Below are 113,134 nucleotides of genomic sequence, written 5' to 3' on the forward strand. Positions count from 1 at the left end.
CGCCAACTCGGAGACGTCACCACCCTCACCGACTCCAGCGTCATGGACCTCATCCAGTCCAAACTCCCCACCACCCCCACCGAGGACTGACCCCGTACGACGGCAGCCGCGTACCCCCTAGGGTTCTGGTGTGCCGACGTACAGCATTGGGCAGGCCGCGCGCCTGCTGGGGGTGAGTCCGGAGACCGTGCGCCGATGGGCGGACGGCGGGCGGCTGCCGATGGACCGGGACAGCTCGGGGAACCGGGCTGTCGACGGGGCCGGGCTGGCCCGGTTCGCGGCGGAGCGCGCGGCGGGTGATCTGCGCGGTGTCCCCGAGGACGCACCGCCCACCTCCGTGCGCAACGCGTTCACCGGCATCGTCACCGCCCTGGCCGTGGACGACGTGGCGGCCCGGGTGGAGGTCCAGTCCGGGCCGCACACGCTGGTCTCGCTCGTGACCCGCGAGGCCGTCGAGGAGTTGGGCCTCGCGGTCGGCGTCACGGTCACCGCGCGCGTGAAGTCGACGAACGTGCACGTCGATCGCCGCTGACGCCCGCGTCGGCGCGGCACAGCAGGGCGGCCCACAGGTCGAGACGGTCGGTGAGACGGGACAGATCGCGGCCGGTGAGGCGCTCGATCCGTCCGATGCGGTAATGCACGGTGTTGACGTGCAGATGCAGGGCCTCGGCGGTGCGGGCCCAGGAGCCGTCGCAGGCGAGGAAGGTCGTCAAGGTCTCCAGCAGCGGCGTGGCGGAGGTGCTGCGGATGTCGAGCAGTGGTCCGAGGACGGAGCGGGTGTACGCGGCGCGGACCTGTGCCGGAACGCCGGTCAGCAGGGCTTCGAGGCTGGTGAGCGTCGTGGCGTCGGTGAGCAGTGACGCCTCCGGCGCGGTGCTGCGCGCGGAGGCCAGGGCATAGCGGGCCTCGGCCAGCGCCCTGGGCAGATCCTGGAGGTCCGTCGCCGGGGAGCCGGTGCCGCCGTGCAGTGGCAGGGTCCGCTCGCACGCGGCGACCCGCGACCACACCTCGCCGAGGCCGGTGGTCGCGGCGGTCCCCGGCGTCGCTTCGGGCAGCACGGCGAAGGCGGTGCCGTCCGGCAGGCGCCCGACCGCCGCGCTCTCGGCCCCCACCCCGGCGAGCACCTCCGCGAGCGCGCTCTCCGCCAGGCCCTCCCCCCGCGCGCCGGTGGCGGCCGCCAGGACACGGTACGGCCCCCCGGCGGACAGCCCGCACGCCCGCAGCGCGCCCTCGGCACCGACCGCGTCGGCCCCGTCCGCGGCGAGCAGCGCCCCGAGTTCACCGGCCGCCCGACGCGCGGTGGTCCGGAGCTGGGCCTGTGACGCCTGGCTGCGGCCGAGGAGCGCGGCGACCTCGTGCAGCAGACGGGGTGGCGCCGCGGCGGGGTCGGGCAGGTGGAGGTACCAGCGCTCGTACGGGGAAGCGATGTCCGAGTCGACGGGAACGGTGACGCCGCCACCGCCCGTGAGCACCCCGACGGCCTCGGACGCGGGCAGGACGTCCGCGCCCGCGGTCACCGCGACGGTACGGCCGGCGGCGGTGAGGACGTGTGCGACGGCCCCGTCCGCGAGGTGGGCGAAGGCGGTCGCGACGATCTCCCGCGGACCGGCGTCGCGGGCCGCGAGACGGCTGAGGCGCCCCCGCAGGTACTCCGGCAGCGCATGGTGCCGGCTCAGTTCGCCCCACTGCTGGAGGTAGACCGTCTCGGTGACGGACCGGAACATCACATGGGCCGGGACGCCGGCCACCGGGATGCCGTGCCGTGAGCATGCCTCGATCAGCTCGTCGGGGACCGAGCCGTGGGTCTCCTCCCCCGCCAGCAGCACGGCGGCGTCGGCGTCCCGCAGCGCGGAGACGAAACGCTCGGCCTTGTCCCGGCCGGCCTCCGGCGTCCACCACACCAGTCCGCTGAGCACGGCCTCGCCCGGCCGGACGAAGCGGGCGGGGTCCTCCAGATCGGTGACGGTCACCCCGTTGATCTCCCGCCGCAGCAGCGCACCCTCGGCCCACAGCAGACGCAGGCCGAGGGACTCGTCCCCGAGGAGGTGTTCGACGTGCATGTGCGCTCTGGCTCCCTGTGCGGCAGCCGAGCACGGGGCGCGTGCCCGGCATCTCACATTCACCAGGTGAGTGCGAGTCATCGCATCGTAAATGCAAGATCAGACGGGCGGAATGCCTCTTGGTTGATCCTCCATGGATCGGCCCGGAAAAGTCCGCGTTTCCGTGTGGTGAACCAGTCGTCCGGGCCCTGGTCGGATTGCTTCACTGACGGCCATGGACCTGAACACGGTGGTCGAGGTGCAAGACGCCCGCGATCGCGCGCCCTGGCAGCCGGGCGACGCCTGGCTGGGTGGCGGCACCTATCTCTTCTCCGAGCCCCAGCCCCGGCTGCGGCGCCTGGTGGACCTGAGCCGGACCGGCTGGACACCGCTGGAACTCCACCCGGACGGCTCGCTGGAGATCGCCGCCACCTGCACCATCGCCCAGCTGTCCCGCTTCGCCAAGCGGCTCACGGTCCGGGCGGCACCGCTGTTCGAGCAGTGCTGCCGGGCCTTCCTGGCATCCTTCAAGATCTGGAACATGGCCACCGTCGGCGGCAACCTCTGCAACGCCCTCCCGGCCGGGCCGATGATCTCCCTCACCGCCGCGCTCGACGGCCGGTGCCTGCTGCTGGCCCAGGACGGCGCCCGCCGCCGGGTGCGCGTCGCCGACTTCGTCACCGGCGCGGGCCGCAAGGACCTCGCCGAGGGCGAGCTGCTGCGGTCCGTCACGCTGCCGGCCCGCGCCCTGTCCTGCCGTACGGCGTTCCGGCAGGCGTCGCTGTACGGGCTGGGCCGCTCCGGGGTGCTGGTCATCGGCGGGCTGGACCCGGTCGACGGCTCCTTCGCGATCACGGTCACCGCGTCGACCGTCCGGCCGGTGCGGCTCTGGTTCCCGCTGCCGCCGGCCGCCGGGGCGCTGCGGGCGGCCATCGGCTCGGCCGTCGCGGACGGCGAGTGGTTCGACGACATCCACGGGCTGCCCGAGTGGCGGCGCCATATGACCTTGCGGTTCGCGGAGCAGATCCGCGAGGAGGTGACCGGATGAACATCGAGGTCAACGGCCGTTTTCACGAGGAGGAGCCGCGCCCCGGCCAGTGTCTGCGCACCTATCTGCGCGAACGCGGCTGGTTCGGCGTGAAGAAGGGCTGCGACGCCGGGGACTGCGGTGCCTGCACGGTCCACGTCGACGGGGAGCCCGTCCACAGCTGTCTCTACCCGGCCTTCCGCGCCGACGGCCGGGCGGTCACCACCGTGGAGGGCCTGGCCTCGCCGGACGGTGAACTCCACCCCGTGCAGCGGAAGTTCCTCGACGCCCAGGGCTTCCAGTGCGGTTTCTGCACCGCCGGATACCTGATGACCACGGCCGCTCTGGACGAGGACCAACTCGCCGACCTGCCCAGGGCGTTCAAGGGCAATCTGTGCCGCTGCACCGGCTACCGGGCCATCGAGGACGCCGTACGCGGGATCAAGCACGTGGAGGCTCCCGGCGCGGGCGAGTCCGTGGGCCGCAGCCTGCCCGCCCCGGCCGGCCCCCAGGTCGTCACCGGCACCGCGCGCTACACCTTCGACATCGACGTCCCCGGCCTGCTGCACATGAAGCTGCTGCGTTCCCCGCACGCCCATGCCCGCATCACCGCGATCGACACGACCGCCGCACTGCGCGTCCCCGGCGTGCACGCCGTGCTCACCCACGAGGACGCCCCTGAACGGCACTTCTCCACCGCTCGCCACGAACATCCCGAGGAGGACCCGGACGACACCCGCGTCCTCGACGACACCGTCCGGTACATCGGCCAGCGGGTCGCCGCCGTGGTGGCGGACAGCGAGGCCGCCGCCGAGGAGGGCTGCCGCCGGATCGAGGTCGCGTACGAGGTGCTGCCCGCCGTCCTCGATCCGGAGGAGGCGATGCGTCCGGGCGCCCCGGTCGTCCACGACAAGGACGCGGCGACGGCCCGCATCGCCCGCCCCCACGACAATGTGGTCGGCGAGGCGCACGGCGAGATCGGCGACATCGAGGCGGGCTTCGCCGCGGCCGACACCGTGTACGAGCGGACCTTCCGCACCCAGCGGGTGCAGCACGCCAGTCTGGAGACGCACGGCGCGGTGGCCTGGCTCGACGAGGACGACCGGCTGAACGTCCGGTCCAGCACCCAGACCCCGTTCCTCACCCGCCGCGCCCTGTGCGCCCTCTACGATCTCCCGCACGACAGGGTCCGGGTCGTCGCGGGCCGGGTCGGCGGCGGGTTCGGCGGCAAGCAGGAGATGCTCGTCGAGGACATCGTCGCGCTGGCGGTGCTGCGGCTGCGGCGTCCGGTGAAGCTGGAGTACACCCGCGCCGAGCAGTTCTACGGCGCCACCACCCGGCACCCCTTCACCATCGGGGTGAAGGCCGGTGCCCGGAGCGACGGCACCCTCACCGCGCTCCAGTTGCGGGTGGTCTCCGACACGGGCGCGTACGGCAACCACGGCCCGGCGGTGATGTTCCACGGCATCGGCGAGTCCACGGCCGTCTACCGCGCCCCGCACAAGAAGGTCGACGCCTACGCCGTCTACACGCACACCGTCCCGGCCGGCGCCTTCCGCGGCTACGGCCTCGGCCAGGTCATGTTCGCCGTCGAGTCCGCGCTGGACGAACTCGCCCGCCGACTCGGCCTGGATCCCCTGGAGTTCAAGGCACGCAACATCATCGGCCCCGGCGAGCCGATGCTCACCCCGGGCGGTCACGAGGAGGACCTGCACATCGCCAGCTACGGCCTCGACCAGTGTCTGGGCATCGTCCGCCGGGCCCGGACGGAATCCCGGGGCGATCCCGCGCCCGAGGGCTGGCTGGTCGGCGAGGGCGCGGCCCTGGCGATGATCGCCACGGGCCCGCCGGGCGGCCATATCGCCGACGCCCGCGCCACCCTGCTGCCGGACGGGGGCTTCGATCTCGCCGTCGGCACCGCGGAGTTCGGCAACGGCACCACCACCGTGCACCGGCAGATCGCGGCCGGGGAGCTGGCCACCACCGTCGAGCGGATCACCGTCCGGCAGTCCGACACGGACGTCGTACGCCATGACACCGGCGCCTTCGCCTCGACCGGTGTGGTGGTCGCGGGCAAGGCCACGCTGCGGGCCTGCCGCGCCCTCGCCGACCTGCTCCTCGATTTCGCCGCCGCCCACCTGCGCGTGCCGCGTGCCGGCTGCCGCCTGGCGGAGGAGGCCGTCCTGCACCCGGGCGGGCGGCTGCCGCTCAAGGAGCTGTACGCGGCCGCCCGCGCGGTCGGCGTCGAGTTCGCCGCGGACGGCCACTTCGGCGGCACCCCGCGCTCGGTCGCCTTCAACGCCCAGTGGTTCCGGCTGGCCGTGGACCCCGGCACGGGTGAGATCCGGATCCTGCGCAGTGTGCACGCGGCCGACGCGGGCAAGGTCATGAACCCGATGCAGTGCCGGGGTCAGGTGGAGGGCGGGGTCGCGCAGGCGCTCGGGGCCACGCTCTTCGAGCACGTCCGCATCGACGCGCGCGGCGAGGTCGAGACGGCCGCGTTCCGCCGGTACCGGCTCCCCCAGTACGCCGATGTGCCGCGCACCGAGGTCCACTTCATGGAGACCGCGGACGCCATCGGCCCCCTCGGCGCCAAGTCCATGAGCGAGAGCCCCTTCAACCCGGTCGCCCCCGCCTTCGCCAACGCGCTGCGCGACGCGACCGGCGTCCGCTTCACCGAACTCCCGCTGACCCGCGACCGGGTGTGGCTCGCCCTGCACCGGGCCGGGGTGACGGGTCAGCCGAGGGTGAGCAGTTCCTCGTAGAAGCCGCCGAACTCCCGCTCCCGGTCGATGAGATGGATCTCCAGGATCCAGTGGCAGCGGCGTCCGGCTCTGTCCGTGCGCCGCAGCGGGGTCTCGTTCGCGGGGGTGATGTACGACTCCACGTCCGCGCCGTCGATCCATTCGTGCGGGAACTCGCCCACGAGATGCCCAGCGTGCCAGCCGCCCAGCTCCCACCCCGCCTCGGCGGCCAGCCGCCGCACCTCGGTGTACAGCCGCTCGCCTGTGATGTCCGGGTCCGCCTCGAAGCAGCGGCGGCCCGCGGCGAAGACCCTCGGCAGATCGTCCCGCAGCCGGTGCTTGACCGGGTCGTCGCCGAGGACGAAGGTCCGGCCGAAGTCGGCCTCGTACACCTCGAAGATCGGCCCGAAGTCGGCGAACACGATGTCGTCCGCGCCGATCACCCGGTCCGGTGGGTTCTCCCGGTACGGCTTGAGCGTGTTCGGCCCGGAGCGGATGATCCGCTTGTGCCAGTGCCGGGTCGTGCCGAACAACTCGTTGGCCAGGTCCCGGACGCGGTCGCTGACGGCCCGCTCCCCCTGCCCCGGCGCGACCAGACCGCGCTCCTCGATCTCCGCGAAGAGCCGCTCGGCCTTCGCCTGGGCGTCCAGCAGTCGTGCCGAGCGCGTGGGTTCGTCATCCGTCATGGCGCCGAAGGTAACAGCCGGAGCGTTCCCGGCCGCGACGGCCGGCTCGGGTCTCCCGCAGGTCACCGGCGATGCGCCCGCCGTCCCCCGCGCGCTGGCGGGCATCGAGAACGGCGAACGCCTACGCTGCAAGGGACGTAGAACATCAGGACGAGATGACGAGATGACGAGAAAGGGCGCGGTCCGTGGCCGAATCGCCTTCCTCCGCGGCCGGAGTCTCCGGTCGCATTCCCCCCGGGCAACGGCAGGTGCACGGCTGGCCGGTCTCGCACTACGGCCCCGTCCCCCGCTTCCGCCCCGAACGCTGGAACCTGCGCGTCTTCGGCGCCACCGCCTCCGGCGAGACGCGTGAGTGGACCTTCGACGGCCTCGCCGACCTCCCCCGCGTCACCGTCGTCGCCGACCTGCACTGCGCGAGCGGCCCCACCTCCACCGACCACGAGTGGTACGGCATCCCCGCGGCAGCCGTCCTGGACCTGGTCCCGCCGGCGCCCGGAGTCAGGCACATCATGGCCTGGGCGGAGTACGGCTACTCCGCCAATATGCGCCTGAGCGACTTCACCTCGCCCGAGACCCTCCTGGCCACCCACCACAACGGCGAGCCGCTCACCGCCGAACACGGCTTCCCCCTGCGTCTGGTCGTCCCCCATCTCTACGGCTACAAGAGCCCCAAGTGGCTGCGCGGCATCGAGTACATGACCGCCGACCGGCGCGGTTTCTGGGAGGAACGCGGCTACCACAACATCGCCGATCCCTGGAAGCAGCAGCGCTACTCCTATCTGGAGGAGGCCACCGACGGACCGCACGGACCGGCCTCCTAGGGCCGTGTCCGGCAGGCGGGAGCGCGGTCAGGCGCCGTCGGGACCGCCCGCCCACACGGCAGGGATCCGCCGTGCCCAGGGAGCGGCCTCCTCCAATTGTCCGGCGAGGCGGAAGAGGACGTCCTCGCGGCCGTGACCGGCGGCGAACTGGACGCCGATGGGCAGTCCGGTGGCCGGGTCCGTCTCCAGGGGGACGGACATGGCCGGGGTGCCCGCGATGTTGAACGCGGCGGTGAACGGCGAGCGGTGGAAGACCCGTTCGAGCCAGCCGAGCCCGTCGATGCCGTCGGCGTCCTCGGCGTATGTGCCCAAGGGGACCGGCAGTTCGGGCAGGGTCGGGGTGAGCAGCAGGTCGTACTCCGTGAAGTAGCGGCCGATCGCGCGCGCGACGCTGTTGCGCATCGCGAGCGCGTGGACGAACTCGGCGCCGCTGACCCGCCGTCCGAAGACATAACTGGCGAGCGTCTCGGGTTCGAGGGTGCTGAGGTCGACGGGCCGCTCGAAGGCGGTGGCGAAGCCGTCGATCCAGGTCACCAGATTGGTGCTCCACAGGCGGGCGTTGGCCAGGACGAACTCCTCCCAGCCGATGCCCAGTTCGACCTGGACCTCCGCCACCCGGTGCCCCAGGGACTCGGCGAGTCGCGCGGAGCGGTGTACGGCGTCGAGGACCGTCCCGTCGACGGCCCGGCCGCCCCAGGGCCGGGTGAGGAGACCGATCCGCAGACTGCCCGGGGAACGGGTGATCTCCCGCGTGTACGGCCGCTCGGGCCGCGGGGCGGCGTAGGGGTCGCCGGCCTCGGGGCCATGGACGAGGTCCAGCAGCGCGGCGCTGTCGCGCACCGAGCGGCTGAGGAAGCCATGGACGGCGAGCCCGTTGAAGACCTCGTCGGTGTCCGGCCCCATGGAGATCCGGCCGCGGGTCGGCTTCAGCCCGAACAGACCGTTGGCGGCGGCGGGGACCCGGACGGAGCCCGCCGCGTCGGTGGCATGCGCGATCGGGACGATGCCCGCGGCGACCGCTGCTCCCGAGCCGCCGCTGGAGCCGCCGGGGCTGCGGGTGGGGTCCCAGGGGTTACGGGTGGCGCCGTACAGGACGCCTTCCGTGGTGGTGCTGTACGCGAACTCCGGGGTCGCCGTGCGTCCGAGCGTCACCAGCCCGGCGCGGCGCAGGCGCGCCATGAGCGAGGAGTCGGCCACGGCGACGTTCCCGGCGGCGATACGGCTGCCCAGCTCCACCCGCTTGCCGGCCATCGCGACGGCGAGGTCCTTGATCAGGAACGGCACCCCGGCCAGCGGAGTACTGCCCGCAGCCGGTATGTCCTGCGCGGGCCAGGTCTCGACCACCGCGTTGAGCTGCGGATTCACCGCGTCGGACGCCGCCTGGGCGGTCGCGGCGAGTTCCGCGGCGGTCACCTGGCCGCGAGCCACCAGGTCGGCCAGGCCGACGCCGTCGTAGCGCACGTACTCGGAAAGCTTCATGTTCGTCCCTTCAGGGGAAACGGAGGATCGGAGAACCGGAGAACCGGTACCGATCAGTCCCGCACGATACCGAGCGGTATCGTGCGGGACTGATCGGTACCGTAGCATTGGGTCGGGGCGGCGCAACGCTCCACCGGAACCGACGAGGGGCCGTACGGCGGACATGGACAGAGCCAGCAGACAGAGCAGGGTGGCCAAGCTGCCCCCGCGGGAGCGGATCCTCGACGCGGCGGAGGAGCTCTTCTCCCGCGAGGGGATCAAGGCGGTGGGCGTCCAGGCGATCGCCGACCGCGCCGAGACCACCAAGATGGCGCTGTACCGGCATTTCGCGACCAAGGACGCGCTGGTCGAGGAGTGGCTGCGGATCGTCGCGGCCGACTACACCGCGGTGTTCGACCGGCTGGCGGACGCGCACCCCGACGAGCCCCGGGAGCAGATCCTGGGGATGGCCCGGTTCATCGCCGACGGACTTCCCGAGATCTCCCACCGGGGTTGTCCGTTCATCAACTCCATCGCGGAACTGCCGGACCGCGCCCACCCGGCCCGTCGGCTGATCGAGACCCACAAGGCCGGCCAGCTGCACCGGCTCACCGACCTGTGCGCGCGGGCCGGACTGCCCGATCCGGACATGGCGGCGGCGGAGATCACCTTCCTCCTCGAAGGGGCCCAGGTGAGCGCCCAGAACGGCAGCGTCGGGCAGGCGGGCGAACGGCTCATGAGGATCATCGAGGCGGTACTGGACCGGCACGCGACGCCTGCCGTCACCGGCGTTGCCGATGTTGCCGGTGTTGCCGGTCGCTGAAGAGCGTTGCGGAGCAACACTCCGACAACGGCCGACACTCCAATGCCCCTGACCTGCCAGGGACTTCACAGCCAACGGCGACAACACCCGCGCAACAGGCCCCTGTTGGAGCCAGCCGACCAATCGCGGGCCGCAACGCCTCCGGCTTCCTCCATCCTGGTTCGGACGAATGGAGGACTTGATGGATCCGGACCCCCTGCTACCGCCGAGACCGACCGCGACACTTCCGCCCGCCGGTGCGGCGAGAAGCGGGACGACGGCCACGGGGGCGCACCATGGGTGAATTACGGCCTCTGGGAGACGATCTCAACGCGGCTTCCCGGGCGCTGGCCGAGGCGCTTCGCGAGCTGTTCGAGAGCCTTCAGGTGTCCGTCCGCCGGTACGCGGCCCGCCGCGGGCTCGACCCCGGCACGGTCTCCCGCTACCTGAACGGCACCCGGCTGCCCCCATGGGGAGTGATCAACGACCTCTTCACCGACGTCGCCGAGCATCGCGGCACCGCCGTCACCACCGAGGCCATCGAGCTGGTACGGGGCCTGTACGGATCCGCCGTGGACGCCGCCTCCTCGCCCAAGCACGCCGTGGAGATCCTGGAGCAGCAACTGGCCGACGCCGACCATGTCTCCCGGCGGTCCAGCGTCCGCGGCGACGTCCTCGGCGACGCGCTGCTGGACCGGACCCAGCGCATCGCCGACCTGGAGACGCGGCTCAACCAGCTGGAGGCCGACCGCATCGCGGAGCGGAAACGGGCGGACGAGCTCGCGGAGGCGCATCCGGATGTGTACGGCCTCATCCAGGAGCGTGACGAGCTCCAACTGGAGGTCGAACGGCTCGGGGCGGCCCTTGAGGAGGCACAGGCCCAGCGTGCCGCGGCGGAAGGACGCTGCGAGTTGCTCGAACGCCAGCTGGAGGCGGTCGAACAGTCCGCCCCGGCCCCGCTGCCGCCAGGGCGTCAGCGCATGCCCAAGATCCTCATCGTCGACGACCAGCCGGACAACCTGCTGGCGATGACCGCGGTACTGGCGACGCTCGAACAGGAACTCGTCACCGTCTCCTCCGGCCGGGAAGCCCTCAAGGCCCTCCTCGACCACGACGACTTCGCCGTCATCATCATGGACGTGCAGATGCCGGAGATGGACGGCTACGAGACCTGCGCCCACATCAAGCGCCGCTCAAGAACCCGGGACATCCCCATCATCTTCCTGACCGCGATGGGCCTCGGCTCCGAACACTCCGCACGCGGCTACGCGGCCGGCGCCGTCGACTACATCAGCAAGCCCTTCGACCCCTGGGCCCTGCGCGCCAAGGTCGCCGTGTTCACGTCCATCCACCTGGAGCGACACGGCCGGTAGACGCGGCGTGGGCGCAGCCCCGCGCACATCCTCAGGGCCGGTCCCGGACCTCCCCGAAACCGGCCCTGAGCCCCGACTCTCCCGACTGCGAAGCCTCGTCATGCCCCAACGCCGCTCACCCTTGCCCCCAGCCGGCAGCCGGGCGGTGGCTGCGCTGGGTGTAGCCCTGGCGCCGAGGAGTACCCCTGAGAGATCCCGACTTCGAGCTGTACGACACCGTCGGCCGCGACGCCGACCAGATCGCCGCCGCGCGCCACGGCATCGCCACCCGCAGCGACCTGCTGCGGTGGGCGGCGCGGGATGCGAAATCCTTCCTTGCCGACCGCCCTCTCCCCGGGCAGCCGCTGCCCGCACCGGACATCGCCCCCTACCTCGGCACCCTCGCCGCAGCCAAGACGCCCGCCGAGGTCAGCGCCGTCACCCACCGCCTCCTGGACGCCGTGCAGCCCGCCCTGACTGCGGTAGTCAAGTCCCGGGGCTGCGCGACACCGAGTTCCCCCGCAGCTTCGCCCGGCGCGCCCGATCCGATGCATGCCCGTTCTTTCATAGCCCGCCCCGCCCCCGGCGGCTACAACGGCGTCGTCGTCCACGACCTCGACCGGCCGATTCACAAGGTGCCCCTGCTCCTCGACGGTGCCCCGCCCTCGCTCGTCACCGAGCTGACCGGCGGTACGGAGTTTTCCAGCATGCCCCTCGACAACTTCCTGATCACCACGGACGGCTCCCCGCCGACCCGCGCATTCGATTCAGCGACAACCCCGCCCACTGGACCCTCGGAATGCCGCCACCGGTGATCGGGCACGCCCGGCCTGCCCGGCCCGCGAAGCCCGCGTCCGGTACAGCGCCCCGGCGCAACACCACACGCCGCTGAACCACCCCGCCCCACCCTGCTCACTGGAGACCTTGTCCTGCCCACGCCCCTGATCACGGCGGTCATCGCGTCCCGCCTGCGCGAGGACCGCCTCGGCTTCCTGGCCGCCAAGTACTGCCCACTTGGACGTACCCGTCGCAAGCGGCCTGCACGGCGACAAGCGGATGGTCGCCCTCGACCGGAGTGGGTGCGCCTCGTGGGATTGGGCGCCGCCCGCTTGGATTGTGGGCTCTGCGCCTGCTACCAGCGCGGGCTACAGAGTGGTGGCCGATCCGGAGTGAAACGGGCTCTGCTTGGACTCAGCGATGGGGAACTGCACCCTGGTGAGGTCTTCGGAGACGGCCCACAGCCGCTGCTGGACGGCTGCCTCGTACGACTCCGAGCTGGAGGTGACCAGCCGGGGGTGGCCCATGACCTCGTTGCGTCCGCCGGGACCGTAGTACTGGCCGCCGAGCGCGGCGGGGTCGGTGGCGGCGCGCAGGGTCGGCAGCGCGCCCATCGCCGGCTTCTGGGTGATCAGCGGCGTGAGCCAGGTGAGCGGAAGCCGGAGGGCCGCGGGGGTGTTGCGGGCGAGCTCGGTGCTGGACATGCCGGGGTGCGCGGCCACCGCGACGGTCGTGCCGTGCGTGGCGAGCCGGCGCTGCAGCTCGTACGTGAACATCAGGTTGGCCAGCTTGGACTGGCCATAGGCGCCGACCCGGCTGTACGACCGCTCCCACTGCAGGTCGTCGAAGTGGATCGCGGCCCGGATGCGGTGGCCGGTGCTGCTGACCGTCACCACGCGTGAGCCGGGCACCGGCAGCATCAGGTCCAGCAGCAGCCCGGTGAGCGCGAAGTGGCCGAGGTGGTTGGTGCCGAACTGCAGCTCGAAGCCGTCCCGGGTGGTCTGCTTCGGGGTGTACATCACGCCGGCGTTGTTGATCAGCAGGTCGAGCCGGTCGAGGCGGGACCGCAGCGCCGCCGCCGCGGTCCGGACGGAGTCGAGCGAGGTCAGGTCCAGCGCCTGCACGGTCACGTCGCCGGTCATGCGGGCCGCAGCTTGCTCGCCCTTCTTGACGTCGCGCACGGCGAGCACCACGGAAGCCCCGCGCTCGGCGAGCGCCTTGGCGGTCTCGTACCCCAGTCCGGTGTTGGCCCCGGTCACCACGGCCACTCGCCCGCGCTGGTCTGGAATATTCGCCGTCGTCCACTTTTCACTCATGTCGGACTCCCGTCCAATTAAGTACCGAAGGTATCTTGCATCAGTGACGTTAAAGTACTCCCGGTACATTGTCAACGTACCAGGGGTACTTAAGCTAGGCTGGTGATCGTGACTTTCCAGCGGGCGCGAACCGAAGAGCAGCGGGAGATGCGCCGACGGGCGATCCTCGACACGGCGTCGGCCATGCTCGACGAGATGCCTGTGGCCGCGGTCACCCTGAACGAGCTCAGCCGCCGGGTTGGGCTGGCGAAGCCGAACGTGCTGCGCTACTTCGAGTCTCGCGAGGCGGTGCTGCTAGAACTGCTGGACCACTTCCTGCAGGAGTGGCTGAAGGAACTGGCAGGCGAGTTGGCGGCCGGCGTCGACGAGAATCTGCCCATGGCCGAGCGAGCGGCAGCGGTGGCCGAGATCCTTAGCCGCTCGCTCTCCGGCCGAGCGGTGCTGTGCGACCTCTTCGGCGCACAGGGCAGCGTCCTGGAACACAACGTCTCCGTCGAGGTCGTAGCACGCTACAAGCGCGCCTCCCTGGACCGCCTGACAACCATGACCGCCCTGATCCAGAAGTACCTGCCGGAGCTGGGCGAGAACGCAACACAGTTCAGCCTGCAAACCATGGTCATGGCCGGCGCGCTGTCGGCGTACAGCACGCCCCCGCCCAGCCTGCAGGCGGCCTACCAGGCCGAGCCCGACCTGGCCCGCTTCCACTTGGAGTTGAAGGACTCCTTGAAGCTGGCCCTGACAGCAACCCTCCTGGGCGCGCTACCCCGCAGCTGACGCGCGTCGCACGGAACGGGCACAAATCCTCTGCCTTCTCCCGCTTCGAACAGTGGAGGCCGGCGCGCCATGGACTGCAAGACCAGCAGGAGCCGCCCCAGTCCGCGGTGAGCGCGGCACGGCAACATAGCCGACGATCCCCGGTTTGGGCAGCCGGCGATTCTGGCGACTATCGAAGCTCCCCCGCCAGTCCTTGTCCCATCCCGTCAGCCGCTCGTGGTCGGGAGGGTGGTGCGGTGAGCTGTTCGGTGATCTGCGCTTCGAGTGCGGCGATGCGTTTGCCGGCGAACCCGCGCGTTGTCCTGGGCGGCAGAGAGACGTTCGGTGAGGCGATCACGTTCGACCGTCAGAGCCCTGACTTCGCGTTGCAGGCTGACGTCGGCGGTGGTGATGCGCACGACGTCGGCGTCGGTCCACTCGCCCTGGAGTGCCGCGATCTGGCCGAGGAGTTCAGCGATGCGCTCCCGCTGGTTGACGACCTCTGCGTTGGTGTTGCTGAGGGCTTCCTCGATGTTGAGCGCGCGTTCACGCCAGGCCGCCTCCAGCGCGTCGCGCTGGTCTTGATCCGTCTGCGCTCGCAGTCCGCAGGCTCGTAGGGTGGCCTCGGTGACGATGGTGCGGGCCTCAGTGCGCTCGTAGAGGAAGGTGCGCGAGACGTCCGCCTGCCGGGCGACCGCGGCCACGGTGATCGGGCCGCCGCACGTGGCGAGCTGATCGACGACGCTCTTGATGCGGACGAGACCGGCTCGGGTCTTCTGGCTCCGCGCTCGCAGAGTTTGCGCGGTGCGTCCCACGGCAGAGCACGCCCAGGGCCGTGCCGCTGAACGAGCAGCATGCCGTGCGACGCACCGCGCGGGTACTCCAGGCTCAGACAGTCGAAATACGCGTGGACCAACGCCGGGCTGACCCGCTTGATCAGCCCGCCGCGGATCACCCCGTCCCGCAGCTCCCACTCCCACTTCGTCTTGGCCCGGGCCCCGTTGACCAGCCCGTCCCGATGGCAGACCTGAGCGTGCAGACCGCACATCTCACCCGCCTGGCCCCCCCATCGCTCAGCCACCCACCACCAGCCGATCTCGCAAGGAGTTGACCTCATCCAGTAACACCGCCCGAGCGCCGTCCGGCAGTATCTGGATAGCCGACGAGCACAGCCGCTCAACGGTCAAGAACACCATCGCCGTTCTGGTCCGCGTCATGGAGCAGGCGCTCCGCGACGGCATCATCAAAGTCAACCCCGCCCGGGTCAGCGGCCGGCAGAAGCTCTACAAGCAGGCCGAGGACGAACTCCACGACCCACGGGCCCTCGCCCTGCCCGACTGGAACTCGCTCGTACAACTGGCCGACGCACTCGTAACTGCCTCCTACGACCACTACCGAGGCTGAGGCGATGTCGTACTCTTCGCCGCGAGCACCGCCACCCGCATCGCAGAAGTCTCCGGGTGCCGCGTCGGAGACATCGACACGAACCAGTGGATCTGGACAGTACGGCGCCAGACCACACCCGCGCCCGGCGGACTGACCGACAAGGGCACCAAGGGCAAGCACGCCCGGAAGGCACCCATCATCGAAGCGATCCGACCGCTCGTGGCACAGCACATCCTCTCCGCCGACCCCGACCCCGACGCACGCATGTTCACCGGCCCGCGCGCAGGACGCATCTCCACCGCGGTCCTGCGCGACGCGACCCACTGGAACGAGGTGGTCACCCAGCTGGGCTACGAGCACCTGCGCCGCCACGACCTCCACCACACCGGACTCACCCGGCTCACCGACGCCGGAGTCCCCCTCCACGTCCTGCGCAAGATCGCCGGCCATGGTTCCCTGACAACCACTCAGCGCTACCTACACCCGGACACCCACAAGATCACGGCCGCCGGCGCGGCACTCACCGCACACCTCAGCGTGCTGCGAGCCCCCCGTTCCCTCCCGGCCCGACCGTCCTCACCCGCTGACACGGTCAAGGAACGCTGGTCCCCATCTGGTCCCCAAAAAAGATCAAGGGGCGGTTTCGGATCTCTCCGAAACCGCCCCTGATCTGCGACTCTCTCGAGTCGGGACGACAGGATTTGAACCTGCGACCCCTTGACCCCCAGTGAACGAAACACTGTCCAGGGGGTCCGTGAGATCCAGGGAGAGCGAAAACGTCCAGGTCAGCGCAACAAACTCCACGTCAGTCCGTGCAGTTCGTGAGACCTGTGTGAGACGACCGTGAGACGACGAAGCCCCGGCTCGGTGCAGTTCACCGGCCGGGGCTTCGCCGCCCCTGGGGCGGTCAGTTCTGCTCGTCGTCGTCGGACTCTCCACCAACGACGGGCGGGCAGGGTTCAGCGGGGACCGTACTGATCCGTAGGCACCCGTCCGTGCCGAACAGCTCGACCAACTACGATAGATGGGCGCGGGCCGCACTGCGGCCGGGGGCCTCTCCCGTCGTCACCCGCGCCCCTCCAGGTCCGCCCACACGATCTTGCCCCAGCGCCGCTCATCCGTGCCCCAGTCGGCGGCCAGCGCCGCCACGAGGCGCAGGCCGCGCCCGACTTCTTCACTGTCATCGGCTTCGCGCTGCACCGGCCGCGCCCGGGAGAGATCCGCGACGCCGACACGTACCCGCGCAGCGCCGGGACGGTCGATGACGACCCGGATGGACTCCCGCCGGGCGTGCTGCACGGCGTTGGCCACCAGCTCGGAGACGATCAGCGCCCCGTCCTCGGCCAATGCGTCCAGCCCCCAGACGGCACAGGCGGTACGAAGCAGGCGCCGCGCGGTGGCTGCGCTCTCGGGCTGCCTCGGCAGGATCTCGCTGTACCCGGGGTGCCCGGTCTGGCGGGCCCGGGTTGTAGGTTGCGGCATGTCGGTCTGCTTCCTTCAGATCGGCCAGCCCCGGGGCCGTTCGCGCGGTCGCCGGGGCGCTTCGCGTTCAGGTAACCGGAGTGCGTGATCATGCGGAGGAGCCAACCAGGGGGCCAGGGAGGGGCCACACTAGATACGGAAGGGGGCCACCATGAGCGACATCACCGAGCGACGCCGCGAGTTCGGCGCCTACCTCGCCGGTCTGCGGCGGCACTCCGGCCGCTCGCAGCGGCAGTTCGCCGCCGTGCTGTGCGCCTTGTCCGGCGCCCAGTCGATCACACGGAATGAGGTCTCCCGGTGGGAACGCGGGGAGCGCATCCCGGACGTGTGGCTGCCCACCTTCGCCCAGGTGCTCGGTGTGCCGCTGCGTGAGCTGGAGCAGGCAGCCGCGTACGCCCGGGGGGATGCTCAGGCCCCCTTGCCCGGGGTCGCGGCCACCCTCGCGGACCTGCTGCCCGACGGGGGCGCTCTGGAGCCCCTGGCGACCCCCCGTGGCCGTCGGATCGGCGCCACCACCGTGGACGGCCTGGCGGCTCGCGTCCACGGCCTCCGGCTCGCGGACGATGTGCTGTCCGGCGGTGACCTGATCGCCCCCGCCTTCCGGGAGCTGCGCGCCGCCGTCCGCCTGTACCGCGAGTCCGAGCACTCCGAGGAGACGGGGCGCGGCCTGCTCGTGCAGATTGGGGAGTTGGGCCAGATCGCCGGATGGATCGCCTCCGACGCCGGTCGGGGTGAGGGCGCGGAGCACGCCTACCGACTCGGTCTCTCGGCCGCCCGCCAGGCCGGGGACGCGCCGCTGGTGGCACAGCTCGCGGGCAGCCTCGCCTACCACCTGACGAACAGCGGCCGGGAACGGGAGGGCCTGGAACTGGCGAAGGCAGCGGTCTCCGAGGCCGGGCCGGACGCTCCGGCCACAACCCGCGCCCTGTTCCTGGATCGCGTGGCGTGGGCGCATACGCGTGCCGGGGAGGCTCAACCGGCCCTGCGGGCGCTCGGGGAGGCCCACGCCGCCCTAGATGCCACGGACGGCCCTTACGCGCCAACGTGGGCCTACTGGGTGAACCGCGAGGAGTTGGAGGTCATGGACGCCCGGGTGTTCACCGAGCTGCGTCGCCCGCTGCGCGCGGTGCCGCTGCTCCAGGACGTGCTGGGTCGCTACGACGCCACCCACGCCCGGGAGGTCGCGCTGTACCGCTCATGGCTGGCCGTGGCGCTGGCCGACGCCAACGAGCCCGAGCAGGCTGCCGAAGAGGCCCGCCGCGTCATCGACACGTCCGGCGATCTCTCCTCAGAGCGCACGGCGGAGCGGGCCCGGACGGTCCTGCACCGGCTGAAGGGGTACGAGAACGTGCCCGAGGCGCGCGAAGTACTGGCCGACTACGGGCACTTGTTGCTTGCTTAGGGGTACGCCACTCGTCGTTTCCGGTCGGTCAAGCTAGCAAAGTGCCTTCAGCGAAGGCGTCGAGGAAAGAGGAACTTTGTCCGATCAGCAGACTCCGCTGCGCCTGTCATACGAGCCGGACGACTATTTGTGCACATGGAATATCCCCGACGGAAAGGGTGGCAGCACTGAACTCCCAGGCCAATTGGAAGTACTGCCGAACCGTACGCCAAAGGGTTCCGTGTATGGCCGCCTTCCACTAAACCGCGACGAGCCCCAAGAAGGAGTGTTCTCCTTCTCTTTCCCGCAGGTTGTAGAAGCTCCAGTCCTGTCAGGAACCTTGGCCAATGGTGGATCAGTAATCCTTCTTGACGCCCACATTACCTACTGGACCATGAACCAAGGGCACGTAACTGGCAGCGCGGCCCTCTTGAGCAAAGGTGGGGAATTCCTTGGTCGGCGCAGTCCACAAATGACGCCCGCACACGACAATGAAATCCCCCTTGTGTCGTCAATAGAATTTCAGATAACAGCACTCGACGCACTTACTGGAACTGCCCCAATCGCGAGCGTGCAGACTCCAGTAATACATCCGGACAATCCCAAGGATTTGTGGAGTGCGAATCTCGACCTGGACGCAAGAGCCGAGTGGGCGAAGGAAGGCACGGAGCTTTCCGTTGGCTACCACGGCCGAATGCGAACCGCAGACGGATTCGAATTTCGCCTTTGTTTTAGCCCGGTGGCGACGGTCACCTTTCAGCAAGGCGTATCGCTTCGGGGTGCATTTGACGAATTCATAGAACCGCTCCGACGGATCAGCTCAATCGCAACTGGTAAGCCCCAAGATCTGACGTACGTAGCAGTCAGGCTGACTGACATTGCGGGTCAATACCAGGTGTACGGCACCGGTATCACGCAGGCTCCATTTGCTAGCTCAGAAAAAGACGTTAGGAATCACCGGAGTGCCATCAGAGCTAAGGCTGACGAACTATCCCTTTTGGATCTGGTTCTCGAATGGCGCAAATATTCAGCAGAGCACCACCCTTTGGTGGAAACATACGGCTCAATGCTGCACGCACACGACCAGCACCCACGGTCGCGCTTCTTGCTGCTAATCCAAGCATTGGAAGGTCTGCACGGATACGAAACACGCAACGATTACAGCCAGCGCAGGCTTAGCCATCTATCCAAGCGAGAGCAGGTCATTGACAGCCTGAGCAGCGTAGCTGACCGCGACGTGATGCAATTCTTGAAGAAGTTCCTTTCGAAGAACCCTCCCACGAGCCTCGATGCCGTATTGAAGTCTATGACTGGCACGCTCCCTGTTGACATCATGGACCGCATCGCGGCTACCTCACTCGTCACAGAGACCATGTCCAACCCCTCAGTAAGAACACCGGCAAATGCGCTGCGCATCGTTCGAAATAACCTTGCGCACGGCACGCGAGGCTACGATGCGTTCGAACTTGATGAAGTGGTGCGCATCCTCGAATTGGCAGTACGGGCTCATTCACTGAGAATCCTGGGGTGCCCAGATGACGTAGTGAAACGAGTCTTCGAAGAATCTGATTGATCAATCGGCTCGCCTGGTTTCTCGTTACACGCAGGAAGCCGCAGCGCTCACGGGCTACGGCTTCCTGGTGTTCAGACGGTGGGGGAGTTCCGGCCGCCCCTCGGCGGCCATGCCTCGCAGAAGACCGGCCATCACCTCTGGCACGCGGGCGCGCTGCGCGGCCGTCAGCTCCAGGGCGTCCAGCGCCCGGTTCATCGCCTCGAACATGATCTTCGCCTGGACCTCGGCCAGCGTCACCAGACGCTCTTCCACACCCATGCGGGCCGCGAGATCGCACATCTTCAGCAGCCGGTCCCGTTCTTCCCCGTACAGCCGCACCCGCCCGTTCACGGCCGCGCTGTACGTGGTGTCCACGCCGGGGAACTCCCCGCCTTGGCGCTCCACTTCGGAGGTCATGCCCCACACCAGGGCTTCGGCCTCGGTCTCCTGTACCCGCTCCAGCAGCCACGCCACGTGGCCGGACGCCTGCCGGATGAGCCGGGAGACGATGACCGCCGGGGCTTCCTGCGGGCCGTCCACGTCCCCGTAGGTGCGCAGGAATTCGGCCGTGGCCTCCCGGCGCTGCGCGGCGGCCCGCACCTCTGGTGCTGCGCCACCGTGCATCCGGCACACGGTCGCCCCGGTGACCGCCATCGCCATGCCACGGCATCGGCCGCCGGACCGCGTACGGACCGTACAGCGGCCGTCCTCGGGCGTCTCCGGGCCGTTTCCGCCGCCGGTGGCCAACTGGATGCGCGCACGGGGTCCGCGCCCTCCGGACGCGCGCATGGGGTCGTTCGCGCTCATGCTGCCTCGGCTCCCTTCCGGGCGCCCTGCACGCCCGCCTGACAGCTGTTCACGCCCTGTACCGGACGGGTGCCCGCCGGGCGCTCCAGCGGCACCACGGTGGTGTCCTGGCCGTCCTCCGGCTGCGCCTCGGGGCGCCCCGCGCGGTGGGTGCCGTGCCACCACACGCTGAACATCAGCACGCCGGTCGTGGCCGCGCTCCCGGCGCAGGCGCTCAGCATCATGGACAGGTTCATGATCTTGCTCCTCAACTGTTGTTGATCTTGTTGTGCGTTCCGCCCCCCCCTTTCAGGGGGGCGGAAACGTGCACCTCGGCCGCGTGTACCGCGTGCACCTGAGCGTGTAGCTGTGACCTGCGGCTTTGCCGGGACCGTGCACCCGGCGTGCCTTGCGTGCACCTGCACGCCGAAAACGCCGCGTGTACCTGTTCGTGCACCCCTTCACGGCCCCGTACGGACGGTCAGAACAGGGCGCCGGAGGGTGCCCGGTAGACCGTGCCCGCGCCCGCCGGTCCGGTCTTCGCCTCCAACTGCCCGGCCTCCACGAGCTTGGCCAGACGGCGCCGCGCCTTCTCCTTCTGCGCTGCGCTCGGCTTCTCCGTCTCGAAGATCGCCTTCGCCGCGTCCAGGGCGGAGATCCCGCTCCGGCTCGCACCGGCCAGCGCCACGAGGTCCGCCGTGTGGTGCACGGTCGTGGTGCCGGTGGTGTGGTTGTGGAGCAGGCGGAACGGGCCCACCTCCGCGAACGGCTGCTTTAGGTGGCGCAGGCTCACGATCGGGTCGCCCGCCTCACCCCACAGCGAGATCACTGAGCCCGCGCCCGACGTGATCCACGTAGAGCCGTAGATGTCCGCGAGGGTGTTCGGCTCGGCGCCGTTCGCGCCGCGCTTCACCGTGTGGTGCAGCTCCAGCACTTGCACGCCCTCCCGCAGCGCAAACTGCCGCGCCCGGTTCCACCCGGCCCCCACCTCGTCGTCGGACAGCCCAATGGCCGCGTCTTTCAGCGAATCCACAACCACGGTGTCCGCCCCGGCTTGCTCGCACATGCGCATCAGGGTCTCGGGGTGGCGGGCGAGGTCCGCCGGGGGCGGCCCCTCCCACACCACGAGGCGTTCGCTCAACCGGTGCGGGTCGTCCCCGGCGAAGATGCGCGCCCCTGCCCGCCGGGCCTGCGCCGGGCGGTCCATCGCGAGCAGGAGGACCCGCTTGCCGGGCGCCACCGGGAACCCGAGCACCGTCGGCTGAAGGCCGATGCGCGCCCGGCTGATCTGGTGCGCGAGCGTCGTCTTGCCCACGCCCTACGGGGCCCCGATCAGCAGTGCCTCACCTTCGGCCCACAGGATCTCTTCGCCGTGTCCCCACACTGCCGGAGGTACCTCGGGGACGTTGTGGAAGAACGCCCCGCCGGGCTGGAGCAACTGCACCACGGCAGCCACCTTGGCCTGCTTGTGCTGCCGGGTCTCGGTGTCCCAGATGGACCGCATCGTCTTCAGCAGGTCCGCTTCCCTGATCGGGTCGGCGGACGCGGCGTTCGCGGCGCGCACCATGTCCGAGTACCAGGACCACCCGCGCAGCGGGGCGAACTTCCAGGCGTCGCCCGCGTAGTGCCCGGCCACGGCGGCCAGCCAGTCGTTCCCGCGCGCCGGGTCGTCGGCCGGAAGGGACAGCAGGTCGGAGAGCTGAGACCCCGACGGCCGGCCAGCTACCACGCTGCTACCCGTACCGGGCTGCGCTGAGCGGGCCAGCTCCGCCACCCAGCCGGGCAGCGGCGCCGGTTCGGCGTCGTGGACGACCGTGTAAACGTCGTCCGTCTTGGACCCCGGCACCATCACGTAGGCACGCGGACCCGTCTTGAAGTCCACGGCCTCCCCGGGCGCGTTCGAGTAGCCGTCCGTCTTCCCGCCGGTCTCTCCCTCGGGGAGCCGGAAGACCATCTGGAGGCCCCCGCGCCCCGTCCGGTACGAGAGCGTCTTGGGCATGTCCCGGTCGGCGCTCAGGAACGAGGGCGAGGTGAAGCGGTTCCTGGAGGGCATTCAGGGACACCGGTCCTACGCCCCCATGCTGCTCGCCCTGATCGCGGAGCGTCCGGCGGAAGTGTGCGGCGCCCGCTGGAGCCCGGACGTGGACCTGACGGCCGGGACGATCGCCGTCGGCACCAACACGCGGACGATCGTCTACGACCGCACCCAGGAGAGGGGGTAGCGGAACAAGGTCGTGGAGAAGGGGGCGAAGACCGAGGCCGGGAAGCGCACGCTGCCGCTGCCGAAGCCGGTCCTGCGGGCGCTGAAGGCGTTCCGCGCCCGCAGGCAGCGAAGAAGCTGGCCGCCGGGGAGGCGTACGAGGACAGCGGGTACGTCCTCGTGGACGGCCTCGGTCGGCCGTGGAAGACGGACAAGCTCCGGCGTGAGGCGCACAAGCTGATGGCCACCACGGGTGTACGGAAGGTGCGATTGTACGACGCGCGGCACGCCTGCCTGTCGTGGATGGCGAACAACGGGGTGCCGGACACGGTGGTCTCCGCGTGGGCCGGTCACTCGGACCTCGGGTTCCTGAAGCGGACCTACGTGCACCCCGACCCGCAGTCGCTCAGGGCGGGTTCGGAGAAGCTGGCCGAACTGCTCGGCTGACCTTGATCAACAGCGTTTGTGAGAAATTGTGAGACGACGCCCCTGGAAACGATCAAGGGCCCTGTCGAAACAGGGCCCTGACCTTGTACTTCACCGTCGGGACGACAGGATTTGAACCTGCGACCCCCTTGACCCCCAGGAGTAAGGGTCAGGGGTATTTTCTGGATATTACAGACTTAATCCGGGCGTATATCGTGCACGTAACGGCCCGTCGTGCACCATCGCGCATGCCGTGTGGTCCCCAACTCACGTCCGGGCCCAGCCTCATGCCTCGCAGCGGCCGTGCGCGCTGTCCGAGTCGGTGTGTAGCAAGCGTCGAGCCCCACCCAGGAACGCCTAGCCCGGGTTCAGGCACGGTCTCCGTGGCCGTGCAGGAGGTAGTGGGAGTCGCCCGGGTGGCGCTGGACCCGGGCCTGTCGCCAGGCGGCGTCGAACGACAGCTGCTGGGGAGGCGAGGCGTGTGCGCGGGCGCGGCGCATCAGGAGCAGCGCACGCCAGCTGGTTCGCGGGGACAGAAGGAGACGCCACAACGTCGTGTGCCGGGCGCTCACGATGCGTCCGTGGCAGCGGGCCTGGTCTCACTGGTCGCCAGCGGCGGTGTCAGCAGGGCTTCGACCTGGTCGGCATGACCGGGCTTCCGGGCGGCGCGCATCCCGTTGGCCAGGAGTATCACCAGCAGTCGCTTCTGTTCCTCCTTGGGGAACTCGGCGAGGAAATCTCGCAGGATGGTCAGGAGTTGCCGCTCCATGGGTTCGTCGTGATCCTTCGGGTAGCCGCGCAGCCGTCGTGCGAGCGCTTCCAGCTCCGCGTCAGCGGGCGGCTGGGTGATCTGGGCATCGGGCTGCTGGAGCCATCGAGCCAGGAGGGCTGCCGGGTGGGCGAGTTCCTGGGCGAGGGCTTCCGCGCGCTGCCTCGTGAGGGTGTCTGTGGCCGCCTGAGCGCGTATGGCAGTGAGCAGTTCCTTCACCGCGGCACGGTCCTCGTCCGCGAGTTCGAGCTGGACCGAGGCGGTGACGGTGGCACCGTCCGGAAGACCGAGTTCCTGAGGTTGGCGCAATTGCCGTGCGCAGGCGTCCTGTGCGGCGGGGAGGTCGATCGGGTCCTGGTCGCGTACTGCAGCTGCCGCCGTGGTACGCAGGGCGGTGCGGACACGGTCGGCGATCTCGTCCGGGTCGTAGGAGCCTGAGGGCTCCGGTGCCAGGGTCCCTTGGATGGTGGCGGTGTAGTAAATGCCGGGTCGGCTGCTGCGCAACACTGCGGAGAAGGCGTCGATCTCCCGATGGAGTCGCTTACGGCGGGCCCGTTTGAAGCCGTGCCTCATGTCGCGTCCTCCGTCCCGATGCGAGGGGCGGAATCGTCTTCGGAGGCAATTGCGGGGCCCAGCGGCGTCTGGATCTGGCCGCCGGGCGGCGTCGGCCGGGGGTCGTTCCATCGCAGGATTAGGCGCTCGCGCAGGTCGACGACCGACTGTGAGGTGTATCCCGTGCCGGCCCGTCCGGCGATGAAGGTGGACAGCGGACCGGTCATCCAGTGCTCGCGGATGACGCGGTTGAGTACCTCGACCACTGCGTCAGCGTCGAGAACGCCGTCGGCCACGGCTTCGGCCCAGGCGGTGAGGACCTCCTCGCACCATGCTTCCAGCGTCGGCCCGGACAGGGCGGCGGACCATCCCTGCACCAGCTCGTCGGCTGTGTCTGAGTGCTCCAGGGCGTTGGCCAGCAGCAGGATCGCGGCAGGGTGCTCGGCGGAGGGACGGAGCAGAGACAGGACTGCGCGGCGTGCCGCAAGATGGTTGCGATCGTCCGGCTGCTTGTATTCGGTCAGCCATTTGTTGACCGTGTCCCACACGCGCGGCAGCAGCCGGAGGTCCGAGCCCATGGCGCGCAGGACCTCTTCCGCCAGGGATACGGCGCTGTCGTGTTCGCCACGGCCCAGGACCCAGCGCAGGCAGGTGAGCGCCTGGCGGGGGTATTCCTTGGAGAAGGGCCCCTGGCACACCACCGCGGCCACGGTGGCGTTGGCCCGGGATTCCTGGCCAGCCCAGGATCGCAGTTTCGTACGGGCTTCCGGCCCGAGGGCGGGGTCCCTGGCGACGCGCGCGAGCAGACGGGCGGCGCCGTCCTGCCCGGCGTCGCTCGCGGTGGCCCATGACTGGGCGACGTCCAGGGGACGCAGATCGCTTTCGTCGACGGCGAGTTGGGCGAGCAGATCTGCGATCTGCGGGATCCGTCCGGCACCGAGCCCCTTGGGGGCGGTGAGCTGCTTGACCCACTGGATCAGGCTGGGCTGGATGTCGCTGAGCTGGCGCCAGAAGTGCCGCAGTACCGCGGCCGGGTATCCGGGCAGGTGGCTGAAGGAGACGCGCTGCCCGTCACTCTTCGCCTGGACCGCCTCCAACCGGGTGACGAGGTCACGGCCCGTGAGGATGTCCCGGATGTCGCGCGTCTTCTGGTCCCTGAGCAGCAGACGCGCCCCGGCCAGCACTTCGGCGGGGCTGAGTCCTTCAAGCATGATGGCCGCCAGCAGCAACGCCCGATCATCCGCGCTGTCCTGTGTCTCGCGAAAGACGGTGCTGACTCGTTCACGCCAGCGCAGTACGAGGTCGCGGGCGTCCTTGACCGTGCCGCCCGATTCACTGATGCGGCTGAGTTCACGGGCGAGTGCCGCGGCGTCGCCCGGATGCATGTCGGCGCGAAGAAGATCATCGAGCGGGGCTCGACGGTCCTCACCGTCGCTCTCCTCGCCCCGCCTGTCGACGTCCCGGACACTTTCCTGCAACCATCCCCGGCGTGCGACCCACGGATAGATCTGCTCAATGTGGCGCCGCGCGATCCGGTCCCCCGGGGGTGCGTGGACGGCGCGAACGACGGTGCGCCCCAGGACCGGGTCGTTCTCGGGCCAGCCGCGCTCACCCGCCACCACGACAAGGTAAGAACCTCTTTTCCGCAGGATCTCGGCGTGCCCGAGGAACTTCCTGGCCGTGACGTCCGGCTTCTCCCAGCGCATGCTCTCGCCCGAAACGTCAAGCAGGTACCCCCGGCCATGCTCGGCGGGGAGCAAGAACTTGTCTTTCTCAACCGATTCCCAGTCCGGCAATACGTGCTCAAGGCGCAGCCGTAGCCTGGGCCCGCTGTTGCCGGGCAGGACGGGCCGCAGCTCAGACAAAGCGCGCAGTCCCGCTGCGGTCTTGCCCGTCCCGGGCGGGCCGGCGATCACGACTACGCGCTCGTCCAGGCCGAGCATCGCCAGCACTTCCGGGGCGGTCGCGATCTCCTTGCCCTCGCCGCTCTCGGTAACCCAGGCACGGCGGACCGCGTCGATCTCCGCCGGTGGCACGGGCTCGGTGGGCAAAGGCTCCTGCTGGTGCAGGTTGATGTCCCGCCCAGCTTGCAGCAGAGTCGAGTAGGTGTTGTTGGCGGCGTGAATCCCTCCGTGGGACACACGATTGTCGGGCGGCAGAGTGGACGAGGTCACGGCCCGTTCACGCCCTCGGATTGCGTGGCGGCACCCCGTAGTTGATGCCCCCACTGCCCGCGTCCAGGTTGCCCAACGCCTGCACGATCTGGCTGTTGGTGTTGTTCTGCGCGGTCAACATCGGGGCGCCCTCCGGCGGTACGTCGTCCTGCGGGGCGGGCAGGAGCACCGCCAGTTCCTCACCCATGTCGGGATAGCGGTCCAGATAGGCAGCGAGCTGCAGGACGAGCCGCTGCTCCAGCCGGCTGCGCAGATCGTCGCGGTTTTCCTCTGCCGCCTCGGCGAGGGTCTGCTCCGCCGCATCCAGCAGCTCCAACTGCCGCTCCACAGACGACTCCCCGTCCCGCCTGAAGAACCGCGCCAGGGCTCCGCGCAACGACAACCAGCCGCCCCTGGCCATCTCCGCCACCACGGCACTCGCCGCTGGCACAGCCACGGCCATCACGTCCAGTTCCGAAGCCACCATTCCCCCTCGTCATACGTCGTCGTTCCACAGCCAGAGGACAGTCTGCGATCACTCATGCACACAGAGCAGCGAGATGAGGAAGCATGACGGAAACGGATAGGGCCGCATGCATCGCAGCACATCGCACACATTGCCCGGAATAAGTCACTTCATTGGGCGCCAAACTGGCTGCCCTGCTTGTGAACAGTGCCGCCGGTCAGGAGTTCGACACGTATCCAGCCAGCTCGGTGTGTGCTGTGCGAAGCTGGGGTTGGTATGCGGCAATCGGCAGGATGGCCGAATTCGGGCTCTCGTTGCCCCGCGGTAGGCGATGGTCAGCGTTTTGCACTCCTGGACGAACCTCGACCAGGGCGATGCACACGGTTGGGTCCATCGATCTGCCAGCCTTCGACGCCGGCACCGGGTAGATCTTCTGGCGGCGGAGATAGAGTCGACGCTCCGGGTGACACAGATCGAGGAGCGGCCTGTGAACGAGAACTCGTCAGCGCGCTCGGACGCGGGTGGTAGCGCTGGAGCTGGCGGCTTTGACTTCCAGGACCGCGTCGCTGCATGGTTCGCCGTCGCCACCCTCGCCAGCGAGGCCGCAGCACCGGTGCAGGGCCTGTGGACTGGCGCGGTCGAGCAGGTCGCGTGCGAGACCGGCGAGCCTGTCGACGACTGCAGGGTACACACCACCGATGGCATCACCCTGGCGCTCCAAGCCAAACGATCAATCACCTTGGGCACCACGAAGACCACCGAACTAGCGAAGACCGTAAGGCAGTTCGTTGCTCAGTACCTGCTACCTGAGCACGATGATGACCGCCTTGTCCTCGTGACAACTTCAGAGGCTTCCGGGGCAGTCAGGAACGACCTTGAACAGGCTCTCCAGCGGCTGAGGGGCAGCCCGGTCGGCTCCGACATCCCCGCTCTTCGGCTCAACGCAAGACAGGTGTCCGCGTACAAGGCGTTCACTGCTCATGCGGCAAGGGAGTGGGAACAGCAGCGCGACACAGCGCCTTCTGCTTCTGAGCTGGAAGGCTTCCTGAGTGGCTGTTGTCGTTCCGATCTTGAGGGTGGCTGGTCGAACGAGAGTCTCGATCGGGTGAGTCCGGCGGCCGCCGGGCATGAAAGCAGGGCCTCTTGGTAGCTCAAAGGGTGTCTACGCCAACGAGCGACCCAGGAGGCCCTGTTGTCGCATTTCTACGGCATCGCGGGATCGGGGTCCACTTCGGCCACTCTCGCGTGTGGATGCCTGGCTCACAGGTTCGGGAACGCCGGCGACCACGGGGTGCGCGAGCGCCGCTACCCGACCGACATGTCGGACGCCGAGTGGGCCGTGGCCAGGCCGCTGCTGCCGGTGCCGGGCTGGCTACGGGGGCGGGGCGGCCAGCCGGAGGCGTATTGCCATCGCGCGATACTGGACGCGATCCGCTACCTCGTCGACAACGGAACGAAGTGGCGGGCCATCCCGGTCGACTTCCCGCCCTGGGACCGGGTTTACGCGTTCTTCCGGCGCTGGCGTGGCCACGGCCTGGTCCGCGAGTTCCACGACCGGCTCCGCCGCAAGGTCCGCGAGCAGGCCGGGCGGGATCCGGAGCCGAGCGCCGGGGTGATCGACTCCCAGTCGGTCAAGGCGGACGCGGTAGCCAGCCCCGGGCGACCAGCCGCTTCGCCTTCGAGCGCAGTGCCTCGATCTTCGCGGGCACCGGATCCAGGCCAAAGCAGGCGGCCATCTCCTGGCACGTCAAAGGTCCTTGACCGAGCCGGCTCCGGTCCGCGAGAACTTGCAGCATCCGCTGGTAGTCCACCGACAGCGCCGACCAGACCAGGCCCGGACGCCACATAGGAACCATCGATTTCGGCTTCGCCGCCCCCGAAGGCCCGGACCCTGTCGGTGACTGACTGCGATCCGCCAGGTCCTCGCGGGCATCGAGGCCGGCATCGTCGTCGCCCGGGGCCAGGACCTCGCCGACGCGCGAGCGGGCGATGACCCACTCGTTCCACTCCTGCTCAACCACGGCCATCTCGGCCTGGAGTTGGTCGGCCTCCTCCCGCAGTTCGTCCAGGCGACGGCGAGCGATTAGCTCACGCTGTTCCAGCAGCCCCACGACTGACGGCATCCCCGACCTGCACCAGAGCGACGACTCAACACATCACCACTCCCCGACACCGCCGACCCTATTCCTGACCAGCGGAAACGCATCCCTCAAGGCCGGAAAGACAACAGCCACTTAGGCAAGTTCTGGCTGCGGAGGGTGTCGGCGGACGTATCCGCTAGTGTCGAGGACAGGCAGACACTGTGATCCAGGAGGAGCGATGTACTACAGCGGGTTGGGGCTCGACCGTGTCGTTGATCGGCGGGGAGACTCGGACTGGATCGAGGCACTGCTGACCAGGGCCAGTACCCAGGTCATTCCCCTGTGGCAGGACCAGTGCCTGGTGCGAAACGAAACGCCGTTGCGGCTGCCCTTGGCCCAGGCGAGGGACATCCTCGTCGCGGCCGGCGACCGGGTGCTGCTCGGCCTCGAAGGCGAGAGGGCGGTGTTCGCGGCTGATGTGTCCGGGCTCGAACGGGAGAGCGCCGTCGAGCTGGCCGGCGCGGACAGGATGCTGGACGTGCGGGCGATGGTCCCCACCATCACGCCGGACGAAGCGGGTCTGCTGGCGTACGCGCGGGGAATTCTGCACTGGAACCGCAATCAGCGGTTTTGTGGCGCCTGCGGGGGCCCGGCCCGGTCCTGCAATGGTGGCCACCTGCGGACCTGCCAGAACTGTGGGAAGCTGCTGTTCCCGCGGATCGAACCGGCCGTGATCGTGCTAGTCGAGCTTCCGGGCACGCCCCGGCGCTGCCTGCTCGGCCGCCATGCGGCATCCGGCCCGAACCGCTTCAGCACACTGGCCGGGTTCGTCGAGATTGGCGAGAGCTTCGAGGACACGGTGCGCCGCGAGGTGCGGGAGGAAGCCGGCGTCACCGTGGGTGCGGTGACCTACCAGGGTTCCCAGGGGTGGCCGTTCCCGGCCGGGGTGATGATCGGGTTTCGCGCCGAGGCCGTTTCCGATGCGATCGATGTGGACAACGTGGAAGTGGTGGAGGCACGCTGGTTCACGGCCGCGGAACTGCGCGCGCGGCTGGCGGACGCTGCTCTCGGCGGCCCGTACCGGGTCGATTCGATTGGCAAGGCGCTCATCGACCAGTGGCTGGCCGACACAGACTGAACCGATGCGGTGCGAAGAAAAATTTTACGCTGCTTCGCTCATCTTCTGCTTCAACTCGGCCACCGCCTGCGTCCGTCGGCTGGCCGACGGCCACCCGGCCGCATACCAAGCCCAGTCGGACCAGTCGCTTCGGCTCCTTACTTCACTCGAACGGGTATCCGAGTGGTGATGAAAGGCTGGCTGGTGTGCCGCCTCGCGGGACTGGGCCGAGTATCGCGGCGTGGGACCCAGGTGACGAGCTCCCCGCACGACACGCCTGGGTCTTCCACAGCGCATCGGCTGCAAGGCGGGCGGACCGGAACCCTTGGCCCGCAACTGAACACGCCTCTGAAACACTGAGTGTTGGGTGCCCGTTCAGTTCCAGTGAGGCAGCCTCAAGCCTTGCTCCAGTTGCGCACGGGATCCCAGCCTGTGGGTTGTTCACTCTCGGGTCCACGCCAGGGGCAGCCGGCCTGGATCCAAGCCTCTCGCGCGGCGCACCACGCCTGCGTTCGTGGCGTCCTCGTAGCCGAACTCGCTGAAGCAGCAGGCGCAGATGTCGAACAAGGGCGTCAAGCCGTCGGAACCCCAAGGTTCGTAGCCCTGATCGAGCCCGCACACTGGGCAGTTGGTCCCTGGCCTCGGCGTCTTCGTCACGGGTCGATGCTACAGACGGGTCGACCTGCGGAGCGCCCCTGGACGCCTTCCCCTACCCGCAACCCTTTCGGACTTGGTGTCGGTCGCTGGTCCGCTGTCCGGTGGGATCAGTCGAGCGGTGATCCCGATCGAGTGACCCTGGCGGCCGCCGGGCATGAAAGCAGGGCCTCTTGGTAGCTCAAAGGGTGTCTACGCCAACGAGCGACCCAGGAGGCCCTGTTGTCGCATTTCTACGGCATCGCGGGATCGGGGTCCACTTCGGCCACTCTCGCGTGTGGATGCCTGGCTCACAGGTTCGGGAACGCCGGCGACCACGGGGTGCGCGAGCGCCGCTACCCGACCGACATGTCGGACGCCGAGTGGGCCGTGGCCAGGCCGCTGCTGCCGGTGCCGGGCTGGCTACGGGGGCGGGGCGGCCAGCCGGAGGCGTATTGCCATCGCGCGATACTGGACGCGATCCGCTACCTCGTCGACAACGGAACGAAGTGGCGGGCCATCCCGGTCGACTTCCCGCCCTGGGACCGGGTTTACGCGTTCTTCCGGCGCTGGCGTGGCCACGGCCTGGTCCGCGAGTTCCACGACCGGCTCCGCCGCAAGGTCCGCGAGCAGGCCGGGCGGGATCCGGAGCCGAGCGCCGGGGTGATCGACTCCCAGTCGGTCAAGGCGGACGCGGTGGTCGGATCCGACAGCCGCGGCTTCGACGGCGGCAAGCTGATCAACGGCCGCAAGCGGCACGCCGTGGTCGACACCCTCGGCCTGCTGCTCGCGGTCATGGTCACCGCCGCTGATGTCGGCGACCGCGCCGCCGCCCAGGTGCTGCTCGCTCAGGTCGCGGCCGCGCACCACCTGCTGGCCCTGGTCTGGGCCGACGGCGGCTACACCGGCAGCCTCGTCGAGTACAGCCTCGCCGTCCTCGCCGTGGTCCTGGCCATCGTCAAGCGCAGCGACGACATGCGCGGCTTCGTGGTGTTGCCGAAAAGGTGGATCGTGGAGAGGTTCTTCGCCCACCTGATGCGAAGCCGTCGTCTCGTGCGCGACTTCGAGCGCTCCACGGCCAGCGCGGAGGCGATGGTCTACTGGTCGATGACGATGCTCATGACGCGCCGCCTTGCCCGGCCACGTCCTTCGCGAGCGTGAACCGGCCCGGCGCCAACTCGACCAGCCAGCCCCGGGCCACCAGCCGCTTCGCCTTCGACCGCAGGGCCTCCACCTTCCCCGGCACGGGGTCCAGGCCGAAGCAGGCGGCCATCTCCTGGCACGTCAGCGGTCCTTGACCGAGCCGGTTTCGGTCCGCGAGAGCTTGCAGGATGCGCTGGTAGTCCACCGACAGCGCCGACCAGGCCAGTCCCGCACGCCACATCGGCACCACGGACTTCGGCTTCGCCGCGTCCGCTGGCTCGGAGCGAACCGGCTGCCCGTCCGGATGGCGCGGGTCCTCGGACGCGACGGCGTCGTCATCCGGGGCCAGCACCTCGCCGACCCGTGAGCGGGCGATGACCCACTCGTTCCACTCCCGCTCGGCCACGTCCAGCTCGGCGTGGATGCGGTCGGCCTCCTCCCGCAGTTCGTCCACACGGCGGCGAGCAGTGAGCTCACGCTGTTCCAGCAGCCCCACGACTGACGGCATCCCCGACCTCCACCCGAGCGACGACACGACACGTAACCACTGCCACGGAGCCGCCGACCCTACGCCCGACCAGCGGAAACACAGCCATCAAGCCGGAAAGACAACAACCACTGACCCAACCCTCGCCTGGGAGCTCCTAAACCGCTTGGCCGACCAGGACGACGACGAGGCCGTACTCGGCGCGACAGTCGATGCGGCTTGCCGCTCCATGGGCGACTGGGGACGCGGAATGGAGTTGCTCACCCGCGTGACGGCACGCATCGCCCCAACGGCCAACCGGAATTCTGCGGCAGCCACGTGTGCCACAACAGCCGGGCTCCTGTGGGTCCACCACGCCGTGCCCGAGGCCGGCAACGCTGCCACCCACATGACAGAACAGTGGCCAGGCGCAGAACCATGGTTGACGTGCGTCCACAACCTGCGCGGGGCGCTCATCGACAGCGATCCCGCAGTCAGGACACGGGCACTGGACCTGTACCTTCAGTTGGCGGAGCCGACCATAGCCCGGATCACATCTCTACTCGAGCGAACCCAAGCACTGACGGACGCCGAGCAGCAAGACCTGCGGGCACAACTCTTCCTGGCCGACACCATCGCCCTCCAGATCTACGCGGCCACCAAGCCAGGTGACTCCGGCGGTGGCCAGCCCACAGAGGAGCAGGTCAGGCTCGTCGACGAAGCCACGCCACTGTTGCACCTGCTCATGACGGTCCCTATTGCGAAGGTCACCCACCATCTCGTCCAGGTCTACGAGCACGTTCTGGACCAACGCCCGCAGCAGGGCCTCATCGGCGTACGGGACATCCTCACCACGACAGGAACCCAAAGCGGCTACACGGCAGACACTCTCGCCGTCAGTACCTGCGTCAAGTTCGCGGAACGCATCCTCGCCGACCACCGGGCCATTCTGAGAAACCCTGAAAACCTGACTGCCCTACGGGAAATCTGCGACATCTTCATCGAGGCCGGGTGGCCCCAAGCCCACCAACTCATCTTCGGAATCGAACAAGCATTCCGTTGATTCAATCGCCATAGCCGCAATCGCCGCAATACCGAGACAGCCTCTACTTTGGGTTTTGTTCGGTTGCACTTTGGGTCGCGTTCACCCCCGTCCGGCACGGTTCAGACCCCGGCTGGCGAGCCACTCCCCCGCAGGTCAGGGTCGGGACAGCCCCCGTTATCTTCTTCGCGGTCCTGCAAGAGGGCCGCTGGCCTCCGGGCCCGGCATGACTGTGTCCCCCTGTCGAACGGATGACCTGGGAGGTGGTGTCACCGGGCCCGGGAGGTGCCGTCGGAGACGCTGATGAGAGGTCCGGCCACCGCCCGGTCCGGCGCAACGCCGGACAGCTCGCGGGCGGCAGGTCTGCATAACGTGGATGCGCGCGTACGACACCACTGCCAAGGCCAGCACGTTCAACTCCCCCGGGAAGGGCGCGATGTTCGACACCGAAGACGTGGGCGTGTTCCTCGGCCTGGACGTCGGCAAGAGTGCCCATCACGGGCACGGACTCACCCCGGCCGGGAAGAAGGTCTTCGACAAGCAGCTGCCCAACAGCGAGCCGAAGCTGCGGGCCGTGTTCGACAAGCTGGCCGCGAAGTTCGGCACCGCGCTGGTGATCGTGGACCAGCCGGCCTCGATCAGCGCCCTGCCGCTGACCGTGGCCCGGGACGCGGGCTGCCAGGTCGCCTACCTGCCCGGACTGGCGATGCGCCGGATCGCCGATCTCTACCCGGGCGAGGCGAAGACCGATGCGAAGGACGCCGCGGTGATCGCGGACGCAGCCCGGACGATGCCGCACACGCTGCGCTCGCTGGAACTGACCGACGAGATCACCGCCGAGCTGGCCGTGCTCGTCGGCTTCGACCAGGACCTCTCGGCCGAAGCAACCCGCACCAGCAACCGGATACGCGGCCTGCTCACCCAGTTCCACCCCAGCCTGGAGCGCGTCCTGGGCCCACGCCTGGACCACCCCGCGGTGACCTGGCTGCTGGAACGCCACGGATCCCCGGCCGCGTTGCGCAAAGCCGGCCGCCGCAGACTCGTCGAAGTCATCCGACCCAGGACCCCGCGCATGGCCGCCCGGCTGATCGACGACATCTTCGACGCGCTCGACGAGCAGACCGTCGTGGTCCCGGGGACCGGCACGCTCGACGTCGTGATCCCCTCCCTGGCCCGCTCGCTCGCGGCCGTCCACGAACAGCGCCGGGCCCTGAAAGCCCAGATCAAGGCCCTGCTGGAGGACCACCCTCTTTCCAAGATCCTGACCTCGATGCCGGGGGTCGCGGTCAGGACCGCCGCCGTTTTGCTGGTCACCGTCGGCGACGGCACCAGCTTCCCCACCACCGCCCACCTCGCCTCCTACGCTGGCCTGGCCCCGGCCACCAGGTCGTCGGGGACCTCGATCCACGGCGAACACGCACCCAGAGGCGGAAACCGCCAGCTCAAACGGGCCATGTTCCTCTCCGCGTTCGCCGCCCTGCACGACCCCGCCTCCCGCACCTACTACGACAAGTGCCGGGCCCGCGGAAAGACCCACACCCAAGCCCTCCTCCGCCTCGCCCGCCACCGCATCAGCGTGCTGTTCGCGACGCTCCGCGACGGCACCTTCTACGAATCCCGCCTCCCCAAAACAGCTGCCGCATGACCAGCTCAGGCTTGACGAAGGGCATAGAGGCCCCCCCGCTCAGCGCATAGGGCAAACGTGCTCTTTGTGGCGCGTATAGGAGAAAATATTTCTGGTGTCTGGCAGCTGGCTTGACCTGCGTATATGCATCACCGACGAGTCGCTGCTGAGTCTGCGCAGACGAGGGCTGGGACCTACCTCTGAGCAGGCATTTTACGCTCGGGCCGTCATCTGCCCTGGAGGGTCCGCAACCTGACTGGTGCCTGCGTCCCGGTGTGACGTGGTGGGGCCGTCATCTGCCCTGGAGGGTTCACAACCACATGTCCGAGCCGGTGAGTCCGCCGATGCCGCCGACCGCCATCCGCCCTGGAGGGTCCGCAACACCTGTAGCGCCGACGGCTTTCCCTTCGTCGTGTCGGGCCGTCATCCGCCCTGGGGGCGCAACATGAAGCCGCTCGGAGTGTCGGCCCACAGGCCGAAGCGGCCGTCATCCGCCCTGGAGGGCTCTCAACACCGCGAGATGGCCATGGTCCGCTCACCTAGCGCCATGGCCGTCATCCGCCCTTGGAGGATTCGCAACGTCAGGCCCACGCCGGTCACGGTAAGGAAAGCGTCGCGCCGTCATCCGCCCTGGAGATTCACACCTCTCCGCGTTCAGCATGCATTCGCGGATCACGCCGGCCGTCGTCCGCCCTGGAGGGGTCGCGACGCGCTCTCCGCGAGGTCGAGGCGCTCGTCATAGGAAGGTGCTCGACACGGAGGCCGCCGAGACCATCGACTGGCACCACCCGCGGATGGCCGGGATCGCAGCCAGCTTCTCCCGCCACGACCGCGTGGCCGTGCAGCGGCTGCCCAAGCGGGTTGAGGTGGTGCGCTACCGCGTCTTCGAGGGGGACCGGCTGAGGCTGCTGCTCGTGGACTCCTCACTCGGCTCGGCGAACGCCGCTTCGTTCCGGCGGACCCAAGCGGCATAGGGCCGAAAGAGTGGCTGCGGGCCGTGGGAGCGCCTTGGGACTCCTCTGGGACTTCCGGCTGCATCAACGAGCACGTGCGGGAAACAGTGGAAAGACCATTCGTGCAGTTCAGTGGCCCGTGATCGGCCATGCCGTAGATGCCACCGCTGGCTGGTCTCCCCCGGGACATCGACCAGGGAGGACCCACTGCTCCGCGCAGAGCGTCACCCCCGTAAGCGGGCCCACTGATATACACCATCGTGAACAGGCCCTGACCCGCCGAACAGAACTCCTGACGCCCCATCAGGACGAGCGTCAAATGAGCGTCACGAGCGTCATTTCAGCGTCAAGATATCGCCCGTAACGCCCACACCGCACATAATGCGCACACGAAAAACCGCAGGTCAGGAGCCCTTCGCGACCGGTTCAAGGATGGCAACGCACTCCACATGATGCGTCATCGGAAACAGGTCGATCGAGGACCGCAGCGGCTGGCTCTCACGCCCGGTCATGCCGCATCAGCCGGGCAACATAGCCCGTGATCGCCGGTTAGGCAAACCGGCATATCCGGAGACGAATATCTGGTCAACGCCCGTTTCGGAGCCCAACCGCGAGTAATGGTGACTGGCGTCAGCGCTGCTGCCGATGAGGCACGGCACGCCTCCGTTCTCGGAACGTGTCACCCGCATCCGAAGTCTTCCACCGACCCGCCCGGTGCTCCGTACTGCCCGGAGATCGCCCGCACTTGCCTGTCCCAATAGCAACAAGCACCAACGCCGAACCCCATCGCGAGAAGAAGACCACAGCACAACCCGCATCTCCCCGCTGGCATCCCGTCCCAGCCGACGACCAGACACCCCTTCTGACCAACGCCTGGTACTCGACCAGCGACCTGGGCGCTCGTCTCCGGGTGGACGCCTCGACCCTGCGCCGATGGCGCACCGCCCGGCCTCCGCAAGGGCCGCCGTTCGTCGCTCTGTCGGAGCGTGTCGTCATGTACAGCGCCCTCGATGTCGAGGAATGGCTGCGCAGCCGTCGTACCGCCCCCGCCAAGGGGATCCATGGCCGATAGGACCAACATCGCCGTCGGCATCCGGATCTCCACCGACATCGAACACCGCCCCGCACCGTATCGGGCGCGCGTCCGATGGTGGGATCCCACCACCAAACGCCGCCAGTCACTGTCCGAGGGAAAGAACAGTGAAGAAGAAGCGCAGGAGTGGCTCCAGGCCATCGTCCAGGCCGCACAAGCCGGCCTGACCCCGTCGACCGCCACCATGACGCTGGCCGAATACGGCGAGGCGAACATGGACCTCGCGCTGCGCGGCCTGGAACTGAAGACACTCGACCCCTACCTCGCGGGATGGCGAAAGCGTGTGGTTCCCGCCCTCGGGCACCTCGCCGTACGGTTGATCACCAACGGTGTCGTCGACCGGACCGTGCAGAACTGGATCGCCGACGAGCACAGCCGCTCAACGGTCAAGAACACCATCGCCGTCCTAGTCCGCATCATGGAACAGGCCGTCCGGGACGGCATCATCACCGTCAACCCGGCCCGCGTGACCGGCTGGCAGAAGCTCTACAAGCAGGCCGAGGACGAACTTCGTAATCCGCGCGCGCTGGCCCTGCCCGACTGGGACAGCCTCGTCCAGCTGGCCGACGCGCTCGTGGCCGCGTCCCATGACCAGTACCGCGGGTGGGGAGACGTCGTCGTCTTCGCCGCGTGCACCGCCGCCCGGATCGGCGAAGTCTCAGGCTGCCGCGTCCAGGACATCGACACCGACCAGTGGATCTGGACCGTGCGGCGCCAGACCACACCCGCACCCGGCAGCCTGACCGACAAGGGCACCAAGGGCAAGCGGTCCCGCAAGGTCCCCATCATCGAGGAGATCCGTCCCCTCGTCGCCCAGCGCATCCTGTCCGCCGGCTCCGACCCCGACGCCCGCCTGTTCACCGGCCCGCGCGGCGGACGCATCTCCACCGCCGTCCTGCGCGACGCCACCCACTGGGACGACGTGATCAGCAGGCTCGGCTACGAACACCTGCGGCGCATCGCCGGGCACGGCTCCCTCATGACCACCCAGCGCTACCTCCACCCCGACGTCCCCAAGATCACGGCCGCCGGCGCCGCACTCTCCGCACACCTCAGCGCGGTCCGCGCCCCCCGCTCGCTCCCGAGCCCGATCGTCATGACCCGCTGACACCGGTCAAGAGAGCACTGGTCCCCAACTGGTCCCCAAAAACGATCGATGGCCGGTTTCGAATGTCTCCGAAACCGGCCCTGACCTGCGACTCTCACGAGTCGGGACGACAGGATTTGAACCTGCGACCCCTTGACCCCCAGTCAAGTGCGCTACCAAGCTGCGCCACGTCCCGTTGCGGCCTCACGCGGTGTTTCGCGTGATCACGCAGGTCAACACTACCGTATGCGCGCGGGTGCCCGGTGACATCGAGGGTGGGGTCACTTGATGAGGGCGTTGGCGACGACCACGATCAGGCCGAGGAGGGCGTCGCCGAGGCCCATCAGGACGGCGGCGGGCCAGGGGCGGGCGGCCTGGCGGGCGGTGGTCAGGCCGAGGGCGAAGAGGATCAGGATGTTCAGGGTGAAGGCGGGGTACTCGACGCCCTTGGCCGGCCACCACCCCCAGCCCGCGCCCGCCAGCAGGAAGACCGTCGGCACCACGGCCGCGACCAGCGGCCACTCGTTGCGCAGGGCGCGCAGGCCGTCCCAGCGGCGGTGCGGGGTGCGCTCGGCGATGTAGTGGGCGTAGCCGTGGGCCAGGGCGGAGGCGAGGGCGGTCACCAGCAGCCAAAGGGCGTCGTAGCGACGGGTCGCGGGCGTGCTGGCGCCGTAGCGGGTGAGGGCGGCGACCATCGAGCTGGCGAGGACGGAGCCGTAGACCCCGCCGAAGAGGAGCGCCTCGCGGGTGCTGTGCCCGCCGGGGCGCGGCCCGTCCTCCGTATGCCCGTGGGCGTCCGCCGCGGTCGAGTCGGCCATGTCTTCCACGATCACCCCCGGCCTGCACGCACGCCAGTCCGCCCGGCCCTCGCGCCCGCCAGTCCGACCGGCCCGCACGCCCGCCCGCCCCGCGGTCCGCGTGGCCCGACGAAGTGTCCTCCGACCAGGCCCGATGCCGCACACTCTGTCGACGGCGGCCGGGGTGCGGGCCCCGTTAGGGTCGGCCCCATGACGCACAGCTTCGCGCTCCACATCCCCGACGCCGACCTCGAACCCGACCCCCTCGACCCCGGACAGATCGTCTCCGGGAACCCCGAGGTCACCGGGAAGGTGGTCTGGGAGTCGGCGGACGGCCGGCAGATCCGCGGGATCTGGCAGATCACCCCCGGCGTGGTCACCGACACCGAGGCCGACGAGCTGTTCGTCGTGATCAGCGGCTCCGCCACGATCGACTTCGAGGACGGTCCGACGCTGCGGGTCGGACCGGGTGACATGGCGGTGCTGCGCGCGGGCGACCGTACGACATGGACCGTGCACGAGACGCTCCGCAAGGCGTACGCCATCAACCTGTAGGGGCGCCCCTGAGACCGCCGTAGGTGGCACCCCCGAGACCGGCGATTTCGACGCTCCGCCCCGTTCGGGGCGTTGACAGTGCCACCATGTCAGGACAAAGGTGGCCGGGCGGGAAGGTGGACCGGTCCCGCGGTGCTGACGCGGAGAGGCGGGCAGGGTGGAGGAGCTGGGTGTCGCCGTCGTCGGGTTCGGCTGGATGGGCCGGGTGCACACCCGGGCGTACGCCCGTCTCCCCCACCACTACCCCCGGCTCCCGCTGCGGCCACGGCTGATCGCGGTCGCCGAGGAGGTGCCGGGCCGGGCCGAGGAGGCCGCCGGGCAGTTCGGTTTCGCCACCGCGACCCGCGACTGGCGGGAGGTGGCCGCCGATCCCCGGGTGCGGGCGGTCAGTGTCACCGCGCCGAACTTCCTGCACCGCCGGATCGGGGTGGCGATGGCCGAGGCGGGCAAGCATCTGTGGATCGAGAAGCCGGTGGGCCTGTCCGCCGGGGACGCCCGCGCGGTCGCGGATGCCGTCGCGCGGGCCGGGGTGCAGGGCACGGTCGGCTTCAACTACCGCAACGCGCCCGCCGTGGAGAGGGCCCGCGAGCTGATCGCGGCGGGCGGGATCGGCACCGTCACCCATGTGCGCATCCGGCTGTTCAGCGACTACGCCGCCCACCCCGACTCCGCCCTGACCTGGCGCTACGAGCGGGAGCGCGGCGGCAGCGGGGTGCTCGGCGATCTGGCCTCGCACGGCGCCGACCTGGCCCGCTTCCTGCTCGGTGACATCACCGCGCTCACCGCCGACACCGCGGTCTTCGTCCCCGAGCGCGCCCGCCCGACCGGCGCCGCCGCCGGTCACACCCGCGCGGGCGGCGCCGAGCGCGGTCCGGTGGAGAACGAGGACTACGTCGGCTGTCTGCTGCGCTTCGCCTCCGGCGCCCGGGGCGTCCTGGAGGCCTGCCGGGTCTCGGTCGGCGAGCAGAACGCCTACGGCTTCGAGGTGCACGGCACGAGCGGCGCGGTGTTCTGGGACTTCCGGCGGATGAACGAGCTCGCGGTCGGCCGGGGCAGGTCCTTCCAGGACCAGCCGGTGAGCACCGTGTATGTCGGCCCGGACGACGGCGAGTTCGCCGCGTTCCAGCCGGGCGCGGGCAACGCGATGGGCTACGACGATCTGAAGGTGATCGAGGCCCACCGGTTCCTGCGCTCCATCGCCGAGGGCACACCGTACGGCGCGACGCTCGCGGACGCGGTGCGCGGCGCGGTCGTCCTGGACGCGATGGCCGAGTCCGCCGCCAGTGGCAACTGGGTTGTTCTGTAAGCGGGTTGATCAACACGGCAGGCTGACCGATGCCCCTGACGTCTCGTCCCTTTCGTTCGAACCCCTGAGGAGCGGCACCACCCATGCGTATCGGAATCCTCGGCCTCGGCCGCATCGGCGCCTTCCACGCCGAGACCCTCTCCGGGCTCGACGCCGTCGAATCGCTGGTGTTCGCCGATCCGTTGGCGGACGCCGCGAAGGCAGCCGCCGAGCGGTTCGGGGCACAGGTCGCGGATTCGCCGGGGGCGCTGCTGGCCGCGGGGGTGGACGCCCTGGTCGTGGCGGCGGCCACGGACGCCCATCCCGCGCTGATCCGGGCCGGGGTGGCGGCGGGTGTGCCGGTCTTCTGCGAGAAGCCGGTGGCCCGCACGATGGCGGAGGGCGTGGCGGTGCACGACAGTGTGCGCGGCAGCGGGGTGCCGATCCAGATCGGCTACAACCGCCGCTTCGACGCGGGCTTCGCCGCCGCGCGCGCCGCCGTGCGCTCGGGCGAGTTGGGGGCGCTGCACACCGTGCGCTGTACGACGCTGGATCCGGCGCCGCCGCCGGCCGCGTACATCGCCGCCTCCGGTGGCATCTTCCGGGACTGCTCGGTGCACGACTTCGACATCATCCGGTGGGTGACCGGACGCGAGGTCGCCGAGGTGTACGCGGTCGGCGGCAACCGGGGCGCCGACCACATCGCGCGGGCCGGTGACGCCGACACCACGGGCGCGGTCCTCACGCTGGACGACGGCACGATCGCGATGGTGTCCAACTCCCGTCACAACGGCCGGGGTTACGACGTGCGCATGGAGCTGCACGGCTTCGCCGACGCCATCGCCGTGGGCCTGGACGACCGGCTGCCGCTGCGCTCGGTCGAGCCCGGGGCCGGCTTCCCCTCCGGCACCCCGCACGCCTTCTTCATGGACCGGTTCGCGGCCGCCTACCGCGCCGAACTCATCGCCTTCACCGAGGTGGTGGCCGGCACCAGGCCGTCCCCGTGCACCATCGGGGACGCCCTGGAGGCGGGCTGGGTCGCGGAGGCCTGCGCGCTCTCCCGCGCCGAACACCGTCCGGTGACGATCGCGGAGGTGCGGCAGGCCTGACGGACGCGGTACCGGAGGCCTTCGTCAGCCGCAGTACCGCACCAGCCACTCGTCCGCGTGGTACCGGTCGCGGGCCGAGTCCGGCAGCGTCGCCGGGCTGGTCTCGACCGTGTCCTCGGGACGTATCCGCTCGGGCAGGGTGCCGAAGCGTTCCCGGCGCTGGGCCGCCGCCTCGGCGGTGTCCTGTGCCGTCTTCCGGGGTTCCGTACGGTGTGTCATCCTCGTCCTCCCGTCTTCGCGGGCGCCCCCGTTCATCTCAACAACGCCCACGTGCCCCCGGTTGGTTCCCGGCCGCGCCTGGCGCGAATCCGTCAGGGTTACGGAGGAACGACACCCGGCCCGGTGGCGTCACGGCCGGCGGCGCCGGACCAACTCGGCGAGGATGCGCCGCGGGTCGTACAGCGCCCGCGCGCCATCGGCGACGACACGACGGGTGCCGGGGTCCACGGGATCGGTCCGCGCCCACCGGGGGCCGCCGATGCCGAACTCGACCTCCAGGCCCGGGAGCAGGGCGTATCGCCGCTCGGTGACGGGTCCCCAGGCGCGGGTGCGGGCCGGTCGGCCCAGGCTGAGTTCACCTGCCCAGTCATCCCAAGTGCCCGCGAATTCAGGGGCGTCGGACTCAGCGCCCTCGGATTCGGCGGTGTCGGTGAGGTACCGTGCCGGATCGGCCGTCAGCAGGACGACGTCCTCGCGGGTTCCGGCCCAGCGGGTGAGGCGGTCGAGGAACTCCCGTACCTCGACGAGACGTTCGGATGGCACACCCGTCCGGTCCGGCAGGCTCTCGGCACCGCCCGCATCCCTCACCCCGCACCCCTCACGCCCCGCAGGACCGCAGAAACCTTCGTGTCCGCTCCGCGATCGGCAGCGGCTTGTCCGGCTCGCACGGGTACATGTCCTGCTCCACGATGGCGAAGAGATCCACTCCCAGTTTCTGCGCCGCCGCCAGCACGGGCCCCAACTCCGGTACTCCGTAGGGGGGTTCCTGAAAGACGCCGCGCGCCACGGCGGGCCCGAACGGCAGCCCCCGGGCGACGACCTCGGCGAGGACCGCGGGGTCGACCTGCTTGAGGTGCAGATAGCCGATGCGTTCGCCGTACGTCTCGATCAGCCTGACGCTGTCGCCGCCGCAGTAGGCGTAGTGACCGGTATCCAGGCAGAGGCGGACCGAGCCGGAGTCGGTCGCGTCCAGGAAGCGTGCGACATGGGCCTCGGTGTCGATATGGGTGTCGGCGTGCGGGTGCACGACGATGTCGAGGCCGTACGTCTCCTTCACCCGGCGGCCCAGCCGCTCCATGCCCCGGGCGAGGTGGCCCCACTGCTCGGCGGTCAGCTCGGACGGCTCCAGGATCTCGGCGGTCCTGTCGTCGCGCCAGAAGGACGGGATCACCACGAGGTGCCGGGCGCCCATGGCTTGGGTGAGCGCGGCGACCTGGGAGACATGCGCCCAGGTGTCGTCCCAGACGGCGGGGCCGCGGTGCAGGCCGGTGAAGACCGTGCCCGCGGAGACCGTGAGCCCGCGGCGGGCCACCTCCTCGGCGAGCCGCGCGGGGTCGGTGGGGAGGTAGCCGTAGGGGCCGAGTTCGATCCAGGCGTAGCCGGCTGCGGCGACCTCGTCCAGGAAGCGTTCCCAGGGCACCTGCCGAGGGTCGTCGGGGAACCAGACGCCCCAGGAGTCGGGGGCGGAGCCGACCCGGATGCGGTCGAGTTCGTGCGGCATGATCAGGTGGTCCCTTCAGGGAAGGTGTCGCCGAGGTCCTCGGGCAACGCGTCGAGGTCCACGCCGCGCACCTGGGCCAATTGGTGCTTGAGCGTGGCGAGTTCGGCACCGCCGGCCATGTGGTCGGTCAGTTGCTCCAGGGTGATGTCGCCGCGGGCGGCGGACAGCTCCAGGGTGCCGAGGCGCAGCACGCTGAAGTGGTCGCCGACCATGTAGGCGTGGTGCGGGTTGTGGGTGATGAACACGACGCCGAGGCCGCGTTCACGGGCGGCGGCTATGTACTTGAGCACCACGCCGGACTGTGTGACGCCGAGCGCGGCGGTGGGTTCGTCCAGGATGAGGACGCGGGCGCCGAAGTGGACGGCGCGGGCGATGGCCACGCACTGGCGCTGGCCGCCGGAGAGGGTGCCGACGGGCTGCTCCAGGTCGTCCAAGGCGATGCCCATGCGGCGCAGTTCCCGGTCGGCGGTCTCCTTCATCCGGGCGATGTCCAGGCGGCGCAGCGGCCAGGGACCCCGGGTCAGCTCGGAGCCGAGGAAGAAGTTGCGCCACACCGGCATCAGCGGGACGGTCGCGAGGTCCTGGTAGACGGCGGCGATGCCCTGGTCCAGGGCGTCGCGCGGGGTGCCGAAGCGCACCGGGCGGCCGTCCACCAGGAAGTCGCCCTCGGTGTGCCGGTGCAGCCCGGAGATGATTTTGATGAGGGTGGACTTGCCGGCGCCGTTGTCACCGAGCACGCAGGTCACCCGGCCGGCCCGGACCGTGAGGTCGACGCCGTGCAGGGCGCGGACATTGCCGTACGACTTGCCCGCCCGGCGCAGTTCGACCAGGGGGGTGTCCCGCGGGGCGGGGGTGTCGGGGAGGACGGCGCCGTGGGTGCCCGTTCCGTTGTCGTTCATGGGTTACCTCCGGGTCGCCGTGCGCTGTACCCACAGATTGATCAGGACGGCGCCGAGCAGCATCACGCCGAGGAACGCCTTGAACCAGTCGGGGTTCCAACCCGCGTACACGATGCCCTGGTTGACCATGCCGAACATGAAGGCGCCGAACAGGGGGCCGATCGCGCTGCCGTGGCCGCCGGTGAGCAGGCAGCCGCCGATGACGGCCGCGGCGATGTAGATCAGCTCGTTGCCGACGCCCTCGCCGGACTGCACGGTGTTGAAGGAGAACAGGTTGTGCATGCCGACGAACCAGGCGCCGAGGCCGACCAGCATGAACAGGGTGATCTTGGTGAACCGCACCGGGACGCCGACCGCGCGGGCGCTGTCCTGGTCGCCGCCGACGGCGAAGACCCAGTTGCCGTACTTGGTGCGCAGCAGCACCCAGGTGGCGAGGGCGGCGAAGACCAGCCACCACACCACGGTGATCTGCACCTGGACACCGCCGACGTCGAAGGAGGAGGCGAAGATCTTCTTCGCCTGCCCGAAGCCGTCCATGTCGCTGACGTCGTCGGTGGCGACATTGCCGGTGACCAGTTTGGTGACGGCGAGGTTGACGCCCTGGAGGATGAGAAAGGTGCCGAGGGTGACCAGGAAGCTGGGCAGTCCGGTCCGCACCACCATCCAGCCGTTGAAGGCGCCGACGGCGAGCGAGACGACCAGGGCGGCGATCACACCGGTCCATATGTTCAGGGTCAGCTGGTAGCTGAGCATGCTCGCGGTGAGGGCCGAGGTGATGACGGCGACGCCGGAGGACAGGTCGAACTCGCCGCCGATCATCAGCAGGGCCACGGGCAGCGCCATGATGCCGATGGTGGAGGACTGGTAGAGGACGGTGGCCATCGAGGCGCCCTGGCGGACCGAGGGCGCGGCGATCAGGAAGAAGACCAGGACGGCGACGGCGCCGAGGAAGACGCCCGTCTCGGGGCGGGCCAGCAGCCGCAGGACGGGCGGGCGCCGGGTCGTACGGCCGTCCCGCGCGCCGGTGCCGGGTCCGGGCGCCGGCGGGGTGCCGACGGCCTGGCCGCCGCCGCTCATCAGCGGGTCCCCTTCGCGGCGAAGCCGGCCACCTTGCCGACGTTCGACCTGTCGACGAAGGCCGGCCCGGTGAGCACCGGCGCGACCCCGCCGCCGCTGTAGTTCCCGTTGTACTTGTAGAGCCAGAGCGCGTCGACCGCCAGATAGCCCTGGAGGTAGGGCTGCTGGTCCACGGCGAACTCGATGCTGCCGTCGCGCACGGCCTTCACGAGGTCCTTGTTCAGGTCGAAGGTGGCCACCTTGGCCTTGCTACCCGCATCGCCCACCGACTGCACCGCGGTGGCGGCGAACGGAGCACCGAGGGTGACGACGGTGTCGATCGAGGTGTCCTGCTTCAGTTTGGCCGTGACGGTCGCCCGTACGGAGGGCATGTCGGTGCCGTTGACGTACAGCGTCTCGGTGGTGCCCTTGAAAGTCTTCTTCAGTCCGTCGCAGCGCTGGGTGAGGCCGATGTTTCCCTGTTCGTGGACGACACAGACGACTCTTTCGGCACCGGTCGAGTTCAGTTTGTCGCCGAACGCCTCCCCGGCCACGCTCTCGTCCTGTCCGAAGAACTCCAGCAGGCCGAGCCGCTTCCAGTCGGCCAGTCCGGAGTTCAGGCCCACCACCGGGATGTCCGCCCGCTCCGCCTTGCCGAGCACGCTCTTGAGTGCGTCCGGCTCGGCCAGGGTGACCGCGATGCCGTCGACCTTCTGGTCCACCGCGTTCTGCACCAGGTTCGCCTGGTTTCCCGCGTTCGGGTCGGCGGAGTAGACGAGTTTGATGTTGTCCTTGGCCGCGGCCGCCTCCGCGCCCTTGCGGACGGTGTCCCAGAAGGTGTCGCCGGGCGCCTGGTGCGTGACCAGGGCGACGGTCATCCGGGGGGTGTCCGCCTTGCCCGCGGCGGCGTTCGCCTCGGCCTGTTCGGCCTTCTTGCCGCCATGGCCGCTGGAGCAGCCCGTGAGAGCGAGCGCCGCGGCGGCGACCATGGCCACCAGCGGTACCGACGTGCGCGAGCCCGAGCGAGAAGAGCGATCCATCGTTCTTTGCACCTCACTGTGCGTGCGACGGGGAGGGCGCTGTTGCGTCGGGACGCGATACAAGTCCCCACCGGAGCCACTGTCAATACTTTGTCCAGACATGACCCCGCCGACAGGTCCGGGGTTCATGTGTTTCCCACCCCGGATTATCCGATCCCAAATCCCGCTTATATGACTTCTAAATTCGCCCTCTTCACCACCCGGTTGCGCCCCGGGGTGGTGAAGAGGGCGCGTATTTCGCACCCCTCATGGGATCCGGCCAGAGGTGGATCATAATTGGCCGGAGAATTCACCGGCATGGCAGTCGGACCAGCCGAGGGACATACTGGCGACGTGCCACTCCGCTCCCGGACCGGATGGCCGGAAAGGCCACAACGGTGGATTCGGAAACGCTGCTTTCGTCGATGTTCACGGCCGAGGGGAAGGAAGACCCCTATCCGGCCCTGGCCGAACTGCGCCGTATCGCCCCCGTCTATTATCACGAGAAGCTCGACACCTACTTCCTGACCCGGTTCGCCGACTGCCAGCAGGTGCTGAGCGACCCATCCTGTCTCACTCCCGATCTCACCTGGTGCGAAACGGAGTTGCCCGACTGGCGGGAGCATCCGGCCGCCGTGTTCTTCTATTCCTCGCTGCTGCGCGCCAACGGCACCGACCATGTCCGGCTGCGGCGGCTGGTGGCCGACCGGTTCAGCGCCCGCCGGGTCGCCGTCCTCACGGAACGCATCGAGACCACCACCACGGCGCTCCTCGACCGGTTCGCCGACGCCACCCGTGACGGCGGCGCGGCCGACTTCCAGGAGCTGGTCGGCTACCCGCTGCCGGTGGCCGTCGTGGGCGATCTGATCGGGGTCCCGCACGCGGACCAGGACCGCTTCCACCACTACGGTCAGGACGCCAGCCGGCTCCTTGAGCCGGTGCGCACGGACGAGGACTGGAAGCGCGCCGACGAGGCCGTGACCGCCCTGCGCGGGTACTTCGCCCAGTTGGTCGCCCTGCGCCGGCGCAGACCCGCCGACGATCTGGTCACCGCGCTGCTCGCGGTGCGCGAGGCCGACGACGGCAGGCTCGCCGAGAGCGAGCTCCTGGACATGCTGCTGCTGGTGTTCGTGGCCGGCTTCGAGACGACCACCAGCCTGCTGGGCCTGACCGTGCACGCCCTGCTCAGCCATCCCGACCAGCTGGCCCTGCTGCGCGAGGACCCCGCCCTGGTGCCCAACGGCGTGGAGGAGTCCCTGCGTTGGGACACCCCGGTGCGGATGACGGAGCGGATCGCCACCCGTCCGCTGACCGTGGGCGGCGTCGCGATCCCCCAGGGCGGCAACATCACCACCGTGCTCGCCGCCGCGGGCCGCGACCCCGCCCGGCATCCGGACCCCGACGCCTTCGATGTGCTGCGGCCCGACATCCGGGTGCTCAGCTTCAGCGCGGGCGCCCACTACTGCCTGGGCGCGGCCCTGGCCCGTCTCGAAGGCGCCGCCGTCGTCCGGCAGTTGCTGGCGCGCTTCCCTCACCTGGCCCACGCCCGGAGCCCGGTGCGCCGGGACAGCATCAGCCTGCGCGCCTTCACCCGGCTGCCCCTCGTCACCTCGGGCTGAGCGCCCCCGCTCGGGCCCCGGCCCACAGAAGGGACGTCCGTGAACTTCCTGCACACCGAACGCGCCGTGCTCGACCGGCTGCTCCCGGGCCTGGACAGCGCGCTCGCCGCACATCCGCTGGCCGTTCTGGAGCGCGCGCCGAGCCCCGCGATCGAGGCGTTCCGCGCGGCGGGCGGCCCGGGGCTGCTGGTGCCCGCCGAGCACTCCGGCGCCGGGGCGACCGTGCTCCAGGCGGTCCGGGCACAGCGGGCCGTCGGCGCCCGCTGCCCGTCCCTCGCGGTCGCCACCACCATGCACCACTTCTCGGTCGCCGGTCTGGTGGAGACCGCCAGGGGCGGCACCGGCATGGAGGGCCTGCTGCTGAGCGCGGTCGCCGGGGAACGGCTGCTGCTGGCCTCCGGGTTCGCCGAGGGCAACACCGGCCAGAACATCCTGCGCCCCGGCATCCGGGCCGAACTGCGCGACGGACGGGTGGTGTTGAACGGCAGCAAGAAGCCGTGCAGCCTGTCCCGTTCGATGGACCTGCTCACCGCCTCCGTCACGCTCACCGGCGCGGACGGGGTGGCACGCCTCGCGGTGGCGATCGTACCGGCGAAGACCCCGGGGCTCACCGTGCGGCCGTTCTGGGGCAGCCCGGTGCTGGCGGGGGCCGAGAGCGACGAGGTGGTACTCACCGAGGTGGAGCTCGATCCGCAGATGGTCGTCACCACGGAGGTCACGGCCGACGCGGTGCCCGACTCGCTCAATGTCGCGGGCTTCCTCTGGTTCGAACTCCTGCTGACCGCAGGCTACTTGGGGGTGATCAGCGGCCTGGTCGAACGGGTGCTGACCAAACCCGGGGGCTTCGGTGGCGATCCGACGCCGTTCCTGGTCGATGTCGAGGCCGCGATGCTCGCCGTGGAGGCCGTGGCGACGGCCATGGAGAGCGAGGCATGGGACGACACCCTGCTGGTACGGGCGCTGCACGCCCGGTACGCGGCGCAGGACGCCATCGCCCGCACCGCGCCCCGCTGTCTGTCCGCGCTCGGCGGGATGGCGTTCATCGGCTCGCCCGACGGCACCTATCTGGCCTCGGCCGCATCCGGGCTCGCCTTCCATCCGCCGTCGCGCACCCGCATGGCCGAGCCGCTGCGGGAGCACCTCGGCGGCGCCCGGCTGCGCATCGGCTGAGCCGCGCGGTGCGCACGGGCTCCGGCCGTCGATCCCATCCGCCGAGGAGGCACCCATGAGGCGAGAGCGCGGCGCGGCAGCGCGGCCCGGCGAACCACCGCCCGCGCGGGCGCCCTACCGGGTGGAGATCGCGGACACCGTCGACGCCGTACCGCCGGACGTCTGGCGGGAGCTGGCCCCCGCGGACGATCCGCTGTGGTCCCAGGGGGTGTTCGCGGCGATGGAACGCGGTCGTCTCGGCCCCGAGGGCTACCGCTATCTGCTGCTGCGCCGGGGGCAGGAGGTGGTGGCCGTGCTGCCGCTGTGCCTCTTTTCCCGGCTGCGCCTGGACGACGTGGTGGGTCCGCGCGAACGCCGGCTGCTGCGCCCGCTGCGCGCCGTGTGCCCCGGGCTGCTGCGCGTGCCCATGCTGCTCTGCGGCCATCTGCTGGGCCAGGGCCATATCGCGGCGGCGAGGCCGCTGCCACCGGAGGCCGTACGACTGCTCGTGTCGGCGGCCGGGGACGTGGCCGACTGGTCCGGGCTCGGGACCGTGGTGTTCAAGGACTTCGGCGACGCGGAACTCGCGTCTTTGCGACCGGAGTTGGAGCGGGCCGGATATTTCGTCACGCGCAGCATGCCGGACACCGAACTGCGGCTCGGGTACGACTCGTTCGAGGCGTACGTCCGTGCGCTGCCCGCCAAGCCGCGGCGCAACGCCCGGAGCAAGCTGCGCAAGTTCGCGGCCTGGCCGGGTGCCCGCGTCGAGATCGTCGAGGACTTCGCGCCCCTGCTGCCCGACGTACTCGCCCTGTACGAACAGGTGATGGACCGCGCGGACCAGACCCTGGACCGCCTGGACGCGTCCTTCCTCACCGCCCTGGCGGGCGCCGCCGAGCCCCGGCGGGCGCTGGTCGCCGCCTTCGAGGGCGACCGACTGGTGGCGTTCCTGCTGTGCCTGTTCCGGGGCACCGGCGCGACCGGGGCACGGATCGGCCTCGACTACCGCATCGCCCACGAGGCACGGCTCTACCACGCCGTGCACTACGCGGCGATCCGGCTGGCCATCGAGTCGGGCTGCACCCATATCCGGTTCGCGCAGACCGCGTACACACCGAAGGTGGAGCTGGGCTGCGGCCTGGTCCCGCAGTCCTACGCCCTCACCCACCGACGCCCGCTCCCCCGCGCCCTGTTGCGCGCCCTGCTGCCGCGCGCCCTGGACACCGCCCTGACCGAGGCCCTCGGCGCGCACGCCGATCTGCTTCCCGCGACCATCACCGCCCCGCCGCCCGCAGCCGCGCCCGCGCCCCCGCCCGCGCCTGAGAAGAGGACTTCGCATGCCCCGAGTTGACGTGGAACTGCGCATCGCCGCCTCGCCCGATCAGGCCTGGGCCGCCGTGGCCGACGTCGAGTCCTATCCGGGCTGCATGGACAACGTGGAATCGGTGACGGTGACCGAGCGCGGCGACGCCCGGCACCGTACGACGGCGTGGTCGGTCCGCCTCAAGGGCTCGGTGCTGCGGTGGACCGAGGCGGAGGTGCTCGATCACGGAGCGCGGCGCTTCGACTTCCGCCAGGTCACCGGTGACCTGGGGGCCTTCTCGGGCCACTGGGCCGTCACCCCGACCGGCGCGGCGCACAGCACGGTGTCCCTGCATGTCGACTTCGACATCGGCATCCCGCTGCTGGCCGAGATGCTCAACCCGGTCGCCTCGGACGCGCTGCGGGAGAACGCCGCCCAGATGCTGCGGGCACTGGAACGGCGGCTGGGGGCCGCGGACCCGGACGCGGGGGTACGGCGGTGACCGGGAGCCCGGCCGCGGGGCTCGACCAGGACCGCGAACCCCCCGACGCGCAGGACACGTTCGACCTGGTCCGCCGGCACTTCTCGCCCCGGCTCGCGCTGACCGGGAGCTTCGCGGGGCGGGGCGCCGTGGAAGTGGGCGCCGAGGGCTGCCGGGTGACCCTCTCCGACGGCCGGAGTGTGCTCGACTTCGGCTCCTACGCCGTACCGCTGCTCGGGCACCGGCATCCGGCGGTCGTGGCGGGCGTGCGGCGGGCGCTGGAGACCCTGCCCACCGCGACCCGCAGCCTCGCCAACCCGGTGACGGCGCGGGCGGCCGCCACCCTGGTGCGGTACTTCGAAGGCGCCCTGCCGAAGGTGTACTTCGGGCTGAACGGCGCCGACGCGGTGGAGGTGGCGGTCAAGCTGGCCCGGCTGGCGTCGGGGCGCGGCCGGGTCCTCGCGGTGCGCGGCGGGTTCCACGGCAAGTCCACCGGCGCGCTGGCCCTCACCCACAGCCCGCTCTTCCGCACCGGGCTGCGCGGCAGCGTGGTCGACGTGGTGCACGCGGACCCGCAGGACATCGAGGCCGTCGAAAGGGCCGCCGCCTCGGGTGAGTTGGCGGCCGTGGTCTTCGAACCGGTGCAGGGCGAGAACGGCGTCGTACCGCTGCCCCCCGCCGTACTGCGGCGCTGGTGCGCGGACGCCCGGCGGCATGGTGCGTTCGTCGTCGCCGACGAGATCCAGTGCGGGCTGCGGCGCTGCGGCGAGCGGTCCGTCGCGCTCACGGAGGGGCTGCCCGTGGACGCGGTGCTGGTGGGCAAGCCGCTGGGCGGAGGGGTCGTACCACTGTCGGCGGTGGTGTGCTCCGAGGAGTTGTACGCGCCGCTTGAGGCGGATCCGTTCCTGCACTCGGCGACCTTCGGCGGGCACCCGCTGGCGTGCGCCGCGCTGCCACCGGCCCTCGCGGCCATCGAGCAACGTACCTCGCACGGCGTCGAGTTGGCCGAGGCGATGGCCGAGGGGCTGGCCCGGCTCCGGGGCCGTCACGCCGGTGCGGTGCGCGAGGTGCGCGGCCGTGGGCTGCTGTGGGGGGTCGACTACGCCTCCCCGCATCTGGCCGGCGATGTCGTCCTCGGCCTTGCCGACGCCGGACTGCTGGTCTCCCCCTGTCTGAGCCGCCCCACCACCGTGCGCCTGCTGCCCTCGCTCGCCTGCGGCCTCCCGGAGGTGGCGGAGGCGCTGGCCGCCCTGGACCACGCCACGGCCGGGGCCGAGGCCCGGTGCGCCGAGAGATGACCCCGAGGCCCCTGCGGACCGCGCCACCGCTCAAGGAGAACGGAACCCCCATGCCCACCCGGACCCGCGAACAGCTCGACCTCCTGCTGCGTACCGTCGTCTCCGATGTGATCGGCACCGAGCCGGAGGAACTCCATGGCGGCACCAGCCTGGTGGACGATTTCGGGATCGACAGTCTCGAACTCATGGAGATCGGTTCCCGGTTGGAGTCCGCACTCGGACTACGCATCCAGGTAAGGGACTTGACGGCGGCCGAGACCCTGGGCGAGGCCGTGGACCTGCTGGAGACCCGGCTGGCGGAACCGCGGTGAACGCCCGGGACGCGCGCGGCCGGTTCCGGGTGGCCGTCACCGGTATCGGGGTGAAGTCGCCCGCGGGCAACACACCCGAGGAGGCGTTCCAGACGTTCCTCGCGGCCAAGTCCACGGCGGTGACGGTCGATCGGCTGGCGGCGGAGGCGGTGCCCGTGCGCTTCGCCTGCCCGGTGCCGCCGTTCGAGCCCGAGGCGTATCTGACCCGCCGCGAGGCCCGGCAGATCGACCGGGTCACCCTGCTGGCGCTGTGCGCGGCGGCCGACGCGGTGACCGACGCCCAGCTGCCCGGCGATCTGCCCCCGGACCGCACGGGGGTGCAGCTCGGCACCGGCATCGGCGGACTGCCCAGCATGGAGGCGACCGCGCTCGACCACGGCGGCTTCCCGATGGGCATGCCGGTGCACACCGTGCCCCGGACCATGACCAACTCCCCGGCGTGCCGGATCGCCATGCGGTTCGGGTTCCGCGGCTCGTGCACCACGTACGCCACCGCGTGCGCCAGCGGCACCACCGCGCTCGGCGAGGCGGCCCGCAAGATCCGGCACGGCGAGCTGGACGTGGCCCTCGCGGGCGGCGCGGACGCTCCGGTGACGACCGTCATCATGAGCGGCTTCGCCCGGATGCGGGCGGTCTCCCTGCGCAACGAGGAACCCTGGCTGGCCAGTCGGCCCTTCGCCGCGGACCGCGACGGATTCGTGGTCGGCGAGGGCGCGGCGCTGCTGGTGCTGGAGCGCTGGGACCTCGCGGTGGCACGCGGGGCCCGCATCCACGGGGAGATCACGGGCTACGCGGACAACTGCGACGCCTTCCACATCGTGGCCCCGCACAAGGACGGCTCCGTCGCCGCGGCCTGTATGCGCTCGGCGCTCGCCGACGCGGGGCTGGCACCTTCGGAGATCGGCCATGTCAACGCGCACGGCACCTCCACGCTGCTCAACGACCGTGCCGAGGCCGCCGCGATCGACCGCTGCTTCGCCGGGCAGTCACCGCCGGTCACCGCGCTCAAGGGCGTCACCGGCCATCTGATCGGCGGTTCCGGGGCGTTGGAGGCGGCGCTGGCGCTGCGCTGCGCCTCGGCGGGGCTGGTCCCGGCGATCGCCAACACCCGCAGCAGCCCCGAGGCCGACCTCGTGGACCTGGTCACCGGGGCGCCCCGGACGGTGCGTTCGGCTCCCGTGCTGTCCAACTCCTTCGGTTTCGGCGGCCAGAACGCCTGCCTCGTGCTCTCCCCCGCCCCCTGATCCCTCGCACCCGCTCGGAGACGACAACCATGCGCATCCTCGTCACCGGTGCCACCGGTGTGATCGGCACCGAGACCGTCGACACCCTGCGCGCGGCCGACGCGCCGCCGCACACCCTGGTGCGTACGGCGCGCCGCGCGACGGACGCGGGAATCGTGCCCTGGGCCCTCGGAGAGGGTCCGGTGCCGAGGGGGCTCGGCGGCCACTGGGACGTCATCGTGCACACCGCGGCCTCCACCCGCTGGACGATGACCCGCGCGGAGGCGCTCGCCGCCAACGTGGAACCGCTGCGCGCGGTCCTCGCCCTCGCCGGCCGCGACACCCATCTGGTGCATGTGTCCACGGCGTACGTCGCCGGGGAACGAGGCTCGGCCGCAACGGAGTTCGACGGCTACCGCAACGGCTACGAGTGGTCCAAGGCGGTGTGCGAGGAGGTGGTGCGCGAGGAGCACCCCGGCCCCTTGACGATCGTCCGCCCCCCGCTGGTGGTCGGCAGGCGCCGCGACGGCCGGATCGCCCGCTTCTCCGGCCCGTACACGCTGCTGCACGCCCTGGTGTCCGGGCTCGCCGCGGTCGTCGTCGGCGACCCGGACGGCTTCGCGGAGATCAGCCCGGTCGACGAGGTCGCCCGCGCGATCGCGGACGCGGCCCTCGGCGCTCCGCCGCGCGCTTCCCGCACCGAGATCGTGGCCGCCGGCCCCGCGAGCCTGCGCCTCGCCACGCTCATCGAGGTGACCTGTACGGCACTGAACACCTTCCGTGCCACGCACGGCGCCCCACCGGTCGCCCGCCCCCCGATCGTCCCCCCGGACACCTGGACCCGCTTCTTCCTGCCCCTCGCCGACCGCCATCTCTCCCCGTTCCAGAGCGAGGCGGTCAAGCTCTTGGCCATGTTCCAGAGCTACACCAGCATGGCCACCCCTTTCACCCCGACGTATCCCGTCCGGGACCCCGCCGACGCGATGACGACCGCGGTCCACCACTGGGCCGCGCGAAAACCCCGGTTGGCGTTGGCGGAGCCACGGCCGTGGACCTTGCTGACGAAGAACGCGTGAGCGGGTCGGCTCCGGGTCCGGCGCGTGCTCGGCACTGCCCTGCGCGAGCGGCCGTACCGTGATTTCATGCTGGGGTGGAACAACCGGCACAGCCCACGGCGGAAGCGGCTTTTGGCTGCTGGGTCCGCCGGCGCGAGGACGCTGATCTCGACGCCTGTGTGGAACTGCTGGCCGAGGTGCACGAGCGGGACGGCTACCCGGAGAACTGGCCCGAGCGTCCCGGCGACTGGCTGGCCCGGCCTTGTCTGTTCGCCGCCTGGGTGGCCGAGCTGGAGGGCCGGATCGTCGGTCATGTCGGCTTGTCCGAGGGTGGGGCGGCGGACCGGGCGCCGGGCCTGTGGAGCCACCGGGCCGGGACGCCCGTCGAGGCGACCGCCGTGATCAGCCGTCTGTTCGTGTCCCCCGCGGTGCGCGGCCAGGGGGTCGGTGCCCTGCTGATGGAGCGGGCCGCAGGCGAGGCCCGGCGGCGCCGGCGCCATCCGGTCCTGGACGTACTGACGTCCGACACCTCGGCCGTGGCCCTGTACGAACGGCTGGGGTGGACCTTGCTGGACACCGTCGACCAGCGGTGGAGCCCCACCGAGACGGTGAGGGTGCACTGCTACGCCGCGCCCGTCGTCCCCGGGCCGTGAGCCGGCCCGGCCGCGCGGGTCACTCGAAGGTGAAGGTGAAGACCGAGCGGACCTGTCCGGCGATCTCATGGAGATCGGCGACGCTGTCAGAGATGATCATGGCCTCGGCGAAGAAGTTCTCCCGCTCCATCGTCACCACCCGGAAGTTGTCGAACAGATAGCCGTCCACCACCCCGGGAATCCGCTTGAGCTCCTCGACGGAGGTGGCGCTCGCCAGGGTGCCGACACGGTCGGCCTCGAAAGGCAGCATGGCCAGCAGCTCGGTGCCACCGGGAGTCGCCCCTGCCAAGGCGTCGTCCAGTCGCTCGCCGAGTGCCATGCGTACCGACATGTCGATGGGGTCGACCCCGCAGGTCCGCTGGGTGGCCGCCCGGTACATCCGGCCACCGGGGCGCGGGTTGATCTCGACCAGCTCGCAGCTGCCGTCCGCGCGCACCCGCCCTTCGACATGGAACCAGCTGCTCTCCAGGCCGAGAGAGGCGCAGAGGATCCCGATCCGCTCCGACAGGTCACGCACGGCCTGTCGGACGTGCGCGGAGGGCGGGGGCGAGATGAGGAGTCCCGCGTCGTGGTGCCGCAGATTGTCGTGCTCCGTCTTCTCGACCTCGAAGAGCGGGTGGAACAGGCCGCCCAGCACCGGACCGTCGACCGAGAACTCGACGCCGTCGATGTACTCCTCCACGATGGCGTCCGTGTCCGGACCCATGGTGTCGGCCAAATCCTTGAGGCGGGAGCGGAGTTCCATGGCGTTCTCGGCGCGGCGGACGAGCCGTGAACCACCCGAGTCCTGGTCGGGCTTGACGATGACCGGGTACGAGGTGATCGCCTCGACGTCGAGGGCGGCGACGGTTCCCGCGGCGAACGGCAGCGAGGACAGGCCCCGGTCCGTCATGGCCGCCCGCACCCGGGCCTTGCTCAGCAGGACCTCCCGGCCGCTCTCCCCTCCCGCCAGCCCGTAGTGCCGCGCCGTGCGCACCTGCCAGGAGATCAGCGAGTCGACGAAGTTGACGACGGCGGTCGGCTCCACGCCCGCCGCGTCGACCGCCGTCACCAGCTCCTCCAGGCTCGCCCGCTCCCAGTCGACGACGATGTGGGCCGCGCAGTGGTCGCGGTTGACGTCCTCCGGCTCGTCGGAGACCAGGATCGGGCGGCGTCCCATGTCCGAGAGCATGCGCGAGACGAGGCGTACCCCGCCCTCGAAGCGCTTGGAGTAGATCAGGACATCTCGTTCAACAGCCACGTCGTTTCTCTCTGTCTGTGTCCGGGCGGAGGGGCGGGAGGTGCTGCGGGCCGGGCGTGCGGCCGGTCAGGAGGTGGAGGGCTGCTCGCCGGCGGTGTCCGCGGTCCGCGCCCCCTCGCCCAGCACACGGGCCTGTTCGAGGGTGGTGGCGGAGCGCAGCGGCGAGAACATCAACCAGAAGGAGACGCACAGGTACGAGGCCGCGACGATCCAGATGGCCCGGCCGGGCCCCACCGCGTCGGCCAGGGCTCCGCCGGCGAAGGCACCGAGCGGCAGCGTCCCGAGGGCCACCAGCCGGTAACTCGCCGTGACCGCTCCCAACTGGTCCTCCGGCGGGATGGTCTGGCGCAGGCTCACCGCGAAGACGTTGAAGAGCGCCACCCCGAAGCCGTTGACGACGAAGGCGAGGGCGAGGAGGGACACCAGTACGACGGTACCGAGGCCGAGGACGGCCACAGCGGGGACGAGGAGCAGACCCACGGCGGCCAGGACCACGCCCCAGGTCAGTGCCCTGCCCACGGTGAGCCGGGCGCCGATGCGCGCGGCCACCAGCGAGCCGACCAGCGCGCCGGCGCTGCCGATGCCGATGGCCACGCCGATGGTGGTGCCGCTGAGGCCCAGCTCGCGGACGGCGAACACCAGGAAGACGGTCAGGAAGCACTGCTCGTGCAGATTGGACAGGCCCGCCTGGGTGCAGAGGTCGCGCAGGGGCCGCAGGGACCAGGTGTACCGCAGCCCCGATCCGATCGAGCGCAGTGCCGACTGCCGCGGCACACCGGGGGCCTTGACGCCACGCAGGAGTGATCCGCTGAACGCCGCACCCGCGAAGAGCGCGGCGGTGACGGCGAAGGTGGGCGAGAGCCCCGTCCTTCCCACCAGGAAGCCCGCCGCCGAGGGGCCGGCGAGCTGGCTGATGGAGTAGGTGGCCTGGTGCAGTCCGTTGGCCGAGGAGATGGTGTCCACAGGGACGATCTTGGGAAGGGTGGACTGGTAGGCGACCTCGTAGAAGACGGTGGCCGTGCCGATGATCGCGGCGGCCGCCACGACCTGGGTGGCCGTCAGCCCTCCGGCGGCCTGTGCGAGGCCGAGGAACCCGAGCGCGGCACCCCGGACCAGGCTGGTGAGCACCAGCGTACGGCGGGGCGGGTGGCGGTCGACCAGCATCCCGGCGACCAGTGACAGCAGGACGACCGGGACGAACTGCACGGCGGAGATGAGGCCCACCTCGGTGCCGCTCGCGTGCAGGGCGGTCACCGCGACCAGCGGGAGCAGGAAGTTGGTCAGCTGGGCCCCGAAATGGGCTGCGGACTCCCCTGTCCATACGTTTCGAAAATCCTTGTTCCCCTTGAGGAGAACCCGGATTTCCTCATCTAGGATCGCCATCTCATCCTTCGATCGAACCAATTGGGAAATGAACCTAGCACACGCCTCATTCATACGCTAGAGTTCGTCGCGACCCGACGGTTCGACGGACGTCCAGAGAGACGAGGATACGGTGTCGGAATATTCGGTATTGACAGAAGAAGAATTAGGGCTGCTGCCGTCGGACGAGGACGTCCTGCGCTACGAGGAAACCGGCTGGTATCTTTCGCAGAAGCTGCTCAGCGATGCGGAGACCGACGCTCTGACCCAGGCCAGCGAGCGCTTCTACGCAGGTCACAAGGGTCGCGAGCTGCCTGCTCGACCGGATCGACTGGCCGACTGGTCACCCGCCGACGGCGAGATCCAGCGCAACAGCGACTACATTCATTACCGGGACGAGACCATCGCCGGAATTCTCCGTAAACCCATTGTCGCCGCCGTGGCGGCACGCCTGGCGAGAACACCGGAGATACGCACCTTCCAGGCGACCCTCATTTACAAGCCGGCGGCACCCGAAGAAACGTCGAACATTGTCTCCTGGCATTTCGACAAATACTTCTGGCCCACCTGTTCGTCCGACAACATGCTGACGGCTTTCATTCCTTTCCATGACTGCACGGAGGAGGCGGGCACCATCACGATGGTGCCCGGAAGCCACCGGTGGGAGCGGCGCCATGGCGCCGAGCGGCCGGTCGGTGATCCCGCCGATGTGGCCCGCGACTACCTGCTGGAGGGGGACGCGGAACGCAACGGCGCCGCCGTCGAACGGGTCCCCGTGCACATCCCGCGCGGTCATATGACCTTCCACCACTGCCTCCTGTACCACGGCAGCGGGCCCAACCGCAGTCCGCACCCCCGCCGCGCGATCTCGTTCCACCTCCAGGACGGGTCCAACACCTACCGGCACTACCAGGACTCCGACGGCCGCCAGCAGCCGTACAAGCACGACGTCCTGGTACGGCGGACCCCGGCCGGGGAGCCGGACTACACGGACCCGGAGTTCTGCCCCACCCTCTGGCCCGCCCGGAGGTGAGGGCTCCGGCCCCGGGGCTCGCACGGACCCCGGGGCGAAGGCTCGCCCGGGGTACCGTGCCGGTCGGCCGGCACCCCGGGGAGAGCGCCGTGGGGGTCACAGCGGGGTGATCCGGCTCAGCTCCCACTCCCCCTCGTCCATCCCGCCGCCCGCCTCGGCCCGCACCGAGTCGGCCAGGGCCTGGTCGGCGGCGGTGTCGCGGGTCAGTCCTGCGCCCCGGACCAGCGGCAGCGGCAGCACCGCCGCCCAGACCGGATGCAGCCGCGCCCCGCGCCTGACCTTGGCCTCCACCGCGGACAGGCCCAGGTGCAGGGTGTCGAGCCGATGCCGCTCCATGTGCCGCAGCGGGCCGTAGTACACGGCGTTGAAGTACTCGTACGCGTCCCGGGTCCTGGTGTAGTCGAATCCGGCCACCCGGGCGTAGCACATCTCCCGCCAGGCGAAGGCGACATGACCCCCGACCAGGCCGCCCTCCTCGTCGACGACACGGAAGACCGTGCTGAGGCCGTCGAGGTGCTCGGCCTGGACCTTGAGGAACGCCCGGATCTCCGCCAGGTCCAGAGAGGCGTCGTACCGGTCCATGGTCTGGCCGATCAGCGGCGCCAGTTCGTCCACGCACCGCGACAGCGGTGCCGTCTCCAGCCGCAGCCCGGCCTGTTCGAACTTGCGCACCTCGTAGTCGCGCTTGCGGACATTGCGTCCGAGCAGCCGCCGGTACGACTCGAAGGTGCCCCCCTCGTTGTGGATCACGGCCTCGGCGCTGCGCAGCTGGGCCCGGACCGGGAACAGACCGGCGAGCAGCCGCAGGCTGTCGGTGGTGAGGAAGTCGAAGAGAAGGGCGTCACGGCCGAGCCGGCGGGCGTGCTCCGCCAGGCCCGCCACCAACTCGGCCAGGGCGTCCCGCTGTTCGGCCTCCGTTCCGGCGAGCAGGAACTCGTTGTGGTATCCGGTGCGGGTGCCGACGCGCAGGACCTCCCGGCCGGCGGCGACCGGCGGCAGGGACGGGGCGTTCTCCGGGGGGAAGTCGTAGGACGGGGTGGCGGCGAGCAGCCTGCCGCCCGACGACACCACGGTGTAGGTGGCCGTGGCGAAGTCGGGGCGCTCCTGCCCGGCGAGCCAGCCATGGCTCTGGTAGAAGCAGGAGGCGGGCACCAGGGCGTCCCAGCTGCCGCGTTCGATGTCGCCGATCGACGTCAGATGCCTGGTCTCGGTCACGGCCGGGGCCTCCTTGCGCACCAGGCGGTCCCCGGGGCGGTACGCGTGTTCACAGCTGCCATTCCTTCGTGTCGAGTCCGCCGACCACGTGCCGCGCGTACGCGGCCCCGAACGCCTCGGTCTCCTTCCGGTTGCGTTCCCGCACGGCGTCGGAGTCGGCCCGAAGGGGCCGGTCCACGCCCACCAGCACCGTGTACAGGGGGACCGGCTGGGCGCCCCGGCTCAGCTTGGCCTCGAAGGTGCCGAGGCCGAGGTGGATGGCGCGGGTGGACCGCCCCGTCCCCTGCGCGACCGGGTGGTAGACGACCAGGTTGAAGTAGTCCGCCTTGTTCTCGTAGCCGTAGTCGAAGCCGGCCACGCGGGCGTACAGCATGTCCTGGTGGCGGTAGCGCAGGGCGAAGCCGACGGGGTTCTCGCCCTCCTCGGCCAGCAGCAGGGTGCTGCGCTCGCCCAGGTGCCGGCCCTGCCGGCCGTAGACCTCCGCCGCCTTGGCGACCCCGTAGTCGTGGCCGTGCTTGCGCATCAGCGCGCTGTTGAGCGGGGCGATGCGCTCCACGACCTCGGGCAGCGCCACCTCGCGCACGGTGCGCCCGCTCTCGCGGAAGGTCCGCACCTCGCGCCGGGCACGGGGGCGCCGCTTCGCGGGGAGCCAGGCGTAGTAGTCCTCCAGGTCGTCCCAGAGGCCGACCGGGAGCACCGTCTCCACGTCGTGGAAGAGGACGACGGCGTCCTCGTGGGCGCGGGCGAGGTCGAGCGCGTCCTCGCGGGGAAGGTAGTAGTAGGCGAGGACGGACGCCTCCGCCTTCTCGGCGAAGGCCAGGGCCTCGGAGGTCAGGGCCTCGACGGCCGGCGCCCGCTGCTCCGGCTCGGCGTCCGGGTGGTGGACGACCTGGCCCCGGAACTCGGACCAGCCCGCCCCGATCGCCAGCGGGCGCGAGGCGACGGCCGTGTGGCGTTCCTCCTCGACGAGTCCGGCGAGCAGATCGGCGGGCGTGTAGAGGGCGTGCGGGGGCCGGGTGAACGTGTAGGCCTCAAGGCCGGCCACCATGGCGCCCCCGGCGTCATGGGCCGTGATGCGCCGGGCCCGCGCCCCCGGCGGAAGCTCTTCCTCGCGTACGCCCTGGAAGCCCGCGGTCGAGTAGATGGTGGACCCGGACGTGAGAGAGTCCCAGTCGGCGGCGGGCAGCGCGCCGACCGTGTCGTAGGTGCGGACATCCATGGGTAACTCCCGACATTGACAAGAGGGTTGTTCCATCGGCCTGGAGAGGATCACCGGGCGATCCGGCCGACGAGGTCGCGTACGTCACCGTCGCGGAATCGGATGAGGCGCACGCCGGACTCCGACAGGCGGGCGAACAGCTCCTGGTTGGCGCGCTGTTGCTCCGCCCGCACCTTCAGGGCGTACCAGAGGATCGACCGGGGGCCGACGACGGTCCACAGGGTCTCCCGGGTGCCGCCCCAGAGCTTCTCCCGGCGTATCCAGCGGCGCAGGGTGCGGCGCAGCAGCCGGGGCCAGGCCAGGCGCAGCGGCGGGTCGACCCAGACCACGCAGTCGGCGGTGTGCGCGTAGGCCGCGACGGCGGCGGGGAACTGGCCGTCCACCACCCAGCGTTCGGCCTCCAGTGCCTTGCCGACCTCGGCGAGGAACGTGTCCTCCGGCACCGGCGTCCACTCGGGTCCCCAGAACAGGGCGTCCAGGCAGACCGGGGGCGCCTCGGACCGGGTCAGCAGTCCCGCGAGGGTCGACTTGCCGCAGCCCGGTCCGCCGACGATCCACACTTTCCCCGCCGGCGGGCCGCCGGAAGGGTTCACTTCGCTCACAGCAGGTTCCTCTCCACCCACAGGGCCACCCCGTCCTCGTCGTGGGCGGCCGTCAGTTCCGTCGCCGAAGACCGTACGTCAGAAACGGCGTTGGCCATGGCCACCCCCGTGGCGGCCGCGCGCAGGAGGCTCAGGTCATTGGGCGCGTCGCCGAAGGCGACGACGGTGTCCCAGTCGAGTCCCCGGCGGTCGAGGAGCCATGAGACGGCGGACCGTTTGTCGGCCCCGGGCGCCGAGACCTCGACCAGCCCGGCGTCCGAGGAGGTCCAGCCGAGACCGGCGGGCGCGAGGAGGGCGGGCGGGGGCGGGTCGGCGCGCAGGGCCATGAGGCAGAGGACGTCCTCGTCGTCCGGCACCTCCAGGACCCGGGGCGCGTCGGCGCCCCCGCTGCTGAGGACGTCCGGCCAGTCGGGTCCGAGCAGCCGCCCGGAGGGGCGGTCCAGAGCCCAGGGCACCGGGCCGAGGAGGGTGAGCGCCTCGCGCACCCGGGCCGGTGCCATGGCGCGGACCCGTCGCGGCCGGGGGTCGTCCAGATCGCCGGTGACGGCGCCGTTCGACGAGACGAGGGACGCGCCCAGGCCGCGCAGCGGCCGCAGCACCTGCCGGGCGGACCAGGCGGGCCGGGCGGTGGCGAGAACCAGGTGTACGCCGCCCGCCACGGCCGCGGTGAGGGCCCTGCGGGTGCGCTCGCCGACCTCGTGGTCCGCGTTCAGCAGCGTGCCGTCCAGGTCCGAGACGACGACCGCCGGGCGGGCACCCCCAAGAAGGTGGGGGCGCCCGCCGGTCCGTGCGGTGTCCGTGGAGGTCACGGGGCCGGTTCGGGGGTGGTGGGCAGCGGCATGCGGTGCACGATCGCGGCGGCGTACCGGTGGTAGTGCCATTCTTCGTAGCCGAGGTGGCTCTCGCCGCGGATGCCGAGGTCGGCGTTCTCGAAGAGCTGCCAGCCGGGGCGGTCGACGATGCGGTCCATCTCCTCGCGGGGCGGGTAGTAACCGCACTGGATTTCCTCGTCGTTGAGCCCGATCAGGTACTCGCCGAAGAAGATGCCGCGCGGGGCGACCATGTCCATCGCGTGATGGATGAGCGCTTCCAGGGTGTGGGCCCGGTTGGGTGGCATCGACCACAGGCCGCTGCCCACCACCAGCTGGAAGTCGCCGGAGGCCGGGAGGGTCATGTAGTCCTGCTCGACGATGACGCAGTCGTCGGTGAGGCCCTCGGAGGCCAGCCGCTGCCGGAGGCCGACGACCTCGTGGTGGCCGTCGACAAGGTCGAACTCGCCCCCGTTCAGGAAGAGCGCGTCGGTCTCCACACCGACGACCTCCCAGCCGGCGCGGAGCAGCGGAAGGGCGAACTTGCCGTCCGAGGCACCGAGCACACAGGCCCTCGGGCGGACCCGGCGGGCGTACTCGCCCAGCGGGATGTAGCGGGCGAGCGCGGGGAAGTACGAGTAGTACGGCCCCCAGTAGCTCTTCTCGTCGACGTCCAGCACATGCTCTCTCAAGGGAATCCTTCCGCTGGTGGGCGTCATGCGCCTATGGGGGTCGCCGACTCGGCGGCGCTGTTGCGGGTGCTGCCCCATCGCTTGGCCGAGGCCTCGTGGATGAACCAGATGTCGTCCTCGTCCAGGAGCCGGGAGACCACCTCGGGGTACGCCTCTTCGAAGTATGTGTAGGGCGGCCGGTTGTCCTTGCGCGAGTGGTAGTCGAGCCGGTCCTGCCCGTGTGCCGCGGTGATGGCGGTGCCGGGGTGGTAGGTGAGGATGTTCGGGCTGGCCATGACGAGCAGTCCGTCGTCGATGAGGCGGCCTATCTCCTCGATCGTCTCCTCGATGGTGTCCCGGTTCTCGCCGTCGAGTCCGAAGAGGACGGAGCTGCCGACGCGGATCCCGTGGTCCCTGATGGTGGTCAGGGCTTCCCGTACCTTGCTCACCCATGCCTCGGGGTTGCGGCGCAGCAGGTTCTTGCCGACGTGCCGCATGACCTGCTGGGCCATGCTCTCGATGCCGATGTAGACGTAGGTGCAGCCGTTCTCCCGCATGAGGTCGAGGGCCGCGTGGACCTCCTGCGCCTTGGCACGGTTGAGGACGACGTCCACGGTGAGCTGTGCGCCCCACTCGAACGACCGTAACTCCGGTTTGCGGGCCCGCAGTCGTGCCAGGTCGTGGCAGAAGTCGGTGATGGCCTTCCAGTTGCCGCCCCAGAAGACCGGGTCGTCGAAGAAGGCCGCTTCCGTTCCCCAGTCGACCAGTTGCTCGATGCGCCGGGCGACATGCTCGGTCTCGGACACCGCGAAGCGGGTCGGACGCTGCGACACCTGGATGCTCTCGGAGCAGAAGGTGCACTTGAAGGGGCAGGCGTCCAGCGTCATCACATGGGCGGTCCGGCTGCCCAGGGGGGAGCTGCCCGCACGGGTGAAGATCCCGAACCGGGCCCGCACGGAGAACGCTTCGTACGGAGAGGGGAGTTGCGCCGCGTCGATGCGCTCTCCCCGCACGGGGACGAGCACTGCCTCGTCCGCCGTGAGGCCGACGATGTTGCCGACGCCCCTGGTCGTCCCGTCGTGGGCGGTGACGAGCGCGAGGGCGTCGAGGATCTCCTCGACGGGGGTGGGGCCGAACCCGGGGGTCGTGACCAGTGCGACCGCGCGTAACAGCAGGTCGAGGAGGGGGGATCCGTCCCCCGCCACCACGAAGTCGACCACGGGCCGGGCGCGGCCGTCGCGGATGACTTCCACCGTGCTGCTCCAGGACAGGTCGGCCGTGCGGGTGGCGTCCCGGTAGCGGACGGTTTCGTCGGCGTGCCTGCCGCCGATGATCACCAGGCAGTCAGGGGCGTACGTCTTGGCCAGTTCGGCCATCTCCAGCGCGTAGCGGTGGCCGGCCGACACCGAGCTGAGCAGCAGCACCTTGGGGCGCAGCGCCCGGAGTTCGGTGATGAAGGCCTCGCGGGCCACGTCGTCCCAGATGCGCGGGTCGAAGACATGGCCGTCGGTGGTACGGCTGTCCGCCACGCGTACGGAGCGGGGGCCGTCCTCGGCGCGGCGGTAGGCGGCGTCCGGGTAGTGGCCCCAGTCGGGGGCGATGTCGTCCAGCGACGGCTGCGCGGGGAGCCCTCGCACCAGGCGGGCGACGGACCGTTCGACGGTGAGGGAGAGCGCCGAGTAGAGGCACATGGGGTCGCCGGGGTAGGCGACCTCGCCGCCGCGGCTGGTGGCGACGGGGACCAGGGCGGCCATGATCGGGAAGAGGTAGGGGTCCCGGACCGGATGGGGGGCGGTGTCAGCGGCCCGCTCGAAGAGTTCGCGGCGGTGGGAGAGGCGGTCGGCCAGCTCCTGCCGGGTGGCGGGGTCGGGACATCGCGGTTCCAGGGGCGGACGGATCGTCAGTATCACGTGGGGGCCTGCGATTCCGGTGGTCAGATCGAGGAGATCAGATCGGCCACGGCGGGCTCGGCCGCGCGGCTGGTCACCAGGGAGGTGGTGTCGCCGAGCTTGCGGTAGGCGTGGGTGGCCAGACAGGCGCGGGCCACGTCGGCGTAGTCCGTGACGGCCGGTGTCGCGGCTATCTCGTCGACCGCGGCGGTGTCCCGCGCCTGGGCCGCCCGACGGAGCCGGGACTCGACATCGATGAGTTCCCGCGCCGCCTCGCGGGCGCCCTCCGGGGTGGTGGGGAAGGCCGGCAGGGAGGCCGGGACCGCCGGGTCGTCCGCGATCTTCCGGGCGAGCGCGGTCTCGTTGTCGTAGAAGTGGAACGTGCCGGCCTGGTGGATGTAGCGGCCGGCGGGTACGCCGAGCAGACCGGCGGCGTACTGCTGCATGCCCATGAACAGGAAGGCGTCGTAGGGCAGGACGGTCAGCGCCTGCTGGGCGCGCATCACGGTGAGCCAGACGAGGGCACCGTCGCGCAGGAACAGGTGCACGCCCACGGCGCAGGGGTACTCCCGCGACTGCCGGAAGTTGTCCTGCGGCTCCAGGACCAGGGCGAAGGCCCGGCGGTGGGCGGGGTCGCGCTCGATGCGGCCGACGACCTCCTCCAGCTGGTTCCCGTTGGCCGTGACGAGCCGGTGGCCGAAGGCGCCGCTGAGGGTGTGCTGGTCGTCCGAGTACTCGTGGGCACCGCGACGGTAGTACGCGGGGGTCTCCACGTCGTTGCGCCCGTCGAGCGACCAGGCGAGGAGTCCGAAGCAGTACGAGAGGTTCACCGGCAGGTGCGGAGTGACCGCGAGACAGGAGGCCGGGTCCTCGATCGTGCTGCGATGGGCGATGACTTCGCGGTAGGGGCGGTCGTTGCGGCCGAAGTCGGACGCCTTGGAGAGCGGGTCGCGGACCGAGGGAATGTCGCTTCCCTCGTCGAGGACCGTCTGGAGGCCGGACGTATAGGCATCAGCAAAAGAACGGAAAACATCCATGCCGCGTTCCTTAATTCTGAGAGCTGCCCGGGACACGGCGAAGAGTTCACCTCGCGTCCACCGGGACAAACCATCGTGACCTGTTGGCCAGCTACCCGATCGATCCCACACCAGCCACCCAATCATTGTCAACCAACGCCTTGGACAGGGTAGTTACAGCCTGCACGCACCTACCCGGTTGCCCATGAATCAGTAAAGCCACGGAGCGTTGACACCCATTGGAGAGCCCCTGCTAGTGTGCGCGCTTGAATTTCCGGTAATTACTGACCGCCGGTGGAATGAGGTCAAATAATGGCTGGTTTCAATCGCTCCACCCCGCCATGGCTGAACGAGCGATGGCGCATCGGGTGGGGCACCGGCGTGGTACTCGTGACCTACGCGGGGCTCATCGCCGTCCACCCCACCTCGAAGCATGGCGTGGGTGGCCCGATCGCACTGCTGGCGCTGGTGGGTTACACGCTCGGCGCCCTGCTGATCGTCTCCGGTGCGGTGGCCCGGCTGCCCCCCACCACCGTCGCCCTGTTACCCGTGGCCATCACGGTGAACATCGTGATGGGCAAGATCGTCTATTTCAGCGGACTCCCGCTGCAGCTGGACTCCATCGGGACCGTGCTGGTGGGAGTGGTCGCGGGCCCGGCCGCCGGGGCCGCCACCGGGGCGCTCGCCAGCGTCATCGTGGGCATGACGATCACACCCGGCGCCCTGCCGTACGCCGTGACGGCGGCCATGATCGGCTTCACCGCGGGCGTACTGGCGCGTGCGGGAATGTTCCGGCGGCTCCCCACCGCAGTGCTCGCCGGTGGCTTGATCGGAGTGGTGGCGGGTGTCATCTCCGCCCCCATCACCGCCTTCGTCTTCGGCAACGCCAGCGGGTCGGTGGGGCAGTCCGCGCTCATCGCGACCTTCCAGGCATTCGGGAACGGCATGCTCAAGGCGGCCACCCTGCAGGGGCTGGTGGCCGATCCTCTCGACAAGGCACTGACGGTGGTACTCGCGATGGCCATTCTCAAGGGCCTGCCACCGGGATTCCTGCACCGCTTCCCGTTCGTCCGGGACCGGCACATCCTGGCGCCGCGGGCCGAACTGGTGAGGGCGGCGTGAACGCCGTGCGGGACACCGCCCACGCGACCGGTGCATCCGGCATTCACCGGCTCAATCCCCTGACGAAACTCACCTTCGCCGTCACCGTGACCGTCTGTGCTTTCGCCGCGGTGGATTACCGGTGGCCCCTGTTGCTCTTCGGGGTCCTCCTCCTTCCGGCCGCGATCGGCGCGGGAGTATTACGCCGATTTTTCCTCCTGATCGCCACATTCTGGGTTCCGGTGACCGTCGTCCTGTTCGTGGTCCAGGGATTCTTCCTTCCCGGTGCCCATGACGTGCTGTACCGACTCGGCCCGCTGGAACTGAAGAGCGAGGGCGTCTCGTTCGCCCTGCAGACGGCGCTGCACATCCTGGTGCTGATGAGCGGGTTCTTCCTCCTGCTCCTCACCACCCACGCCGGAGCCTTCATGAGCGCCCTGAGCGAACGCAAGGTGTCGCCGAGTCTCGTCTACATCGTGTCGGCGGCGCTGCAGATCGTGCCGGCGCTCAACCGCCGCGCCACGCGCATCCTCCATGCCCAGCAGGCACGCGGCCAGGTGATCCACGGCCTGCGCGGCCGGGCGCGGGCGCTGGTACCGCTGATGGGCCCGTTGATCCTCGGCGCCTTCACCGACGTGGGCGAACGCGCCGCCGCCATGGAGACCCGGGGCTTTGGCGCCACCCGCCGCCCCACGAGCCTCACCGAGGTCCCGGACAGCGGGGTACAGCGATGCCTCCGCGCCGCGATGCTGCTCTGCGCCGTGGCCGCGGTCACCGTGAACGTGTGGGGAGTAACGCGTTGATCGAAGTCAAGGATTTCTCCTTCACCTATCCCACCGGCTCCCGGCCGGCCCTCACCGATGTCGCCTTCGAGGTCGCTCCCCGCGAACTGTGCGCGGTGGTGGGCGGTGGCGGCGCGGGCAAGAGCACCCTGGGCGGCGTGGTGAGTGGCACCGTTCCCCATCTCACCGGCGGTACGACGCGGGGGGTGGTCCGGGTCAACGGCAGGGACCTGGCCGAAACCCCGCTGTCGGGACTGGTCGGCGAGGTCGGGCTGGTCATGCAGAATCCGTTCAACCAGATATCCGGCGCCCGCTTCTCCGTACGCGAGGAGATCGCCTTCGGCCTGGAGAATCTCGGTGTCCCGCGGGACGAGATGGCGGCCCGGATCGACCCCGTCCTGGACGATCTCGGGCTCACCGGGGTGCGCGACCGGTCGCCGTACGAACTGTCCGGCGGGCAGCAGCAGTTGCTGGCCATCGGATCGATTCTGGTCATGCGGCCCACCGTCATGGTGCTCGACGAACCGACCTCGCAGCTCGACGCGGCCGGGAACGCGCTGGTCTTCGAGGCGCTCGGCACCCTCAAGGAACTGGGGGTGACCGTCCTGCTGATCGAACACCGCATGGAACGCCTGGCCCGCGCGGCCGACCGCGTCCTCGTGCTCGACCGGGGAGCGATCGTGGCGCAGGGGACGCCCGGCGAGGTACTGGCGGACGAACGACTGGAGGAGTGGGGGGTGGCACCACTGCGCTACACGGTGGCCGCGCGCCGTGCCGCGGCCCGGGGACTCTGGCCGGACCGAAAGCCGCTGCCGGTGACGCTCGACGCCGCCGCCGCGGGGTTCGGCGAGACGATGGACCGCCTCGACCGAGGAGACCGGCGATGATCATACGGATCGATTCCCTGACGTTCCGTTACCCCAACGGCACCACGGCCCTGGACGGGGTGTCCTTGAGCGTCGGGGCCGGTGAACGGGTGGCGATCGTCGGCGCCAACGGCGCGGGCAAGAGCACCCTCGCCCGGCACCTCGTCGGCATCGAACGTCCGGCCTCCGGAACGATCGAGATCGACGGGCGGCGGACCGACGGGCTCGGCATCGCCGAACTCGCCCGCACCGTGGGATTCGTCTTCCAGAACCCGGATGATCAGCTCCACGCGGCGAGCGTCGTCAAGGAGGTGGGGTTCGGGCCGCGCAACCTGCGCTTCCCGCCCGCCCGGCGCGCGGAGCTGGTCGAGTCCGCCCTGCGGCGGACGGGCCTCACACAGGCGCGGGACACCCACCCCCACCACCTGTCGCTCGGCGAACGCAAACGGGTCGCCCTCGCCTCGGTCCTGGCCATGGACACCCCGGTCGTCGTCCTCGACGAGCCGACGACCGGTCAGGACCACGACTCGGTCGTCCTGCTGGGGAACCTGGTCGACGACCTGGCCGCCGACGGCAGGACCGTCCTCGCCATCACCCATGACATGGACTTCTGCGTGGAGCACTTCGACCGTGTGATCGTCCTGGCGAACGGCCGGATCGCCTGGGACGGCCCGGTCGCCCACTGGCCGGCGTATGTCGCCGACACGGCCGACGAGAGCCTGGAACTGCCCCAGATGACACGGCTCGGCCGCCGATTGGGCTGGGAACGTCCGGTGACGACCGTGACGGGCTTCCTGGACCAGCTGTCCACCGAGGCCGGCCCCGCGCCGCTCCCGTCCACCGCTCCCTGACCCGGCCCTGATCTTCGGGGTCGGACACGCCGTCCGCGGGTCCCGGGCCGGGCGGCGCGGGTCAGCGCAGGGCGCGGACGGTCGGGCTCGTGGCGACCAGCACGGCGCACGCCAGGACGGCGCCGCCGCAGATGAGGAACAGCGTCGTCGTGCCGTACGGGAGGAGCAGACCGGCGACGACGTAGGAGAACGGGTCCAGCGCCACCGTGGCCAGCACGACGAGGCTCAGTACGCGGCCCAACAGCCGCTCGGGCACGCGCTCCTGCAAAGTGGCCACGACCACCACGCCGAGAAACGCGGATCCGAGGCCGACGACCGAGACGACCGCCGTCGCGGCGGCGACGTGGGCGACGACACCGAGTCCGGCCACGCCCGCGCCGATCGCCGCGACCCCGCCGACCACGGTCCAGCCGCGCCGGGCGGGCGGCCGCCACCCGGCCAGGAGCGAACCGGCCAGTGAGCCGGCGCCGAAACCGGACAGCACGGCCCCCAAAGACCCCGTGCCGCCGAGGCGTTGATCGGCGAGCACCGCGCCGCCCACGAGTACGGGGCCCACGACCGCGATGTTGATGAGGGCCACGGCTGCCAGCATTCCGCGTACCAGTGGTTCGTGCCAGGCGTATCTCAGGCCCGCCGCGAGGGCACGTGTACTGCTGAGCCGTTCGGCGTGGGCGGCGTCGGGACCGGTGTCGTCCCCGGCGCGTCCGCCGCGTCGTACCACCCGGACGAGCGTGCTGAAAGCGATGGCGGAGAGCACCGCCATCGCCGAGATCCCAGCGAGTGTCGCGTCGAATCCGACTGCGGCGACGGCTGCGGCGGCCACGGCTGGGCCGACCAGGTCACCCGCCGACTCCGCGCCCTGGATCAGTGCGTTGACCCGGGCGAGCTTCCCGGTCGGCACGATGGCGGGCAGCACCGCCAGGGCCGCCGGGAAGTACGCGGCGTCGGCGGCGCCGAGCAGAGCGGCGATCAGCGCGACCGTCGTCACCGATGGTGAGGTGAGGGTGATGACGGCGCCGAGGGCGAGCAGGACGGCGACCCGGAGCCAGGCGGCGGCGACCGCGACACGCACCGGTCCGAGGCGGTCGACCACGACGCCCGCGGGAAGCAGGAGAGCCGCTCGCGGCAGCGCCACGGCCACGAGGACGAACCCGGTGACGATCCCGGGTTTCGACAGTTCGAGCACGAAAAGCGTGAGCCATACGAGGAACAGAGCGTCGGCCACGGCCGCCAACCCTTGGCCCGCGACCAGACGGCGCAGCTGCGGATCGCCCAGCGGTCCGCGCGGACGGGAAGGGGCCGTCGGCTCCGTCGTCATTGTCTGCCCCCTGGGGCGCCGAGTGGATCGGTCCTGCGCGCGACACTCGGGCGACGTGATCGCGCCCCATCACGCCGAGGCGGACATGACCGTATCGCTCATCGATCGGCATATGCGCGAAGGGATCGCGCCGGTGTCACTACGCGATGTGCGTGCCCCCGTCGACCGTCAGGGTGGTGCCGGTGATGTACGACGCCGCGTCGGAGACGAGGAAGACCAGGGCCGCGGCGAGTTCCTCGGGCTGCCCGACGCGGCCCGAGAGCACCCGCGGCATCATCGCGTCGAGGTAGCCGTCGGCGTATTCGTCGGTCATCGCGGAGTGGAAGAAGCCCGGTGCGAGGGCGTTGACGCGGATGCCCCTGCCGGGGGTCCACTGCTGGGCGAGATCGCGGGTGAGTCCGAGGAGGCCGGCCTTCGACGCCGAGTAGGCGGCCTGCGGCAGGCCGCCGGTGACCAGCGCGAGGATGCTCGACACATTGACGATGGCACCGCCGGGCGGCATCACCGCGCCCGCGGCCTGGGCCATCCAGTAGGAGCCGTTGAGATTGATGTCGATGACCTCGCGGAACTGTTCCGGCGTCTCCTCCGTCGCGGGTCTCTCGCCGCTGATCCCGGCGTTGTTGACGAGGATGTCCAGCCGCCCGAAGGCGTGCACGGCCGCGTCGACCAGGGCGCGGCAGTCCTCCGGCCTGGAAATGTCCGTACGCACCGCGAGGGCCCGGCGGCCGAGCTTCTCGACGGCCGTGCGCACGGTCTCCAGCCGCTCGGCGCGCCGTGCCCCGAGCACCACATCGGCGCCGGCCTCGGCCACCGCGGTGGCGAAGGCGATGCCCAGTCCGGAGGAGGCGCCGGTGACCACGGCCACGCGGCCGTCGAGCCGGAAGCGATCAAGGACGCTCATGGCTGTCCCGGTCATCGATGGGTGGCGATGTAGCTCACCACGTCGCCGACGGTCCTCAGTGCCCCGACCCGGTCGTCGGGGAACTTCACCTCGAACTTGTCCTCGGCCGCCACGGTGATCTCCACCATCGAGAGGGAGTCGATGTCGAGATCGTCGGTGAAGGACTTCTCGGTGGTCACTTCGGCGGGGTCGATGCCCGCGACCTCTTCGACGATCTTGGCAAGGGAGTCGAGAATGTCGGCGTCGTTCGCCATGGTTCCTCCTTCTTGGGGCGGGTTGCCGTGAGTCGGCCGTGGTGGGTACGGGGGCGTCAGAGCCCGAGGCGTCGCCGGTAGGTGAGGAGGGTGTCCAGGAAGCCCTCCATCTGTTCCTCGGTGTGGCCCGCGTGCGGGAACAGGCGCAGCAGTGCCTGGTTGCGGGCGACCGCCGGGTAGGAGAACACGGGTACGAGGTAGCCGTCCGCCACGAACCACTCCCGCATCTGCAGGGCGGCGGCATCGCTTCCGATCGGCACGGAGAGCATGTACGACTCGGTCGGTGTCGTGGGCGTGCCGGCCTCGCGCATCTGCCGGCGAAGGCGGGCGGCATGCGCCAGGTAGTCGTCGACGATGCGCGGATCGTCGGCGAGGGCGTCGATGGTGCGCTGGGCGGCATAGGCGGTGGGCGGCTGGATGGCGGCCGTGAACATCGAGGTGCCGGAGAGCAGTTCGAAGGCGTCGATGGCCGCGGCCGGCCCGGCGATCGCGCCGCCTTCCAGACCGATGGCCTTCGACAGCGACACCATGACGAAGTCGGCCCGCTCCCGGATCGCGGCCGCCTGCGCGGCGTACGGACGGTTCTCGGGCCCGTACACCATGAAGCCGTTCGCATCGTCGATCATGCTGATGGCGCCGTGGCGGTCGCACTCGTCGAGAATCTCCGCGATCGGCCCCATGGTGCCGTCGGCCGAGTAGATGCTCTCGGCGATCACCACGGTCTTGGGGGCCCGGACCCGGTCCAGGACGCGTGCCAGGTCGGCGACGTCGTTGTGCCGGAAGGCGTGCGCCTTGCGGCCGTAGCCGAGCCCTTCGAGACCTTTCCAGATGCTCCAGTGGACATCACGGTCGACGACGAAGACCGTGTCGTGGTTGCGCACTTCGATCCCGGTGTCGAAGTACGCGGAACTGCTCATGGCGTGGACGAAGCCGATGTTGGCCAGGAGTCCGGTGGCGAAGCTGATGGCTCGCTCCTTGCCGGTGTGGCGGGCGATCGTCTCCTCCAGCACCTGGTGCGGACGGCAGATCCCCTGGGTCATCCGGGATCCGCTGGTGCTCAGTCCGTGATCGAGCGCCCCCTGTGCGAAATGGCGTTGCACCGGGATGTGCCGCTCCAGGTCGAGGAAGCTGATGCTGGCGAAGTTCACCAGTTCGCGGCCGTCGCGGACGATGGTGGGTCCGACGGGGCCGTCCACCACCGGCGGCCGGTACGCGGTGTCATGGGTGTTCGCCTCGACGAAGGCGGCGAAGGCCCACGGGGCCAGGCGGTCCACGGTCGGTGCGGGGGTGTGGGACGCGGTCATGACGGGTTCTCTCCTCCACGGTGGGCGCGGGGCGGCAGGGGCTCCAGGGCCCCGGCGAGGTGGCCGAGCGAGGCGGTTCCGGCCAGTTCGTCCGACGCGATCCCGGTGAAGCCGGACCGGTGAAGCAGCGCCAGCAGACGAGGGACGGCGATCAGGGTGATCCCGTGGTCGGCGAGGCAGCGGTTCATGTCCACGGCAGCACGGCCGCCGGGGCCGGCCGGCGGATCGGCGGGTCCGACGGCGGTCACGGCGGCGGCCAGCGCCCGTTCGGCGTCCGTCGCGGGCGGGCGTGCGGGGACCCGCGGGGTTTCCGGGCCGCCGGTGGTGGCGCGGGGCGGGTCGGGGAGACGGCCGGATCCGGGGGCGGCCGGGAGCAGGACGTAGCGGCCCGGGGCCAGGAGGCCGGGTACTTCGCCGAGGTGGTCCAGGACATGGGCGTGCAGGTCGCCGGGGGTGACACCGGGGGCCGTGCGGGCGTGTACGACGAGGTGTGGTGCGCCGCCCTGCGCGGTGGCGGCGCCGCCGGGTGTCACCGTCGCGTCGAGCACTCCGGGGTGGCCGCGCACCACGTCCTCGACCCTGGGCAGGCTCACCCAGCCCTGCGGGGCGCGCCACCATCCGGGGGCGGGCGGGGTGAGCCGATGTGCCGGGAGCGTGCGTTCGCCGCCGTCGGCGAGCGCACGCAGGAAGGCGCACAGCCGGACGGGCAGCGCGGCGGCCTGCCCCGCGTCGAGCAGATGGTCCCCGACGGTGACGTCCAGGGTGACGGCCCCCGCGTCGCGGCTGAAGTCGACGTACAGCGTGTCGCAGGGCTCGTCGGGCGCGCTGCTGAGCCAGGTGGCGGGCCCGCCGGGCGGGGTGTCAGGCGTGGGGACCAGGTAGTCGCGTGGCCAGGAGTAGCAGTTGTACTCGATGGTGGGTACGGTCACGACACCGCGGCGGCGGTCCTGGCGCGCCTGGGCCGCGACCAGTTCGGCGGGGCGCCACCGGCCGTGCCGGTAGGCCGCGGCGGAGGCGGCGGCGACCGAGGCGGCCACCTCGCCGAACCCCGCGCCCGGCCGGAGGTCGATCTGTACCGGAACCGTCAGGGCCCGGACGCCGATGCTGGTGCGCAGCGCGGCGCGGGCCCGGTTGGACACCACCACCGAGGCGAGGAAGCGGTGTTCGCCGGTGCGGGCGGCGACGTCATGGGCCAGCGCGGCGAGCATGGCGATCTCCGGGCTGATGCGATGGCGCCGGGCGACGCGGTCGAGGTCGTCGTACGCCTGCACCGAGCGGTGCTGGAGGCGGTGGCGCCCCTCGCCGTCGGCCCTCCCCCCGAACGGGGCCAGCACGCAGGTCGGGTTGTCCGCGAGGCGCGTGAGCCACTCCCGCTCCGCCGCGCGGGCGCGTTCCGGGTCCTGGTCGTGGGCCGCGTCGAGCGGGTGCGCGGGCGTGTTCGCCGGTGCGCCGGTGCCGCGCAGCAGGTCGTGCAACTGGTCGAGCAGTACCGCCAGTCCCCAGCCGTCGATCACGACATGGTGGGCGGCCAGCACGACCGCGCGCGGCTCTCCCGCCTCCAGCAGCACCCGGGCGAGCCAGGGCGGATTGCGCTCGGGGTCGATCGGGCGGGCGGCCAGCGCCGCCGTGGCGGCCTCCAGGGTGTCGGCGCAGGCGACGGGGACATCGACGGTGTCGACCGGCAGCGGGGCCCAGTCCGCCCGGTGGACGTACTGCACCGGGCGGAGCGGGTCGACCGTGGTGCGCAGCGCCTCGTGGCGGGCGGTGAGGGCGGCGAGCGCCAGGTGGATGTCGGAGACCGTCGCCGGGGGCGGGACGTGGCAGTGGTCGGCGAGCGGTGTCGGGTTCACCCGCCGTGGCGCGGGAATGGTGCGTTCGTACCAGTGCCACTGCTGGACCCAGTTCAGCGGTCCGCTGCGGACGACGGTGGCGGGGCTCGGAGCCGGTCGCGGAGCGTGGTTCACGGCCGGTACCTCATACGGCCCGGACCACGAGCGCGGCGTTGTGTCCGCCGAAGCCGAACGAGTTGCTGAGCGCGATCCGCACCCGCTCGTGGTGCTGCGCCCGGTGCGGCACGAAGTTGATGTCCGGGTCGATCGGTTCGTCGCAGTTGACGGTCGGCGGGACGTCACCGGTGCGCAGGACCTGGATGCAGGCCACGAGTTCGACCGCCCCGGCGGCACCGATCATGTGTCCGGTCATCGACTTGGTGGAGCTGACCGGGATCCGGGTGACCCGGTCGCCCAGCACCTTGCGCAGGACGGTCGTCTCCATGGCGTCGTTCAGCAGGGTTCCGGTGCCGTGCGCGTTGACGTAGTCCACGTCCGCTCCCGTGATCCCCGCGTCGCGCAATGCCGCCTCGACGGCGAGGCACGCGCCGCGTCCCGCCGGGTGCGGGGCGGTCCAGTGATGAGCGTCGGAACTCGCGCCGTAGCCGGTGAGTTCGGCCAGCGCCGTCGCCCCGCGCCGGTCGGCCACCTCGGCGGCCTCCAGCACCAGCACGGCGGCTCCCTCGCTCATCACGAATCCGTCGCGGTGCGCGTCGAACGGCCGGCACGCCGCGGTCGGGTCGTCGTTGCGGGTGGACAGCGCGCGGGCGTTGCCGCTGCCCGCGAGGTCGACGGCGGTGACGCAGGCGTCGGCGCCACCGGCGATGACGATGTCGGCCTCCCCCTGGCCGATCATCCGCATCGCCGCGCCCACCGCGTCGGCGCCGCTGGCGCACGCCGTGCTCTGCGCACGGCTCGGCCCCCGGGTGCCCAGCCGCATGCTGATCTCGGCGGCGGCGCTGTCCATGGCGGTGGTGACCTGGGTGAACGGGCCGATGGCCCGCGGCCCCTTGTCGCGCAGCGTGTGCGCGGCCCGGTAGATCGACCCCACCGGGCCGTAGCCGCTGCCGATGATCACGGCCACCCGCGGCGCCAGGCCGTCGTCGATGACGAGTCCGGCGTGTTCGCAGGCCTCCAGCGCCGCGGCGAGGGCGTACTGCGCGTACGGATCGGCGCGGCGGCTGACCGTCCGGGGCATGTAGCGGCCGGGGCTGAACTCGCGGACCTGGCCGCCGATCCGGACGCCGAGTCCGGTCACGTCGATCCCGTCCACGGTGTCGATGCCGCTGCGCCCGGCCAGCAGCGCCGCCCAGGTGTCGCCGACGCTGTGGCCCAGCGGCGTCACCGCCCCGTATCCGGTGACCATCACCCGGCGCCGGGCGTCACCTCGCTGTGCCGGGCCCATCCCGCCCGTCACGTCCGTCCCGCCCGTCACTGGGGAATCACCTCGGCGTCGCGGATGGGCGGGGCGATGTCGTCGGGGGCGACCGGCACCATGAGCACGGCCGTGCCTCCCTGTGCGCACAGCCGGCGTGCGGCGCGGATCTCCTCGGTCAGCGCGGCCTTGTCCCGCAGCACCCGGCAGTGGATGTCCGGCCCGTCCACCACGGGCGGTGGCGCGCCCGGGCGGGTGAACGGATAGCGGTCGGCGTCGAGTCCGAGGCGGGCGCGCTGGGCGTCCAGCCAGCCGTAGCCGCCGTTGCACAGCACCACGTACAGCACGCCGCCGTGGGCGGGAGCGGTGACGGCGATGTCCGCGCGCGCCGCGAGGAACGCTCCGTCCCCGATGATCGCGGTGACCTCGTGGTCCGGGGCGGCCCGCTTGACCCCGATGGCCGCTGCCGCTCCGAATCCCAGAGGGGTCTGCTCCGACGGCACGATGGACCCGCCACCGGAGTGGAAGGGGAAGCAGTAGGACCACATGTCCTGGAGCCCGTTCTCCTGGACCAGTACGCGGGGCTCGCCTGCGGTGGCGTCGAGCGCCGCGAGCAGCTCGGCGATGCGGATGCCGGGCAGCTTCGCCGCGCGGGCGAGTTCCGCCGCCACGTCGAGCGACATGGCCACTCGGGCGGCGGCGATCGCGTCCGGCCACCCACCGGGCGCGTCCGCGTGCCCGCCGGTGACGCCCTGCCCGGCCCGCTCGGCCCGCTCGGCCCCAGGGTCCTCCGCCAGCGCCCGCGACCAGCCGAGCACGGCGTGCCGGGCGTCTCCGAGTACGCGCGGGCCCGCGAACTCGGCCGACAGGCCGCCGGGGTCGACATTGACCTGCACCACCGTGACCGGGGGCCACGGTGTCCCGCCCTCGACGGCGGTCTCCTCCAGTCGCCCGGCGAGCGACACCACCAGGTCGCAGGAGGACCAGAGTTCACGGGCGGGGGCGGCGGCGTACAGGCCCGCCAGTCCGCAGAACAGCGGGTGGCGCTCGTCCACGGCACCGCGGCCGGACGCGGTGGTGAAGATCGCCGCGCCGAGGCGTTCGGCGAAGCGCTCGACCACCCCGTCGTCGTTGCGGTGCCGCATCCCGCCGCCCACGAGTACCACCGGCCGTCGGCTCGCGCGGATCGCCGCCAGCGCCGGTCCCGGTGGCACGGGGACGGACTCCAGGACCAGTCGTTCGGGTGGTGTCGGCCGTGGGCCGGTGACCAGGATCTCCGCCGTACGGACGTCGTCGGGCACCTCCAGGTACACCGGGCCGGACGGCGGCCCCGCGACCCGGGTCAGCGCCGTCACCGTCGCGGGCACGACCCGGTCCGGATGCCCCACCCGGTGCGCCCACCGCACCAGGGGCGCCACCGCGGCGACCTGGTCGAGCTCCTGGAATCCACCGCTGCCCCGGCGCCGTTCGGCCACTCCGGCGGCGAGCACGAGGACCTGCGCGCCGGACTCCCGGGCCTCCAGCAGCCCGGTGGCCGCGTGGGTGACGGCCGGTCCCTTGCCCAGGGCGCACACGGCGAGCCGACCCGACTGGAGCGCGTAGCCGGTGGCCATGTACATCGCGTTGCGCTGGTCACGGCACGGTACGAGGTCCAGGCCCGCGGTATCGAGGGCGCGGAGCAACTCCAGGTCGTCGCCGGGCAGTCCGAAGCAGGTGTCCACCCCGCTCGCCACCAGCAGGTCGACGATCGCGGACCACGCGTCGGCATATCGCTTGCTCACCGCGTTCACCTTCCACTCACCGCGTCCAGGGCGGCGGTCGGGAGGTTCCGGGCCACCGCCTGTGACATGAGCAGCGGTTCGGCGTGCCGCTTCCCGCCACAGGAGATGTAGTTCGCCCTCATCCCGAATCCACCGAAGGGGCGGTTTCCGTCCTCGGCGTCGAGCAAGGTGTGGTTGACACAGGTCCGGTGACGCTCGGACAGGACTCGCACCGTGTCCGCGTCGCTTCCGTAGACCATCGCTCCCAGCGCGCGTTCGCTGAAGTAGGGGCTCGCCAGCCGTTCGCGTAATCGCCTGGCACCGGGGTAGGGCACGACGTTGAACACCGGGGCGAACATCTCGTCCAGGGGGATCTTGTCGTCGAAGTCCCAGAGCAGCACGGTCGGTTCGATCCTGCGGGACGGCAGATCGATGCGGCCGCCGTGCCGGATGCGCCGTGCGTGGCGTACCAGGTACTCCGCGCAGTTCACCAGCGCCGAGTCGTAGTGGATCGGCCCGTAGTCCGCCGCGGGGTCACGGTTGTCTCCAAAATGCAGCGCGTCCAGTCCGGCGGACAACAGGCCGAAGAATTCCTCGGTACGGCCCCGCGGTGTGAACACGACGTCGGGCCCGAAACAGTCCTGGCCCGAGTTGTAGAGCCGGATCCGCGTGAGGTCCCGCACGGCGTGCGCGAGATCGGCGTCGGGTGCGATCACAAAGGGGTTGATCCCGTTGCCGAAGAAGAGAAAGAGCTGGTCTTCCTCCAATCCCTCGCGGACGGTTTCGGCGTTGTCGTAATTTCCGGTGAAGACGATGAGGTCCGCCGCGCGTACGGGCCCGGTCACGAACTTGCGCTGGCTGAGTTCGAAAAGCTCGATGGGTAAGCCGTGGACCGGCGCGAGCAGGGCGTGCAGGCGCTGCATCTGGCTTTTCGTCTCGGAGGACGGCCGAAAGGTGATCCGCTCGCTGTAAAGGGATGCGACCAGCATGTACAGCGCGTAGGAGTAGAGGGGGATGTTCGAGGGCATGAAGACGGCCGCGAGCGGCACGCGGCCCGGCCGGACCCGGCGGATCTCCTCCTCCGCTCCGTCGAGAGTGGCAAGGAAGGAGTGGAATTCCGCGACGGCGGTGCGGTGGGGGGACACTTCGGTGAGGATGTCCAGCACCGCGTCCTCGTGGTCGGCCACGTACCGGCGCACCGCACACAGCGCGTCGACACGGCCGGGGAAGGGGATGCGGTAGCCGGACACGCCGACGCCCCGGCCGGCTGCGCTGGTGCCGCTGATCCCGTCCGGCGCCGTGGGCTGCGACGCCATGGCGATGTTCTCCAGAGCGGCCAGGTCGGGCTTCCCCGTACCCGTCAGGGGCCACGAGGGAAGCACCACGATGTGGTCGGGCTGCTCGTAGCGGGCGAGCGCGGGGCGCAGCAGCCGCTTCCAGTACGCCGGTTCGTGATCGTCCGGGTCCACGACGACGAACACCAGACGGCAGCCCAGACGGTCGTCGGGGACGGCGACGACCTGCGTCTCCACGCCGGCCTCCGCGGCCCGCCCGGCGAGGTGGTCGGGATAGAGCGTGTGGCCGTCACGGTGCACCGCGTGCCTGCGTCCGATCGGGAACACCCGGCCAGCGTCGTCGAGCAGGCCGATGTCGCCCGTGCGGTACACGGGGTCCGACACCGGGATGATCTCGCCGTCCTCGCCCAGTCGGCCGGTCATCAGGCCGCCGCTGCGCACGACGAGTTCGCCGAGCCGACCACTGGGAAGCGGCTCGCCGTGCTCGTCGTGCACCTCGACGACCACGCCGGGCAGCGGCGTGCCGCACCCGACCGGATCGGTATGGGTCGCCAGCGCGATGTTTCCCACCTCGGTCGCCCCATAGCCGTCGAGCAGGTGCCGGCCCGTGCGGGCGTGGAACCGGGCGGCCAGGTCGCGTCCCAGCGGCGCGCCGCCCACGCACCAGGCCCGTACCCCCTCCAGCGTGTCGGCGAGGGCGGGACGGCGGTCGAACAGATTGAGCAGGCTGTAGTAGGTCGACGGGGCCGCGTCCACGACGGAGAGACCGTGCTCCACGCCGACCGCGAGCGCGTGGTCCAGGCGCGTGACCGGCCCGTAGACCACGAGCGTGCCGCCGCCCAGCCACCAGCTGAGGACCAGCGACAGGCCGTACTGGTGGGAGTACGGCAGGACGGGCAGGAAGACGTCGTCGGGCCGGTACGCCATCCGTTCCGCGCTGAGCGCGAGGTTGTCCAGGATGGAGCGTCCGGAGCGGACGATGCCCTTGGGGCTGCCCGTCGTACCCGACGACCAGGAGATCGCGGCGTCCTGACGCCGTGTCCAGGCCGCGACATCGGGCACGGACGCCGTGTCCGGCATGGATGGTGGCGGCGCGGCGGTGTCCGTCCCGTCGCTGATTTCGAGCAGTACGCGCGCCTGGGCACGGATCTGCGATCGCCGTGCGGGGGTGGCCCGATGATCGGTCAGGACCACCGAGGCGTCGAGGTGAATGAGCGCCAGCAGATCGACTACCCATTTCGGGGAATTCGCCCCGCTCATCATCACCCGTGAACCGGGTCCGACGCCACGGTGTGCGAGAAGTTCAGTGGCACCAAAAATTCGGGCCACGATTTCGTCCGTCTCCCAGATACGCCCCTCGGGCGAGATCAAGCGCCTGATAATAGGCACCTCGTGCTCCTTAAAACCGCCAGAGAGCGCGTTCAGCTCTCACGCGACTGTCCCACACCCGCAGATCGGCGTCGAATACGGCAAGGGGCACTCCATGACACATACGGGATGCTTGAGTGCACAGCGACGGAAGTGACGCACCGGGCGGCCGATTCTGATCGGCGAATTCACGGCACGGTTGGCAGCGGCGTTTCTTTTTGAGTGCCGACAGGAATCCCGTCGATCAGGGCGGAAGCTCGGCCTGTACGACGGCGGCCTCACCGGAACCCTCAACAGACGGCCGCTACAGTATTATTGAATGACCGGCACGACGGCCATTCTGCGACAATTCCGGCTGCGCCAGGGTGTGTCCGCGCGCTGGAACTCCCCGGCCCGGCAGCACCACTGCTGCCCACCGGGCCCGCCCTCTACACCGACGGCTCACTGACAACCGCCGCACGCGTACCGGCGACAGACAGCGTTGCCCGCCGCTCGTCCGTGAGTTCTGCCGTCGCCGGTGACTCTGAGCCGACAACGCGGAGGCGCTGTCGCCCAGGAAGGCGCCGGCGGCGACCACCGTGGCGTCCTTCCAATTCGATTTCGCGGGGCGGATCTTGACCTCACCGGGCAGGGCCTTGGCGGTCACGCCCGGACAGACGGTGCTCTCACCGTCGACCCAGCGCACCACCAGATCATCGGTGCTCTTACCGGTGAAGGAGCCGGTCGTCAGGTGGCCGGCGTAGGTCCAGGTGTTGTTCTTGGCGACGGTCTGGGTCTGCTTCTTCAACCCGTTGGCCGCCACGTCGCCGAAGACGGAGACATGGCCGTCCTTCCAGTCCGCCAAAAGGTCGTCCCGGCGCCCGCCCGCCGTGAACCTGCCGCCGACCAGCAGCCGGGCATCGTCCTTCCAGGTGGCGTTCTTCGGCGGCGCGAGCTGCTTCTCGCCGTGGAAGCCCTTGGCGTCCACGGTGGAGTAGAGGGACATCTCGCCATCGATCCAGCGCACCACCAACCCGTCCGTGCCACCGCCCGTGTTGACGCTGGTGACCGCGAGCGCCTTGGCCCAGATGGTATTGGCGGGCTGGAGCCGGTACTCGGCGGAGAACGGGTGGGCGGGGTCGGTGCCGTCGCCGCCCTGGTAGAGGGTGACCTCGCCGTCGTCCCAGACGACGATCAGATCGTGGTGCCGTAGACGACCTGCCGCACCCAGCCGGCCACGTTGTCGACGCGGGCGGCCACCGCCCCGGTGCGGGTCCCGGCCGGGTCCGCGCCCAGGCAACCCCCCTGCCACGAACGGCTGCTGACGGCGACGACCGCCGTACGGCCGTTGACGGTGCCCAGTGCGGGGCCGCCGGTGTCGCCCTGGCACACGGCGGCGTTGTCGGACTTCGCCGCCAGGTCCACGGTGGTGGCGCTCAGGTTCTGGACGGTGAAGGTGGCCGCGTGCACCTGATCGGATATCCACTCCTCACGCGTACGCCCGTATCCCGCGACCTGGGCCTCGTCCCCGACAGCGGGCGCGCTGTCGGCCACCGGAAGGGGGGTGATGCCGCCGACGGGCTTGGCCAGCTGGGCCATGACCACATCACGGCCGGCGCGAGGTACGAGGTTCACCACCTGCTGGGCGGTGCCGCCGATGGTGGCCGTCGTCTTGAGCTTCGGTGCGCCGGGGGCGAGGCTGCCGCCCGGGGTGTCGGTGAAACAGCTCGCGGCGGTCAGCAGCCACTGCGGTGCCACCAGTGCGGCGGAGCAGCCGCGCTTGCCGTTGATCTGGTGCCGATGCCGAGCCGGGCGAGGGCGGCCGCGGTGGCCACGTCGGCCCGCGGGCCGGATACGGCGGTCGCGGGTGCGGCCGACACGGCGGTGGCGGCCAGCGCGGCGGCGGCGATCAGGCCGCCGGCCCGCGCGGTGTGCGGACGAAAGCCGGACATGAGGTTCCCCGTTTCCTGTGAGGTCGGTGAAAGAAGCGGTGACGCTGCTCGGGCGAATACTCAGCTGGTGACGCGGAGTTCGACGAGGACGGACTTCTTGCTGGTGTCGCCCGCCTCGCCGACCGGCGTGTAGTCGTTCTTCGGGGCGTTGACGACACTCTTCTTGCCGTCGGTGGTGAGCGTGGTACATGCTCGCAAGCGCGCCCGGAAGGCACCCATCATCGAAGCGATCCGACCGCTCGTGGCACAGCGCATCCTCTCCGCCGGCCCCGACCCCGACGCGCGCATGTTCACCGGCCCGCGCGCAGGACGCATCTCCACCGCGGTCCTGCGCGACGCGACCCACTGGGACGAGGTGGTCACCCGCCTGGGCTACGAGCACCTGCGCCGCCACGACCTCCGCCACACCGGACTCACCCGGCTCACCGACACCGGAGTCCCCATCTGGTCCCCAAAAAAGATCAAGGGGCGGTTTCGGATCTCTCCGAAACCGCCCCTTGATCTGCGACTCTTTCAAGTCGGGACGACAGGATTTGAACCTGCGACCCCTTGACCCCCAGTCAAGTGCGCTACCAAGCTGCGCCACGTCCCGATGCGTCGACTCGCGGTGAACCGCGTGATCACGCGAAGAGAACTTTACCGCACGTACGGGGGTGCGTAGACAAGGGGCTTGGGGTGGGGCGGGAAGGGAGAATCGGCGGTATGACGAACGCGGGTGACGGCGAGGGGCGGGATCGGGACGCGGCGGGGCGGGCCCGCAGTGCGCGGCCGCGGGACGGGCTCGGGCGGCCGTTGCCGTACGGCGCGCACGGGGTGCCGCGGCAGCCGGAGGGTGTCGTGAGGGCGCCGCGCGAGACGGTCGCCGAGGCGCAGGCGCTGCTCGACGCGGGCCGGCCGTTCCATGCGCACGAGGTGTTCGAGGACGCCTGGAAGTCGGGGCCCGAGGGCGAGCGCGCCCTGTGGCGGGGGCTGGCCCAGCTGGCGGTGGGGCTCACCCACGCGGCCCGGGGCAACACGGTCGGCGGCGCCCGGCTGCTGCGGCGCGGCGCGGACGCCGTCGAGGAGTGGGAGCGGGGCAGGGGCGAGGACCGGCCCTACGGGGTGGATCTCGCCGGGGTCGTCCGGTGGGCGCGGGAGCTGGCCGGGAGGGTGGCGGCGGGCGGCGATCCCGTGGACGCCGTGGCGGAGGCGCCCAGGCTGGGTCCCTGACGGCTGTACAGGCCGGTGCGGGGGGGCGACCCACCGGTACAGCTTCCACCGGTACCGCTCCCACCGGTACGACTCCCGAGCGGCCGCCGATGTCCTGGCCGATGACCTGTCCGCCGCCGCCCGCCCGGAGCCGGTGGTCGCGTTGTCAGTGGCGTACGGCAGACTCGGTGGCGTGCGAGAGATTCATGTCATCGGTATCGGCGCGGGCGACCCCGAGCAGCTGACCCTCCAGGCGGTGCGGGCGCTGCGCGGCACGGACGTGTTCTTCCTGCTCGACAAGGGCGAGGAGAAGAGCGATCTCACCCGGCTCCGCCTGGACATATTGGACGCACATCTGCCCGAGGGCTCGTACCGGGTGGTCGAGGCCCGGGACCCGGAGCGGGACCGCAAGGCGGGCGGGACGGCGTACTCACCGGCCGTCGGGGACTGGCGCAGCGCCCGCGCCGGTATCTACGAGCGGATGATCGTCGAGGAGTTGGGCGACGACGAGACCGGCGCGTTCCTGGTGTGGGGCGATCCGGCGCTGTACGACAGCACGATCGGGATCCTGGACGAGGTGCTGGCGCGGGGCGCGGTCTCCTTCGCATACGACGTGGTGCCCGGTGTCAGCAGCGTCTCCGCGCTGGTCGCCCGCCATCGCACCGGCCTGAACCGGGTGGCCCGGCCCGTGCAGATCACCACCGGGCGGCGGCTCGCCGAGGGCTTTCCGGAGGGGGTGGACGACGTGGTCGTGATGCTCGACGCCCACCAGTCCTTCCGGCACTACGCGGACGAGGACATCGACATCTACTGGGGCGCCTACATAGGCACCCCGGACGAGATCCTCGTCTCCGGCCCGCTCGCCGAGGCGGGCCCCGAGATCGAGCGGGTGCGGGCGCAGGCCCGGGAGCGCAAGGGGTGGATCATGGACACGTATCTGCTGCGGCGGAACCCCGGGGAGCGGTAGCCCGGTTCAGGCGGTGCTGCGGTTGGCGCCTCGGCCTACTCGGCCTGACCGGTTCCGTCCGGGGCGAGGCCCAGTCGGCGCAGCACCCCCGCCACATCGGGTACGGCCGGCGCTCCGTCCGGTAGCGCCGGGCGGCGTACGACCAGCACCGGCAGGCCGAGTTCCCTGGCGGCCGTGAGTTTCGCCGCCGTGGCCTCGCCGCCGCTGTCCTTGGTGACCAGGACCTCGATGCGGTGCGCCCGCAGCAGTTCCCGTTCGTCGGCGACGGTGAACGGGCCGCGTGCGAGGAGGACTTCGGTGTGCGGGGGCAGCGGGGGTTCCGGTCGTTCCACCGAGCGCACCAGGAAGTGCTGGTCAGTCAGATAGGCGAAGGCGGCCAGGCCGAGGCGCCCGGTGGTGAGGAACACCCGGTCGCCCAGGCCGGGCAGCGCCTCGGCGGCCGCGGCCAGGGACGGGACGTCGTACCAGCGGTCGCCCGGGACGGGCAGCCAGCCGGGGCGGCGCAGGACGACCAGCGGGACTCCGGTGGCCGCCGCCGCGCGGGCCGCGTTCGCGGTGATCGACTCGGCGAAGGGGTGGGTGGCGTCGACCAGCGCGTCCACCTGGTGTGCCCGCAGCCACTGCGCCAGCCCCTCGGCTCCCCCGAAGCCCCCGATCCGTACCTCCCCCGCCGGTGCCTTCGGCCGGGCGGTCCGTCCGGCCAGGGAGGTGGTCACCCGGATCCCAGCGGGGTGCGCGGCCAGGGTGGCGGCGAGGCGGCGGGCCTCGGCGGTGCCGCCCAGGACGAGGACATGGCGTCGCGGGGGCTGCGGGGACGGTGCGGGCATGAGGTGAGCGTATCGGCAGGTCAAGGGGTGGGGAAACGCGTGCCGGGCCGTCCCCTCGCAGGAGGGTCAACGGCCGGGCGGGCGGGGATGGTTCCCGTGCCGGATGTGACTTTTCGCCGGGCCGATCGCCCTGTCGCGGCGGGCCGCGGACACCTCATACTCCAGGACCTGATCGGCACACGGCCCGAGGAGCAGGGTGAACACAGCGGCGGCGGCAGGTACCTGGACGCTCGGAGATCTGGAGGTGAACCGTGTCGGCTACGGCGCGATGCGGCTGACCGGCAACGGAATGATGGGGAACTCCGACGGCGCGCCGATCGACCGTGCCGCCGCCGTCGCCCTGCTGCACCGCGCGTTCGAGCTGGGGGTCGACCACATCGACACGGCCGCCTTCTACTTCTCGCCGCTGCGGTCCGCGAACGAGCTGATCAACCGAGCCCTCACCGGCTGGCGCGGCGAGGTGGTCGTGGCGACCAAGGTCGGGCCCGGGCGCGACGCCGGTGGTGAGTGGCTGTCCATGGCGCGCCCCGACGAGCTGCGCGGCCAGGTCGAGGAGAATCTGCGCCAGCTCGGCCGGGACCAGCTGGATGTGGTGAACCTGCGCCGCAACGGCCCCGGCCTGGAGTCGATCGCCGAACACTTCGGCGCTCTGGCCGAGTTGCGCCGGGCGGGCCTGATCCGGCACCTCGGACTCTCGAACGTCCGCCCCGAGCATGTGGCCGAGGCCCTGGCGATCGCGCCCGTGGTCTGTGTGCAGAACTCCTACGGCCTGGACTGGCGCCGCGCCGACGAGAGCGGTCTGGTGGACCTGTGCGGGGAACGGGGCATCGCCTTCGTCCCGTTCTTCGCGGTCTCCGGGCTGCGCCGCGAGGCGGCCGCGGGGCAGGAGGGCGACGCACGGGTCCGTTCCGTCGCGCGCGCCCATGACGCCACGCCCGCCCAGGTGCGGCTCGCCTGGACCCTGCACCGCGGTCCGCATGTGCTGGCCATCCCCGGCACCACCGACCCGGCCCACCTCACGGAGAACATCGCCGCCGGAGCCCTGCGGCTGACCGAGGAGGATCTGGCCCTGCTCGACGCACCCGGTGAGAAGGCCGCAGAGGGCTAGCCCACCAGCAGCTGGAGTCCGCCCACCACCGTCGCCGCGATCACCAGCCGGTCGAAGAGCCGCTGGTTGATCCGGTGCACGGCCCAGCGGCCGAGCAGGGCGCCGGGGGCGACGAAGAGCACCAGCGTGGCGTCGAGGAGCAGGGAGCGGGTGTCGATCAGGCCGAGGGCGGCGCTGAAGGGGACCTTGGAGACGTTGACGATGAGGAAGAAGAAGGCCGAGGTGCCGAGGAAGCCCAGTTTCCGGAAGCCGGCCGAGAGGAGGTACATGGACATCACGGGGCCGCCCGCGTTGGCGACCATCGTGGTGAAGCCGCCGAGTACGCCGTAGGAGCGGGCCTTCAGGCGGCCGGCGGAGGTCGTCACCGCGTCCGGCGCCTCGTCCGCGCCCGCGCTCTCCCGGCGCCGGCGCCACAGGGTGACGCCGGTCATCAGCAGCAGGATCGCGCCGATCGAGGTCCGTACGATCCCGTCGTCGGCCCACATCAGGAACAGCGTGCCGATCACCACGCCGACCGCGACGGCCGGGAACAGCCGCCACAGGGTGGGCCAGTGGGCGTGCCGCCGGTAGGTGAGGACAGCGAGCACGTCCCCGGCGATCAGGAGGGGCAGCAGGACGCCGGTGGAGGCGCGGGCGGGCAGGATCGCCGCGAAGACGGCGAGGCTGATCGTGTTGGCGCCGCTCACCGCGGTCTTGGAGAAGCCCACGAGCAGGGCCGCGAGGGCGAGGGCGGCGAACTCCCAGCCGGATATGTGCCAGAGCGTCATCATGTTCATGCGGGGACCGATGCTATGCGTGCGCATCGGTCCCGCACACGGGCCCCCCGTACCGTCAGCCCGCGTACCGCGTCCGCAGCTCCCGCTTGAGCACCTTCATGCTGGGGCCGAGCGGCAGTTCCTCGGCGAACTCCACGCGCCGCGGGTACTTGTGGCGGCCGAGGTGCTCCTTGGACCACTCGATGACGGCGGTGGCGTCGAGGTCGCCGCCGGGTGCCGGGACGACGATCGCGCAGACCTCCTCGCCGTGCAGCTCGTCGGGCAGGCCGATGACGGCGACCTGGGCGATGCCGGGGTGCCGTACCAGGACCTCCTCGACCTCGCGCGGGTAGACGTTGTAGCCGCCGCGGATGATGACGTCCTTCTTGCGGTCGACGATCGTCAGGAAGCCCTGCTCGTCCTTGGTGCCGAGGTCGCCGGTGCGGAACCAGCCGTCGACCAGGGCCTCGGCGGTGGCCTCCGGGCGGCCGAGGTAGCCGGAGAAGACGTTGTGGCCGCGGATGACGACCTCGCCCAGCTCGCCGGGCGGCAGCAGTTCGATCCGGCCCTCCACCTCGGCACGCGCGATCTCCGCGTCGACGCCCCACAGCGGATGGCCGATGGTGCCGGCCCTGGTGCCGAAGTCCGGCTGGTTGACGGTGGCCGTCGGCGAGGTCTCCGACAGGCCGTACCCCTCGTAGATCCGCGCGCCGAACGCGGCCTCGAAGCGTTCGAGGACGGCGACGGGCAGCGAGGCGCCGCCGGAGATGCACACCCGCAGCTCGGGCAGCACATCGGCGTCCGCGGCGGCCGCCGCGAGCGCGACGAACATGGTGGGCACGCCGTGGAAGGTGTTGATGTTCTCCTTCACCATCAGCTCGATCGCGCGGGCCGCGTCGAACCGGGGCAGCAGCACCAGCGTGGCGCCCGCCCGCCAGGTGGAGTTGAGCGAGACGGTCTGCCCGAACGCGTGGAAGAGGGGCAGCGCGCCGAGGGCGATGTCGTCGGGGCGGACGTCGTTGGCGTCGAAGGCGCAGACGGTCGCGTTCATCACCAGGTTGAAGTGGCTGAGCACGGCGCCCTTGGGGACGCCGGTGGTGCCGCTGGTGTAGAGGATCACGGCCGGGTCGTCGGCGGCCCGGGTGGCGTACGTCGCCGGCGGCTCGGCCGCGGCGGCGAGGGCGTCGAACTCCGCGCCCAGGGTGACCACGCGGACGCCGAGGGCGTCGGCCGCGGCGCGGCCCGCGACGGCCTGCGCCGGGTGGACGAGGAGCAGGGTGGCGCCGCTGTCCTTGAGGACGTGCTCGATCTCGCCCGGGGACAGCAGCAGATGGACGGGGACGACGACACCGCCGGCCGCGGCGACGGCGTAGTAGGCGAGCGGGAACTCCGTGGTGTTCGGGGCCATGAGGGCGACCCGGTCGCCCGGTCGTACGCCGAGGCCGGTGAGCGCGCCCGCCTGGGCCAGCGCCGCCTGCCAGGCGTCGCCGAAGCTCAGCCGCCGCTCCCCTTCCACGAGTGCGGTCTTGGCGGGGCGGCGCCTGGCGTTCTCGGCCAGGATGGCGGCGACGGACAGGGTTGCCATGGAGTGCGGCTCCGTTTCCTTGCTGTGGCTCGGCGCGCCGAACCGGTCGTACGGTCGTTCCCTCCGCGGGAATCCCCCGTGGTCACCGGAGGGATTCCCGCGTCGGATGGTAGCTAGTGCCTCTCGACCAGCACCGCGCTGCCCTGGCCCACGCCCACGCACATGGTGGCGAGGCCGCGCTCGGCGCCGGTGCGGCGCATGCGGTGCAGCAGGGTGGTCAGGATGCGGGCGCCGGAGGAGCCGAGGGGGTGGCCGAGGGCGAGGGCGCCGCCGGTGGGGTTGATCAGGCCGGGGTCGATGCCGAGCTGGTCGACGCAGGCGAGGACCTGGGCGGCGAACGCCTCGTTGAACTCGGCCTCCTGGAGGTCGGCGACCTCCCACCCGGCCCGCGCGAGCACCTTGCGGGTGGCGGGCACCGGTCCGATGCCCATGACGTCGGGGTGGACGCCCGCGGAGGCACCGGCGACATACCGGCCGAGGGACTCCAGGCCCAGTTCGCCGAGGGCCTCCTCGCTGACCAGGAGCAGACCCGCGGCGCCGTCGTTCATCGGCGAGGTGTTGCCCGCGGTGACCGTGCCGCCCGCGCGGTAGACCGGCTTGAGGCGGGCCAGCTTCTCCAGGGAGGTGTCCTCGCGGATGCACTCGTCCTGCTCGACCACGATGCCGTCGGGGCGTTCGACGGGCAGGATCTCGTCCGCGAACAGGCCGTTCTTGCGGGCGGCGGCGGCGAGTTGATGGCTGCGCAGTGCGAACTCGTCCTGCCGCTCACGGGAGATGCCGTGCCGGGTGGCGACCTCCTCGGCGGTCTCGCCCATGGCGAGCACGCCGTGCAGGTCCTTCATGGCGGGGTTGGTCAGACGCCAGCCGAGCCGGGTGTCGAAGGTCTCCATGCGGTGCGGCAGGGCCTCGTCGGGGCGGGGCAGCACGAAGGGGGCGCGGCTCATGGACTCGGAGCCGCCGGCGATCACGATGTCGGCCTCGCCCGCGGCGATGGTGCGGGCGGCCGTGGTGACGGCTTCGAGGCCGGAGGCGCACAGCCGGTTGACGGTGGCGCCGGGCACGGACTCGGGCAGGCCCGCGAGCAGGGCGGCCATCCGGGCGACGTTGCGATTGTCCTCGCCCGCCTGGTTGGCGGCGCCCCAGTAGACGTCGTCGATGCGGGCGGGGTCGAGCGTGGGCACCTCGGCGACCAGTTGGCGGATCACGGCCGCCGCAAGATCGTCGGGCCGGACGGACGAGAGGGCGCCACGCAGCTTGCCGATGGGGGTACGGCGGGCTGCCGCGAAGTGGACGGGACGCACGGCTTCGACTCCTGACCTACGACGGTGTGGATCAGACGGTGTGGATCAGCGGACCGGAACAGCTCTTAATTAGCACTGCTAGTTTTGGACTATAGACCCGGGAGCGCCCCCCTGGGAAGATCCTCCCGAACCGTACCGAGCCAGTTGGAGGAGAGATGCCCCACGTTCGCGCGCATGTCGTCGACGGCACCCGCGGCGAACTCGCCGTCCGCGAGTGGGAGCATCCCGCGCCCCGCTTCCTCGCCCTGCTGGTGCACGGGTACGGCGAGCACGCGGGCCGGTACGACGGGCTCGCCGCCGTCCTCACCGGGCACGGTGCCGCCGGGTACGCACCCGACCACATGGGGCACGGGCGCTCGGCCGGTGAGCGGGTGCTGATCGAGGACTTCGAGGACGTGGTCGCCGATGTGCGCGCCGTGGCCGATCTCGCCCGTGCCGCGCATCCGGGGCTGCCGCTGGTCCTGGTCGGCCACTCCATGGGCGGGCTGATCGCGGCCCGCTACGCGCAGCTGCACCGCCCGGAGCTCGCCGCGCTGATCCTGTCCGGGCCGGTGATCGGCGCCTGGGAGCTGCCGGGGCGGCTGCTGGCGCTGCCGGAGATCCCGGACACGCCGATCAGTCCGGGCGCGCTCTCCCGCGATCCGGCGGTGGGCGCCGCGTACGCCGCCGATCCGCTGGTCTGGCACGGGCCGATGAAGCGGCCCACCCTCCAGGCGTTCACACGGACCCTGGACGCCGTCGCCGCGGGCGGTGACGTGGCCGGGCTGCCGGTGCTGTGGCTGCACGGGGACGACGACCGGCTGGTGCCGCTGACCGGGAGCCGCCCCGGTGTCGAGCGGCTCGCCGGCGGCGATCTCATCGGCGGCGACCTCACCGAGCGGATCTTCCCCGGGGCGCGGCACGAAGTGTTCCACGAGACGGTGAAGGAGGAGGCGTTCGCGGAGGTGACGCGGTTCTTGGACCGGGTGCTCGCCCGCTGAGGCCACACCCCCGCCGGGACCCGGCACCGGCCCGCTGAGCAGGGCTGTTTGCGCCCCCGAACACGGGGCACCCGCCCTTTCGGACGAGATCGTACGTCGCTCGCACAAGGCGTACGACGCTGATGAAAGGGGACGTAGGCACCATGACCGTGGTGAAGAGCACGCTGCCCGAGAAGGCCCTCGGCGTCACCGCGCCCGCGCTCCAGGACACCCTGGTGGATCTGCTGGGTCTGTCGCTGGTCGGGAAGCAGGCGCACTGGAACATCGTGGGTCCCCGGTTCCGCTCGATCCACCTCCAGCTGGACGAGGTGGTGGCGACGGCCCGTGCCCACTCCGACACGGTCGCCGAGCGTGCCGCCGCGCTGGGCGTCTCGCCGGACGGCCGGCCCGAGACGATCGCGGCGACCTTCGCGCTGCCCGGCGCCAAGGACGGCTGGCTGCGGGACACCGAGGTGGTCGAGCTGATGGTCTCGGCCCTGGAGGCGGCCATCGGACGGCTGCGCGAGCGGATCACGGCCACCGAGAAGGCCGATCCGGTGACGCAGGACCTGCTGATCACCATCACCGCCGACCTGGAGAAGGAGCGGTGGATGTTCGCGGCGGAGAACCAGTCGCACTGACGCACTGACGCACTGACACCCGTCCCGGAGCGAAAGGGGAGCCCCATGGCCGACGCCCTGGAGACCGAGGCGCTGTGGGAGGACTTCCACCGCGTGGTGAACATGACGTCGGCGGAGCTCGCGGCCTGGCTCAGGGTCCGCGACGCCGACGAGCGGACGGAGCCGCTGCCCGACGAGGCGGGCAGCGCGACCGGCCGGCACGTCCTCGCGATCCTCCAGAAGCGCCGCACCGATCTCACCGACGACGACGTCCGCGTGATGTACAAGGTCGTCGACACCGTCGGTGACCTGGTGGACATGGCGGACGAGCCGGAACCGGAGCGGACCCCGGAGGACACCCGGCGGCGGCACCGGCTGATGACGCTGGGCCACGATCCGCTCAAGCCGTAGTGGCGGCAGGATACGGCGGCGAGCTGTTGGGCGAGCGCTGGAGCGGTGGTCTGCGCCGGCTGCACGAGGAGGCGGGCGGCGACACCGGGGAGCTGAAGCGGCTGCTTCAGGAGGAGCCGGGGGTCGGTCCGGCCGGCGCGGACATCTTTCTGCGCGAGGCGCAGCGCGTCTGGCCGGAAGTCGGCCCCTGTCTGGACGGCAAGGCCCTGGACGGCGCGGGCCGGCTCGGCCTGCCGAAGGACCCGGAGAAGCTGACCAGGCCGGCCGGGGACACCGAACCGGCCGTGCCGGCCGCCGCGTTGGTGCGGGCGGCGCTCGACAAGGACGTGGCCGAGGACTGCCTCCAGCGCGCCGCGTGATCGTGCCAGGCTGCTCTGCGTTCGTTTCGAGCGGAGGGCAGCACATGACGGGGACCGAGCCGATCACGCCGTACATCGACACCACACGGCCGCATCCGGCGCGGGTGTACGACTGGTTTCTCGGCGGCAAGGACAACTACCCCGTCGACGAGGCGCTGGGCCGTCGGATCGCGGCCATCGACGACGGCGCCCTGCGCGGGGCGCGCGCCAACCGGGCGTTCATGCGCCGGGCCACCCGGGCGCTGGCCGAGGACGGCATCACCCAGTTCCTGGACATCGGCACCGGCATACCCACCGAGCCCAATCTTCATCAGATCGCCCAGTCGGTGACGCCGGACGCGCGGGTGGTCTACGCCGACAACGATCCGATCGTGCTGGCCCACGCGGGCGCGCTGCTGCGCGGCACCCCCGAGGGCGTGACGGAGTACATCCAGGCCGACGCCCGGGAGCCCGGGTCCATCCTCGAACGGGCCGCCGCCGTATTGGACTTCGACCGCCCGGTCGCCCTCTCGCTGATCGCCCTGCTGCACTTCGTCGCCGACGAGGACGGCCCCCATGAGATGGTCGCGGCGCTCATGGACGCGCTGGCGCCGGGCAGTTGCCTGGTGCTGTCGATGATGACGGGCGACTTCGAACCGGAGAACGTGGCGAAGGGCATCGCCGCCTACGCCGCGGGCGGGGTGACCCTGGTCGCCCGCTCCCGGGACCAAGTGGGCGTCTTCTTCAAGGGACTTGAGCTGCTGGAGCCGGGTGTCGTGCCGGTCGCCGAGTGGCGTCCCGAACAGGCCCCGGACGGCGACCGGCCCATCTCCCTGTACGGCGCGGTGGCCCGCAAAACAGCGAGCTGAGCCACCGGGCCACCGGGCCACCGGGCCACCGACGGCTTACAGCCCGAGAACCCGGGAGATCGTCCGCAGGACACCGTTCTCGTCGTTGGACGGGGCCAGATGGCGGGCGCGCGCGATGACGTCCGGGTGGGCGTTGGACATGGCGAAGGACCACTGCGCCGCGTCCATCATCTCCAGGTCGTTGAGGTAGTCGCCGAAGACCATGGTCTGGGCCGGGGTGATGCCCAGGGTCCGCTGGAGGGCGCGCAGCGCGGCGCCCTTGTCGGCGGTGCGATTCATGACGTCCACCCAGTGCTCGCCGGAGACCACGACCTGGTGGGTGTCCGCGAAGGGGGCGAGCGCGGGGGCGGCGGAGCGTGCGGCGGAGTGGAAATCGAAGACCGCGACCTTGATGAAGTCGTCGTCCACCGCCGTGACGTCGTCGACGACGCGGTGCTCGACGTAGTAGCGGCGCACCTCGGCGAGGAACGCCTCGTCGCTCCGCTCCACATAGGCCGCCCGCTTGCCGCAGACCACGGCGCCCGCGTCACCGCCGGCCGCGTTCAGCCGCCGTACCGCCTGCGCGACCCCGGCCGCGGTCGCCCGCGCCAGCGGGTCGGAGCTGAGTTCGACGCCGTCGCGGACCACATAGGTGCCGTTCTCGGCGATGAAGACCATGCCCTCGGCGACCTCCGCGAACTGCCGGGCCAGCGTGGCGTACTGGCGGCCGCTCGCGGGGCTGAACAGCACCCCGCGCCCGCGCAGTTCGGCGAGCATCGGCCACAGGCCGGTTGGGATCCGCTTGTCGCTGTCCAGCAGGGTGCCGTCCATGTCGGTGACGATCAGCCGGATGTCCGCGGGGCCCGCCGGGAGGCCGGGCACATCGAGGAGGGGCATGGGTATGGCGGGCATGTCCTGCTTCCGGCCGGGGTCAGGGTACTCGTCCAGTGTCCCTCATGGGGGAGAACGTCCCCGAGCCACCCCGAACCGCCGACCGTGCGCGGTTCCCGGGACAGGGCGATCACCCGGCGGCACAATGACGGCGGGCACCCGCACGGAAGAGGGGCGAAAGACGTGACCGACGGTGACGCTGTGACCACCGGAGCGCGGCTGGACACATCCGTGGCGCACAACGCCCGGGTGTGGAACTACTGGATCGGCGGCCGCGACAACTACGAGGTCGACCAGCGGGTCGGCGAGCATGTCGCCGGGATGTTCCCGGTGATCCGGGAGGTGGCCCGCGCGGACCGGGAGTTCCTCGCGCGCGCGGTGCGCCACCTCGTGGCCGGGCAGGGCATACGGCAGTTCCTGGACGTGGGCACCGGTCTGCCGACCGTGGAGAACACCCATGAGATCGCGCAGCGCCTCGCCCCCGAGTCCCGGGTGGTGTACGTCGACAACGATCCGATCGTGCTGGTGCACGCCCGTTCGCTGCTCACCAGCTCCCCCGAGGGCGTCACGGACTACGTGGACGCCGATGTGCACGACCCCGACACCATCCTGCGGCGCGCCGCCGACACGCTCGATCTGGAGCGGCCGGTCGCGCTGATGCTGCTGGGCATCCTCAACTTCGTCCTGGACACCGGCGAGGCCCTCGACATCGTGCGGCGCCTGATGGCGGCGCTGCCCACCGGCAGCCATCTGGTGCTCACCCACCCCACCACCGACGCCGAGGTGGGCGGCGCGGGCAATGTCGCCGCGATGGAGTTCTGGAACGCCCACGCCACCCCGCCGATCACCGCCCGCAGCCGCGCCGAGATCGCCTCCTTCCTCCAGGACGCCGACGGCCTCGACCTGGTGGAGCCGGGCCTGGTGCCCTGCTCCCAGTGGCGCGCCGGGCCGGGCGCCGCGCCGGTCCCGCAGTTCGGCGCGGTCGCCGTGAAGCGCTGACACCGTGAAGGGCTGATCCAGTGAAGCGCTGGCACCGTGAAGCGCTGATGCCGTGAAGCGCCGACGCCCACGCGGCGGGCATCGGCGCGCCCCTCGGGAAGCGGACCCGAGGACACTCCCCCACCCGCACCGACCACCCCCACTGAACCGACCGCCCCCACCGGGCCCCGCCCGCAAAGGACACGTATGACCACTCTCGCCGATCCCGTGCCCGGCGGCCGTCCGGCCGATCTGCGGCGGGTCGCCGCCCTCACCACCGCACTGGCCGCGCAGGACGTGCGCGGCATCGTCCTCGCGTATGTGGACACGGCGGGCGTCACCCGGGTGAAGACCGTCCCCACGGCCCGGCTGGAGGCCGCCGTCTCCTGGGGCGTCGGGATGTCCCCGGTGTTCGACACCTTCCTGGCCGACGACTCGATCGTCAGCACCGATGTCCTCGGCTCCCCCGACGGCGACCTCCGGCTCTACCCCGACCTGGACCAGCTGGTGGCGCTGGCCGGGCAGCCCGGCTGGGCGTGGGCGCCGGTGGACCGGATCACCCAGGAGGGCGAGCGGCACCCCGGCTGCGCCCGCACCTTCCTGCGCCGCATGGTCACCGAGGCGGCCGAGCGGTACGGCCTCACCTTCAAGGCGGCGTTCGAGATCGAGTGGGCCCTCGGGCTCGGCTCCGCGCCCGCCGGGGAGTTCGTGCCCGCGGTGTCCGGACCGGCGTACGGCGCGATCCGCCAGGTGGAGCTGGGCGACTTCCTCGCCGATCTGCTGGCGGCGCTCGACGCCCAGGACGTGGATGTCGACCAGGTCCATCCCGAGTACGCGGCCGGGCAGTTCGAGCTGTCGGCGGGCGCCCTGGACCCGGTCGCGGCGGCCGACCGCAGTGTGCTGGTGCGCCAGACGATCCGGGCCCTCGCCCAGCGGCACGGGCTGCGGGTGTCGTTCTCGCCCGCGGTCCTCGCCGGGAGCGTCGGCAACGGCGGCCATGTGCATCTGTCCTGCTGGCGCGACGGCGTCAATCTGCACGCGGGCGGGGAGCGCCGGTACGGCCTGACGCCGGACGCGGAGTCCTTCGCGGCCGGGATCCTGGCCCGTCTGCCCGCGCTGACCGCGATCAACGCGCCCAGTCCGGCCAGCTATCTGCGGCTGCGGCCCTCCCAGTGGGCGGGCGTCTTCACCGCGTGGGGCCGCGAGACCCGGGAGGCGGCGCTGCGGCTGGTCACCGGCAGCGCGGGCCGGCAGCGGCAGGAGGCCAACCTGGAGGTGAAACCTGTCGACCTGGCCGCCAACCCCTATCTCACGCTCGGCTGTCTGATCGCCGCGGGACTCGACGGACTCGCGGGGCAGCGCCCGCTGCCCGAGGAGATCACCGGCGACCCGGCGCGCTACGACGCGGAGGCGGCGGCGAAGCTCGGCGTACGACGGCTGCCGACCACCCTGGCCGAGGCGGCGGGGGAGTTCCGCGCGGACGAGGTGCTGCGGGCCGCGCTCGGCCCGGTCCTCGCGGACGCGGTGAGCGCCGTACGGCTCGGTGAGGCGGCCGCCGCCGAGGGGCTGGACGACGAGCGGGTGGCGGCGGCCTACCGCTGGACGTACTGACCATGGCCGCCGCCGGGCCGGTCCACGAGGCGCTGGCCGCACTGGAGTTGGTGGACCACCACTGCCATGGCGCGACGATGACCGACCTGTCCTTCGAGGGGTTCGAGTCGCTGCTCACCGAGGGCGAGGCGTGGCCCGGCGTCTCGCCGTTCGACAGTCCGGTGGGCATCGCCGTACGACGGCACTGCGCTCCCCTGCTGGACCTGCCCCGGCACGCCCCGCCGGACGCGTATGTGGCCCGGCGTGCGGAGCTGGGGTGGCGGGAGGTGAACCGCCGTTTCCTGACGGCGGCCGGTGTCGGGACGTACTGCGTGGACACCGGCTACGCCCCGCAACCGCTCACCTCCCCCGCCGAGTTGGCGCAGGCGTCCGGCGCCGCCGCCTGCGAGGTCGTCCGTCTGGAGCACATCGCCGAGGAGGTGGCGGCGCGGGGTGTGGAGGCGGGCGAGTACGCGGCCGCCTTCCGCGCGGCGGCCGAGGAGGCGGTGCGGCGGCCGGGGGTGGTGGCGGTGAAGTCGGTGGCCGCCTATCGCACCGGGTTCGCCCTCGATCCGGAGCGGCCCTCGGACGCCGAGGTGACCCTGGCGGCGCGGCGCTGGCTCACCGCCGGCGGCCGCCTCGCGGACCCGGTCCTGGAACGGCAACTGCTGTGGACCGCCGTCGACCTGGGCCTGCCGCTCCAGCTGCACACCGGTTTCGGGGACGCGGACGTACGGCTGCACCGGGCCGATCCCGCGCTGCTCACCGACTGGCTGCACCGGATCGCCGGCACCGTCCCCGTGCTGCTGCTGCACTGCTGGCCCTATCACCGCCAGGCCGCCTATCTGGCCGCGGTGTTCGAGCGGGTGTACCTGGATGTGGGGCTCGCCCTGCATCAGACCGGCCCCACCCGGGCAGGGGTGGTGCTGGCCGAGGCCCTGGAGATCACCCCGTTCCGCAAACTGCTGTACAGCTCGGACGCCTACGGTGTGGCGGAGTTCCATCACCTGGGCGCCCTGTGTTTTCGTCAGGGCCTCGCCGAGTTGCTGCGACGTCGTGTGGAGGCCGATGAGTTGTCCCTGTCCGACGCCCTGCGGATCGCGTCCTGGACGGGCCGCGACAACGCCCGCCGGCTCTATGGACCGCCCGTATCCGAACCGGTCCGCGACCCCCGCGGCCGCCCCACCCGGAAAGTATGATCAAGCAATGTCTGACATGACCGATACCACGCCCGGCTGGCTGACCTCGGACGAGCTGGAGATGGCCAGGGCCCGGATGCCGATCCTGTACGTCGAGGCCGTGCCCGTGCGGGTCGACGACAGCGGCGAAGTCACCAGCATCGGACTGCTGTTGCGGATCGGCCCGGACGGAACGGTCAGCCGGACCCTGGTCTCCGGGCGGGTGCTGCACCACGAGCGGGTCCGCGACGCGCTGCTGCGCCATCTGGAGAAGGACCTCGGCCCGGTGGCCCTGCCCCGGATCCCGGCCTCGCTCCAGCCCTTCACCGTGGCCGAGTACTTCCCGACGGTGGGCATCACCCCGTACCACGACCCGCGCCAGCACGCGGTGTCGCTCGCCTATGTCGTCCCGGTCACCGGTGACTGCCGGCCCCGCCAGGACGCCCTGGACCTGGTCTGGTTCAGCCCCCAGGAGGCGGCCTCGGAGGTGCTGCAGAGCGAGATGCCGGGCGGTCACGGCGCGCTGCTGAAGCAGGCACTGGCCCACGTGGGCCTGGTGTTCTGACCCCCGGTCCGGTGCCGGGGCGGGCGAACCGCGCCCGGCACCGGATCCCGTCTCCTCCGTACCCCTGCCAGGTTTCTGCAAGGTCGCCGCAAGGCTTTCGTCCGGTGGGCCCGGGCAGAGCCTGGGCAACGGCCCGCAGGGGCACTCGCGAGAGACATCGGGGGTACATCGTGTCGGCATTGGGTTCTCAGGCCGATCCATCGGCCACCGGCAGGGAATGGCGGACTCTGGTCGGCCGCCGGACGGTCCTGACCGTCGCGCACACGATCACCTATGCGAAACGACTGGTCGACATCCTGTCGCTGGTCGACGACGACTTCCGCGTCCAGGTGGCGTTCACCGCGCCGCCGCACGTCTTCGGCGACGAGGTGCCGCGCTTCCTGGAGCGGCTCGGCTGTGCGGTGCTGCCGTGGGAGGAGGCGGTCCGGCTGCCCTTCGACGTGGCGGTGGCGGCGGGTCCGAAGGGCGTCGAACAGCTGTCGGCGCCGCTGATCACGCTGCCGCACGGCGCCGCGTATCTCAAACTCGTCCCGTCGGCCACCGAACCCGGGGTGGCCGGGCTGCGCCGTACGGACCTCGCGCCCGGCGGGAAGTTACCCGCGGCGCTGGTCATGCCGCACCACGCCGACCTCGCGGAACTGGCCCGCCAGTGCCCGGAGGCGGTGCCGCTCGCCCATGTCGTCGGGGATCCGGTGTACGACCGGATGTCCGTCAGCCTGCCGCTGCGCGAGCGCTACCGCGCGGCCCTCGGGCTGCGCGGGTCGCAGAAGCTGGTGGTGGTCGCGTCCACCTGGGGCGCGCGGTCCTCGTTCGGCCGGTTCGAGTCCCTGCTGCCCCGGCTGCTGTCCGAACTGCCCGGCGACGAGTACCGCTGCGTCGTCCTCGCCCACCCGAACGTGTGGTCGGGACACGGCGCCTGGCAGGTGCGGTCCTGGCTGCGGCGCTGCGCCCGGCTGGGCATCTCGCTGCTGCCGCCGGAGGCGGAGTGGCGCAGTGTGCTGATCGCCGCGGACTGGATCATCGGCGACCACGGCTCGGTCACCCTGTACGGGACACTCACCCCGGCACCGATCCTGCTCGCCTCCTCGCCCGCGGGGGACATCAACCCCGCCTCCCCGGCCGCCACCCTCGCCCTGACCGCGCCCGCGCTGTCGCCGGTGCATCCGCTGGCCGACCAACTCCGGTACGCGGCCGCCGAGTACCGGCGCGAGGAGTACACGGCGATCAGCGCGCGCATCACCTCGGAGCCGGGGCGCTTCCACCGCAATATGCGGCGGCTGCTGTACCGGACCCTCGGGCTCGGACAGCCCGCCCATCCACCGGTCGCGGCCCAGCTCCCGGCACCGGGGCCGCTGAGCGCCTGGCCGGCGGCGGGGCAGGAGGTGCCGGCATGAGCGGCCTGGTCGTCGTACGGCTGCTGTCCCCGCAGGGGGAGGCGGCCGGGCCCGGTCACTGGGTGGGGCCGGTGCTGCGGGTGCGCATGGGGGCGGCGCGGTCCGGTGGGGAGGTGATCGCCGAGGCCGGTCAGGTCCGGTCCGGGGCACGGGCGTTGCCGGAGGGTGACGAGCACTGCGCCGTGAACGCCGAGGCGGCCCCCGAGAACCGCCGGCTGGCCTGCGCCGATGTGCTGTACGGGGTACGGCCGCGGCCGCCGGCGGCGGCGGCACACTGGCTGACCGGGGTGGCGGCGCGCCATCCGTGGTGCGCGCTCGCCGCGGTGCCCCTGTCCGGGGGCGGCTGGCTGGCCCTCGCGGGCGCGGCCGCCGGTGAGCGGGGCGGCGGGCCGCGGGTCGTGGCGGAGGCCGTCGGTCCCGATCAGCCACTGCTGGCGTCCTGTCTGCACGCGTGGCTGGTCGGGGGCCGTTCGCTCGCCGAGCTGGCGTATGTACGGCCCCTGCGGCAGGCCGCCGCGGGTGGCCGTACGGCGGCGGGGGCGTGCGCTCACTCCAGGCGGCGCGCGTCGGCGGGGCTGGTGATCTCGTAGCGGGAGCGGGCCTCGGCGAAGTAGGCGCGGGCCTCCGTGTCGGCGCCCTGCTCCTGCGCGCCGTGCCCCAGCATCTCCAGGGTGCGGGCCTGCCAGTGCAGGGCGCCCGAGGCACGGAACACCTGCAGCGCCTCGGTCAACTCCGCCGTGCCCAGGGCGTGTTCGCCGCCCTGGGCATGGGCGCGGCCGAGGAAGGCCAGGGCCCGGTTCGCGTCGTGCGGGTCGGCCACCTCGATCAGGATCCGCCGGGCCTCCTCGAAGAGCGGGATCGCCGTGCCCGGGTCGCCTCGGCGCAGGGCGGTCTCGCCGAGCAGGATCCCGGCGAGCGCGACGCCCCGGCGATAGCCGCACTCCTGCCAGACCCGCACGGCGAGATCCAGCTGGCGCACGGCCTCCTCCAGCCGGCCGGCGGCCATGCGGCAGCTGCCGAGCCCGAGATGGGCCTGCCCCTCGTCTCGGACGTCACCGGCGGCGCGGGCGGCTTCCAGGGACCGGGTGTACCAGTCGGCGGCCTCTTCGACACGGCCCGCGGCGGACAGGCCGATGGCGCCCGAGTTGAGCATCTGGCGTTCGGCCTCGGCGTGTCCGTCGGCGCGGGCGGCCGCCAGGCCGATGGTGTGCGCCTCGGCCCACAGGTCGTAGTAGCGCAGCCGGAGGAACAACGGCCACATGGCGTCGACCAGTTGCCAGGCGGTGGCGTGCCAGCCCCGTCCGGCGGCGGCGCGCAGCAGGGCCATGAGGTGGTGGCGGTGGGCGTCGAGCCAGTCCAGTGCCCCCTTCTCCGCCGTGAACGGCGCGGGCAGCGGGGACGGGTGGGCGTAGGTTCTCGGGAGGGTGAACTGGGCGGGGGTGATGAGCTGTTCGGCGGCGGTGGTCGTGCGCAGATACCAGTCGGCGACGCGTCGTAGCGCCTCGGTCCGGGCGTCCTCGCTGTCGTGGGTCTCGGCGCAGGAGCGGGCGTGGACCCGGACGAGATCGTGGAAGCGGAAGGTGTCGGGGCCGATGTCCTCGACCAGGTTGGCCTCGATCAGTTCGTCGAGCCGGCGTTCCGCCCACTGCTCGCTCTCGGCGGAGCCGGCCGCCGCGGTGCGGGTGTCGAAGGTGGGCACGGGGAGCGTGCCCAGCGTGCGGTAGAGACGGGCGGCCCGCGGGTCCAGCACCGCGTACGACGCGTCCAGTGCCTTGCTCACCGTGATCTCCCCTTCCACTTCCAGTGCGGCCAGCCGGTCGGCGTCCGGCGCGAGGGAATCCGCCAGGGCGGCGATGGGCTGCCGGGGGCGGGCGGCGAGCCGGGCCGCCGCCAGGCACACCGCCAGGGGGACCCCGGCGCACAGCTCCACGACCTGTTCCACGGCGCCGCGTTCGCCCGCCACGCGGTCCGCGCCGACGCCGCGGGTGAGCAGTTCGAGACCGGCGGCGGGATCGAGCGCGTCAAGGCGGAAGAACGCGGCTCCGTCCAGGCGCAGTCCGGTCAGCCGCTGCCGGCTGGTCACGACCACGAGGGCGCCGGAGCCGCCGGGCAGCAACGGCCGGATCTGTGCCGCGGTGAAGGCGCTGTCCAGCATGACGGCGACCCGGAGCCGCGCCGTCACCGTCCGCCACAGCGAGGCCTGTTCGGCCAGTCCGGCGGGTGGGGCGGCGATCCCGAGGGCCCGCAGGAACTGTCCGAGCACCTCGGCCGGGTCCGCAGGTCCCTCGGCGGCGTGGCCGTACAGGTCGGCGTACAACTGGCCGTCGGGGAAGGCCGCTTCGTGGGTGCGCAGCCAGCGGGAGACCAGCGCGGTCTTGCCGATCCCGGCCGGGCCGTTGACCACGATCAGCGGGGGCCCGGTCCCCGGGTCGTCCGCGCTGGTCAACAGGTCGTTGAGTTCCGCGAGTTCATCGGCCCGGTCGGTGAAGTGATGTGGCACGGGGAGGAGTTGCCGGGGCACCGGCAGGGGCGCCTTCGCCGGCATGTGCACATGGACGTCTCGGGCCTGGACCACCGGTCCCGAGAAGGTGCCGCTCGCGATGCTGTTGCCGACCCCGCCGTCCCGGCCGCCGTCTTCCGTCGCTCCCATCCGTTTCTCCCCCGCCCGTTGTCATATTCATCTGTCACCGGGCTCTACCCCTGAGACGGCATGCCGTATGCGGCAGCCGCTCATTCCCGGCCACCGTGGCGCTTCCCGGCGCTCTTGAAGGCGGCACGTGCGGCCCGCACAGTGGAGGGGGCCACAAGGACGGGACGGGACGGGGGATGTCGCGCATGGATCCGGTGTCGATGGGGTTGCTGACGGCTCTGGCGGGAGGGGCCGGCGGGGAGCTGGGCCGCCAGGCGTGGACGGGGCTCGGGGAGTTGGTACGACGCCCGTTCCGGCGCGGCGGCGCGGTGGTACCGGAGGGATCGGCGCCGGAGGGTTCCGAACCGGAGGGAGCCGCGCCGGAGGGTTCGGGAGAGGCGGAGCTGGCCAGGCTGGCCCGGGATCCGGGCGACGTCGCGGCGGCGCGGGCGCTGAGTGTCGTACTGCACCGACGGGCCGCCGCCGACGCGGAGTTCGAGGAGCGGCTGCGGCGCTGGGACGAGGCGGCCCGGCGGGTCTCCCGCACCGGCGGGGACGTCCACAACTCCATCTCGGGCGGCACGTTCTCGGCACCGGTGATCCAGGGGCGCGACTTCACGGGCATCACCTTCGGGACGTCCCCGGCCGACGACTGACCGATTGCCCTTGGGTTCGGTAAGACGCGGTCAACAGTCGCACGAGAAGCGACAAAAACAATGGCAAAGGGGGCTGGGGGCGGGTGTCGCGCGCGTGCGAGGGTGCGGGGCATGAGCACAGAGCACGTCCTCGATCACCGGCCCGGCAGCCCCGTACGCGCGCGCCTGCGCGAGAGCGCGAGCAAGGTGCCGGAGGTCACCGGCTACTTCTGGATCGTCAAGGTCCTCACCACCGGCATGGGCGAGACCGCCTCCGACCTGCTCGCCAAGGTGCTCGGCCCGATCCCCGCGGTCGGCCTCGGCGGTCTCGCGTTCGCCGCCGCGCTCGTGCTCCAGTTCGCCGTCCGCCGGTACGTGGCGTGGATCTACTGGACGGCCATCGTCATGGTCAGTGTGTTCGGCACCATGGCCGCGGACGTGCTCCATGTCGGCCTCGGTGTGCCGTACACCCTGTCCACCCCGCTCTTCCTCATCGCCCTCGCGGCCGTCTTCGCGCTCTGGTACGCGAGCGAGCGCACCCTGTCGATCCACACCGTGCGCAACCGGCGCCGCGAGGGCTTCTACTGGGCGGCCGTGCTCGCCACCTTCGCCCTCGGCACCGCGGCGGGCGATCTCACCGCGAGCGTCGGCCTCGGCTACCTGGGCTCGGCCGTCCTGTTCGCGGTGGCCATCGCGGTCCCGGCCCTCGCCCACCGCGGCGGCGTCCTCGGCGCGGTGACCGCGTTCTGGGCGGCGTACGTCATCACGCGCCCGCTCGGCGCGTCCCTCGCGGACTGGATGGCCGATCCGACCGCGCGGGGCGGTCTCGGCTGGGGCCTCGGCCCGGTCACGCTGTCGTGGACCGTGGCGATCATCGCGTTCGTGGCGTTCCTCGCGGTGTCGCGGCGGGACAGCGGGACCGCCGTCTGACGATCGCCTCCACCGCTGACCGGAAGGCCCCCGTGGGAGAGTCCCGCGGGGGCCTTCCGGCTGTGCCGAGCGGTGTGGATCAGCGCGTGGCGCCCGCGCGGAAGCGCCGGTACAGGGCCGCGCCGCCGACCAGCGAGGCGGCACCCGCGAAGGCGGCCGTCAGGGTGCCGTCGGCGCCGGTGTGGGCGAGGGTGCCCGTCGGCCGGTGCACGGTCGCGGGCGGCTCGGGGGCCGTGCGCGCGGGCGGCACCCGCGGGTGCGCCGGGGGCGTGGTGTGCGCCGGCGGGGTGACCCGCGGCGGCGTCACCGGCTGCGTGGCGTGGGTGCTCGACGTGTTCTCGGAGTGGTTGCCGAAGACGGGGTTGAGGAGCCCCACCACGTTGACGCTGTCGCCGCTGATGTTCACCGGCAGATCGATCGGCAGCTGGATGCCGTTGCCCGACACCGCGCCCGGCGAACCCTTCTCCGCCGAGGCGGCCGTGGCCCCGCCCCCGTTGGCGGAGCCGCCCTTCGCGGTGCCGCCGCCCGTGTTGGCGCAGCTGTTGCCCATCGCGGGGTTGAGGAGCCCCACCACGTTCACCGTGTCCCCGCACACGTTCACCGGGATGTGCACCGGGAGCTGGATCCCGTTGCCGGAGATCAGCCCCGGCGAGCCGACCGCGGCCCCGTCCGCCGTGGAGTCGGCGTACACCGGCCCCGCCACAGCGATCGCGCCCGAGGCGGCCGCGAGGGCGATCACACCGTTTCGGGTAACCCGTTTCATCGGTTCCCTGCCTTCCGGAATCAAGCGCGGGCACTCGCCCGCACGGAGGTAAACGCGGGGAAAAACAGGTGAGTTATGGCTTGTCAATCATTCGGCCGGTATATGCCACGATCGCTGGTCCTCATGGCGCCGGGGCGCCGTCATAGTCGTACTACTTGCGAGCCGGGCGCGGCACGTTGGGTGGCGGCGGCTTCAGCGGCACCGCTCCGGCCACCAGCAGCGTCCCCCTGGGCGACCTCAGCGGCTGGTACGCACAGAGCTCCGAAGGGGTGCGGACCTGGGCGGTCTGCGTCTCCAACGGCTGATCCGGGCCGACCACCACCACGTCGCGGTCCATGGCCCGACGCCCTTTCAGCCTCCACGGGGGCGGCCCACCCCGATAGGATCGCCATGTGATCGAACTGGCGGAAATGATCAGGGAGTTGGGCCAGGAGCTGAACGCCGCCCTGAGCGAAGGTCCGGCCGGGGTGGTGCGGTTCGAGCTCGGGACCGTCGAGGTCGAGGCGGATGTCGTGGTGAGCCGCAAGGGCGGGGCGGGCGGCAAGGTGCGGTTCTGGGTGGTGGAGGCCGGTGCCGAGGGACAGTCGGAGACCTCGCGCACCCACCGGATCCGCCTCGCCCTGCACCCGAAACTCGTCGCGCCGGACGGCACACACGTGAAGGTGCTGATCTCGGGGGAGGAAGAAGAGGGAGAGCGCTGACGGAAAGCGCCGAGGCGGTACGGCCGTTCCGCCGTTCCGACACCCTGCCGTGGCGGGACGGGTGGCCGTACGCTGGTCGGCACCGCCGGTGGGAGAGAACCGGCGGCAGGTGACGATCGGAGGTCACGGGGGTGGAAGGGCGGAACCCCGCGCGGGTTCGCAACGAATTGGTGGCCAAAGTCGTCGACGTGCTCCAGGAATCGGCCACCCTGCGGCACCCGACCAGTGCCGACCTGCTGGTGACCATGCTGAGCCAGGAACTGGGCGCGCCCGTCGAACCGTTGCAGAACAGGACGCTGCGCCCGTATCTGCTCCAGCTCGTGGAGGTGTGCGCGCGGATCCCCGACGGGCTGCCCTGTCTGGTGCGCTGCCTCGGCTATGTGGAGGAGCAGTCCGTCACCGTGCTGGCGCTGCGCCGTCTGGTGGACGAGTGGGAGGCGGTCGACTTCTTCGACGGCGCCGATCTGCACCCGCTGCGCCCCGACCTGACGGAACTGCGCTCCTCGGCCGCGCTCGCCGCGATGGCGCGCCGGGCCAGCCGCTCCCGCACCCAGGAGCTGCCCGCCTGGTGCGACACCGGCTGGGCGGTGTTCTTACGCCTGGCCGGCGGCAACTCGGCGGCGCGGGAACTGCCCGTGAGCATGGCCTTTCTGTCGCTGGCCGCGGACCAGCTGGTCGAGGACGGACTGCGGGAGGCCGCCGAGCGGCTGCGCCGCTGGAACCGCGCACAGGCCCGCGTCTGGGGCTTCGAGGACCAGATGGCCGAGTGGCAGCACGACAGCATCACCGATCAGCCCGCCTCGCTGATGCCCGCCTATCTGATGATCCAGTTCGAGCCGGACGGCGTCGACCCGGACCGCTACTACCTCTCCCACTGGCGCCAGTCGGACGCGGAGAGCTGGCACCCCCTCCCGGGCGAGACGCTGCATCTGCACCGCGACGATCTGCCGGCCGAGGTGGACACGCTCATCGAGCAGACCGAGGAACGCTGGTCGGACCTGCGGCAACCCGTCGTACTCGAATTCATCCTGCCGTGGGAGCTGTTGGGGGAACCGGTCGAGTGGTGGCACAAGGAGGCGGACTCCGCCTCGCCCACTCCCCTGGTCATGGACTACACGGTCCTCATCCGCAGTTTCGAACGCCTGCGCAAGGCCGCGTGGCACCGGCCGTGGCACAACAAGTGGCGCCAGTTCAAGGAGCGTCCGGCGGAGACGCACTCCTACTGGAACCGCCCCGGCCACTCGCACTTCCATCTGGAGCGGGAGCTGAAGGAGGACGAGCAGGCCGTGTGCCTGGTCCTCAGCGAGCCGCCCGGCACGGACTCCGCCACCAGCCGCCAGGAGTATCTGGCGGGGCTGCGGGCGGGAGTTCCGGCCATGATCTGGCACCGCGGCGACTGCTCGGATCCCGCGTTCAAGGAGGCGGTGGCCGAGATCGTGCAGGACCGGGGGCTGGCCGGGCTGCTGGAGCGGACCGGACGTTGGCGCAAGGAGGCACTGGCCATGGGGCCGGAGGGGTGGGACAACCATGTGGGGCGCCATCTGGCGATCCTGCTCGACGATCCGGAGCGCAAGCCCGAGCCACCGGGGCCCGCGCATGTGCCGGTGAAGCCGTGAGGCGGCCGGCCGGATCCGCGTGTCCACCGACCGTCCGCGCGTGGTGAGTGGGGGTGCCCGGCATGCACCGGCGTGATTCCACCGGTCCGCGTCCGTTCCATGTCCGCCACCCTGCTTCCGCCATGCTGCGGCGTACACCGTCCGCGTGCTTCCGTGCGTCCTTGCTTCGGGGGTGCCCACGCTGCGAGGCTGGGTGCGTGGATGTCACGCATGCCTGGAGTCTGCGGGACTCCACCGCACTCTCACCGTCACTACGGCGCCTTGAGAGCACCCATGCACGATGACGACGAACAGCGACCGGCCAAGGCCGCGCGGGCCCGCCGGGAGGCCGCCCGTGTGCTGAGCCGGCTGGGCCGGGAGGGCGGGCCGCATCCCGTGGAGGCGGTGCTCGTCGTCGACGCGCATCCCACGATGCGGGTGTGGGACGGAGCCGTCCAGGGCGATCTGGCCGAGGAGCTGGAGCGGGCCGGGCGGTTCACCCGGGTGCGGGTGGTACGGCTGCTGGGCACCGACGAGACGGACCCCGCGCAGGTGCGCACCGAGGAGCCGCTGGGCGCGCCCGGCGCGGGCGCCCACCGGGTGGTCCTGGTGCTGACCGACGGCATCGCCACCGGCTGGCGCCTGGGCACCGTGCATCCGCTGCTGCGCGAATGGGGGCGCGCGCAGCCGGTCGCCGTGGCCCATCTGCTGCCCCCGCACCTGTGGTTCCGCACCGGGCTCGACGTGTACCGGGTGCGGATCCGCTCCCCGCGCCCCTGGGCGGCCAACAGCGCCTGGAACTGGGCCGAGCGCGAGGCCCCGGCCGGTTCGGGGGGCGAGGAGGGACGGGACGCGGAGGCGGAGGCGGCCGCCCCCGTCGTCGTACCGGTGCTGGCGCTGTCCGAGCGATGGGCGGCCGTGCTGCTCCGGCTGCTGTCCGGAGCCGATCCCGAGTGGCTGGATCTGGCCGCCGTACAGGCACGGGAGTGGAAGAGCAGGCCCGACGCGGCGCGTGCCCTGCCCTGGGCGCAGGACGTGCCCGATCCGCACAGCCCGGTGCCCGCCGCCGAACGCGTCTCCGATTTCCGGGCCGCGGCCAGCCCGACGGCGTTCACCCTGGCGACCCGCCTGGCCGCCGCGCCGCTGAGCCTGCCCGTCATCCGGGTACTCGTCGCCGCCACCCCGGACGCGGGCCCGGTGCATGTCTCCGAGCTGCTGATGAGCGGTCTGGTACGGCCCGTACCGGCGCGCGGTGACGGCCCGACGGACGTGGTGTTCGACTTCGCGCCCGATGTCCGCGAGGAACTGCTGGCGCTGGGCCGCCGCAGCGCGACCGCCCGGGTGCTGTACGACGTCCGGAGGTTATTGGCCGGGGACGAGACGACCCGTTCCCTGCTGCCCGCTCCCGACGAACCGCTGGACACGCTGGCGATGCCCGGCGTCAACAGCCGCAACATCGTCTTCCTCCGGGTGGAGCTGACCGCGCTGCGCGCCCTGTCGGGGCGCTACGACCAGCGTGCCGCGATGTTGGCCAAGGTGCTGAGCTGGCACGATCGGCGCTACGCAGTCAGCCTGGAGAAGTTCACCCTGGAAAAGACGCGCCGCACATCCACGGGATCCACGCCGACCGCCTCGGCCTCCGACGCGGACGGGCCCGCCGCCGGGCCGGAATCCCGGACCGTTTCCGAAGGAGCCTCATCGATGCCGACACCGCCTCAGGAAACCGCGGAGGCAGAGCGCACCGCACAGCCGCGCGTCTGGGGGAACCTGCCGCCGCGCAACCCCAACTTCACCGGGCGCGACGAGCTGCTGGAGCTGCTCGACCAGCGGCTGCGGGAGGGCACCACCACGGTGCTGCCGGAGGCGATCCACGGCATGGGCGGCGTCGGCAAGACCCAGCTCGCGATCGAGTACGCCTACCGGCACCAGTCCGAGTACGACATCGTGTGGTGGATCCCCTCCGAGCGGCCCGGACAGATCGGCCAGGCGCTGGTGGAACTGGCCCAGCGGCTGGGCCTGGTGACCACCACCGAGGCCAATATCGCGGGCCCGGCGGTGCGGGAGGCACTGCGGGAGGGCCGGCCGTACTCCCGCTGGCTGCTCATCTTCGACAACGCCGACAACCCCGAACAGGTGCGCCACTACTTCCCGCAGGGCGGCCACGGCACCATCCTCGTCACCTCCCGCAACCGCCGCTGGGGGCAGGTGGGCGGCTCCCTCGAAGTGGATGTGTTCACCCGGGAGGAGAGCAAGGAGCTGCTGCGCCGTTCCGGGCCGCCGCTGCGCGAGGAGGAGGCCGACGCGCTGGCCGAGGCGCTGGGCGATCTGCCGCTGGCCCTCGAACAGGCCGCCGCCTGGCGGGCCGAGACCGGGATGCCGGCGTCCGAGTATCTGCGGCTGTTCGAGAACAAGCGCATGGAGCTGCTGGAGGTGGCTCCGCCGCCGGACTACCAGCTCCCCGTCGCCGCCGCCTGGAACGTGTCCCTCGACCATCTGGAGACCCGCAGCCCCGCGGCCCTGCGGCTGCTCCAGCTGTGCTCCTACTTCGCGCCCGACCCGATCTCCCGCTCCATCTTCTCCGGTCTCGGCAACAGCAGCATCTTCCCGGAGCTGGACGCCGCCCTGAACGACCCGATGCGGCTCGCCCGCGCCATAAGAGAGGTCAACCGGTACTCGCTGGCGCGGATCGACCACCGTACGAACTCCATCGAGATGCACCGCCTGGTGCAGCTGGTCCTCAACAACCGCATGTCGCCCGAGGAGCAGGCGCGGATGCGGCACGGGGCGCATACGCTGCTGGCGGCGGCGGACCCGAAGGCGCCGATGGAACCGGCGAGTTGGCCCCGGTACGCGGAGCTGTACAGCCATGTCATCGCCGCCGGTGCCATCAGGTCCGACCAGCCCTGGGTGCGCCAACTGGTGCGCAACATCGCGGAGTACCTGTACTGGTGGGGCGACCACGAGGTGTCCCTCGACTTCTCCGAACAGGCCTGGAAGTCCTGGCTTGACATCTTCGGCGAGGAGGATCAGCAGACCCTGCTGATGGGGCAGTGGCTGTGCTTCATGTACTGGGTGGTGGGCCGGTTCGACGACGCGGCGCGGCTCGTCAGCCACCTGCGGGAGGTGTACGAGCGCACCGCCCCCCCGGATGTCGAGGACAACCGCGAGGACGCGCTCGACGCGATCCAGCTGGAGGCGGCGGTACGGCGCGTGGAGGGCAGGTTCGCCACCGGCGCCGAGCTGGACCGGATCGCGTACGACCGGGCACACCGGGCGTTCGGCGAGGACGACCCCACGACGCTCAACGTCGCGCACAACCTCTGTGTGAGCCTGCGCCTGGTGGGTGACTTCAAGGGAGCGTTCGAACTCGACCTGCGCACCCTGAGCCTGAAGATGCGGCTGTACGGCCGCGAGGACCGGCGGACCCTGCACTCCGAGAACCACGTCGCCGTCGACACCCGCGAGACGGGGGACTACATCGGGGCACGTGCCCTCCAGGAGTCCGTGCTCAGCGCCTGCCAGGACGTGTTCGGCCGCAACAACCCCACCACGGTCGAGGCCAAGCGCCAGCTCAGTGAGGCGTACCGCAAGGCGGGCGACCACGCGAGGTCGCTGGAGCTGGCCACCGAGGCGCACGCCCAGTTCACCCGCCGCTACGGCGAGACCCATCCCCAGTCGCTGGCCTCCGCGCTGGCCCTGTCGATCGCGCTGCGGCAGAACGGCGATCTCCAGGCGGCGCGGACGCGGGGTGTGAAGGCCTGCGAGGGCTACCGGCAGATCTACGACCCGCACCACCCGCACGTCCTGTCCGCGGACATCGACCTCGCCGTCACCCTGCGGTTGCTCGGCCGGCCCGAGGAGGCACGGCGGCTGGACGAGGCGGCGCTCGCCTCGCTCACCGACCGGCTCGGCGTGGCGCATCCCCTGTCCATCGTCTGCTCCATCAACCTGGCCAGTGACCTGGCCGCCGTCGGCCGGCACGAGGAGGCACGGCGGCGTGGCGAGGAGACGCTGGCCCGGTGCCGGGAGTCCTTCGGCGAGGACCACCCGACCACCCTCGCCTGCGCCGCCAATCTGTCCCTTGACCTCCTCGCGACCGGCGCCGAGGCCGAGTGCAGGACACTGCGTGAGGACACCCTGATCCGTATGGAGCGTGTCCTGGACGCCCCGCGCCTCCAGTCGGACTCGGGGACGCGGCATCCGGCGACGGTGCAGTTCAGGGAGCGCGGGCGGGCCAACTGCGACATCGATCCGCTGCCGCTGTGACGGGTGCTGGGGGTCCGCGCCGTCCGGCGGGCCCCCGGCAGCCGTGTCCCGGGGCCGTTCGCCGCTCCGCCGTCAGGCCCCCAGCCAGGCCGCCAGGCGTACCGGGTCCGCACGGCGGCCGGTCCTCGCCTCCAACGCGTCCTGTACGGCGCGGGCACGCTCGGGGTGATGGCGAAGGATGTCGGCGGCGGCCCGGTGGACCGGGTCGGCCGCGAGGGCGCGACCGAGGCCGGGCCAGGCGGACACCGGTGCTCCCTCGGCCGACAACCGTTCGCTGAACGCGGCGCGGGCTTCGGCGTGTTCGCCGTGGAGCAGCCGTATTTCGGCCGGGTCGGCGCCGTCGACACCGCCGGGGCGCCGCCAGGCTCCGTCGGGGTCGCTGAGGTGGTATCGGGCCAGGACCGCGGTGCTGTCCGAGAAGC

Annotated in this window: 110 protein-coding genes, 2 tRNA genes and 3 pseudogenes (1 of these 115 cut by a window edge); 61 read left to right on the forward strand and 54 right to left on the reverse strand. The window is 71.1% G+C overall.

Annotated features, from left to right (window positions below):
* Positions 1–130: 130 nt before the first annotated feature.
* Positions 131–532 (forward strand): helix-turn-helix transcriptional regulator, encoded by a 402-nt coding sequence (locus tag AB0N90_RS29745; protein WP_361683378.1) that lies wholly within the window; start codon positions 131–133, stop codon positions 530–532.
* Here the strand turns inward: AB0N90_RS29745 and AB0N90_RS29750 are convergent.
* On the reverse strand, positions 486–2,060 hold the full coding sequence (locus AB0N90_RS29750; protein WP_365201877.1) for a helix-turn-helix domain-containing protein: 1,575 nt from the start codon (positions 2,058–2,060) through the stop codon (positions 486–488). The genes AB0N90_RS29745 and AB0N90_RS29750 overlap by 47 nt on opposite strands.
* A gap of 214 nt (positions 2,061–2,274) precedes the next feature.
* Here AB0N90_RS29750 and AB0N90_RS29755 point away from each other — a divergent pair, with 214 nt between their 5' ends.
* On the forward strand, positions 2,275–3,087 hold the full coding sequence (locus AB0N90_RS29755) for an FAD binding domain-containing protein (RefSeq protein WP_365201878.1): 813 nt from the start codon (positions 2,275–2,277) through the stop codon (positions 3,085–3,087).
* Entirely contained in the window at positions 3,084–5,831 is a 2,748-nt protein-coding gene (locus AB0N90_RS29760; RefSeq protein WP_365201879.1) for a molybdopterin-dependent oxidoreductase, read from the forward strand. The genes AB0N90_RS29755 and AB0N90_RS29760 overlap by 4 nt, the downstream gene beginning before the upstream one ends.
* On the opposite strand, the gene AB0N90_RS29765 is transcribed toward AB0N90_RS29760, so the two are convergent.
* Entirely contained in the window at positions 5,804–6,496 is a 693-nt protein-coding gene (locus AB0N90_RS29765; RefSeq protein WP_365201881.1) for a M24 family metallopeptidase, read from the reverse strand. The two genes, AB0N90_RS29760 and AB0N90_RS29765, sit on opposite strands and share 28 nt — an antisense overlap.
* Positions 6,497–6,681: 185 nt before the next feature.
* Between AB0N90_RS29765 and AB0N90_RS29770 the strand changes: the two genes are divergently transcribed.
* Entirely contained in the window at positions 6,682–7,317 is a 636-nt protein-coding gene (locus tag AB0N90_RS29770) for a molybdopterin-dependent oxidoreductase (RefSeq protein ID WP_365201883.1), read from the forward strand.
* 27 nt (positions 7,318–7,344) lie between these two features.
* Here AB0N90_RS29770 and AB0N90_RS29775 read toward each other — a convergent pair whose 3' ends face one another.
* Positions 7,345–8,796, reverse strand: coding sequence for an amidase (locus tag AB0N90_RS29775; protein WP_365201885.1), 1,452 nt, complete (start codon positions 8,794–8,796; stop codon positions 7,345–7,347).
* Between the two features lie 163 nt (positions 8,797–8,959).
* On the opposite strand from AB0N90_RS29775, the gene AB0N90_RS29780 reads away from it, so the two are divergent.
* The 3 genes from AB0N90_RS29780 to AB0N90_RS29790 all read left to right on the forward strand — a co-directional run bounded on the left by AB0N90_RS29780 (position 8,960) and on the right by AB0N90_RS29790 (position 11,744).
* Positions 8,960–9,598, forward strand: coding sequence for a helix-turn-helix domain-containing protein (locus tag AB0N90_RS29780; protein ID WP_365201887.1), 639 nt, complete (start codon positions 8,960–8,962; stop codon positions 9,596–9,598).
* A 275-nt stretch (positions 9,599–9,873) separates the two neighbouring features.
* Entirely contained in the window at positions 9,874–10,950 is a 1,077-nt protein-coding gene (locus AB0N90_RS29785) for a response regulator (RefSeq protein ID WP_365201889.1), read from the forward strand.
* A 527-nt stretch (positions 10,951–11,477) separates the two neighbouring features.
* Complete coding sequence (locus tag AB0N90_RS29790) at positions 11,478–11,744, forward strand: hypothetical protein (protein WP_365201891.1); 267 nt, start codon at positions 11,478–11,480, stop codon at positions 11,742–11,744.
* 330 nt (positions 11,745–12,074) lie between these two features.
* Here the strand turns inward: AB0N90_RS29790 and AB0N90_RS29795 are convergent, their stop codons facing one another.
* Positions 12,075–13,022, reverse strand: coding sequence for an SDR family NAD(P)-dependent oxidoreductase (locus tag AB0N90_RS29795; RefSeq protein WP_365201893.1), 948 nt, complete (start codon positions 13,020–13,022; stop codon positions 12,075–12,077).
* 108 nt (positions 13,023–13,130) lie between these two features.
* On the opposite strand from AB0N90_RS29795, the gene AB0N90_RS29800 reads away from it, so the two are divergent.
* The gene (locus tag AB0N90_RS29800; RefSeq protein ID WP_365202100.1) at positions 13,131–13,796 is read left to right on the forward strand and encodes a TetR/AcrR family transcriptional regulator; all 666 of its coding nucleotides are present in this window, start codon (positions 13,131–13,133) and stop codon (positions 13,794–13,796) included.
* 206 nt (positions 13,797–14,002) lie between these two features.
* Here AB0N90_RS29800 and AB0N90_RS29805 read toward each other — a convergent pair whose 3' ends face one another.
* Positions 14,003–14,590, reverse strand: a complete 588-nt coding sequence (locus AB0N90_RS29805; protein ID WP_365201894.1) for a DUF6262 family protein — start codon at positions 14,588–14,590, stop codon at positions 14,003–14,005.
* A gap of 292 nt (positions 14,591–14,882) precedes the next feature.
* Between AB0N90_RS29805 and AB0N90_RS29810 the strand changes: the two genes are divergently transcribed.
* Both AB0N90_RS29810 and AB0N90_RS29815 read left to right on the forward strand, forming a co-directional pair.
* Entirely contained in the window at positions 14,883–15,179 is a 297-nt protein-coding gene (locus AB0N90_RS29810) for a hypothetical protein (RefSeq protein ID WP_365201896.1), read from the forward strand.
* A 39-nt stretch (positions 15,180–15,218) separates the two neighbouring features.
* Complete coding sequence (locus AB0N90_RS29815; RefSeq protein WP_365202102.1) at positions 15,219–15,830, forward strand: tyrosine-type recombinase/integrase; 612 nt, start codon at positions 15,219–15,221, stop codon at positions 15,828–15,830.
* Between the two features lie 396 nt (positions 15,831–16,226).
* Here the strand turns inward: AB0N90_RS29815 and AB0N90_RS29820 are convergent, their stop codons facing one another.
* A complete protein-coding gene (locus tag AB0N90_RS29820) occupies positions 16,227–16,643 on the reverse strand; it encodes an ATP-binding protein (protein ID WP_365201897.1) in 417 nt (138 codons plus the stop codon).
* 151 nt (positions 16,644–16,794) lie between these two features.
* Here AB0N90_RS29820 and AB0N90_RS29825 point away from each other — a divergent pair, with 151 nt between their 5' ends.
* Positions 16,795–18,045, forward strand: a complete 1,251-nt coding sequence (locus tag AB0N90_RS29825) for a helix-turn-helix transcriptional regulator (RefSeq protein WP_365201898.1) — start codon at positions 16,795–16,797, stop codon at positions 18,043–18,045.
* A 76-nt stretch (positions 18,046–18,121) separates the two neighbouring features.
* The gene (locus tag AB0N90_RS29830; RefSeq protein WP_365201900.1) at positions 18,122–19,597 is read left to right on the forward strand and encodes a HEPN domain-containing protein; all 1,476 of its coding nucleotides are present in this window, start codon (positions 18,122–18,124) and stop codon (positions 19,595–19,597) included.
* 54 nt (positions 19,598–19,651) lie between these two features.
* Here AB0N90_RS29830 and AB0N90_RS29835 read toward each other — a convergent pair whose 3' ends face one another.
* The 4 genes from AB0N90_RS29835 to AB0N90_RS29850 form a co-directional block, all read right to left on the reverse strand.
* The gene (locus AB0N90_RS29835) at positions 19,652–20,383 is read right to left on the reverse strand and encodes a hypothetical protein (RefSeq protein ID WP_365201901.1); all 732 of its coding nucleotides are present in this window, start codon (positions 20,381–20,383) and stop codon (positions 19,652–19,654) included.
* Positions 20,380–20,619 (reverse strand): hypothetical protein, encoded by a 240-nt coding sequence (locus tag AB0N90_RS29840; RefSeq protein WP_365201903.1) that lies wholly within the window; start codon positions 20,617–20,619, stop codon positions 20,380–20,382. The genes AB0N90_RS29835 and AB0N90_RS29840 overlap by 4 nt, the downstream gene beginning before the upstream one ends.
* A gap of 224 nt (positions 20,620–20,843) precedes the next feature.
* Positions 20,844–21,677 (reverse strand): AAA family ATPase, encoded by an 834-nt coding sequence (locus tag AB0N90_RS29845; RefSeq protein WP_365201904.1) that lies wholly within the window; start codon positions 21,675–21,677, stop codon positions 20,844–20,846.
* A gap of 3 nt (positions 21,678–21,680) precedes the next feature.
* Positions 21,681–22,361, reverse strand: coding sequence for a hypothetical protein (locus AB0N90_RS29850; protein ID WP_365201906.1), 681 nt, complete (start codon positions 22,359–22,361; stop codon positions 21,681–21,683).
* Here AB0N90_RS29850 and AB0N90_RS29855 point away from each other — a divergent pair.
* Positions 22,360–22,584 carry a hypothetical protein gene (locus tag AB0N90_RS29855; RefSeq protein ID WP_365201908.1) on the forward strand — a complete coding sequence of 75 codons (225 nt, stop codon included), beginning with the start codon at positions 22,360–22,362 and terminating at the stop codon, positions 22,582–22,584. The genes AB0N90_RS29850 and AB0N90_RS29855 overlap by 2 nt on opposite strands.
* A 158-nt stretch (positions 22,585–22,742) precedes the next feature.
* A complete protein-coding gene (locus AB0N90_RS29860) occupies positions 22,743–23,009 on the forward strand; it encodes a tyrosine-type recombinase/integrase (protein ID WP_365201910.1) in 267 nt (88 codons plus the stop codon).
* A gap of 347 nt (positions 23,010–23,356) precedes the next feature.
* On the opposite strand, the gene AB0N90_RS29865 is transcribed toward AB0N90_RS29860, so the two are convergent.
* Genes AB0N90_RS29865 through AB0N90_RS29880 form a run of 4 tightly spaced genes read right to left on the reverse strand, consistent with a single transcriptional unit; the run spans position 23,357 to position 26,946 of the window.
* Positions 23,357–23,560, reverse strand: a complete 204-nt coding sequence (locus tag AB0N90_RS29865; protein ID WP_145490525.1) for a hypothetical protein — start codon at positions 23,558–23,560, stop codon at positions 23,357–23,359.
* Positions 23,557–24,330: a hypothetical protein gene (locus AB0N90_RS29870; RefSeq protein ID WP_365201912.1), complete on the reverse strand. Its 774-nt coding sequence runs from the start codon at positions 24,328–24,330 to the stop codon at positions 23,557–23,559. Before AB0N90_RS29870 ends, AB0N90_RS29865 begins: the two co-directional genes overlap by 4 nt.
* Complete coding sequence (locus AB0N90_RS29875; RefSeq protein ID WP_365201914.1) at positions 24,327–26,483, reverse strand: hypothetical protein; 2,157 nt, start codon at positions 26,481–26,483, stop codon at positions 24,327–24,329. The genes AB0N90_RS29870 and AB0N90_RS29875 overlap by 4 nt, the downstream gene beginning before the upstream one ends.
* A 7-nt stretch (positions 26,484–26,490) precedes the next feature.
* Entirely contained in the window at positions 26,491–26,946 is a 456-nt protein-coding gene (locus AB0N90_RS29880) for a hypothetical protein (RefSeq protein ID WP_365201916.1), read from the reverse strand.
* A gap of 469 nt (positions 26,947–27,415) precedes the next feature.
* Here AB0N90_RS29880 and AB0N90_RS29885 point away from each other — a divergent pair, with 469 nt between their 5' ends.
* Both AB0N90_RS29885 and AB0N90_RS29890 read left to right on the forward strand, forming a co-directional pair.
* The gene (locus AB0N90_RS29885) at positions 27,416–28,078 is read left to right on the forward strand and encodes a hypothetical protein (protein ID WP_365201917.1); all 663 of its coding nucleotides are present in this window, start codon (positions 27,416–27,418) and stop codon (positions 28,076–28,078) included.
* Positions 28,079–28,246: 168 nt separating this feature from the next.
* A pseudogene (locus AB0N90_RS29890) lies at positions 28,247–28,420 on the forward strand (transposase); the annotation flags it as partial.
* Positions 28,421–28,559: 139 nt separating this feature from the next.
* On the opposite strand, the gene AB0N90_RS29895 reads toward AB0N90_RS29890, so the two are convergent.
* Complete coding sequence (locus AB0N90_RS29895) at positions 28,560–29,051, reverse strand: hypothetical protein (RefSeq protein WP_365201919.1); 492 nt, start codon at positions 29,049–29,051, stop codon at positions 28,560–28,562.
* Between the two features lie 196 nt (positions 29,052–29,247).
* Between AB0N90_RS29895 and nudC the strand changes: the two genes are divergently transcribed.
* Together nudC and AB0N90_RS29905 are read left to right on the forward strand one after the other, a co-directional pair.
* Positions 29,248–30,147 carry an NAD(+) diphosphatase gene (gene nudC, locus AB0N90_RS29900; RefSeq protein WP_266301112.1) on the forward strand — a complete coding sequence of 300 codons (900 nt, stop codon included), beginning with the start codon at positions 29,248–29,250 and terminating at the stop codon, positions 30,145–30,147.
* 981 nt (positions 30,148–31,128) lie between these two features.
* Positions 31,129–31,920, forward strand: a complete 792-nt coding sequence (locus tag AB0N90_RS29905) for an IS5 family transposase (RefSeq protein WP_365201920.1) — start codon at positions 31,129–31,131, stop codon at positions 31,918–31,920.
* Here AB0N90_RS29905 and AB0N90_RS29910 read toward each other — a convergent pair.
* The gene (locus AB0N90_RS29910; RefSeq protein WP_365201921.1) at positions 31,877–32,410 is read right to left on the reverse strand and encodes a hypothetical protein; all 534 of its coding nucleotides are present in this window, start codon (positions 32,408–32,410) and stop codon (positions 31,877–31,879) included. The genes AB0N90_RS29905 and AB0N90_RS29910 overlap by 44 nt on opposite strands.
* Positions 32,411–32,555: 145 nt before the next feature.
* On the opposite strand from AB0N90_RS29910, the gene AB0N90_RS29915 reads away from it, so the two are divergent.
* The 5 genes from AB0N90_RS29915 (at position 32,556) to AB0N90_RS29935 (ending at position 38,188) form a co-directional block, all read left to right on the forward strand.
* Positions 32,556–33,431 carry a hypothetical protein gene (locus AB0N90_RS29915; protein ID WP_365201922.1) on the forward strand — a complete coding sequence of 292 codons (876 nt, stop codon included), beginning with the start codon at positions 32,556–32,558 and terminating at the stop codon, positions 33,429–33,431.
* Between the two features lie 415 nt (positions 33,432–33,846).
* Positions 33,847–35,055: an IS110 family transposase gene (locus tag AB0N90_RS29920; protein WP_365202103.1), complete on the forward strand. Its 1,209-nt coding sequence runs from the start codon at positions 33,847–33,849 to the stop codon at positions 35,053–35,055.
* A 725-nt stretch (positions 35,056–35,780) separates the two neighbouring features.
* Complete coding sequence (locus AB0N90_RS29925) at positions 35,781–36,008, forward strand: hypothetical protein (RefSeq protein ID WP_365201924.1); 228 nt, start codon at positions 35,781–35,783, stop codon at positions 36,006–36,008.
* A gap of 889 nt (positions 36,009–36,897) precedes the next feature.
* Positions 36,898–37,059: a hypothetical protein gene (locus AB0N90_RS29930; protein ID WP_244320419.1), complete on the forward strand. Its 162-nt coding sequence runs from the start codon at positions 36,898–36,900 to the stop codon at positions 37,057–37,059.
* On the forward strand, positions 37,049–38,188 hold the full coding sequence (locus AB0N90_RS29935) for a site-specific integrase (protein WP_365201926.1): 1,140 nt from the start codon (positions 37,049–37,051) through the stop codon (positions 38,186–38,188). The genes AB0N90_RS29930 and AB0N90_RS29935 overlap by 11 nt, the downstream gene beginning before the upstream one ends.
* Before the next feature lie 101 nt (positions 38,189–38,289).
* Here AB0N90_RS29935 and AB0N90_RS29940 read toward each other — a convergent pair.
* Positions 38,290–38,363 (reverse strand) — tRNA-Pro (locus tag AB0N90_RS29940).
* An 85-nt stretch (positions 38,364–38,448) separates the two neighbouring features.
* Positions 38,449–38,985 (reverse strand): hypothetical protein, encoded by a 537-nt coding sequence (locus AB0N90_RS29945; protein ID WP_365201928.1) that lies wholly within the window; start codon positions 38,983–38,985, stop codon positions 38,449–38,451.
* A 189-nt stretch (positions 38,986–39,174) separates the two neighbouring features.
* On the opposite strand from AB0N90_RS29945, the gene AB0N90_RS29950 reads away from it, so the two are divergent.
* From AB0N90_RS29950 to AB0N90_RS29960, 3 genes are all read left to right on the forward strand, one after another.
* Complete coding sequence (locus AB0N90_RS29950) at positions 39,175–39,519, forward strand: cupin domain-containing protein (RefSeq protein WP_071387652.1); 345 nt, start codon at positions 39,175–39,177, stop codon at positions 39,517–39,519.
* Positions 39,520–39,676: 157 nt separating this feature from the next.
* A complete protein-coding gene (locus AB0N90_RS29955) occupies positions 39,677–40,825 on the forward strand; it encodes a Gfo/Idh/MocA family oxidoreductase (RefSeq protein WP_365201930.1) in 1,149 nt (382 codons plus the stop codon).
* Positions 40,826–40,908: 83 nt separating this feature from the next.
* Positions 40,909–41,913 (forward strand): Gfo/Idh/MocA family oxidoreductase, encoded by a 1,005-nt coding sequence (locus AB0N90_RS29960; RefSeq protein WP_365201932.1) that lies wholly within the window; start codon positions 40,909–40,911, stop codon positions 41,911–41,913.
* 24 nt (positions 41,914–41,937) lie between these two features.
* Here the strand turns inward: AB0N90_RS29960 and AB0N90_RS29965 are convergent, their stop codons facing one another.
* The 6 genes from AB0N90_RS29965 to AB0N90_RS29990 all read right to left on the reverse strand — a co-directional run bounded on the left by AB0N90_RS29965 (position 41,938) and on the right by AB0N90_RS29990 (position 46,628).
* The gene (locus tag AB0N90_RS29965; RefSeq protein WP_365201934.1) at positions 41,938–42,132 is read right to left on the reverse strand and encodes a hypothetical protein; all 195 of its coding nucleotides are present in this window, start codon (positions 42,130–42,132) and stop codon (positions 41,938–41,940) included.
* Between the two features lie 129 nt (positions 42,133–42,261).
* The gene (locus tag AB0N90_RS29970) at positions 42,262–42,675 is read right to left on the reverse strand and encodes a nucleotidyltransferase domain-containing protein (RefSeq protein WP_365201936.1); all 414 of its coding nucleotides are present in this window, start codon (positions 42,673–42,675) and stop codon (positions 42,262–42,264) included.
* A gap of 55 nt (positions 42,676–42,730) precedes the next feature.
* Positions 42,731–43,633 carry a sugar phosphate isomerase/epimerase gene (locus AB0N90_RS29975; protein ID WP_365201937.1) on the reverse strand — a complete coding sequence of 301 codons (903 nt, stop codon included), beginning with the start codon at positions 43,631–43,633 and terminating at the stop codon, positions 42,731–42,733.
* Between the two features lie 2 nt (positions 43,634–43,635).
* Entirely contained in the window at positions 43,636–44,532 is an 897-nt protein-coding gene (locus tag AB0N90_RS29980; RefSeq protein WP_365201939.1) for an ATP-binding cassette domain-containing protein, read from the reverse strand.
* Positions 44,533–44,535: 3 nt separating this feature from the next.
* A complete protein-coding gene (locus AB0N90_RS29985) occupies positions 44,536–45,609 on the reverse strand; it encodes an ABC transporter permease (RefSeq protein ID WP_365201940.1) in 1,074 nt (357 codons plus the stop codon).
* Positions 45,609–46,628, reverse strand: a complete 1,020-nt coding sequence (locus AB0N90_RS29990; protein ID WP_365201941.1) for a substrate-binding domain-containing protein — start codon at positions 46,626–46,628, stop codon at positions 45,609–45,611. The genes AB0N90_RS29985 and AB0N90_RS29990 overlap by 1 nt, the downstream gene beginning before the upstream one ends.
* Positions 46,629–47,032: 404 nt before the next feature.
* On the opposite strand from AB0N90_RS29990, the gene AB0N90_RS29995 reads away from it, so the two are divergent.
* From AB0N90_RS29995 to AB0N90_RS30035, 9 genes are all read left to right on the forward strand, one after another.
* The gene (locus AB0N90_RS29995; RefSeq protein ID WP_365201943.1) at positions 47,033–48,226 is read left to right on the forward strand and encodes a cytochrome P450; all 1,194 of its coding nucleotides are present in this window, start codon (positions 47,033–47,035) and stop codon (positions 48,224–48,226) included.
* Positions 48,227–48,265: 39 nt separating this feature from the next.
* Positions 48,266–49,396 (forward strand): acyl-CoA dehydrogenase family protein, encoded by a 1,131-nt coding sequence (locus AB0N90_RS30000; RefSeq protein WP_365201945.1) that lies wholly within the window; start codon positions 48,266–48,268, stop codon positions 49,394–49,396.
* Positions 49,397–49,451: 55 nt separating this feature from the next.
* Entirely contained in the window at positions 49,452–50,726 is a 1,275-nt protein-coding gene (locus tag AB0N90_RS30005) for a GNAT family N-acetyltransferase (RefSeq protein ID WP_365201947.1), read from the forward strand.
* Positions 50,713–51,180 (forward strand): SRPBCC family protein, encoded by a 468-nt coding sequence (locus tag AB0N90_RS30010; RefSeq protein ID WP_365201949.1) that lies wholly within the window; start codon positions 50,713–50,715, stop codon positions 51,178–51,180. The genes AB0N90_RS30005 and AB0N90_RS30010 overlap by 14 nt, the downstream gene beginning before the upstream one ends.
* Positions 51,177–52,457 (forward strand): aspartate aminotransferase family protein, encoded by a 1,281-nt coding sequence (locus AB0N90_RS30015; RefSeq protein WP_365201951.1) that lies wholly within the window; start codon positions 51,177–51,179, stop codon positions 52,455–52,457. Before AB0N90_RS30010 ends, AB0N90_RS30015 begins: the two co-directional genes overlap by 4 nt.
* Before the next feature lie 50 nt (positions 52,458–52,507).
* Positions 52,508–52,768, forward strand: coding sequence for an acyl carrier protein (locus tag AB0N90_RS30020; protein WP_361683426.1), 261 nt, complete (start codon positions 52,508–52,510; stop codon positions 52,766–52,768).
* Positions 52,765–54,012, forward strand: coding sequence for a beta-ketoacyl-[acyl-carrier-protein] synthase family protein (locus AB0N90_RS30025; RefSeq protein WP_365201953.1), 1,248 nt, complete (start codon positions 52,765–52,767; stop codon positions 54,010–54,012). Before AB0N90_RS30020 ends, AB0N90_RS30025 begins: the two co-directional genes overlap by 4 nt.
* 29 nt (positions 54,013–54,041) lie before the next feature.
* Positions 54,042–55,067, forward strand: a complete 1,026-nt coding sequence (locus AB0N90_RS30030; RefSeq protein WP_365201955.1) for an SDR family oxidoreductase — start codon at positions 54,042–54,044, stop codon at positions 55,065–55,067.
* Positions 55,068–55,141: 74 nt separating this feature from the next.
* Positions 55,142–55,699: a GNAT family N-acetyltransferase gene (locus AB0N90_RS30035; RefSeq protein ID WP_365201956.1), complete on the forward strand. Its 558-nt coding sequence runs from the start codon at positions 55,142–55,144 to the stop codon at positions 55,697–55,699.
* Positions 55,700–55,718: 19 nt separating this feature from the next.
* Here AB0N90_RS30035 and AB0N90_RS30040 read toward each other — a convergent pair whose 3' ends face one another.
* A complete protein-coding gene (locus tag AB0N90_RS30040) occupies positions 55,719–56,939 on the reverse strand; it encodes an ATP-grasp domain-containing protein (protein ID WP_365201958.1) in 1,221 nt (406 codons plus the stop codon).
* 66 nt (positions 56,940–57,005) lie between these two features.
* The gene (locus tag AB0N90_RS30045) at positions 57,006–58,322 is read right to left on the reverse strand and encodes an MFS transporter (protein ID WP_365201959.1); all 1,317 of its coding nucleotides are present in this window, start codon (positions 58,320–58,322) and stop codon (positions 57,006–57,008) included.
* Positions 58,323–58,452: 130 nt separating this feature from the next.
* Here AB0N90_RS30045 and AB0N90_RS30050 point away from each other — a divergent pair, with 130 nt between their 5' ends.
* Positions 58,453–59,334, forward strand: coding sequence for a phytanoyl-CoA dioxygenase family protein (locus AB0N90_RS30050; protein WP_365201961.1), 882 nt, complete (start codon positions 58,453–58,455; stop codon positions 59,332–59,334).
* A gap of 96 nt (positions 59,335–59,430) precedes the next feature.
* On the opposite strand, the gene AB0N90_RS30055 is transcribed toward AB0N90_RS30050, so the two are convergent.
* The 7 genes from AB0N90_RS30055 to AB0N90_RS30085 are packed head-to-tail and all read right to left on the reverse strand — an operon-like array spanning position 59,431 to position 66,776.
* On the reverse strand, positions 59,431–60,549 hold the full coding sequence (locus AB0N90_RS30055; RefSeq protein ID WP_365201963.1) for a hypothetical protein: 1,119 nt from the start codon (positions 60,547–60,549) through the stop codon (positions 59,431–59,433).
* Between the two features lie 49 nt (positions 60,550–60,598).
* Positions 60,599–61,768 (reverse strand): GNAT family N-acetyltransferase, encoded by a 1,170-nt coding sequence (locus AB0N90_RS30060; RefSeq protein WP_365201965.1) that lies wholly within the window; start codon positions 61,766–61,768, stop codon positions 60,599–60,601.
* Positions 61,769–61,818: 50 nt separating this feature from the next.
* Positions 61,819–62,370, reverse strand: coding sequence for a hypothetical protein (locus tag AB0N90_RS30065; RefSeq protein ID WP_361683444.1), 552 nt, complete (start codon positions 62,368–62,370; stop codon positions 61,819–61,821).
* Positions 62,367–63,179, reverse strand: coding sequence for an HAD hydrolase family protein (locus AB0N90_RS30070; protein WP_365201967.1), 813 nt, complete (start codon positions 63,177–63,179; stop codon positions 62,367–62,369). The genes AB0N90_RS30065 and AB0N90_RS30070 overlap by 4 nt, the downstream gene beginning before the upstream one ends.
* On the reverse strand, positions 63,176–63,871 hold the full coding sequence (locus AB0N90_RS30075) for a hypothetical protein (RefSeq protein WP_361683448.1): 696 nt from the start codon (positions 63,869–63,871) through the stop codon (positions 63,176–63,178). The genes AB0N90_RS30070 and AB0N90_RS30075 overlap by 4 nt, the downstream gene beginning before the upstream one ends.
* A gap of 23 nt (positions 63,872–63,894) precedes the next feature.
* A complete protein-coding gene (locus AB0N90_RS30080; protein ID WP_365201969.1) occupies positions 63,895–65,760 on the reverse strand; it encodes a radical SAM protein in 1,866 nt (621 codons plus the stop codon).
* Positions 65,761–65,783: 23 nt separating this feature from the next.
* Positions 65,784–66,776, reverse strand: a complete 993-nt coding sequence (locus tag AB0N90_RS30085) for a thymidylate synthase (RefSeq protein WP_365201971.1) — start codon at positions 66,774–66,776, stop codon at positions 65,784–65,786.
* A 291-nt stretch (positions 66,777–67,067) separates the two neighbouring features.
* Between AB0N90_RS30085 and AB0N90_RS30090 the strand changes: the two genes are divergently transcribed.
* Genes AB0N90_RS30090 through AB0N90_RS30105 form a run of 4 tightly spaced genes read left to right on the forward strand, consistent with a single transcriptional unit; the run spans position 67,068 to position 70,355 of the window.
* Complete coding sequence (locus tag AB0N90_RS30090; protein WP_365201973.1) at positions 67,068–67,877, forward strand: hypothetical protein; 810 nt, start codon at positions 67,068–67,070, stop codon at positions 67,875–67,877.
* Positions 67,874–68,659: an energy-coupling factor transporter transmembrane component T gene (locus tag AB0N90_RS30095; RefSeq protein WP_361683456.1), complete on the forward strand. Its 786-nt coding sequence runs from the start codon at positions 67,874–67,876 to the stop codon at positions 68,657–68,659. The genes AB0N90_RS30090 and AB0N90_RS30095 overlap by 4 nt, the downstream gene beginning before the upstream one ends.
* Positions 68,656–69,525 (forward strand): ABC transporter ATP-binding protein, encoded by an 870-nt coding sequence (locus tag AB0N90_RS30100; RefSeq protein WP_365201975.1) that lies wholly within the window; start codon positions 68,656–68,658, stop codon positions 69,523–69,525. Before AB0N90_RS30095 ends, AB0N90_RS30100 begins: the two co-directional genes overlap by 4 nt.
* Positions 69,522–70,355, forward strand: a complete 834-nt coding sequence (locus tag AB0N90_RS30105) for an ABC transporter ATP-binding protein (protein ID WP_365201976.1) — start codon at positions 69,522–69,524, stop codon at positions 70,353–70,355. The genes AB0N90_RS30100 and AB0N90_RS30105 overlap by 4 nt, the downstream gene beginning before the upstream one ends.
* Positions 70,356–70,416: 61 nt before the next feature.
* Here the strand turns inward: AB0N90_RS30105 and AB0N90_RS30110 are convergent, their stop codons facing one another.
* The 12 genes from AB0N90_RS30110 to AB0N90_RS30165 all read right to left on the reverse strand — a co-directional run bounded on the left by AB0N90_RS30110 (position 70,417) and on the right by AB0N90_RS30165 (position 83,888).
* Positions 70,417–71,673 (reverse strand): MFS transporter, encoded by a 1,257-nt coding sequence (locus AB0N90_RS30110; RefSeq protein ID WP_365201977.1) that lies wholly within the window; start codon positions 71,671–71,673, stop codon positions 70,417–70,419.
* 139 nt (positions 71,674–71,812) lie between these two features.
* Complete coding sequence (locus tag AB0N90_RS30115) at positions 71,813–72,574, reverse strand: glucose 1-dehydrogenase (protein WP_365201979.1); 762 nt, start codon at positions 72,572–72,574, stop codon at positions 71,813–71,815.
* Between the two features lie 11 nt (positions 72,575–72,585).
* Positions 72,586–72,828 (reverse strand): acyl carrier protein, encoded by a 243-nt coding sequence (locus AB0N90_RS30120; RefSeq protein ID WP_365201981.1) that lies wholly within the window; start codon positions 72,826–72,828, stop codon positions 72,586–72,588.
* A gap of 56 nt (positions 72,829–72,884) precedes the next feature.
* Positions 72,885–74,132: an aminotransferase class I/II-fold pyridoxal phosphate-dependent enzyme gene (locus tag AB0N90_RS30125; RefSeq protein WP_365201982.1), complete on the reverse strand. Its 1,248-nt coding sequence runs from the start codon at positions 74,130–74,132 to the stop codon at positions 72,885–72,887.
* Complete coding sequence (locus AB0N90_RS30130; protein ID WP_365201984.1) at positions 74,129–76,096, reverse strand: condensation domain-containing protein; 1,968 nt, start codon at positions 76,094–76,096, stop codon at positions 74,129–74,131. The genes AB0N90_RS30125 and AB0N90_RS30130 overlap by 4 nt, the downstream gene beginning before the upstream one ends.
* Before the next feature lie 10 nt (positions 76,097–76,106).
* Entirely contained in the window at positions 76,107–77,396 is a 1,290-nt protein-coding gene (gene fabF / locus AB0N90_RS30135; protein ID WP_365201985.1) for a beta-ketoacyl-ACP synthase II, read from the reverse strand.
* Positions 77,393–79,117, reverse strand: a complete 1,725-nt coding sequence (locus tag AB0N90_RS30140; RefSeq protein WP_365201987.1) for a thiamine pyrophosphate-binding protein — start codon at positions 79,115–79,117, stop codon at positions 77,393–77,395. Before AB0N90_RS30140 ends, fabF begins: the two co-directional genes overlap by 4 nt.
* Positions 79,118–79,122: 5 nt before the next feature.
* Entirely contained in the window at positions 79,123–81,762 is a 2,640-nt protein-coding gene (locus tag AB0N90_RS30145) for an aldehyde dehydrogenase family protein (protein ID WP_365201989.1), read from the reverse strand.
* Positions 81,763–82,063: 301 nt separating this feature from the next.
* Positions 82,064–83,038 (reverse strand): hypothetical protein, encoded by a 975-nt coding sequence (locus AB0N90_RS30150; protein WP_365201991.1) that lies wholly within the window; start codon positions 83,036–83,038, stop codon positions 82,064–82,066.
* Positions 82,933–83,496 (reverse strand): trypsin-like serine protease, encoded by a 564-nt coding sequence (locus tag AB0N90_RS30155; RefSeq protein ID WP_365201993.1) that lies wholly within the window; start codon positions 83,494–83,496, stop codon positions 82,933–82,935. Before AB0N90_RS30155 ends, AB0N90_RS30150 begins: the two co-directional genes overlap by 106 nt.
* The gene (locus AB0N90_RS30160) at positions 83,475–83,690 is read right to left on the reverse strand and encodes a hypothetical protein (RefSeq protein ID WP_365201995.1); all 216 of its coding nucleotides are present in this window, start codon (positions 83,688–83,690) and stop codon (positions 83,475–83,477) included. The genes AB0N90_RS30155 and AB0N90_RS30160 overlap by 22 nt, the downstream gene beginning before the upstream one ends.
* Positions 83,691–83,750: 60 nt before the next feature.
* Positions 83,751–83,888, reverse strand: coding sequence for a hypothetical protein (locus AB0N90_RS30165; RefSeq protein WP_365201997.1), 138 nt, complete (start codon positions 83,886–83,888; stop codon positions 83,751–83,753).
* Between AB0N90_RS30165 and AB0N90_RS30170 the strand changes: the two are divergent.
* Positions 83,887–84,108 (forward strand): annotated as a pseudogene (locus AB0N90_RS30170) (site-specific integrase); the annotation flags it as partial. The gene AB0N90_RS30165 and the pseudogene AB0N90_RS30170 sit on opposite strands and share 2 nt — an antisense overlap.
* A 100-nt stretch (positions 84,109–84,208) precedes the next feature.
* Here the strand turns inward: AB0N90_RS30170 and AB0N90_RS30175 are convergent.
* A tRNA-Pro gene (locus AB0N90_RS30175) sits at positions 84,209–84,282 on the reverse strand.
* 110 nt (positions 84,283–84,392) lie between these two features.
* Between AB0N90_RS30175 and AB0N90_RS30180 the strand changes: the two genes are divergently transcribed.
* A complete protein-coding gene (locus AB0N90_RS30180; protein WP_365201999.1) occupies positions 84,393–84,899 on the forward strand; it encodes a DUF309 domain-containing protein in 507 nt (168 codons plus the stop codon).
* A 172-nt stretch (positions 84,900–85,071) separates the two neighbouring features.
* Positions 85,072–85,845 carry a precorrin-6A synthase (deacetylating) gene (gene cobF / locus AB0N90_RS30185; RefSeq protein ID WP_365202001.1) on the forward strand — a complete coding sequence of 258 codons (774 nt, stop codon included), beginning with the start codon at positions 85,072–85,074 and terminating at the stop codon, positions 85,843–85,845.
* A 35-nt stretch (positions 85,846–85,880) separates the two neighbouring features.
* Here the strand turns inward: cobF and AB0N90_RS30190 are convergent, their stop codons facing one another.
* Positions 85,881–86,672: a cobalt-precorrin-6A reductase gene (locus tag AB0N90_RS30190; RefSeq protein ID WP_365202003.1), complete on the reverse strand. Its 792-nt coding sequence runs from the start codon at positions 86,670–86,672 to the stop codon at positions 85,881–85,883.
* Positions 86,673–86,868: 196 nt separating this feature from the next.
* Between AB0N90_RS30190 and AB0N90_RS30195 the strand changes: the two genes are divergently transcribed.
* A complete protein-coding gene (locus AB0N90_RS30195; protein ID WP_365202005.1) occupies positions 86,869–87,780 on the forward strand; it encodes an oxidoreductase in 912 nt (303 codons plus the stop codon).
* Here AB0N90_RS30195 and AB0N90_RS30200 read toward each other — a convergent pair.
* The 3 genes from AB0N90_RS30200 to AB0N90_RS30210 all read right to left on the reverse strand — a co-directional run bounded on the left by AB0N90_RS30200 (position 87,777) and on the right by AB0N90_RS30210 (position 91,421).
* Entirely contained in the window at positions 87,777–88,556 is a 780-nt protein-coding gene (locus AB0N90_RS30200) for a sulfite exporter TauE/SafE family protein (RefSeq protein ID WP_365202007.1), read from the reverse strand. The two genes, AB0N90_RS30195 and AB0N90_RS30200, sit on opposite strands and share 4 nt — an antisense overlap.
* A gap of 55 nt (positions 88,557–88,611) precedes the next feature.
* Positions 88,612–90,120 (reverse strand): long-chain fatty acid--CoA ligase, encoded by a 1,509-nt coding sequence (locus tag AB0N90_RS30205; protein ID WP_365202008.1) that lies wholly within the window; start codon positions 90,118–90,120, stop codon positions 88,612–88,614.
* Positions 90,121–90,233: 113 nt separating this feature from the next.
* Positions 90,234–91,421 (reverse strand): thiolase family protein, encoded by a 1,188-nt coding sequence (locus tag AB0N90_RS30210; RefSeq protein WP_365202010.1) that lies wholly within the window; start codon positions 91,419–91,421, stop codon positions 90,234–90,236.
* 155 nt (positions 91,422–91,576) lie between these two features.
* Here AB0N90_RS30210 and AB0N90_RS30215 point away from each other — a divergent pair, with 155 nt between their 5' ends.
* From AB0N90_RS30215 to AB0N90_RS30235, 5 genes and pseudogenes are all read left to right on the forward strand, one after another.
* Positions 91,577–92,401, forward strand: a complete 825-nt coding sequence (locus AB0N90_RS30215; protein ID WP_365202012.1) for a lysophospholipase — start codon at positions 91,577–91,579, stop codon at positions 92,399–92,401.
* A gap of 143 nt (positions 92,402–92,544) precedes the next feature.
* The gene (locus AB0N90_RS30220) at positions 92,545–93,021 is read left to right on the forward strand and encodes a DNA starvation/stationary phase protection protein (protein ID WP_365202105.1); all 477 of its coding nucleotides are present in this window, start codon (positions 92,545–92,547) and stop codon (positions 93,019–93,021) included.
* A 45-nt stretch (positions 93,022–93,066) separates the two neighbouring features.
* Positions 93,067–93,411: a DUF3140 domain-containing protein gene (locus AB0N90_RS30225; protein WP_361675953.1), complete on the forward strand. Its 345-nt coding sequence runs from the start codon at positions 93,067–93,069 to the stop codon at positions 93,409–93,411.
* 20 nt (positions 93,412–93,431) lie between these two features.
* Positions 93,432–93,770, forward strand: a pseudogene (locus AB0N90_RS30230) (endonuclease); the annotation flags it as partial.
* 44 nt (positions 93,771–93,814) lie between these two features.
* Positions 93,815–94,618, forward strand: coding sequence for an SAM-dependent methyltransferase (locus AB0N90_RS30235; RefSeq protein WP_365202013.1), 804 nt, complete (start codon positions 93,815–93,817; stop codon positions 94,616–94,618).
* Positions 94,619–94,654: 36 nt separating this feature from the next.
* Here the strand turns inward: AB0N90_RS30235 and AB0N90_RS30240 are convergent, their stop codons facing one another.
* Positions 94,655–95,509, reverse strand: coding sequence for a Cof-type HAD-IIB family hydrolase (locus AB0N90_RS30240; protein ID WP_365202015.1), 855 nt, complete (start codon positions 95,507–95,509; stop codon positions 94,655–94,657).
* Positions 95,510–95,671: 162 nt separating this feature from the next.
* Between AB0N90_RS30240 and AB0N90_RS30245 the strand changes: the two genes are divergently transcribed.
* From AB0N90_RS30245 to AB0N90_RS30270, 6 genes are all read left to right on the forward strand, one after another.
* Positions 95,672–96,487, forward strand: a complete 816-nt coding sequence (locus AB0N90_RS30245; protein WP_365202017.1) for an SAM-dependent methyltransferase — start codon at positions 95,672–95,674, stop codon at positions 96,485–96,487.
* A gap of 186 nt (positions 96,488–96,673) precedes the next feature.
* Entirely contained in the window at positions 96,674–98,077 is a 1,404-nt protein-coding gene (locus AB0N90_RS30250; protein WP_365202019.1) for a glutamine synthetase family protein, read from the forward strand.
* Between the two features lie 2 nt (positions 98,078–98,079).
* On the forward strand, positions 98,080–99,255 hold the full coding sequence (locus tag AB0N90_RS30255; protein WP_365202020.1) for an amidohydrolase family protein: 1,176 nt from the start codon (positions 98,080–98,082) through the stop codon (positions 99,253–99,255).
* A gap of 16 nt (positions 99,256–99,271) precedes the next feature.
* Positions 99,272–99,799 carry an NUDIX hydrolase family protein gene (locus tag AB0N90_RS30260; protein WP_037657374.1) on the forward strand — a complete coding sequence of 176 codons (528 nt, stop codon included), beginning with the start codon at positions 99,272–99,274 and terminating at the stop codon, positions 99,797–99,799.
* A 170-nt stretch (positions 99,800–99,969) separates the two neighbouring features.
* The gene (locus AB0N90_RS30265) at positions 99,970–101,193 is read left to right on the forward strand and encodes a hypothetical protein (RefSeq protein ID WP_365202022.1); all 1,224 of its coding nucleotides are present in this window, start codon (positions 99,970–99,972) and stop codon (positions 101,191–101,193) included.
* On the forward strand, positions 101,190–101,783 hold the full coding sequence (locus tag AB0N90_RS30270) for a hypothetical protein (RefSeq protein ID WP_365202024.1): 594 nt from the start codon (positions 101,190–101,192) through the stop codon (positions 101,781–101,783). Before AB0N90_RS30265 ends, AB0N90_RS30270 begins: the two co-directional genes overlap by 4 nt.
* Here AB0N90_RS30270 and AB0N90_RS30275 read toward each other — a convergent pair.
* Positions 101,741–103,843, reverse strand: a complete 2,103-nt coding sequence (locus AB0N90_RS30275) for a tetratricopeptide repeat protein (RefSeq protein ID WP_365202026.1) — start codon at positions 103,841–103,843, stop codon at positions 101,741–101,743. The genes AB0N90_RS30270 and AB0N90_RS30275 overlap by 43 nt on opposite strands.
* 200 nt (positions 103,844–104,043) lie before the next feature.
* On the opposite strand from AB0N90_RS30275, the gene AB0N90_RS30280 reads away from it, so the two are divergent.
* Positions 104,044–104,478: a hypothetical protein gene (locus AB0N90_RS30280; protein WP_365202028.1), complete on the forward strand. Its 435-nt coding sequence runs from the start codon at positions 104,044–104,046 to the stop codon at positions 104,476–104,478.
* A 111-nt stretch (positions 104,479–104,589) separates the two neighbouring features.
* Positions 104,590–105,387, forward strand: coding sequence for a hypothetical protein (locus AB0N90_RS30285; protein ID WP_365202030.1), 798 nt, complete (start codon positions 104,590–104,592; stop codon positions 105,385–105,387).
* A 79-nt stretch (positions 105,388–105,466) separates the two neighbouring features.
* Here the strand turns inward: AB0N90_RS30285 and AB0N90_RS30290 are convergent, their stop codons facing one another.
* Positions 105,467–106,126: a chaplin gene (locus AB0N90_RS30290; protein WP_365202032.1), complete on the reverse strand. Its 660-nt coding sequence runs from the start codon at positions 106,124–106,126 to the stop codon at positions 105,467–105,469.
* Positions 106,127–106,305: 179 nt separating this feature from the next.
* On the opposite strand from AB0N90_RS30290, the gene AB0N90_RS30295 reads away from it, so the two are divergent.
* The 4 genes from AB0N90_RS30295 to fxsT all read left to right on the forward strand — a co-directional run bounded on the left by AB0N90_RS30295 (position 106,306) and on the right by fxsT (position 112,712).
* Positions 106,306–106,455, forward strand: coding sequence for a hypothetical protein (locus tag AB0N90_RS30295; protein ID WP_365202033.1), 150 nt, complete (start codon positions 106,306–106,308; stop codon positions 106,453–106,455).
* Positions 106,456–106,542: 87 nt separating this feature from the next.
* The gene (locus AB0N90_RS30300; protein WP_365202035.1) at positions 106,543–106,851 is read left to right on the forward strand and encodes a trypco2 family protein; all 309 of its coding nucleotides are present in this window, start codon (positions 106,543–106,545) and stop codon (positions 106,849–106,851) included.
* 170 nt (positions 106,852–107,021) lie between these two features.
* Entirely contained in the window at positions 107,022–108,467 is a 1,446-nt protein-coding gene (locus tag AB0N90_RS30305) for a hypothetical protein (RefSeq protein WP_365202037.1), read from the forward strand.
* A 273-nt stretch (positions 108,468–108,740) separates the two neighbouring features.
* A complete protein-coding gene (fxsT, locus tag AB0N90_RS30310; RefSeq protein WP_365202039.1) occupies positions 108,741–112,712 on the forward strand; it encodes an FxSxx-COOH system tetratricopeptide repeat protein in 3,972 nt (1,323 codons plus the stop codon).
* Between the two features lie 72 nt (positions 112,713–112,784).
* Here fxsT and AB0N90_RS30315 read toward each other — a convergent pair whose 3' ends face one another.
* Positions 112,785–113,134, reverse strand: the 3' end of a protein-coding gene (locus tag AB0N90_RS30315; protein WP_365202040.1) for an HEXXH motif domain-containing protein. 1,489 nt of this gene lie beyond the right edge of the window; the window shows 350 of its 1,839 coding nt (coding positions 1,490–1,839); the start codon falls outside the window, past its right edge; the stop codon is at positions 112,785–112,787.

This window comes from Streptomyces sp. NPDC093018 (genome assembly GCF_040684035.1).
Classification (GTDB): Bacteria; Actinomycetota; Actinomycetes; order Streptomycetales; family Streptomycetaceae; genus Streptomyces; species Streptomyces murinus.

Bases quoted from the DNA above. Each gene is read 5' to 3' on its own strand.
- AB0N90_RS29750 (WP_365201877.1), bottom strand. From the start codon at position 2,060: ATGCACGTCGAACACCTCCTCGGGGACGAGTCCCTCGGCCTGCGTCTG.
- AB0N90_RS29755 (WP_365201878.1), top strand. From the start codon at position 2,275: ATGGACCTGAACACGGTGGTCGAGGTGCAAGACGCCCGCGATCGCGCG.
- AB0N90_RS29760 (WP_365201879.1), top strand. From the start codon at position 3,084: ATGAACATCGAGGTCAACGGCCGTTTTCACGAGGAGGAGCCGCGCCCC.
- AB0N90_RS29765 (WP_365201881.1), bottom strand. From the start codon at position 6,496: ATGACGGATGACGAACCCACGCGCTCGGCACGACTGCTGGACGCCCAG.
- AB0N90_RS29775 (WP_365201885.1), bottom strand. From the start codon at position 8,796: ATGAAGCTTTCCGAGTACGTGCGCTACGACGGCGTCGGCCTGGCCGAC.
- AB0N90_RS29780 (WP_365201887.1), top strand. From the start codon at position 8,960: ATGGACAGAGCCAGCAGACAGAGCAGGGTGGCCAAGCTGCCCCCGCGG.
- AB0N90_RS29785 (WP_365201889.1), top strand. From the start codon at position 9,874: ATGGGTGAATTACGGCCTCTGGGAGACGATCTCAACGCGGCTTCCCGG.
- AB0N90_RS29790 (WP_365201891.1), top strand. From the start codon at position 11,478: ATGCATGCCCGTTCTTTCATAGCCCGCCCCGCCCCCGGCGGCTACAAC.
- AB0N90_RS29795 (WP_365201893.1), bottom strand. From the start codon at position 13,022: ATGAGTGAAAAGTGGACGACGGCGAATATTCCAGACCAGCGCGGGCGA.
- AB0N90_RS29820 (WP_365201897.1), bottom strand. From the start codon at position 16,643: ATGCCGCAACCTACAACCCGGGCCCGCCAGACCGGGCACCCCGGGTAC.
- AB0N90_RS29825 (WP_365201898.1), top strand. From the start codon at position 16,795: ATGAGCGACATCACCGAGCGACGCCGCGAGTTCGGCGCCTACCTCGCC.
- AB0N90_RS29835 (WP_365201901.1), bottom strand. From the start codon at position 20,383: ATGAGCGCGAACGACCCCATGCGCGCGTCCGGAGGGCGCGGACCCCGT.
- AB0N90_RS29840 (WP_365201903.1), bottom strand. From the start codon at position 20,619: ATGAACCTGTCCATGATGCTGAGCGCCTGCGCCGGGAGCGCGGCCACG.
- AB0N90_RS29855 (WP_365201908.1), top strand. From the start codon at position 22,360: ATGTCCCGGTCGGCGCTCAGGAACGAGGGCGAGGTGAAGCGGTTCCTG.
- AB0N90_RS29850 (WP_365201906.1), bottom strand. From the start codon at position 22,361: ATGCCCAAGACGCTCTCGTACCGGACGGGGCGCGGGGGCCTCCAGATG.
- AB0N90_RS29870 (WP_365201912.1), bottom strand. From the start codon at position 24,330: ATGAGGCACGGCTTCAAACGGGCCCGCCGTAAGCGACTCCATCGGGAG.
- AB0N90_RS29895 (WP_365201919.1), bottom strand. From the start codon at position 29,051: ATGCCGTCAGTCGTGGGGCTGCTGGAACAGCGTGAGCTAATCGCTCGC.
- nudC (WP_266301112.1), top strand. From the start codon at position 29,248: ATGTACTACAGCGGGTTGGGGCTCGACCGTGTCGTTGATCGGCGGGGA.
- AB0N90_RS29905 (WP_365201920.1), top strand. From the start codon at position 31,129: ATGTCGGACGCCGAGTGGGCCGTGGCCAGGCCGCTGCTGCCGGTGCCG.
- AB0N90_RS29910 (WP_365201921.1), bottom strand. From the start codon at position 32,410: ATGCCGTCAGTCGTGGGGCTGCTGGAACAGCGTGAGCTCACTGCTCGC.
- AB0N90_RS29920 (WP_365202103.1), top strand. From the start codon at position 33,847: ATGTTCGACACCGAAGACGTGGGCGTGTTCCTCGGCCTGGACGTCGGC.
- AB0N90_RS29935 (WP_365201926.1), top strand. From the start codon at position 37,049: ATGGCCGATAGGACCAACATCGCCGTCGGCATCCGGATCTCCACCGAC.
- AB0N90_RS29945 (WP_365201928.1), bottom strand. From the start codon at position 38,985: ATGGCCGACTCGACCGCGGCGGACGCCCACGGGCATACGGAGGACGGG.
- AB0N90_RS29950 (WP_071387652.1), top strand. From the start codon at position 39,175: ATGACGCACAGCTTCGCGCTCCACATCCCCGACGCCGACCTCGAACCC.
- AB0N90_RS29960 (WP_365201932.1), top strand. From the start codon at position 40,909: ATGCGTATCGGAATCCTCGGCCTCGGCCGCATCGGCGCCTTCCACGCC.
- AB0N90_RS29965 (WP_365201934.1), bottom strand. From the start codon at position 42,132: ATGACACACCGTACGGAACCCCGGAAGACGGCACAGGACACCGCCGAG.
- AB0N90_RS29975 (WP_365201937.1), bottom strand. From the start codon at position 43,633: ATGCCGCACGAACTCGACCGCATCCGGGTCGGCTCCGCCCCCGACTCC.
- AB0N90_RS29980 (WP_365201939.1), bottom strand. From the start codon at position 44,532: ATGAACGACAACGGAACGGGCACCCACGGCGCCGTCCTCCCCGACACC.
- AB0N90_RS29985 (WP_365201940.1), bottom strand. From the start codon at position 45,609: ATGAGCGGCGGCGGCCAGGCCGTCGGCACCCCGCCGGCGCCCGGACCC.
- AB0N90_RS29990 (WP_365201941.1), bottom strand. From the start codon at position 46,628: ATGGATCGCTCTTCTCGCTCGGGCTCGCGCACGTCGGTACCGCTGGTG.
- AB0N90_RS29995 (WP_365201943.1), top strand. From the start codon at position 47,033: ATGTTCACGGCCGAGGGGAAGGAAGACCCCTATCCGGCCCTGGCCGAA.
- AB0N90_RS30005 (WP_365201947.1), top strand. From the start codon at position 49,452: ATGAGGCGAGAGCGCGGCGCGGCAGCGCGGCCCGGCGAACCACCGCCC.
- AB0N90_RS30010 (WP_365201949.1), top strand. From the start codon at position 50,713: ATGCCCCGAGTTGACGTGGAACTGCGCATCGCCGCCTCGCCCGATCAG.
- AB0N90_RS30020 (WP_361683426.1), top strand. From the start codon at position 52,508: ATGCCCACCCGGACCCGCGAACAGCTCGACCTCCTGCTGCGTACCGTC.
- AB0N90_RS30030 (WP_365201955.1), top strand. From the start codon at position 54,042: ATGCGCATCCTCGTCACCGGTGCCACCGGTGTGATCGGCACCGAGACC.
- AB0N90_RS30045 (WP_365201959.1), bottom strand. From the start codon at position 58,322: ATGGCGATCCTAGATGAGGAAATCCGGGTTCTCCTCAAGGGGAACAAG.
- AB0N90_RS30060 (WP_365201965.1), bottom strand. From the start codon at position 61,768: ATGGATGTCCGCACCTACGACACGGTCGGCGCGCTGCCCGCCGCCGAC.
- AB0N90_RS30085 (WP_365201971.1), bottom strand. From the start codon at position 66,776: ATGGATGTTTTCCGTTCTTTTGCTGATGCCTATACGTCCGGCCTCCAG.
- AB0N90_RS30090 (WP_365201973.1), top strand. From the start codon at position 67,068: ATGGCTGGTTTCAATCGCTCCACCCCGCCATGGCTGAACGAGCGATGG.
- AB0N90_RS30105 (WP_365201976.1), top strand. From the start codon at position 69,522: ATGATCATACGGATCGATTCCCTGACGTTCCGTTACCCCAACGGCACC.
- AB0N90_RS30110 (WP_365201977.1), bottom strand. From the start codon at position 71,673: ATGACGACGGAGCCGACGGCCCCTTCCCGTCCGCGCGGACCGCTGGGC.
- AB0N90_RS30115 (WP_365201979.1), bottom strand. From the start codon at position 72,574: ATGAGCGTCCTTGATCGCTTCCGGCTCGACGGCCGCGTGGCCGTGGTC.
- AB0N90_RS30120 (WP_365201981.1), bottom strand. From the start codon at position 72,828: ATGGCGAACGACGCCGACATTCTCGACTCCCTTGCCAAGATCGTCGAA.
- AB0N90_RS30125 (WP_365201982.1), bottom strand. From the start codon at position 74,132: ATGACCGCGTCCCACACCCCCGCACCGACCGTGGACCGCCTGGCCCCG.
- AB0N90_RS30160 (WP_365201995.1), bottom strand. From the start codon at position 83,690: ATGTCCGGCTTTCGTCCGCACACCGCGCGGGCCGGCGGCCTGATCGCC.
- AB0N90_RS30180 (WP_365201999.1), top strand. From the start codon at position 84,393: ATGACGAACGCGGGTGACGGCGAGGGGCGGGATCGGGACGCGGCGGGG.
- AB0N90_RS30190 (WP_365202003.1), bottom strand. From the start codon at position 86,672: ATGCCCGCACCGTCCCCGCAGCCCCCGCGACGCCATGTCCTCGTCCTG.
- AB0N90_RS30200 (WP_365202007.1), bottom strand. From the start codon at position 88,556: ATGAACATGATGACGCTCTGGCACATATCCGGCTGGGAGTTCGCCGCC.
- AB0N90_RS30205 (WP_365202008.1), bottom strand. From the start codon at position 90,120: ATGGCAACCCTGTCCGTCGCCGCCATCCTGGCCGAGAACGCCAGGCGC.
- AB0N90_RS30215 (WP_365202012.1), top strand. From the start codon at position 91,577: ATGCCCCACGTTCGCGCGCATGTCGTCGACGGCACCCGCGGCGAACTC.
- AB0N90_RS30220 (WP_365202105.1), top strand. From the start codon at position 92,545: ATGACCGTGGTGAAGAGCACGCTGCCCGAGAAGGCCCTCGGCGTCACC.
- AB0N90_RS30225 (WP_361675953.1), top strand. From the start codon at position 93,067: ATGGCCGACGCCCTGGAGACCGAGGCGCTGTGGGAGGACTTCCACCGC.
- AB0N90_RS30235 (WP_365202013.1), top strand. From the start codon at position 93,815: ATGACGGGGACCGAGCCGATCACGCCGTACATCGACACCACACGGCCG.
- AB0N90_RS30240 (WP_365202015.1), bottom strand. From the start codon at position 95,509: ATGCCCGCCATACCCATGCCCCTCCTCGATGTGCCCGGCCTCCCGGCG.
- AB0N90_RS30250 (WP_365202019.1), top strand. From the start codon at position 96,674: ATGACCACTCTCGCCGATCCCGTGCCCGGCGGCCGTCCGGCCGATCTG.
- AB0N90_RS30255 (WP_365202020.1), top strand. From the start codon at position 98,080: ATGGCCGCCGCCGGGCCGGTCCACGAGGCGCTGGCCGCACTGGAGTTG.
- AB0N90_RS30260 (WP_037657374.1), top strand. From the start codon at position 99,272: ATGACCGATACCACGCCCGGCTGGCTGACCTCGGACGAGCTGGAGATG.
- AB0N90_RS30270 (WP_365202024.1), top strand. From the start codon at position 101,190: ATGAGCGGCCTGGTCGTCGTACGGCTGCTGTCCCCGCAGGGGGAGGCG.
- AB0N90_RS30275 (WP_365202026.1), bottom strand. From the start codon at position 103,843: ATGGGAGCGACGGAAGACGGCGGCCGGGACGGCGGGGTCGGCAACAGC.
- AB0N90_RS30280 (WP_365202028.1), top strand. From the start codon at position 104,044: ATGGGGTTGCTGACGGCTCTGGCGGGAGGGGCCGGCGGGGAGCTGGGC.
- AB0N90_RS30285 (WP_365202030.1), top strand. From the start codon at position 104,590: ATGAGCACAGAGCACGTCCTCGATCACCGGCCCGGCAGCCCCGTACGC.
- fxsT (WP_365202039.1), top strand. From the start codon at position 108,741: ATGCACGATGACGACGAACAGCGACCGGCCAAGGCCGCGCGGGCCCGC.